Here is a 101195-nt window from a genome sequence, read left to right as displayed (position 1 = left end):
ACCAAAGTGTCGCGGGGTGGAGCAGTCCGGTAGCTCGTCAGGCTCATAACCTGAAGGTCAGAGGTTCAAATCCTCTCCCCGCAACCAACTTCCAAACAGACCGTTCGATCTACAAACAGTCCACTGGACTGTTTGCTTAACGTCCTCACCTCGTCAGGCTCATAACCTGAAGGCTGAGGAGGAATAGTGGTCGATCCGGTGGATCAATCACCCGACGAACGCGCCGGACCAAAGGTTCAAATCCTACCCCGTAAACCAAACTTCTAGCTAAGAAATTAATAACTTAACGCCTTCACCGCACAATGTGCCGGAACAAAGGTGAAAAGCGCAAGCTATGGAACAACATACCCAGGCAGGCTCAGTTGGTATGTTGATCCAGTACTCCGACAGGCTTAGAAGCTCCTAGCACTGTGGTTACAAATTCGCGCGATACATAGTCGGCACCTCTGGTTTCCATCAATGCGAAATCGGTTTCCGACGTTTCACCGATGCGGCGATGGAAGGCTGAGAGGCTGGTTTGATTTAGGTACTCCCAAACGGGTCTGCCTTCGTGCAGGTCGACCTCCAAAACCTGCCCGGTTTCAGATACCGATACCAGAGCACGTTGGTTGTCTTCGCTCAATCGGACGACACCTTGTTCTTCGGAAAACAGCGTGTGCTTCGTATCGCCGGCCAATGGGAAAAGTGACGTACCAAAGCCGGAAGCCGGGTCAATTTCGAGTATGCGGGATCCACCTTGCGAGGCGTGGCCGCCAAGATTGTCGAACAAAACGAATGTACCGCGCTGGGTGACGACGGGTGAATGCTGTGCGACCATGGGGCCCACGATGACGCGATGAACAATATCGTCATATCGATCTACGATAATCAGCGAGCTTGAAGACCGCAGCGACATGGCGATATCACCGGCCTCTGCCCCCTCGATCTTGGCGGCGGTCGCTTCATTTAACTCTACAATCCCATTGATGTGGTAGGGATCACATCCTTCGCGCGCAGAGTACGCCAGTCCCATTAACCCATTCTTTAGAAATAAGTCTTCGAAGCGCACTGCACGTATTCTTTCCCCGGCTCGGTCAAGGATTTGGAAACCTTCTTCGTATACGGCCCCGTATTCCGAGCAATTGGTGTCGATCCGGGTTGAGCCGATGAACTGCCCCGTAGGCCGTTCCAGCTGTGCCCAGGGCAGCAACGCGTCGCTGTTATCCGCAATATGCGGCCAATGATGTCCGTGATTAATAAAGGACCAAAGAATATTGCTGTCCCGATCAATCCGCATCGAACCGATATGGTAGGGGAACATGTTTTTGGCCTGAAACGTGACAACCAGATCGCCGTTGTCATCCAAATCCACACCTATCACGTTCACATTATCCCGTCCGGGTTGTCCGCTGAAGCCTTCAAATTCCTGTCCGTCAAAAAGCTCTGCGCGTGGCACGCTCCAGGTGTGGAACACGTTCCCTTCCCGATCCATGATCCAGGCAACGCAACCCAGTTCGGGGCACAGCTCGGGCTGCTCATCGAAACCGCCCGTAATCAATAGCAAATCATCGTAATCTCGGGGCTCGGTAAGCCAGGTTGTCAAATCGTCCCGAGGAACGGAAACGTCCGAAACTTTTCCATAGATGGTTTCTTTGGCTTCAAGTTTTCGCCATGCGTCAAACCCGGCCTTGGCCTGTTGCAGAATTGGAATTGGAAACCACTCGAGCTTATAGCTGACCACGCCATAGACATATGCGGCGCTTAGTATTGAGAAGCCGAACAAAATCACGGAAAACTTCTCGGTTAGAAATCGTACCAACTGCATGTGCGTTACCCATCGCAAACTTAACGTTGCAATTAAAAACCATGTCGGTTGAACTTGCGCGGAACGGCTTGTTCACAGTCAATTCACATTGAAAACGTTGAATTTTTGATGGGTTTAAGTGACGCCGCGCAATCGGAAAGAATGCCATTGGTGACATGGGCCAAAGGTCAGAATGAACGCGGCGCGGCACCCGGATTTTGACGGATGCCACGGGTCCTGCTGCCCAGTTGAAGCCGGGGTGTTTGGGGGCAGTTTCAGCGCAAATGGCAAGAGCGGGCGCTCTGAAAGCCGTTGCGCTAGCTTTGACTGGTTTCGCTGCTTACATCAGACGGGGCTTTTTTGCTGCGAAGCAACCGCTTGAGCGGAAACCAGACCAGTCCAACCAGAAGAAAGAGGCCGCCCAGAAGGACAGCGATCGTGACCGCAATAGCGCCCAATCCGGCACCGGGGCCGATATAGGCATGTGCCGGGGTTGCCAGCGTCAGACATGCCAACCCACCAACAAACCACATCGGGACCAGTCGGCCCCACGACCACGTCTTCATCAACCTTTTCATTGCGTGCATTCCTTCCAATCGGTTTCAAAATAACTCAGCGGATAGAGCTTCGCATTGGTGATCTCGCCTACAAATTCGTCGTCGTACTTGTTGACGAACTCCCAGGTCACATTGCCGGTCCCATCCACTTCCAGAACCCGTCCCGCATCGAACTCGGTGATCAGTACTCCACCGCCTTCGAGAACCTCATGTTGACCCCGAATGACTGACAGCATTTCCTGTCCGGGTTTGCTGCCGAATATGACTTCGGATTCCCGACTGACCGGATCAATGGTCATGATGTTTGTGTCCCGAGGCGCATCAAGCCGCGTTTTGTCGCTGCGGGTGTAAGACGTCAGATATGCATTGTTGTTGAAAACAGAGATTTTGCCATCTGGGCGGAACTCGGGGTCGTGTTGCCGGATCCATGGGCCGGTCTGATGCCACTTCACTTTCCGTGTGGCCGGGTCCACCACGATGACAAGGTTGAGCCCTCGCATCGAAATGATCCAGTCTCCGGCATCGAACAGAGGAAACCTGTCGGCCAGGTTAGATGGCAGTTCATCAATCTTGTTGGCGTGCAGCAATTCGCTACGTGCGACGCCCTTGGTTTCGAAGTCCTGATTGTTGGCTGTTAGCAGCGCGGTCAGGCCACTGTCGATGATCATGTCGGGGATCGATATCCGTTCCAGAACCTGACCCTGCTCATCAAGCCTCAGCACTGTGTCTTCCCAGATCGGCTGGTCTTTGGCCGCGGTGAAAAACGGCGGGAAGCGGTCAGTGACCTCGGCAGCGGTCCAAGTGTCGCGGCCGACGGTCAGATACCCGCCCTGTTCGGAAGCAACCATCGAGTGATGCGAATTTTCGTCAAGCGTCCAGAGCAGGTTGGAACACTGGTCCAGTTTGGCCGCCCCACAGTATTCATAGCTGAACACAAGCTCGCCCTTTGGGGTCAGTAGCGCGCCGTGCACATCCGTCTCAAGGGGGGTGGTAAGGGTACTGCAGGGGCGTGCCTGAGCGTCTGGGTAATGGTCGAAGTAGTTCAGCGACCATTTGCGAATCACACTGCCATCGCGTTTCACCAGCCGGGCTTGGTTTTCTCCGTCAAAGAACCCCATCAGCAGGATGGCGTCCTTGCGGTCAGGCGTGTCGTTGATCATTACGCCATCCCCTTGCCCGCGTGAGGGCTGAAGGTGCTTCTGATACGCCGCGCCTGTCAGAGATTGATCGACAAATATCGCCCTGTAGGCAATTCGAAACTGCGGAGCCGGTGGCCACTGTTTCATTTGCGCCGTAATCCCATACAGGACCGATGCGCAAACGATGGTCAGAAACAGGCAAATCCAGAACAGCCGCTCTGGCAGGTTCTCAAGGGAACGCTTCATTCTTCACTCGTTGAACTCTTTAACACAAAACTAAAAACTACCCTTTTGAATTAAGGGTCTAAGTGGAGATTTCTTGCTTGAGACAACTGTTTGTTTTTAAACAGGCTGGCGAGCGCTGCTTCGATAGGAGGGAAGCGGGTTTCATTCGAGCTCGTTATGTCTGGCACCTGGCAGGATGCTGCAGAACTCGATGGTTTTCCTGCTTCCGAACTGTGCCGACGTGTAACCAACGTGGTGGTCTGGTCCATGCCTTTCCCCTTCGGTTTGATCGAACAAAAGTCTTCAGATCCGAAATCTCGACTTTCAGTATGCCTCAGGTTGGTTGAATGCTGAGAGAATGCGCCGTTCACATTCGGTTAATGTTGTTGCCTGTCGTCATAAAATGGCCGCCTCAGAACCTGCCGTCGCTGGTAACACGCAGGTTCAACACGGACCGCCTGTCAGGCTTTGAGACAATAAAAGTCCGCTCCCAGAGGGAGCGGACCCACCCGGACCTGAGGGTAGAATCAGGCCGGGTTTGCACCGCCGTAAGTGGTGGCATCGGTGCCCGTAGTCAGTAGAGGCCCAGCATGGCTTTGACGGTCGCTTCAACTTCGTCTGTCACCGGTTTGTTGGCTGCATTCTCCAACGCCTCACGTTCGGTAAGAGCCTGCTCTTCGACCTGGTCTTCCAGATCGGCGACTTCGGTAACGGTTTCATCGTATTCGACAGCATCGCGCCGTTCATCGGCCAGAGCTTCGGCCTCTTCGACCGAATCCTGCAGATCGGATCGGGCGGCATCCAGTTCAGCCTCGATATCCGGATCAGTCCCGCCGACATTGTCCAGCGCTTCTTCAAGTTCGGTCACACGATCCTGATTGGTCTGAACATCCGACAACGCGGCTTCAAGATCGGCATCGATTTCACTGACAGGCCGGTCCGGCGGATTCAGCCCCTCAAGGCGTTCCTTCGCCTCTTCGAAGTCTTCGCGCAGCGCATCCCCGGCCAGAACAGTGTCGCGATAAGTTGCGATGCGACCGACCCGGGAATTGGGCGACGCATTCTGCAGCGCGGTTTCGCTGGCATTGGCCGCGTTCAGGGCGCCGAGTTCCGAGGGATGCGCCCCCAGAAGCTTCGCGAATTTATTGCCTTTGGCCCGGACCTCAGGCCGAAGTGATTCTGTGACCTGAACGGATTTCGTGGTTTTACGCGTCACGCTGCGGGTCTTTTGGCGGGTTTTTGCTGTTTCGGTGCGGGACTTTTTGCCGGTAATCAGCTCCTTCAGGGAAAAACCTTTTGTCTTTGAAGACCTGGATTTAGCCTTGTCGGCTTTTGAACCGCTACGGCCCGACGTTCCGACCGATTTCTGGCCGTTGTCCTTGGCAGCGCTTGATCCACCGCCCTTGCTGTTACCTTTGCCGTTCCCGCCGCCATTGCCGTTCCCGCCACCTTTGTCACCGCTGTTGCCTTTTCCGCCCCCGTTGCCACCACCGTTGCCCTTGCCGCCGCCGTTACCCTTGCCTTCTTTCGCGTAGGCGAAATCAGGAAATGCAACTGTCGCGACCAGCGAAGCTGATCCCAGCAGAGCAATAGCGATGGCAGAGGTTTTCAGCAGGCCGGTTCTTTTGGTTTTCATAACATCCTCGCAGATCGGGGGCTGATTTTATTTGAGACTCAGGCATGTTGCCGTGGAATCACAGCACGTCCCTATTTGATCCGATCTTCGTTGAACTCACACGAAACCGGTTGTTCATCGTCAGTTCACATAGAAATTGATAAAACTATGAAAGGTTTGCAGGGTTCAGAGTGACAAATATGTGGAAGCTTCTGGCGATGGTGATTCTGACCAGCCTTCTTCTTGTCGAAGAAGGGCAGGCCGCTGCGCGCGAACTTAAGCAATCCGAACTGCGCAAGGCCACGACATCAGGCAGTGCCATTCGACTGAACCGGGTCATCCGGGGTGTGGAAAAGGTATTTGGCGGCACCCCTGTCGATGCGCGTGCTTTCCAAACCGACAAAGTTTACTACCGGATTTTGGTGAAAAAGCCGAATGGCAAGATCATCAGCGTCATCGTCAATGCTCAGACCGGTGTCGTCGTGCCAAACCGATCCAGTGTCGGCCGCCAGATTACCGAGGCCGCCCGTTCGAAACCGGGCAATTCCGCCAGCGCCAGGTCGCAGGGAAACACCACCAAGGGGAACAGCGCCAACAGCAACCGCGGAGGCAACGCTGGTGGGAACAGCGGTGGCAACGGAAATAGCGGCGGCAACGGCAATGGTGGTGGCAACGGGAACGGTGGTGGCAATGGGAACGGCGGCGGCAATGGTGGCGGCAACGGGAACGGCGGCGGCAATGGTGGCGGCAACGGGAACGGTGGTGGCAATGGAAACGGCGGCGGAAAGGGCGGCGGCAAAAATAAGTGATGAACCAACGCCCGAACGCCGCTAGTTTCAAGCTATGAGAGTCCTGCTGGCAGAAGATGAGCCGCACCTGTGCGAGCAGATCAAAAAACTGTTGAACGCCGAAGGGCGGGTTGTGGATGTTGCCCATAGCGGACTGGATGCCCTGCATCTGGGATCGACCGAACCTTACGACATGATCATCCTCGATATCGGTTTGCCTGAACGCGACGGCATTTCGGTCCTGCGCGAATGGCGAAATGCGGGTGTTCAGACCCCGGTGCTGATCCTCACTGCCCGTGACGGCTGGAGCGAGCGGGTCGATGGGCTGGACGCCGGTGCCGACGATTACATGACCAAGCCCTTTCACATGCCGGAACTTGCCGCGCGGGTGCGGGCCATTCTGCGGCGGCAAAGCGGGCAGCTAAACCCTGTGATCGAGATGGGGAGTGTCATCCTTGACACCAGAAACGGGCGGGTCACATCCGATGGCGTTCCGGTCGATCTGACTGCTCAGGAAATCGCCGTGCTGACCTATCTGGCCCATAATCCCGGGCGTCTGATCTCGCGTACCGAACTGTCCGACCACATCTACGAATATGACGGCGACCGGGATTCGAACACGATTGCTGTTTTCATAACCCGCCTCCGTAAGAAACTGGGTCCCGATCTGATCACAACGGTTCGGGGTCGCGGATACATGATCGATTCCATCTGATGCTGTCTCTGCGACAACGGGCTTTGCTTGGAGGTATCGCATCCGGAGCAGTGTCCGTGGCGGTCGGTACGCTTGGGGTTTTTTCCTATATCGATTCCCGCGTGTCGGATCAGTTCGACAACACCCTCCGGGACAGGCACACACAACTCGTCGTCGGGCTTAGCGTCTCCACCGACAACCCGGAAGCGCTGCGCGATCTTATCTTCGACCCGGCTTATGGCGCACCGTATTCCGGGCGATACTGGCAAGTGACCAACAGTGACGGAGAGCTTTTCACCTCTGCCTCGCTTTTTGACGAAACCCTGGCCGAGCCTTCAGCGGCCCCGGATGTGGCGACGATCTGGAACACCCGGGGCCCGGAAAATGACCAGGTGCGCAGCATCTACCAGAAAATCACCTATGAGGACGGGTCGGTCTGGGGCATCAGCGTGGCTGAAAGCCGGGCGCAGTTGGTCGCCGAACGCCGCGCCGCGCAGCGCAGCCTGTTGCCGGTCTTTGCACTGGTCGGATTGATCGGTGTCGGCGGGTCACTGCTGTTGATGTCTGCCATTCTGGGCCCGCTGCGGAAGCTGCGAACGGATGTCGCGCATCGGTGGGACCAGGATGAGGATCTGAAACCTGGGGACTACCCCGAAGAGGTATCCCCTCTGGTCGAGGACCTGAACCGGCTTCTAAGCCGCAACCGGGACATCGTCGCCGGTTCGCGCCGACAGGCGGCTGATCTGGCCCACGCCCTGAAAACGCCGGTCGCGGTTCTGCGAAACGAGTTGGCCAGCCTCGCCGAGTCCGATGCGACAACCGAGATCGCACAAGACGCTCTGGACCGGATTGATGTGCAGATCAGCCGTTCGCTGGCTCGGATGCGTGCCATGAACACCGCCGAACTGACCCATTCCCGCACGGATCTGTCCAACTCTATTGACCGGCTGGCCCGGCTCTTTTCCAGTATGTCCGAAAGGGAAGGCAAGACCCTGACCGTAGCGCGTGAACCGAATCTGTGGGTCCGGATGGATGCGCAGGATATCGAGGAGGTTCTGGGAAACCTGCTGGACAACGCGGTGAAATGGAGCCGTAAATCCGTAAGCCTGACCGCCAGCCTTTCCGATGACAAGATTGAAATCCATGTTGAAGATGACGGCCCCGGTGTCCCGGAAAGAGCACGGTGCGAGGCATTGCGATCCGGGGGCCGACTGGACACATCAGTCGCTGGCAGCGGATTGGGGTTGGCGATTGCCGTGGATCTGCTGACAGCCTACGGCGCGGAATTGAATCTGGGCACATCAGATTCACTTGGTGGTTTGAAATGCTGTGTCGAGATTCCGCTCCACCACAACTGAACCTCTGATCGCTCACTGATTGTATTCGTGTCATCTGCGTTGACCCTCGGAACCCGATGCGGGTTCAACGCCCTGGGCTTTATTGGCCGGGGTGGGCAGATTGAAACGCGTTGCTCACGCAAGCCCACAACCCACAGTATTGTTTACACAGACGCAATTCCCTGCGTACGATCCGGTAGAATTCTTCCCCTTTTATGAACCAAGGGTTTGATACCATGTCAGAAACACTGGACCTGCATAAGTATGAACACCTAAGCCCCTTCCAGATCAAAGATGAGCTCATCAAACTGGCGCAGAAAGAGGCGCGGCAGATGGCTTTGCCCTATCTGAACGCGGGGCGCGGCAATCCCAATTGGATCGCGTCAAAGGCGCGCGAGGCGTTTTTTCTGCTGGGCCAGTTCGCGATGACCGAGGCGCAACGGCATCGCAATGAACCCCAAGTCGGCTTGGCCGGAATGCCGCTGGGTCCGGGCTGTTATGACCGGCTCAAGGCCTATTGTGCGGAGTCGATTGAGAAGAACGGCCCTCCGGGGGCGGACACGCTGGCGGCTGTGGTGGATTTTGCGGTTGAGAAGTTTGGGTTCACGCCGGACGATTTCGTGCTGGAACTGACCGACGGCATCGTTGGCGATCACTACCCGATGCCCGACCGTTGCATGGAACATAATGAGGCGATCGTCCATGAATATGTGATGTGGGCGATGTGCGCCGGGCATCGACCTGATGCGAAATTCGACATTTACGCGGTTGAGGGCGGAACCGCCGCCATGTGCTATATTTTCAAGGCGCTCAAGAACCAGCGCTTGCTGAATGCGGGCGACACCATCGCGCTGGGAACACCGATCTTCACGCCCTATCTGGAAATGCCCGTGCTCGAAGACTATGGGCTGAATGTGGTGGATGTATCCTCGGCAGAGGAAGATCATTTCCAGCTGACCGATGACGATCTTGAGCAATTGGCGAACCCGAAGGTTAAAGCTCTGTTCCTGGTCAATCCGGGCAATCCGTCCTCGGTCGCGATCAGCCCCGAGGTCATGACCCGGCTGGTCGAGTTCGTCAAAACCCGCCGCCCTGATCTGATCATTCTGACCGATGATGTTTACGGCACCTTCATTCCGAACTTCCAGTCGGTCATGGGGCATCTGCCCGAGAACACGATCGGCGTCTATTCCTATTCCAAGTATTTTGGCTGCACCGGATGGCGTCTGGGGGCCATTCTGGTGGCGGAGAACAACATCTTCGACAAGATGATTGCCGAGGCCCCGGACGAAACCAAAGCCGTCGTCAATGCGCGGTACGAGACGCTGACCCCTGATCCGGACTCGTTCAAGTTCATCGACCGGATCGTTGCCGACAGCCGGGATGTGGCACTGAACCATACGGCGGGTCTGTCACTGCCGCAGCAGGTGATGATGACGCTGTTCTCGCTGGTCGAACTTATGGACGAGGATAAGGCCTATCAGAAATTCTGCTGGGGCATTCTGAAACACCGCTTTGACGAGTTGGTTGACGGTATGGGCATCGAAGTGCCCGACAACCCGCTATTCGACCGGTATTACGGCATTTTGGATTTTGAGTTCTGGCTGCGCAAATACGTCGGCGAAGAGGTGGTCGCGTGGATCAAGGAAAACGTCCACCCGCTGGATATCTCGTTCAAACTGGCGCAGGACCATGGGATCGTGCTGCTGAACGGGTCAGGCTTTGACGCACCGGACTGGTCGGCGCGAGTATCCTTCGCCAATCTGGATGACAGCGCCTATCGCCAGATAGGGCGCGCGGTGCGGGCCGTGGCCGTTGGCTATGTGCAGGCCTATCGCGCCTCGAAAGGCCTGCCGTTGCACGGTTAGGGCACGAAGGCCACGACCAGCGGGCCCCAGAGCGTCAGGAAAATGTTGGCCACCGCATAGGTCATTGTGAAGGCGGGTGTGGGTGTCGAGTTGCCCGCCTTTTCCAGCAGGGTGGCAAAGCCTGGATTACCCGAGCGGGAGCCGGTGACGACCGCACAAGCCTCGACCGGGTTCTTGATGCGCAAAACGAAATAGTTGATCGGGAATTGCACGATCATCGGCATCAGCGTGACGAGTATACCCAGCAGCAGCAGGGTAATGCCGTATTCCTGAATAGCCTGCAGCGCGGGCTGCCCGGCATTCAGGCCGACAACCCCAACAAAAACCGCAAGGCCAAAGCTTTGCAGGAAATTCGCGGCACCCCGGTTAATGCCGCCGATTTTGGGGCGTCTGATCCTCGCGTAGCCGATGATCAGACCGGTAACGAGGCAGCCGAGGCCCGAGCCCAGCGCCACTTTGGTGCCTGCTATGACAAAGCTGATCTCGCCAATCAGATAGCCAATGGCCACACCGATCCCCAACGCGATGAAATTTGTGACCGAGGCTGAGGGCGGTACGTATCCCGCCTGTTTAGCCACCCGGTTCAGATCGTCCTTGTGGCCGACGATACTGACCTCATCACCCGCGTGGATCTGAGTGTTTTGCAGGACCGGCACATCATGTCCCATACGCGTGATCTTTGAGATATGGACGCCCCGGCGCTGCTCTGCCGTCAGGGCCTCGCGCAGTTCTGCCAGGGTTTTTCCGGTCAGTTTGCGGTTGGTGATGACCACATTGCGCCGCTCTTCCACGATGGTCAGTTCCGGCGGGTACTCGCCCACCTCACCGCCTGCGGTACCCTCGAAGCGCGCCAGTTGTGCGACAAGGCCGGAGACGACGATTACGTCGCCCGCGCCGACAACTGTGTCCGGCGTTGGGTCGACCGGCGCGCCATCCTGAAGCAGCCGTTCCACGATCAGGTCGCCGTCATAGGCCCCTTCGGTGGCCTTCACGGATTGGCCCGCGATCTTGGCATCGGGGTTCACCTGATAGGCGCGGGCTTCAAAGCGGTTCATGGGAAGGAACTCTCCTTCCTCAAGCTTGCGGCCACCGCCGCTTAGTTTCTGGGCCAACTTGATCGCCTCCTGACGCAGGTCGCAGCGCAGGATGATCGGAATGATGCTCACCGCCAGAATGGGGCCGATCGAGCCGAAGATATAGGTGACCGAATACCCCACGGCGATGTTGGTCTTGAGCTTTTCCGCCTCGTCCGAGGCCAGCCCCAGCAGATCAATCGCGTTGCCCGCGGTGCCGATAATGGCCGATTGTGTCAGCCCGCCTGCGGCCAGACCTGCGGCCAGGCCCTTGTCCAAACCGGCAAGTCTGGCCACGACGATGACGAAGAACAATCCCCACAGGGTCATCATGAATGCGGCCAGCAGCTTGGTCAGCGCGGTTCGGTTCAATGCCGCGAAAAACTGCGGGCCGCCATTGTAGCCGACCATGAAAATGAACAGCGAGAAAAAGACGTTCTGCACGTCGGTGCTCAGGTTGATGCCGCCGATCTGCCCGACGAACACCGCCACCAGCAGGGTTCCGGCGATGCCGCCTAGTTCAAACTTGCCGACCCGGAACTTCCCGACGCCGTATCCCAGGCCCAGACACAGGAAAAGCGCCATGATCGGAAAGCTGCGTAGCTGTTCAGTGATCAGTTCCATCATCAAATCTCCGGGCATCTGAACTGGTCGGTTCTACGCCTGCTATGGCGTCTCATGGCGCTGAAAAATCATAAAGATTCAAGCCTCTGCCAGCGCGCCGATGTCAGGTAATCATTGAGAGCGGATTCTGTCAAATCAAGACGTATCGGGATAGGAGAATGTGGTTGGTCAGGCAGACTCCAATGGCTCGCATTGCAAAGTCAGGCCGCCCCGAGCGAACTTCGGGTCACTATATTTGTCCCCAGTTGAACCGAGCGGCCCGGCACATTCTGTTCGATCATCTCAATCAGCCCGGCGGCGGCCTTGCGGCCCATTTCCCGGTGCGGAACGTGAACCGTGGTCAGGCCGGGCTGGGTCAGTCCGGCCAGTTCGATGTCGTCGAAACCGGTGATCGAGACGTCTTCGGGAACCCTCAGACCCATCTCACGCGCCTGCCGGATGGCCCCGACCGCCAGAACATCGTTACCGCAGAGCACCGCCGTCGGCCGATCCGCGCGCGACATCAGATCGTGAAACGCGCGGGCGCCGTTGTCGATGCCATAGGGGGTTTCGATGATCGGCATCTGGTCAGGTGACAACCCGTTGGCGGTCAGAGCATCCCTTACGCCTTCGACCCGCAACCGCGCGCGGTCGTTTCCACCACGAATGCCCGAAATCACCGCGATGCGGGTGTGCCCCAACGCGATGACCTTGTCTGTCAGGTCTTTCATGGCCTGTCGATTGTCGAAGCCAACAGCCGGTGCGCGCGCGCCGGGGCTGAAGGACCAGGCGACCAGTGCCGGGACTTTCTGGCGGTCCAGATAGTCATAGATATCGCCGCCCCGGTCATGCCCGATCAGCAGCAGCCCATCGGCGCCTCGGGCGACCAGATTTCGGATTTGCTCTTCCTCGGTTTCGGGTTTGTAAGCGGAACTTGCGACCAGTAAGGTGTAGCCGCGCTGGTGGATCTCTTCCTGAAACGCCTGCAGACCGCGTGCAAAGATGGCGTTGTCCATGGTCGGAATGATCGCGCCGATTGTGAAAGACCGCTTGGCCGCCATGACCCGCGCGGCAAAGTTGGGCGTGTAGCCCAGCGCATCCACAGCCGACAGGACCCGCTTGCGCGTTGCCTCGACAACCCGCTGCGGATCGTTCAGGCATCTCGACACTGTTGCGGTCGAAACACCCGCTTTCCGGGCCACGTCATTTAACGTTGGGGCTGACCGAATATTTGGCATTCCTGAACCCAAGTTTCACATTTCCTTAAGACTAAACGCTTCGAAGGGCGGTGAAAAGCAATAATGTAAGCGCTTGCATTTTTGATGTAAGCGCTTACAAATGAGTTAGGGCCGAATCCAAAAGGAGTCCCCAAAAGTGTTTCTTGCAGCCTCAATCCTCGTGTTTGTCATCTATTTTGCGAACGTGGCGCTGGGGGCGTTTGCGGGCAGCGCTTTTCTTGGGGATGTCGGAGAAATGTTGGTTCTGTTCGCGGCGTCGATCCTGTTCGTTGTCGCAATTCTGAAAAAGGAGGCTGACCGCGACGCAGAAAGCGACAGCTGAATTTTTGCTTGGGAGGGCAATCATGAACAACGACAAGACCGAACTGGCGTCTGCAGAACGCCGCAATTTCCTTAAACTCAGCGCCACGGGTGCGTTTACCGCCGCTCTGGTGGCCGGGGCCGGGGGCGTCCTATGGTCGTCCGAGGCGGCGGCGCAAACCGCCAAGGAAGAAAGCGAGCGTGAGAAGGCAGCGGACCACGTGATGACCATCGCGACCGCCTATGTGCTGGGCGCGTCCCGCAGCTATCCGATCATGCAGTTGGACCTGAAAGAGAACATCCAGAACGCCACCAACGGCAAGGTCTATGTCAAGCTGGCCCCGGGCGGCCAGTTGGGGGCTGGCGGCTCGCTTGTGCAGAAGGTGCAGGGCGGCACAATTCAGGCCGCGCAGCACTCGCTGTCAAACTTTGCGCCGTTTGCGTCCACCGTAGACCTGATCAACATGCCGTATCTCTGCGGCTCGAACCAGCGCTTCACCAACCTCGTGCATTCAGACACATGGCAGAAGGAAGTGCATCCCAAGGTCGAGGCTGCCGGGTTCAAAGCGCTGTTCTATGTGGTGATCGACCCGCGTGTTGTTGCCGTGCGTCAGGGCGGCAACGCCATCGTCACACCCGCCGACATGAGCGGCGTGAAGTTCCGCGTGCCGGGCTCAAAGATGCTGCAGCAGTATTACCGCATGGTCGGCGCGAACCCGACGCCTGTGGCATGGGGTGAGACACCCTCGGCCATCAAGCAGGGCGTGGCGGATGCGCTTGATCCGTCTGTGGGCGCGCTGTTCGTCTTTGGCTTCAAGGATATCCTCAGCCACGTGACCTTTACGCAAGCGGTGCCGGACAGTCAGGTCTATTCCTGTAACCTCGAATGGTTCAACTCGATGCCTGCGGATGTGCAGGAAGGCATCATGTGGGGCTCGGAAATGACCAGCCACCAGAACCTTGCCAAAGTGCCCTCGGCCCGCGCCTATGCCATGGCCGAATTGAACAAGGCCGGTGTGCAGTTCCAGTCCCTGACCGGTGATCAACTGGCCGAGTGGCAGGATGTCGGCGGCTACCAGCGGTCCGAATGGGACCCGTTCAAGACCGAACTCGCCGGGTCGATGGACGCGTTCGAAAAACTGGTCGAGGCCGCCGGAACGCAAGGCAAATACTACGTCCACGACGCCTGATGCCACTTTGGGCACCCTAGACCCGGGTGCCCGGTTTTTGCACTGACAGTCAGGCCTGAAATGGCCCAAGACAGAAGGCCTGTGCCTGACTGTTCCATCGCCGAGGGACCCGGATGACCATTCTTCAGAACATAGACCGAAACGCCGAACGCTGGCTGCTGCTGGTGTTCTACGTGATGCTGGTCATCACTATGGCCATCGAGGTTCTTCGGCGCGAGATTTTTGCGTTTTCCTCGATCTGGGGCGAGGAAATCGTTCGTTATTCGTTCATCTACCTCGCGTGGATCGGAGCGGCGGCAGCGGTCAAGGAACGTGCGCATATCCGCATCGATGTGATCATGCACTACCTCGGGCCACGCCCCAAAGCGCTGCTGTATATCTTCGGCGATCTGGTGATGTTCGTCGTCGCGGTGATTGCCCTGTACTGGTCGTATGAGGCCGTGCATGTCTCGGCCAAGTTCGGATCTGTGACCGATGGGCTGCGGGTGTCCAAGGTCTGGTTCCTGATGGCCGTGCCCACCGGATTTGCCCTGATGATCTGGCGTCTGATCCAATCTTTCATGCGCGACCTGAAATCCCTTCGCGACGGCACCCCCGTCTTCGAAGGCGACAAGCTGTTTGACTGAGGAGAACCCGGATGCTTTGGAATTCCCTCAATCAAACTGTGGAACTGGGCTGGGATTTCTACGTCCCCGTCATCCTCTTTGTCGGCCTGATCGCGCTGGCTGTTCCGGTCTGGGCGGCCATCGGGACAGCCGCCATCGTCATGCTGGTCATGTCCGGCGACCTGCCATTGAGCCTTGTGGGCGAAAGCCTGTTCACCGGCATCGACGCCTTTGCCCTGACCGCCGTGCCTTTGTTCATCCTGACCGGGGACGTACTGGTCCGCACCGGCTTGTCGCGCAAATTTCTGGACGTGGCCGAGGCGCTGACCTGTTTCGCCAAGGGTGGTTTCGGGTCTGCCACCGTTCTGGTTTGCGGCATGTTTGCTGCGATCTCGGGCTCGGACGCCGCAGGGGCCGCCGCGGTGGGGCGCATGACCATCAACCGTCTGGTCGAAAGCGGCTACCCGCGCCCCTATGCTTGCGCTTTGGTGGCGGCGGGGGCCTGTACCGGCATCCTGATCCCGCCCTCGATCGCTTATATCATCATCGGTTTGGTGCTTGGCATTTCTGCCTCGACGCTCTTTTTGGCCGCGCTGATCCCGGGTTTGGCCATTCTGGTCTCGATCCTGATCACCAACATCATCATGAACCGCATCTACGCCTATGAAGGCGGCGGGATGATGACCATGGGCGAATGGCTGGCCAATCTGGGCAAGGCGTTGAAATCCGGCTGGTATGCCTTCATCGTGCCTGGGATCATCTTCTACGGCATCTTCTCGGGCCGACTGACGCCCACCGAGGCCGGTGCCACGGCCGTCGTTGTCACCATTATCATGGGCTTCATCCTGCGTACGCTGACACTGGCCGATTTCCCCTCAATGCTGGTCAGTTCCGCCAAGGTGAACGGGGTGATCCTGCCGATTATCGCTTTCTCGGCCCCACTGGCCGAGGCGCTGGCGATCATGGGTGTGCCGCAGGGCTTTGTGACATCCGTGACCAACCTGACCGACGATCCGTACCTGCTGATCCTGCTGATGATCGGCATCCTGATCGCCGCAGGCTGCGTCATGGAGACGACACCGAACATTGTGATCCTTGCCCCCATCCTGAAGCCGCTGGCGGACAATATCGGTATGAACGAGATTCAGTTCTGCATCATGATGATCACGGCGCTGGGCGTGGGCTTCATCACCCCGCCGCTGGGTCTGAACCTGTTCGTTGTTTCCGGGATAACCGGAGAATCAATTCTAAAAATCGCAGCCCGTGCTGTTCCCTTTGTCTTGACCATGCTGATTGTGGTTCTGTTGATTGCGTATGTACCCGCAGTCTCAACCACATTGCTTCCTGAAATCTACCAATAGGATTTGCTGAAAATGCCGCGTGACTACTTGAAAAAGGCGACTTTGACGGCGCAATCGCATGCGTCCGAGGTGCACGATACGGTCAAAACCATCCTTGCCGATATCGAGGCCGGCGGCGACGCCAAGGCGATGGAATACGCGGCCAAGTTCGACAAGTTCGAAGGCAACGTGCTGATGACGCAGGCCGAGATCGACGCCGCCATCGCTTTGGTGCCCGAGAAGCTGAAGGCCGATATCCGCTTTGCCCATGACAACGTGCGCCGCTTTGCTGAGGCCCAGAAAGCGACCGTTTCGGATGTCGAGGTCGAGATCGTGCCGGGCGTCATCGCCGGTCAAAAGGCGATCCCGGTCGATGCGGCGGGCTGTTACGTGCCGGGCGGTCGTTACAGCCATATCGCGAGCGCGATCATGACGGTGACAACGGCCAAGGTCGCCGGATGCCGCCACATCACCGCCTGCTCTCCGCCAAAGCCGGGCGAAGGCGTTGCACCCGCGATTGTCTATGCCGCGCATATCTGTGGCGCGGACAGCATTCTGGCCATGGGCGGCGTGCAGGGTGTGGCTGCGATGACCTATGGCCTGTTCGGCCTGCCGCGCGCGAATATCCTCGTGGGTCCCGGCAATCAGTTCGTGGCCGAGGCCAAGCGCATCCTCTACGGCAAGGTCGGCATCGACATGATCGCGGGCCCAACTGACAGCCTGATCCTGGCTGATGGGACCTCGGATGCGCATGTGGTGGCAACGGATTTGGTCAGTCAGGCCGAGCATGGGTACAATTCGCCCGTCTGGCTTGTGACCGATGACCGGGTGCTGGCGCAGAAGGTCATGGACCTGGTGCCCTCCCTGATCGAAGACCTGCCGGAACTGAACCGCGAAAACGCATCTGCGGCGTGGCGCGACTATGCCGAGGTCATAGTCTGTTCCGACCGCGAAGAAATGGCCGCCTGTTCCGACGAATACGCCCCCGAACACCTGACCGTTCAGGCCCAGGATCTGGATTGGTGGCTGAACCGGCTCACCTGCTATGGCTCGTTGTTTCTGGGCGAAGAGACCACCGTTTCCTATGGCGACAAAGCCACCGGCACCAACCACGTACTGCCCACCTCAGGCGCGGCCAGCTATACTGGCGGGCTGAGCGTGCACAAATATATGAAGATCGTCACCTGGCAGCGGGCCACGCGCGAAGGTTCGAAACCCATTGCCGTGGCGACGGCCCGCATTTCCCGACTGGAAGGGATGGAGGGGCACGCGCGCGCCGCCGATGTGCGGCTGGCCAAGTATTTCCCTGATGAACAGTTTGACCTGACCGCCGATGGATGACCCCCGCGCGCTATTCGATCTGTCCGGTCGGGTCGCCTGCGTCACCGGAGCAAGCGCGGGTCTTGGGCGGCGCGTGGCGCAGGTGCTGGCTGCAGCCGGGGCAATGGTCGTTGGCGTGGCGCGCCGTGCGGAGGCACTGAACCAGCTTTGCGACGAGATTGGAGAGCGGTGTGCGGCGGTTGCTGGAGATGTGGCCGACCGGGCGCATACCGGGGCGATGGTCGAAAGCGTGTCCTCTAAATTCGGGCCACCCGACATTCTCGTCCACGCCGCCGGGATCAACACGCGCGAGGTGGCGGATGACGTGACCGAAGACGGCTGGGATACGACTCTGGCGCTGAACCTCAGCGCGCCGTTTTTTCTAAGTCAGGCCATGGTGCCCGCGATGAAAGCGCGGGGCTGGGGCCGGATCGTGAACTTCGCCTCGCTGCAGACAACCCGCGCCTTTCCTGGCGGCATTGCCTATGGTGCGACCAAAGCCGGGGTCGGGCAACTGACCCGCGCCATGGCCGAGGCCTGGTCACCCCACGGCATCACCGCCAACGCCATCGGGCCGGGGTTCTTCCCGACCGAGTTGACGCAGACCGTTTTCGACGACCCCGAACGCGCGGCTCGCAACGCAGCGCAAACCTGCATGGACCGCAACGGACGGCTAGAGGATATCGACGGCCCGATCCTGTTCCTGTGCTCGAAAGCCTCCAACTACGTGACAGGCCAGATCCTCATGGTTGACGGGGGGTTCACGGCGAAATGAAAGCTCTGGTTTATGACGGCGTCGAACAACTGACGTTTCGGGAGGTTCCCGATCCAGCCCCCGGCCCGGGTGAGCATCTGGTGCGGGTTGAAACGGTTGGCATTTGCGGCTCGGACATGCACGCCTATCTCGGGCACGATGCGCGGCGGCCCGCGCCGCTGATACTGGGGCATGAAGCTGCGGGCGTGATTGTGGGCGGGCCACAGGACGGCAAACGCGTCACCATCAACCCCCTGATCACCTGTGGTACCTGCCCGGCCTGCACCGCAGGGCGCGAGAACATTTGTGCGAACCGTCAGATCATCTCAATGCCGCCACGCGAAGGAGCCTTCGCGCAGTACGTCGCGATGCCCGAGGCTAATCTGATCGAGGTGCCCGATCACGTGCCGTTGTCCAAAGCCGCGCTTGCGGAACCTCTGGCGGTCAGTTGGCACACGGTACGGCTGACGGTTGAGGCCTTGCACCCCTCGATGGACAAGCAGGCTTTGGTCATCGGCGGCGGCGCGATTGGCCTTGCGGCGGCGCTGGCGCTGCAGGCGATGGGGATTGAGGACGTAACCATTGCCGAACCGAACGATCTGCGGCGCGAGTTCCTTGGCAAACATTGCGCGTTCAATCTTGTGGCCGCGCCCAAGTCCGAGTTCCCGCTGGTGATCGACGCGGTTGGGTATGCAACCACCCGCGCCACCGCCTCGGCCTGTGCGGCACCCGGCGGCGTCATCGCGCATGTTGGTCTGGGCGAGGATACCGGGGGCCTCGACATCCGGCGCATGACTCTGCAAGAAATTACCTTCATCGGTACCTACACCTACACCGCCGACGATTTCCGACAAACGGCGCAGGCCATATTCGACGGCAGGCTCGGCCCCCTGGACTGGCCCGAGGAACGGGCCTTGTCCGATGGCGGGCAGGCCTTTCGCGAACTGCGCACTGGCGCGGTTGCATCGCCCAAGATTATCCTGAACCCGTGGGATTAAGCCTGCAGCAAAGGAGGCAGACATGTATAAGAAAATCCTCGTTCCGATGGCGCTGGACCACGGCATTTCGCAGCATACGCTGGAAGTGGCCCGCGCGCTGTCCGCAGACGGAGCCCAGATCATCGCGTTGCATGTCTATGAGATGCCCCAGGGGTCGGTCAGTGCCTATCTCGACAAATCCGTTGTCACCGAAGCCTATGAGCGCGCGCGCAGCCAACTGCTGGACAAGATCGAAGGGCTCGAGGGTGTGACCGCCGATATCGTCAAGGGCCACACCGCCCGTACCATCATCGACTACGCTGCTGAACACGCGGCGGATTGCATTGTCATCGGGTCGCACAAGCCCGACCTGAGCGACTATTTCCTTGGATCGACCGCGTCACGGGTCGTTCGCCATGCTCCCTGCGCCGTTCACGTGCATCGCGGGGTCTGACCGTTCAATCGCGCCGTGTGCGCCCCAAACAGGACTGACTGCTGGACATGAATATCGACAAGAAGATCACTGACGATCTGGTGGCGAACGATATCTCGTTCGTGACCACCGTCCCCTGCAAGCAACTGGCTGGCGTCATCGACGAAATAGACCAGCGGGACGGTATCTACCACATCCCCTCGAACAAAGAGGATGAGGGGATGGGCCTGTGCGCAGGCGCATGGATGGGCGGCAAACGCCCGGCAATCATCATGCAGAACACCGCCATCGGCGTGACGATCAACACGCTGGCGACGCTGATCCAGTACTACCGGATGCCGCTGCCCATGCTGATCTCGTACAGGGGGGAATTGCGCGAACCCATCGCCTGTCAGGTTGAAATGGCGGTGCACACCAAAGCCCTGTTGGCGCAGTTGAACATCCCGACCTACCACTTCCACCACCAGCATGATGTCGAGGAACTGGACGCGATCCTGAAATACACCTTCATGTGCAACAAGCCGGTCGCCATCCTGACCGACGCCAACTTCTGGGGAGGCTATGGCGACCAATGATCCGTTCTGAAATCCTGAAAGAAATCGCTCCGATCCTGCGGGATCAGCTTGTGGTCTGCAACATCGGCATCCCCAGCCAGGAGCTGCACGCCATCGACGATCAGCCCACCAATTTCTACATGCTGGGCACGATGGGGTTGGCTTCAAGTATTGGTCTGGGTTTGGCGCTGGCGCAGCCGAAACCGGTGATCGTGATCGATGGGGATGGCTCGATCCTGACCAATCTGGGGACGCTGCCGACCATCGCCAACAACGTCGCCGACAATTACATCCTGCTGATTGTCGATAATGGCTCTTACGGTTCGACCGGGGATCAGCCCACTTATGCCGGGCAGAAAACCTCACTGTCGAAGATGGCCGAGGCCGCAGGATGCGAGCGCGTGATCGAGTGCCCGGCGGAAGATACGGGCCGGGTGCTGCAAGAGGCGCTGGACGCGAAGCAGATGACCATCATCGTCAGCAAATGCGAAAGCGGCAACGCCAAGATGCCTCCGATCACGATGGACCCGGTGGTAATCCGCGACCGGTTTATGACGGCCCTTCAGGCCTGATGCCATCCAGCGCCATTCACAGCGCCGAGGACGCCCGTCGTCTTGCGCGGCGGCGTTTGCCGTGGATGGTGTTCGACTACATCGACGGGGCCGCCGGGGCGGAAACCGGCGCGGCCCGCAACCGCGCGGCGCTGGACGCGATGACCTTGCGGCCCCGTATTCTGCGCGATGTCAGCCAAAGGTCGCTGAGCAGAGCGATCTTTGGCAAGCCTGCCCAACGTCCGTTCGGCATCGCCCCGATGGGGATGTGCAACCTGTCCGCGCCGGGTGCAGATCTGATGCTGGCCCGACTGGCCGCGCGCTGGGCGGTGCCGCTGGGTGTGTCCACGGTCGCCTCGACCCCGATGGAGGACCTGATTGAAACCGCCGAGGGCAACGCTTGGTTCCAGCTCTATTTCAGCGGCGACGGCTCCGGCACGTTCAAGCTGGTGGACCGTGCCAAGGCGGCAGGCTACGAGACCCTAGTTCTGACCGTGGACGTGCCCGAGGTCGGTCGGCGACCGCGAGAGTTGCGCCACGGGTTTCGAATGCCGTTCCGGATAGGTCTGCGCCAGTTTGTCGATTTTGCCCTGCATCCGCACTGGTCACTGGCGACCCTGTTCAAAGGCAGGCCACAGATGGCCAATTTCCTGATGCAGGGGTACGCGTTCGATCGCACCGAAAGCCGCGCCAAGGCAGATTGGGGCACGCTGGCCCGCTTGCGGGATCAGTGGCAGGGCAAGCTGGTGGTCAAGGGCGTTCTGGACCCCGAAGACGCGGTTGCACTGAAACAGGCCGGGGTGGATGCGATCCAGGTCTCCAGCCATGGCGCGCGGCAGTTGGACAGCGCTCCTGCGCCGTTCCTGATGCTGCCCGAAATCCGAAAGGCGGTCGGGCAGGAATTCCCCCTTTTCTACGACAGCGGCCTGCGGTCCGGTGAGGATGCGTTAAAGGCGCTGTTGAGCGGCGCCGATTTCGTTTTCTTTGGCCGCATTCTGCAATTCGCAATCGCTGCCGAAGGCGAAAACGGGCTGGACCAGCTCTGGTCCGTTCTGAGCGATGAAATGAGCATCGCGATGGCGCAGATCGGCCTGACTTCGGTTGGCCGAACCTAGCCGCCTGCCGTCTCTGGCTGTTTCGGCTTTCCACCAACCGCTGCGGTGATATCGCGGGCCGCTGTTGCGACCAACGCACCGAACCGCGCAACGGATGCATCGCGAAACCGCGCGGTGGGGCCGGATACCGAGACCCCAGCGAAGGGTTCACCCTGTTCGTTGTAAATCGCGGCCCCGATGCAAGACATGCCCGAATGCCGTTCCTCCTCGTCAAAGGACCAGCCACGTTCGCGAATGCGATCGAGATCGGACAACAAGGCCTCGGCATCTGCGAGGGTGCGCTGCGTGAAATTTTCGAAACGCGCCCCGGACAGGATTTTGTCCAGCGCCGCGCGCGACATGGCCGCCAGCAACGCCTTGCCCGTACCCGAGGCGTACATCGGCGTTCGTGACCCGGCTGGGAAAAACGCACGGATCGGGTTGCTGGTTTCGATCTGGCTGACAAAGACCACATCACCGCCATCCGGCATCGCCATATTCGCGGTTTCACCCGTGTCCTGCATCAGCTTGCGCATGATGGGGCGACCGATTCCAACCACATTGTTGCGTTTCAGAAAGGACGCACCGGTCCGGTAAGCCTCGATCCCGACCATCCACTCCTGCCGGGTTTCATCGAAGCTTACGAAGCCCCGGTTGGACAATGTGGTCAGTATCCTGTGCGTCGTCGCGGTGGGCACACCGGTTTCGCGGCTCAGATCGCTGAGCGTGCAGCGTTCCAGCTGCGCCACCGCGCTGAGCGTTCCCAGCGCGCGGTCCAGTGATTGCATCGTTCCGGCCGAACTTTCCTTGAACTGCGATTTCGGACGCCCCCGCGCGCGTTGCTGAGTTTTCACCGTTGATTCCCTGTGTTTTAGAACCTGTTCTCAGCAGTTCTGACATATTTTTTCATTAATTGAAAATGTGACCTAAAAAATGAAAAAATCGCTGATCCTTCTATTACAGGGCCTTGGCCCAATTTTTCACCTGCCAAAAAACATTTTCGAGAAAATTGCAAAACTCCGCGTCGAATAAGATGCTTTTACCAAAGCGGAGGAAGATGCGATGTCCAACCAAAACCCGGTGTTCATACCCGGCCCGACCAACATCCCGGATCGTGTGCGTTTGGCCATGCAGGTTCAGACGCAGGACCACCGCGCGCCGGATTTCGTGGAAACTTTCGCGCCTGTGCTGCAGGACACCAAGAAGGTTTTCGGCACAACCTCGGGTCAGATCGTCACCTTCCCGGCCAGCGGGACCGGCGGGTGGGAGGCGTCGATCACCAACACGCTCAGCCCCGGCGACACGGTTCTGGTCGCGCGCTATGGTATGTTCAGTCACCGCTGGATCGATCTGTGTCAGCGTCACGGGCTGGACGTGCGTATCATTGATTGCCCATGGGGCAGCGGTGCCCCGGCAGACAAGTTCGCTGAGATTCTCGCCGACGATACGGGCCACCAGATCAAGGCGGTTCTGGTTACCCACAACGAGACAGCCACCGGCGTCCGGTCGGATATCGGCGCAGTGCGCAAGGCATTGGATGCCAGCGATCACCCGGCGATGCTGTTTGTGGATTGCGTCAGCTCGCTGGCCTCGATGCCGTTCGAGTTTGATGCGTGGGGTGTCGATATCGCCGTCTCGGGCTCGCAGAAAGGGTTCATGCTGGCGGCGGGGATGGCCATTCTATGCGTCAGCCCAAAGGCAATTGATGCGATGGAGCAGGCGAAGTTGCCGCGCACCTATTTCGATTTCCGCGACATGATGGCGGCGAACGCGTCGGGCGGGTTTCCCTACACGCCGCCGCTGCAACTGATCTATGGCATGCGGGAAAGCCTGAAGATGCTGTTCGAAGAAGGCCTCGACAACGTTTATGCGCGCCACTTCCGTCTGGCCGAGGGCGTGCGCAAGGCCACTGCTGCGTGGGGGCTGCAGTTGGTTGCACAGTCGCCGGACCTGTATTCCGACACAGTCAGCGCGATCTATGTGCCCGACGGGTTCGACAGCAACGCTTTGACCGACCACGCGTTCAACGCCTATGGCGTCAGCTTCGGTATCGGTTTGGGTGAGATGAACGGCAAGGCCTTCCGCATCGGCCATCTGGGCAGCCTGACCGACGTTATGGTTCTGTCCGGCCTCGCGACGGTCGAGATGGCGATGGCCGATCTGGACTATCCCATCGCGCTGGGCAGCGGCGTCGCGGCGGCGCAGGAGTTCTTTCGCTCGGGCAGCGCGAACCCTTTGCAATCCGTGGCTTGAGGACAGTTTCGATGCTTGACGATATGACGACAGCCGATTGCCTGACCGTTGCCGATATGCAAGAGGCGCATGACCGGATCAGGCCCCATATCAATCGCACTCCGGTTATGCGGTCGGCCTTTCTGGACGATGTGACCGGTGCGCAGCTTTTCTTCAAATGCGAGAACCTGCAGGAAGCCGGGGCCTTCAAGGTCCGCGGGGCCTGCAACGCGGTCTTTGGTCTGAACGATGAGGCCGCAGCGCGCGGTGTCTGCACCCATTCTTCCGGCAACCATGCGCTTAGCCTTTCCTATGCGGCGGGTCGGCGGGGTATTCCGTGCAACGTGGTGATGCCGCGCACAGCGCCGCAGGCCAAGAAAGACGCAGTGCGCCGCTATGGCGGGATCATCACCGAATGCGAGCCGTCAACAACCTCGCGCGAGGCGGTGTTTGCCGAGGTCCAGGCCAGCACCGGCGGCGAGTTTGTGCACCCCTATAACGACCCGCGCGTGATTGCGGGGCAGGCGACCTGTTCGGCGGAATTGCTGGAACAGACGGACGGGCTGGATGCGGTGGTCGCGCCGATTGGCGGGGGTGGCATGATTTCGGGCACCTGCCTGACCCTGTCCAACCTTGCGCCCGACGTGAACATCTATGCGGCCGAGCCGGAACAGGCCGATGATGCCTATCGCAGTTTCAAAGCCGGGCACATCATTGCCGATGACGCGCCCGTAACCGTCGCTGACGGGCTGAAGGTGCCGCTGAAGGAAAACACCTGGCATTTCGTGTCGAACTTCGTGCGCGATATTCACACGGCCAGCGAGCAAGAGATCATCGACGCGATGAAGATCACCTGGAAGCACCTGCGCATCGTGATGGAGCCGAGCAGCGCCGTGCCGCTGGCCACCATTCTGAAGAACCCGGATGTTTTCCGGGGCCAGCGCGTTGGGGTGATCATCACCGGCGGAAATGTGGACCTGGATAAACTGCCCTGGATCAGGGGCTGAGGAGGAAGTCATGAACAAGCCTGTAAATATCGATCAACTGGACGTTGGCTTCGACATCCCAGCCGCCATCGGCATGGATGAGGCCGAGATTCAAACCCCCGCCCTGGTGCTGGATCTGGACGCGCTTGAGCGTAACATCAAAAAGATGGGCGACTATGCCAAGGCGCACGGGATGCGCCACCGGGTGCATGGAAAGATGCATAAATCTGTGGACATCGCGCAGTTGCAGGTCGATCTGGGCGGGGCCTGCGGGATCTGTTGCCAGAAAGTGTCCGAGGCCGAGGTTTTTGCCCGAGGCGGCATCAAGGATGTCCTGGTCTCCAATCAGGTGCGCGACCCGGCCAAGATCGACCGTCTGGCACGGATGCCCAAGCTGGGCGCGCGGACGATCTGCTGCGTGGACGATATCGACAACGTTGCAGACCTGTCCGAGGCCGCGCAGCGTCACGGCACGGAAATCGAATGTCTGGTCGAGATCGACTGCGGCGCGGGCCGCTGCGGAGTGACCACCACCCCCGAGGTCATCGCCATCGCCAAAGCCATCGATGCGGCTCCGGGGCTGAAATTCGCGGGCATTCAGGCCTATCAAGGCGCGATGCAACACATGGACTTGTACGAGGACCGCAAAGCCAAGATCAACATCGCCGTAGCGCAGGTCAAAGACGCCGTTGATGGTTTGAAAGCCGAAGGTTTGGATTGTGACATCGTCGGCGGCGGTGGAACTGGTTCCTATTACTTTGAGAGCACCTCAGGCGTTTATAATGAGCTGCAGTGCGGGTCCTACGCCTTCATGGACGCCGATTACGGTCGCATTCTGGACAAGGACGGTAACCGGATCGACCGGGGCGAGTGGGAGAATGCGTTCTTCATACTCACCAGCGTCATGAGCCACGCCAAGGCGGACAAGGCCATCGTGGATGCGGGCCTCAAGGCGCAGTCGGTGGATAGTGGCCTGCCGGTGATCTTTGGGCGCTCGGATGTGGAATACATCAAATGTTCGGACGAGCATGGCGTTGTTGCCGACCCGGACGGGGTTCTGAAGGTCAACGACAAGCTGCGGTTGGTGCCGGGGCACTGTGACCCGACGGCCAATGTGCATGATTGGTATGTGGGCGTGCGGGGTGGCAAGGTTGAAACCCTGTGGCCGGTATCAGCACGCGGCAAGGCGTTTTGAGCTGAGGGGGAGGAGCATGAAGGACATGTCTGAAAAGGGCCTGCTGATCGTCGGAGAAGACCTGTGCCAGCAACTGGTCGGGCGTAAAGATGCGTTCACCGCGGTCGAGGCTGTCTTCGCTGCGATGGCCCGCGGTGATGCCTATAACTTCCCGGTCATTCGAGAGGCCATTGGATATGCCAACGCTTTGTACGGCTTCAAATCCGGCTTTGATCGGGCGGGGCAGGTGTTGGGTGTAAAATCCGGCGGGTACTGGCCGGGAAACATGGACAAGGGCCTGACCAACCATCAGTCCACCGTGTTCCTGTTCGACCCCGATACGGGCCAACTGGCCGCGCTGGTTGGCGGCAACTATCTGACGGCTGTGCGGACAGCCGCATCATCTGCGGTGTCGATTGCCCATCTGGCGCGACAAGACGCCAAAGTGCTGGGCATGGTCGGTGCGGGCCACCAATCCGCGTTCCAACTGCGCGCGGCTGCCGAGCAGCGCGATTTCGAGAAAGTGGTCGCCTGGAACCCGCACCCGGATATGCTGCCGCGTCTTCAGGCAGTGGCGGAGGAGATTGGTCTGGAGTTCGAAGCCGTCTCGCAACAGGAACTGGGCGCGCAGGCGGATGTGATTATTACCATCACATCGGCGTTCGAACCGCTGCTGATGCGGGACTGGATCAAGCCCGGCACTCATCTGGCCTGCATGGGCACCGACACCAAAGGCAAGCAAGAAGTCGACCCGACGCTGGTTGCAGCCGCCGCAGTGTTCACCGATGAGACCGCCCAATCCACCACCATCGGCGAGGCGCAGCACGCGATTGCAGACGGGTCGCTGACGTCACACCAGATCACTCCGATCGGTGCGGTGATCAATGGCGATCATCCGGGGCGGAGCAGCGCTGACGAAATCACTCTGTTCGACGGAACCGGTGTCGGTTTGCAGGACCTCGCCGTGGCGTCGGTCGCCGCACGGTTGGCGGAGGAAAAGGGATTGGCGCAACGGGCAGTCCTCTAGCGACCGCCCAAAGCTGGGATTCAGCAGATCACCGGGACAGCATGCGGCGCTTTTCGGCCATAGCCTCCCGGCGGCTCTGTTCGATCCCCAGCTTGAAGGATTCCTCGACAAAGTCGATGTGATCGGTCGCCGCCTTTTCGGCGCGCGCTTCGTCGCCGTCGATGACTGCCCGGCCCAGTTCCAGGTGCTGCTGCAACAGCTTCTCGCCGGTTCCGTCTATGCTTCGCAGGAAGTCACGATTGTAGAACACGCCCCGGCGGGTCAGGTCATAGATCGACGCCATCATGTGGATCAGCGTGGCGTTCTGGCTGGCATCCACAATCGCCGAGTGCAGGGCAAAATCCGCCTCTTGTGAGGCTTTCGTATCGCTTTCCCGCCAGGCACGCTCGTTTTCGTCCAGAATCTCGGCAATCCGTTCCTTGTCGGCCTTTGTTGCCCGTCGTGCGGCAAGCCGGGCGGCAAAGCCTTCCTGCTCTCTGCGATATTCGAGATAGTCGAAAAAGGCGGGCTCGTGCCGTTGGTACAGGGCCAGAAGGGCTGGCATCATGGCTTGTCCTGTCAGCGCAGCCACAAACGTGCCTTCGCCATGTTGCGTGGTGACAAGTCCGCGTTCTTCGAGCACGGCCAGCGCTTCGCGCAGTTTCGGGCGCGACACGCGCAGCATCTCGGCCAGATCACGCTCTGACGGGAGTTTGCGGCCCTGTTTCAGGATACCCGAGGCGATCAGGTCTTCGATCTGCGATATCACGGCTTCGGCCAGCGATTCGTGTCCGACCGGTTCAAAAATCGCCATGCTGCTCATGTTGGTACGCCTCTGTTTGATCCGGGCACAGTGCCAGTGGCAAACAAATATAACCATATCTGCAAAAAATTCAAGCGGCTGAATTATTGGGCTGAGATCTCTGTAGGACCCTATTTTTAAACAATTTTTAATAACTAGCGGCACAACACAGCATGGTGCAGCGCCGCGCTTTTATCAGAAATTGCGGCACCCAAGCTCGCCTTAGTGGACCTCAGTGGTAAATAAAATTATTGACTGGATGGTGATGGTAAAGTTAGTTTACCACCGGAGAGGCGCTGGAAGAGCCTGCGCCGCTGATCGGGCAAACATCCCGACCAACCCTGGAGGAGATTTCATGAAGAAGACCCTGACGAGCCTCGCTGTGGCCGCCAGCCTGCTTGCCGCACCTGCGGTTGCGGCTGACAAGCTGCTGCTGAAAACCCCGATTGCGTTCTCGACCGAACTGCCGGGTCTGGGCTCGCCCATTCCGCGCGTTGCCGAACAGCTTGACCTGATGTCGGGCGGCACGCTGAAGATGAAAGTGTACGAGCCGGGTAAACTGGTTCCGCCGTTCGAAATTCTGGATGCCGTTTCCACCGGCAAGATCAACTCGGGCTACACCACCGCTGGTTACTGGGCTGGTAAAATCCCCGCCGCGCCGCTGTTCTCGGCCGTTCCTTTCGGCCCCGAGGCAGGCGAATACATGGCGTGGCTGTATTACGGCAACGGCCTGAAACTGTATCAGGAGATGTATGATCAGGCGGGCTACAATGTGCACGTCATGCCCTGCGCCATCATCGCGCCCGAAACCTCGGGCTGGTTCGCGACCGAGATCAACAGCCCCGAAGACCTGAACGGCCTGAAGATGCGTTTCTTCGGTCTGGGCGGCAAAGTGATGCAGAAGCTGGGCGTTGCAACCTCGCTGCTGCCGGGTGGTGAGATTTTCCCCGCGCTGGAAAAAGGTGCCATCGACGCGACCGAGTTCTCGATGCCCGCCATCGACCAGCGTCTGGGCTTCCACAAGCTGGTCAAGTTCAACTACTTCCCCGGCTGGCACCAGCAGGCGACTGTGTTTGAACTGATGATCAACAAGGACGTCTGGAACGAGACCAGCGATCAGCACAAGGCGATCATCGAAACAGCCTGTAAGGCCTCGATGGCAGACAGCTTTGCCGAAGGTGAAGCCATCCAGCACGCAGCGCTGATCGACAACGTCGAAAACAACGGTGTCACCATCAAGCAGTGGTCGCCCGAGATGCTGGACACGTTCCGCGCCACCTGGGAAGAAGTTGCCGCCGAAGAGGCTGCCAATGACGCCTTCTTCGCTCAGGTTCTGGCCGACATGAACGAGTTCCGCGAAGGCTATGACCTGTGGAAGACCAACGCCTTCCTCCCGCGTCAGTAACCTCCTGACTGACGAAACCGGAGCGGCGGCAACCGCTGCTCCGGTCACTTCTTTCCAAATCCGGAATTTCTAACCTTTCACTGCCCGCGCGCCGGGCTGCTGAGTGAGGAATGACCATGTCCACCCAAAAGAACCTTAATGATCCGGTCGAGGCCTATGAAGGCCTTCTGGAACATCCCGAAACCGACCGCCAGAAAATCGCCGTGGCGATCGACACAGGGGTCAAGGCCGTGGGTCATGTGGTCATGTGGGCCAATGTCCTGCTGATCGCCGCGATCTTCACCCAGGTTTCGCTGCGCTATCTGCTCAGCCAGAACTATCCCAAACTGGACGAGATCCAGTGGCATTTCTACGGCATCGTCACGATGATCGGCATCTCGTACGCCCTGATCACCGACAGCCATGTGCGTGTGGACGTGCTGCACATGCAGCTTTCCCGCCGGGCACAGCGGGTGATCGAGGTGATCGGCATTCTGACCCTTCTGACCCCGTTCATCTATCTGATGATCGATCAGGGTTACGACTATTTCTACGAAAGCTTCCGCGTCAACGAACGCTCGGACAGCCCCACCGGCCTGCCTGCGCGCTGGGCGTTCAAGGCGGTCATACCGATCAGCTTTGTGCTGCTGGCGCTGGCTGCACTGGCCCGACTGATCCATGACGGGCACGCGCTGCTCTACGGACCAGCCTCGGAACGAGAGGGCGCGCCGCTGCGCCGCATCCTGCTGGTGCTGGCCGTTTTTGCCGCCGTCTGTGTGGGCCTGACCTTCCTTGTTGAGACGACCGAGGAAAAGCTGGTCATCGCGATGTTCCTGACCTTCATCGCGCTACTCTTCACCGGTTATCCGGTGGCATGGGTTCTCGCCGGTGTTGGTGTGGCTTACTGCGGTCTGGCCTATCTGTTCGACAACGACCTGATGCTGTGGACCGGGCTGGAAAGCACCTTTACCGGGCTGGATTACCTGACCCTTGGCGCCGTGGTGAACCGGGTCTATGCGACCATGTCGAACGCGGTTCTGGTGGCCCTGCCGATGTTCATCTTCATGGGCCTGATGCTGGACGAATCCGGTGTGGCCGAGCGTCTGATGTCCTCGATGCAGCGCCTCTTTGGCACCGTGCGTGGGGGGCTGGCGATCACCGTGACCTTGATCGGGATCATTCTGGCGGCCTCAACCGGTATCATCGGAGCCTCCGTGGTTCTGCTGGGCGTGCTGTCGCTGCCATCAATGATGCAGCAGAAATACCAACCGACGCTGGCGGCTGGCGTGGTCTCGGCTTCGGGCACGCTGGGTATTCTGATCCCGCCGTCGATCATGCTGGTGATCATGGCCGACCAGATGGCCCTGTCTGTGGGCGACCTGTTCATGGCCGCGGTCTTCCCCGGCGTGATCATCGGTGGCCTGTACCTGACCTACATCTTCATCCTGGCGCTGGTGAAGCGTGACGCGGCCCCCGTGCCCGAGGGTGCCAAGGCCCCCGACTGGGCCGCCGTCAAGGATGTTCTGATCGCCGTCATTCCGACGCTGATGCTGATCCTGGCAGTGCTCGGTTCGATCTTTGCGGGTCTGACCACGCCGACCGAGGCCTCGGGCATCGGTGCGCTGGGTGCCACTCTGCTGGCGCTGGGTTATCGCAAGCTGACTTTCACCAAGCTGTGGAACGTGCTGGTGTCGACTTTCAACACCACCGCCTACATTTTCGCGATCTTCCTCGGTGCGACCGTGTTCTCGTATGTTCTGCGTGAACTGGGCGGGGACGAGTTGATCGAGCATGTGGTGCAATCCACCGGCTTCGGGGCCAACGGCACGGTTCTGTTCATCCTGTTCATCGTCTTCCTGCTTGGCTTTGTACTGGACTGGATCGAGATCACGCTGATCGTACTGCCCCTGATGCGCCCCATCGTGAACGGGCTGGGCATCGACATCCCCGGCTTTGGCGTTCTGGATGAGCCCGCGCTGGTCTGGTTCGTGATCCTGGTGGCAGTAACGCTGCAAACCAGCTTCCTGACACCGCCGGTGGGCTTCGCCCTGTTCTACCTGAAAGGCGTCTGCCCGCCCGAAATCAAGCTGATGCACATCTACAAGGGCATCATCCCCTTCGTGCTGCTGCAGCTGACCGGTCTGGCGATGGTCTTCCTGTGGCCGACCCTCGCCACCTGGCTGCCTTCGGTCGCCTACTAAGGAGCTGCACCATGCGTCTGAACCAATGTCATAACTTCCACGACTTCCGGCGGCTGGCCAAACAGCGGCTGCCGGGGCCCATCTTCAACTACATCGACGGTGGCGCGGATGATGAAGTGACGTATCGCGAGAACACCAATTCGTTCGACCGCTGCGATCTGCTGCCCTCGGTCCTGCGCGGCGTGTCGGATGTGGACATGTCTGTCACGGTGATGGGGCAGAAGCTGGACATGCCGATCTACTGCTCGCCCACTGCCTTACAGCGCCTGTTCCACCATCAGGGGGAACGCGCCGTGGCGGCAGCGGCCGAGAAATACGGCACCATGTTCGGGGTGTCCTCGCTGGGCACCGTGTCGCTGGAGGAACTGCGCCAGAAACACAAGAACCCGCAAGTCTACCAGTTCTACTTCCACAAGGATCGCGGACTGAACGCGGCGATGATGCAGCGCGCGAAAGAGGCAGGCGTCGAGGTGATGATGCTGACCGTGGACAGCATCACCGGTGGAAATCGCGAACGTGACCTGCGCACCGGGTTTTCGATTCCGTTCCGGCTGACGCTGGGTGGTATGATCCAGTTTGCGATCAAGCCGATGTGGGGCATCAACTACGTCACCCACGAGAAATTCCGCCTGCCGCAACTGGAAGAACATGTGGATATGGGCGGCGGTGCCAGCTCGATCGGCGGCTACTTCACCGAGATGCTGGACCCGTCGATGAACTGGGATGACGTGGCGCAGATGGTGCGCGACTGGGACGGTCAGTTCTGCCTGAAGGGCATCATGACGGTCGAGGATGCCAAACGCGCGGCTGAGATTGGCTGCACCGGCATCATCCTGTCGAACCACGGGGGCCGCCAGTTGGACGGCTCGCGCACGCCTTTTGACCAACTTTCCGAAATCGTTGACGCCGTTGGCGACAAGCTGGACGTGATGATGGACAGCGGCATTCAGCGTGGCACGCATGTGCTGAAAGCGCTGTCGCTGGGGGCCAAAGCGGTTGGTGTCGGTAGGCACTATCTGTATCCGCTGGCCGCTGCCGGTCAGCCCGGTGTCGAACGGGCGCTGGGGCTGATGCGCGCCGAGATTGAGCGCGACATGAAGCTGATGGGCGTCACCAGCATCGACCAACTGAGCCGCGAGAACATCCGCTTTCGCGCCGCATAGACCGTAACGGAGGCTGCCATGACCAATGATGAACTGATTACCAATTTCCGTTCAATTGTTGGTTCGCGCCATGTCCTGACCGGCGAACGGGCCACCGAACGGTTCCGCCGCGGTTTCCGCTCGGGTGAGGGCGAGGCGCTGTGCGTCCTGCGACCTGGCAGCTTACTGGAGCAGTGGAAAGTGCTTCAGGCCTGCGTGGCTGCCGACAAGATCGTGATCATGCAGGCGGCCAATACCGGTTTGACCGAAGGCTCGACCCCGTCCGGCAGCTATGATCGCGACGTGGTTCTGATCAACACCCGCCGCATGGATGCGCTGGTGCCGCTGAACGAGGGCGAACAGGTGGTCAGCTTTCCCGGTGCCACCCTGTTTGCGCTTGAGAAACTGCTGGCCCCGCTGGGGCGCGAACCGCATTCGGTGATTGGCTCGTCCTGCATTGGGGCCTCGATTGTCGGCGGTGTTTGCAACAATTCCGGCGGCTCTCTGGTCGAGCGTGGGCCGGTCTATACCGAACTCTCGGTCTACGCGCAGATCACCGAGACCGGTGAGTTGGAGTTGGTCAATCACCTGGGCATCGATCTGGGCGAGACGCCCGAAGAGATCCTGGGCAACCTGGACGCCGGAACTTTCGACCGCGCTCCGGGGGAGACCAATAAACGCGCCTCGGCCAGTGATTACGCGCAGATCGTGCGGGACGTGGATGCCCAAACGCCGGCCCGTTTCAACGCGGACAAGGCGAAGCTGTTCGAATCCGCAGGCTCGGCCGGGAAACTGGCGGTTTTTGCGGTGCGGCTGGATACATTCCCCAAGAATGAGGCCGAGAAGGTCTTTTATATCGGCACCAATGACCCGGGCGATCTGGCCGCGCTGCGTCGGCACATCCTGTCCGAGTTCACCTCACTGCCCGTTTCAGCCGAATACATGCAGCGCGAGGTGTTCGACATCACGGCGCGCTACGGCAAGGACACGGTTGTCATGATTGACAAGCTGGGCACCGACCGGCTGCCGATGTTCTTTGCCCTGAAAGGCGCGGTGGATGCGCGACTGCGCCGTATCCCGGTGCTGCGGAACTTCACCGATCGTTTCATGCAAATGGCGGTGGCGCTGTGGCCTCGGGTCTTGCCCAAACGGATGACCGAGTTCCGCGATCGCTATGAACACCACCTGATCCTGAAAATGAAAGACGGCGGGATTGATGAGGCGGCACAATGGCTCCCCGATTTCCTCGGTGACCGCGACGCCGACTTCTTTGAGTGCACCGCGCGTGAAGCTAAGATCGCGGGTTTGCATCGTTTTGCGGCAGCCGGTGCTGCGGTACGCTACATGGCGATCCACGCCAATGAGGTCGAGGATATCATCGCCCTCGACGTCGCCCTGCGCCGGAACGATCTTGACTGGCTGGAAAAACTACCGCCCGAGATCGAAGATCAACTGGTTCACAAGCTCTATTACGGCCACTTCATGTGCCACGTGATGCATCAGGACTACGTGGTCAAGAAAGGCGCGGACCCCAAGGCGCTGAAGGCAGCGATGCTGGCCCTGTTCGACGAACGCGGCGCGGAATACCCGGCCGAGCACAATGTGGGGCATTTGTATAAGGCCAAGCCCGATCTGGCGGCGCATTACAAATGTTGCGATCCGACCAACTCGTTCAACCCCGGCATCGGGAAAATGTCAAAAGCCCGCAACTACGGTGAAGGGGCCGAAGGTAGCGATCAGACCAGAACACCTGCCGCCTAGACCTTAGGCCGTGATGAACGGCGTGCAGGCTTGCACTATGTCGCCCGCGGCGTTCAGAGCCAGAGCGAGTCTGTGAAGACGCGGTGAACGATGCGTTCGCGCGTCAGGCCGCGCTTCTGCAGTTCCTCGTCGCTCAGTGATTGCAGGTAGTTGACCTTGCGGACGCGCGATTGCGCCTCGGCCAGGCTGACCAGCGCGTTCGTGATCGCTGAGCCGAACTTTGCAATCAGGCCCAGGACAGAGAAACCGGTTTGCGATTGATGTGCTGTATGTGCCATCAGGACCCCCGTAGGAATTGGTCCTCCCATCGGTTGTATATGGCGTGGTGTCACCCTTACTGTGAAGGGGGTATTTGGTCATGGCGGCCTTGCCCATACCGCAACGCAGCCGGGATGCGGGCCGTAAAAACAAGAATAACCCTGCCGTGTTAGCTGTTGTCTTTTGGGCGTTTGCGAAAGGCGCTCACCAGATCCTGGCCGGTTTCAAAAATGAAGCTTTCTCCGACCTGTTGGACCAGCCCATATCGCGTCAGTTCCGCGCGCACATCGGGTTCCACCATGGCAAAGACCAGCCTGATATTTCGGGCCTGCAGCTCCCTATGGATGCTGCGCAGCGTGTATCCGGCGGTGAAATCGACCGTGTCGATGGCCGAGGCATCAATGCAGAACCAGTCAATCTCTGGGCCCGAGCCCCGGACAATCCCGATCACATCGTCCGAGAGCCGCTGCATGTTCGCGTAATACATCCCGTGGGAAAAGCGATAGATCACAAGGCCCGGTTCGAACTGGTTCGGAGGCGACAGCGCCTTGGAATGCCAGCCGCCATCGTCGGTCTGAACGATCACCGAGTTCTTGGGCCGGTAGCCCCGGCGCGTATGATCGACCAGCGACAGGACCATCGCGAAGATGATGCCCTGTTCAACGCCCACCACAACGACAACGGCAGCGGTTGCGACCGCGACCCAGAACTCGGATCGCGCCTGCCTATAAATGGCGGCCAGCCCGCGCAGGTCGATCAGTTTTACGCCGATCAGGAACACGATGGCCGACAGCGCGGCCGTCGGCATAAAAGCCAGAGGTCCGGTCAGAAACAGGATGACCACCAGTACGATCACCACGGTGGTCAGTTGCGCGATCTGGCTGCGCCCACCGGCGCTGGCGACCATCTCGGTCTTGGTGGGGCTGCCGTTCACCACGAAGGTCCCCGTGACTGCAGCGCCCAGATTGGCAAGACCCAGCCCTACAAGATCGGTGTTCTCGCTAAACCTCTCGTCATACCGGGCGGCATAAGCGCGCGAGGTCGCGGCGCTTTGGGCCAGAATGACGACAAAGATCGACAGGGCGGTGGGCAGCAGTTGTTTGAACAGCGACCAACTCCATTGCACATCCGGTAGCGAAAGCGAAGGTAAACCGCCGGGCACTGTGCCCAGCAGTGCGACGCCGAGCGTATCCAGTTGGAATCCCCAACTGCACAGGATTACCGCGACAACGGCGATCAGCGGCCCCGGTATTTTGCGCGACAGGCGCGTGAGGCCCAGAACCGTCGCCAATACGGCCGTGGCAACCGCAAGGGTTGGCCCGTTGATTTGACCGAGGTTCTGAAACACGCCCCGCAGCTTGGTCAGGGTGCCGTGGCCTGCGACTTCGAAGCCCAGCATGCCGGGGATTTCGCCGACGGCGACCTGAACCCCGACGCCGGTCAGAAACCCGACCAGCACGGTTCTGGACAGGAAATCCGCCAAAAATCCCAGCCCGATCAGCCGCGCGGCGATCAGAAGCACTCCGGCCATCATCGCCAGAAGCGAGGCCAGCGCCAGATACTCCGATGATCCGGACACCGCCATCCCGGCCAGCGCCGATGCGGTGATCGCTGCTGTGGCGGAATCCGCGCCAACGACCAGATGCCGCGACGATCCGAACAGCGCAAAAAGCGCCATCGGGATCAGGATCGTATACAGCCCGGTGATAACCGGTGTTCCGGCGATTTTGGTGTAGCCCATAACCTCGGGGATCGCGAGGCAGGCAAAGGTGATACCAGCCAGAATCTCGGTCGGAAGATGCGCCCGGTCAATGGGCAGAATGCCCTGCAGAACAGGGGAGGAAACCGGCCTTGCGCGTGTGCGATTCGTCCCCATTTCCGTCCTCTTCCCTTCGGTTTGGGGTGTTTTTATGCCCAATTATATCTTTTTTAGCGTCCAAGCGGCGTCTGGACCAAGACTGTAAGTGCAGAAAAACGCTTGCTAATTTTTGGATCAAAATGATCCTTTATGTATGAGTTTATAGTCGTTTTTGTCTTTCTACGGGAAACCCCCAATTTCGCCACCCAAGGGGATTCGGTAGAAAGAGTACAACCACCCGGTCTGCGATGACCGAACACTTTTCCCCCATGAGGGGCTGGTCCACACCCCCTCGGCCGGCCCCTCAATAATTTTGGGGGGTAGAGTGTTGGATTTCAGGCAGGCTGCCCCGCGATGCGGGTGACAAGCGCGGGCAAATCCGAGGCGCTGCCATAGCTGGCATCATGCGGAATCTCGACTACGGGTGATTTCCGGTACCCTTCGGTGAACAGCAGAAACGGGATCTGCGCGCGTTTTGCCGTTTCGGCATCCACTTCGCTATCGCCGACAAACAGGCAAGGGCCTTTGGCCGACAGGGCACGGAAGCTTTCCGTCAGATGGGCCGGATCGGGTTTTCGGACGGGCAGGGTGTCTCCGCCAAGAACGACCTTGAAATGATGGGCCAGATCGAGCGCTTCCAGCACGTGGCGCGCCGGGCCTTCGGGTTTGTTGGTACAGACCCCGAGAACGCAGCCCATGTCCTGCAATTTGGCCAGCGCTTCGGTTATGCCGGGATAGGGCCGGGTCGTTTCGCTGGCGGCGGCATTGTAGTGGTTCAGCGTTGCTCGGGTCAGGTCTGCATGGCGATCTATCGGCAGGTTGCAATGGCGCATGACCCGTTCAACCAGCTTTGGCAGACCGTTGCCCACGAATCCCCGGATCACGTCTTGCGGCAACGGTTCGTGCCCGACTTCTGCCAGCATCCGGTTCGCGGCCCCGGCCAGATCACCGATACTGTCCACCAGAGTTCCGTCCAGATCAAACACAACTGCTGTGGTCATATGCCCGCCTTCCTGCCTTGTTTGCCAAGACCTAACGCGGGTTTCCCTGTAGCGCAATTGCGCCAATACCGCGCGTCCGGAAAGCCGGGCTTGACATACCTTACTAAAATAATCAGATTAAGGGTGGAAGTCATCAGCCAACCCAGCATTGGGTCAGCCAGACCGATAGAAAAGCGAACAGATCAGGCCATTTGCCTGAAAACCTCTGGAGTTGTCCGATGAACGCGCAGACCCCGACCGCCACCCAATCCTATGCCGTTTCCATGTTGCCTGCCCACAAGGCCGAAGACCTGACCAAGGGCGGCAATCTGGCCCATATCGAGCTGGGCGATCAGCTTTACACGCTGCGCATCACCCGCGCTGGCAAGCTGATCCTGACGAAATGAGCGCGCCGTCTTCGCGAGGCGGGGCGGCTGTTGGCCGCCTGTCAGACCTCGACCCGATCGAAGCGGGCGCGGTAATGTATCTGCGGCTTTGGGCGGATGGGCCCGGCGGGCAGGCCGATGCGGCCAGCGATTTCGATATCGCGCTCGGCACGGATCACGGGCGCACGGCGATGCTGGCGCTGGATCGCTTGTGTTCGCTTTGCGCCCATCACGGGCGTCGTCCGCTGATACGGCATGGTTTGGGGTGCTCGTGTCTGGGCGCGGACGAGAATTGTTTCGCGCAGATGATCGCGGCGGCCTCGGAAGGCGCGCGCGAAGATGCGATGATGATGGCCTCGCTCATCGTGCGCCCGGATTTTGCCCCCGCGCTGGCCTCGCTGTCCGAGGAACTGGGTCTGGCCCTGCGCAGAATGACGGCAGCCATACCTTTGCCAACAACCGGTCACAGGTCCCCCGCGACCGTCGTTCACTGAGTGGCAAAGCCAGACCCCGGCCCGCGCAGCCGGGGTCATTTTCTAACAACAGCCGCAACCGTGGTCGTGGTGATCATGGTCGCAGACCGGTTCGGGGGCGTAGTCGCCAACTTCGGCCAGAACTTGGCGCAGCGCCCAAAGTATCATGTCCACATCTTCAGCCTCGATGGTCAGGGGCGGGCGGATTTTCAGGATGTTGTCCTTGGGCCCTTCGCTGCCGATCAGGATGCGATGATCGCGCATCCGGTTTTTGATGTAACCGCAGATTTCGGTGGCTTCCGAGCCGTCGGGATTGACCAGTTCTACCCCGACAAACAGCCCCATGCCGCGTACGTCGCCGACGCAGCCAAAATCGGCCTCGATCCCGCGCAGCCCCTCCATCAGACGCGCGCCCATCAAGCGGGCGTTGTCCTGCAGCCCTTCGTCATCGATGATGTCCAGAACCTCTTTCCCAATGCGACAGGACAGGGTCGAGCCGCCAAAGGTCGAGAAGAACTCGATCCCGTTGTCGAAGCTTTTCGCGATCTCTTTGGTTGTCACCAGCACACCCAGCGGATGCCCGTTGCCGATAGGCTTGCCCATCACCACGACATCCGGCAGCGCGCCCTGATGTTCGAAGCCGAAATAGTAATCGCCCAGACGCCCCAGCCCAGTTTGCACCTCATCGGCGATACAGACGCCCCCTGCGGCGCGGATTTTCTCATAGACCGCAGGCAGATAACCCTTGGGTGGGATGATCTGACCGCCGACCGAGGGGAAGGTCTCGGCGATAAAACCCGCAACACCCTGGCCCTTGTCCTGCAGCGCGGAAATCGCAGGGTCTACCAAATCCGCGAATTTTGTCGCGCGCTCGGGATCGTCGCGTCGGAACGATCCGCGATAGTCATCCGCGACCTCGACCAGTTCGACCCAATCCGCCTGACCGACCCCGCCCGGCTTGTTGAACTTGTAGGCTGAGATCGCAACCGCGGCATTGGTATTCCCGTGATAGCCATGATCTGGCGTCACAATCCCCTTCGCGCCGGTATGCGCACGCGCCAGCCGCAAGGCGAGTTCATTGGCCTCCGTCCCTGAGTTGACGAAGAAGCAGACCTGTAGTTGCTCCGGCAGTTTTGACAGGATTTTCTCGGCAAATTCAGTCTGCGCAGGATGCAGATAGCGGGTGTTCGAGTTCATCCGCTTCAACTGATCCGCCGCCACCGCCTGAATGCGCGGATGCGCGTGTCCCACATGGGGGACATTGTTGTAGGCGTCCAGATAGGGTCGGCCCCATTCGTCGAACAGGTGGTGTTTCCACCCCCGCACCAGTATGACCGGATCGTCATAGGTCAGGCTGAGGTTGCCGCCGAAATGATCGTGCCGATCTTGCAGGATCGCCCGCTTGTCGGTTGGGCGATAGGCCACCTTGTCGTCGGCCAAATTCAGCAGCGCCGCCGGGTTCGGGCAGACCGCGTTCCACAGCTCCAGTTCATCCGGGTCGGCCACGCCGGGCCAGTCGGCCTGCATCCCCTCCGTTGTCAACGCCAGTTGGAAATGCACATGCGGGGCCCAGCCGCCATTCTGCGAAGCGTCGCCAAGGCGGGCAAAGGCCGCGCCCTGCGCCACCGGATCGCCGGGTTTCAGGCGGTCACAGACTTCGGGGTCCAGATGGCCATAGAGCGTATAGAACGGATCGCCCTCGGGCGTTTCGTGGTGCAGGATCACCACGCCGCCATAATCGAGATGCGCGTCCCGGTTTTCCACAGCCTCAACCCGCCCACTCATGGGCGCATGCAGAACGGTGCCTGCGGGGGCAAACACATCCACCGCCAGATGCACCGTGCGCCGGTCCGAGGCTTTCCACGGCCCCTTATGGAACCCCGGCTCGGCATAGATCAGGCGCGGCTCGTTGTAATACCCCAGCCAGAGGCCTTCGCCGAATTCCTCACCCACGCGGGCTGCTTCTTCCAGGGGCATGTGAAACGGGTTCTGCGGCCAGAGCGAGTTCTCAACCGACAGCGACCCCATCGGCGCATCGCTCAGATCCTGCCCTAACATCTGCGCAAAATGGCCGCGATGATCCTGCAGATACGCTTGCACCCGTTTGGCCCCACTGGTCACCGGAAACCCGCAGGCCACTCGCAACCGCGCAGGCATCAGATCGCCATTGACGGAAGCGTTTTCCAGAAACCGCCACGCAGGTGCCTGCGAAATAGTCACATAGGGATCGTCCGGGTTCTCGAGTGCCATCAGGGTCGAGTTCACCACCGACACCGCCAGCCGCATGCGCAGCAGCGGCCAGATCAGATCGACCTCTTCGGCCTGCAAGCGGTTGGCGGCGTGATAACCGCGAACCAAAGCCGCCAACGCGCGTTCAGGCTTCGGATGGTCCAGCACGATATAGGCCCCGGCGATGGCCAGATCGCAGATGCGCGGCGCGGCGCACATGTCGCCCAGATCAATCAGCCCGGACACCGAATGCCGACCCAATTCGCCGTCAACCAGAATGTTGTAGTCATTGGCGTCGTTGTGAATGGCCTGCTTCGGCAACGCCTGCAGTTCACCCGCGCAACGGTCATACCCTGCCACAATGCCCGCCAGCAGATCGCGCCGATCCGGGTCGGAAATCGCGTCCAGCTGATCACCGATCCACCCGGCCTGCGTCAGATCCCATTTGAACGCCGGCCTGTCCAAACCGTTATGCGAGAACCCCCGCAGCGCCCGGTCGGTTGCGCCCAGAACGCGGCCCAGCTTCAGGATCAGTTCCTCACTTTTTGGCGCGACCTTGGCGTAGCAGGTTCCCGGCAACCGTTCGAGCAGCCAGACCAGCCGGGCCTCACCCGCTGCATCCTCGATCTCTGGCAACAGTGCTCCGTTCAGATCGGGAATGACCTTTGGAAACGGCAGGCCCGGGGCCTCCGCCGCGATATGTTCCAGCGCCCTGATCTGAAGATCGACCAGATCCGCCTCGCAGCCTGCACGCATGACCTTCAGAACATAGTCCTGCCCGTTTGTGGCCTGCGCCAGAAAGTTCAGGTCATATTCCCCGTCCAGCCGCGTCAGCTTAACGTCGAACCCCCAGCGCCCGCGCACGGACCCGGCCCAGAATGCAGTCAAATCGCTCATATGTTTCCCAGTCCAGATACCAAACGGATCCCCTTCATCTGTCTAAAAATATCCTCGGGGGGGGATCGCGCCGTCAGGCGCGATGGGGGGCAGACAGCCCCCCTCTGCCGTCACCCCAACGCGATCCACGCCGACAAGTTCCACCGCCCGCCAAGACCAATAAAGTACCATCTGGGGTTTCTCTCCGTTGTTCAGCGGAGACAAAGCAAAGCTGAGATGAAAGGGCAACCCCTAGGCCTTGCCACCCAGATCCTGCAGGATTGGGCAATCCGGCCTGTCATCGCCCGCGCAGGCGTCAATCAGGTGGCTCAGCGTATCGCGCATGGCGTTCAGGTCGGCGATTTTTGTCTCGATCTGGGCCAGATGATCCTTTGCCACCTGTTTTACATCTGCGCTGGCGCGGGTCTCGTCTTCGTATAGCGCCAGCAGTGTCCGACAATCCTCGATGGTGAACCCAAGCGCGCGGGCGCGGCCCAGAAAGGTCAGCTTGTGCACGTCCTGCTCGCGAAACCGGCGATAGCCGTTGTCGTCGCGCAGAGGTTTGATCAGGTCGATATCCTCATAGTAGCGGATGGTTTTGGCGGGCAAGCCGGTGCGGGTGGCGACATCTCCGATATTCATGCGGGGGCCTCCTCGCTTGCGGGCAGGGCGGTCTCGGGCGCGCTGGCACGAACGCGGCGCAGGCGCAGGGCGTTGGTGACGACAAAGACGCTGGACAAGGCCATCGCTCCGGCGGCCAGAGCGGGCGACAGCAGATGGCCTCCGAATGGATAAAGCACCCCCGCCGCGACCGGGATCAGTAGGGTGTTATAGCCAAAGGCCCAGCCGAGGTTCTGGCGGATGTTGCGCATGGTCCGGCGGCTGATTTCCACCGCGTTCACCACGCCGCGCAAATCGCCCGACATCAGAACCACATCCGCTGTTTCGATGGCCACATCCGTGCCGGTGCCAATAGCAACGCCGATATCCGCCGCCGCCAGAGCAGGCGCGTCATTGATCCCGTCGCCGACAAAGGCCACCATACCGTATTGGGCGCGCAGGGCTTGGATTGCCTCCAACTTGCCGTCCGGCAGAACCTCGGCGGTGACGTGGTCGATGCCCAGATCGTCGGCCAGAGCGCGGGCGGTCCGGGCATTGTCGCCGGTGATCATGGCCAGCTTCATTCCCATCTGGTGCAAGGCTGCCAAGGCCGCGCGCGTGCCGGGCTTGACCGGGTCCGAAACGGCAAGGCTCGCCGCCGCCAGACCATTGATGGCCATGAACAGGGGGGTCGCCCCTGCCGCAGCGCGGGCTTCGGCCTCTACCCGCAGATCGGCGATGTCGATCCCTTCCTGCCGCATCAGCTTGTGCGAGCCGATCAGGATGTCCTTGCCCTCAACCCGCCCCTGCAGCCCGAGGCCGGTCAACGACTGAACCTGCGACACCGCTGGCAAGTCCGAAGGGCCAGCGCGGGTGATGGCGGTGGCGATGGGGTGCTCGGATCGCGCTTCGAGCGCGGCGGCCAGGCGCAGAACCTCGGCCCGGTCAAAACCGTTTGTCGTGGTCACATGGTCCAGTTCCGGGCGGCCTTGGGTCAGAGTGCCGGTCTTGTCCAGTGCGATGACCTGCGCTTGCTGCAACTGCTGCAGCGCGTCGCCCTTGCGGAACAGCACGCCCAGCTCCGCTGCGCGACCCGTGCCCACCATGATCGAGGTGGGCGTGGCCAGCCCCATCGCGCAGGGGCAGGCGATGATCAGGACCGAGACCCCGGCGACCAGCGCCAGCGGCAAGGCGGGGGCGGGTCCGAAGATCAGCCATGCAAGTACGGTCAGGATCGCCACGGCCATCACCGCCGGGACAAAGCGATATGTGATCCGGTCAACAAGCCCCTGAATGGGCAGCTTCGCGCCCTGCGCCTGTTCGACCATCTGGATGACCTGCGCCAGCACGGTATCTGCGCCCACGCGGCTGGCCTGCACGCGCAAGGCCCCTGTGCCGTTCACGGTGCCACCGACCACCTTATCGCCAGCGGATTTACCAACCGGCACCGGTTCACCGGTGATCATGCTTTCGTCGACATAGGAGGTGCCCTCCAGAACCGCCCCGTCCACCGGCACACGCTCTCCCGGTCGGATTTGCAGGACATCGCCCACCGCGATTTCGGCGATGGGGCGGTCTACGGTTGCGCCATCCTGTTCGACGCGCGCCGTCTTGGGTTGCAACCCGACCAGCTTGCGGATCGCAGCACCGGTTTTGCCCTTGGCGCGCGCCTCCATCAGCCGTCCCAGAAGGATGAGAACGACGATGACGGCGGCGGCCTCGAAATACACATTCGCCGTACCGGCGGGCAGCAAATGCGGGGCGAAGGTTGCCACGACCGAATACAGATATGCCGCACCGGTCCCCAAGGCGACCAGCGCATTCATATCGGGCGCGCCTCGCATCAGTGACGGGATGCCCTTGGCGTAAAACACTCGCCCCGGTCCGATCAGCAAGGCCGAGGTCAGCGCGAACTGGATCAATTGGCTGGTCTGCGTGCCGATGGTCGCCTGCACCCAGTGATGAAACGCCGGGATCATGTGCCCGCCCATCTCAAGAATGAAAACCGGCAACGCCAGCGCGGCGGCCAGCAGCGTTGAGCGAGTCAGTTGGCTGATTTCGTCCGCCTTGAAGCTGGCCTCTGTGCTTGCCGCCCCAGCTGGCTGCGCGGGATAGCCGGACCGGGTCGCGACCTGTGCCAGAGTCGCCGGATTGGTCGTGCCCTCGACATACGTCACCGTGGCCGTTTTGGTGGCAAGGTTTGCAGTGGCATCGACCACGCCGGGGCTTGCTTTCAGCACCCGCTCAATTTTGGCGACACACGAGGCGCAGTTCATGCCCTCGACCGCCAGAACGGTTTGTTGCGTCGCAGCCGGATGGCCTGCACTCTCCAGCGCATCGGTTAGCGCGGATACAGGACCGTCAAACGCAACCTGAGCGGTTTCGGTGGCAAAGTTCACCGCCGCGCTATCCACGCCCGGAACGTCCCGCAATGCGGTTTCGACACGTGCAACGCATGAGGCGCAGTGCATGCCTTCGACCTTAAGGTGATATGTCTGAGGGTCCGCCATTCGACTCGAATCCCGACAGTTTCTTTGCCCCTCCAATGGGGGTTCCAGTGACGGGAAGGTCAAGAGGGGTGCGTCAAAATTTCCGCAGGGGCTCAGGTCGCCAACTGCTGTTTAAGCCGCTCATTTTCCGCCTGAAGCTGCGCCAGTTGCTGACCAAGGGCGTTCAGATGGGGGCGCAGTTCCGCCTCGGTGAAGCGGGGCGTGATGTGGCGGGGGCAGTTCCAGTCCAGCGCCTCGACCCGGATGATCACCGCACGCTCAGCCGGGGTTTCAGCGCCCTCGGGGTACAGGCTTGCGGCGGCGGCCTCGCCCTCGGTGATCTCGACACGGCCCAGGATCTTGAGGCGGCGCTGGTTGGCGTAATCCATCAGGATCATCGCAATGCGATCATTGCCATCCAGATTTCCGCGCGAGACATACTGTTTGTTCCCGGTCAGATCGGCATAGCCGATTGTCTGAGGCCCCAGCACTTTCAGAAACCCCGCAGGCCCGCCGCGAAACTGGACATAAGGCCAGCCGGTTTCGGACACTGTGGCCTGATAGAAGCCGTCGCGTGCCTCGATAAAGGCTTTCTCGGGCTCGCCGATCAGATGGCCCTGCTGTGGGCCACCTTCGATGAACTTGGCATAGGTCTGCGCCGAGCCCATCCGGTCCTGATGCGCCCGCACCGCGGTGGTAAAGGTCAGTTCGGAAAAAGCACGCGGCATGGCTGGTCCTTTCGGGGGCTCTTGAATGGGCGTCGCCTGTCACCCTGACAAAGCCGGGCCGCGCGATCAACCGGCCACGCTTAGGCCAGCGATGCGGCCAGAAGGGCAAGGGTCAGCAGGAAGGGCACGTATTGGGGCGAAAACGGGCTGGCGCGGCGTTGCATTCCTTGGCTCCTTTGGTGGACTGATCGGTAAACTTTTCTCAGGGTGTACCGATCAGTCCGCCCGATCAATGAAAATGTGCAGCAGAACGGTCCAGCACACGGGAAGGTGAAAAATGTTCCGAAACCCGGCAGGCGGTTATCGCGGCCAGATTGCATTCATGCACCGCGGGAATTATGTGCTAATCAGTACACCTCGGAGGGGTCTATGCGTCCAAACAAACGGGATCAACTGGTTCGAAAAGCGCTGGATGTGTTCTATCGCGACGGGTTTCACGCCACCGGAATGGACAAGCTTGTGGTGGAAACGGGTGTGTCGAAAACCTCGATGTACAAGCATTTCCGCACCAAAGAGGACCTGATCCTTGCGGTATTGCGCCTGCGGGATGAAAACTTTCGCGACTGGTTCCTGCAGCGGGTTGAAGAGATCGCGGACAACCCCGCCGATCAGTTGATCGCCGGGTTTGATGTCATACGAGAATGGTTCGAGGAAGACGGGTTCCGGGGCTGCATCTTCGTCAAGGCAGGCGCGGAATACCAAAACCCCGACCACCCCATCCACATTCAGGCGGCTGAGAACAAGCGCCTGGTTCTGGATTATTTCACCTCTCTGGCGCGCAAGGCCGACGCGCGCGAGCCTGAAAAGCTGGCCCGGCAGGTGCAATTGCTGCAGGAAGGGGCCATCGTGTCTGCAGTGATGTTGAAGAACTGCGATGCGGCCATTGACGGGAAAGAGGCGGCAAGGTCTTTGATCGATGCAGCGCGGGTCTGATCCACGGCGGCTGACGCATAGATGGCAAGAAACGTTGCGTAGCGCGGTGCCCGAACGCGGCGTCACCCGGATTGGCAGCGGACAAATCCGACGATAGCCTCTTCTTAACAACAGTTTCGGAGAGCCATACATGTCGCTTTTTACCTCCACCGCCGCTTGGGTCACGGATGAACACCGGATGTTTGCCGACATGGCAGGTCGGTTCATGGATGACGAACTGACCCCCAATATCGAGCGATGGGTCGACAATGGCGTCGTGGATCGCGACTTCTGGACCAAAGCGGGCGAAACCGGGCTTATGGCCGGGGCGATCTCCGAAGAGTACGGCGGGGTCGGCGGCGGTATGGGGTTCGACTCGGTCACGATCTACGAACAGGCCGCGCGCGGGGATGCCGGGTGGGGTTACGGAATCCAATCCATCGTAACCCATTACATCACAGCCTATGGCAGCGAGGATCAAAAGCGCAACTGGCTGCCGAAATTGGCCTCGGGTCAGATGGTCGGAGCGCTGGCCATGACCGAACCCGGTACAGGATCAGACGTGCAGGCGGTGCGCACGACGGCGGACAGGGATGGCAACTCCTACCGGCTCAACGGGTCGAAGATTTTCATCACCAACGGCCAGTCGGCGGATCTGATCATTGTTGCCGCGAAAACGGACAAGTCTCTGGGCGCGAAAGGTGTGTCCCTGATCGCCGTTGAGGCCGACGGCGCGGACGGATTTCGCCGGGGGCGGAACCTCAAGAAGCTGGGGATGAAGGGCAACGACACGGCCGAGCTGTTCTTTGAAGACGTCAAAGTGCCGATGACCAACCTGCTGGGTTCCGAAGAAGGGCAGGGGTTCTACCAGTTGATGAACCAACTGCCGTGGGAACGTCTGACCATCGGATTGATGGCCTTGGGCGCGATTGATTTCGCCATCGCCGAGACGGTGAAATACGTGCAGGAGCGCAAGGCCTTCGGGCAGCGCGTCATGGATTTCCAGAACACCCGGTTCAAACTGGCGGAATGCAAGACCAAGGCCGAGGTTCTGCGCAGTTTCGTCAACGATTGCATCGGCAAGCTTGAGGCGGGTGAGTTGGACGCGGCCACCGCATCGATGGTCAAATACTGGGGCTCGGAGGTTCAGAACGAGATTATGCACGAATGTCTGCAATTGTTTGGCGGCTATGGCTTCATGATGGAATACCCCATCGCCCGCCTTTATGCCGATGCCCGCGTGCAGATGATCTATGGCGGCACCAACGAGGTGATGAAGGAACTGATCGCGCGGTCGATTGACGTGTGAACAGGGCGCTCCTGCCCGGCCCACCTGCCGTCCGCAGGACGCAAGGCCGAAGGTCGCGCAGTTTCTTACGCTATGAGGACAGTTGCTCCTCTAGCCAGATCCGAAACGATTTCAGCGGTTCCGCCTCGGCCCGTCCGTTCGGCCAGACGAGGTAATAGTCGCCAAGGCTGACCTCTGGCCCGTCGCAGGCCTGCACCAGCCGACCGCTCTGCAGGTCTTCGGCCACCAGATAACCGGGCAGCAATCCCACGCCCAGCCCATGAATGGTCGCTTGGATCATGGTCGAGAACTGGTCGAACATCATCCCGCGCTGCCCGCTGGCCGGGTGCCCTTGGGCGGCGAACCACCGGTCCCAGCCATCCGGGCGTGTTTCAAGATGCAGCAGAGGGGCCTGTGTCAGCCATTCAATTCCTGACAGCCGGTCTGGCAGAAGCTCTGGCGCGCAGACCGGAAGCACCACTTCGTGCATGATCTTCATATAATTCACCCCGCTCCAGTCCCTCTGACCGAAATGGATTGCGGCGTCGAAAGGCTCGGTGTCGAAATCGAACGGTTTCAGGCGGGTGTTCAGAATGACCGTCACCTCCGGATGGCGGCGGGCGAAATCCTGCAGCCTTGGGGCCAGCCAGTGCATACCGAAAGCCGGAAGGATCGACAGATGCAGGGACCCGCCGGTGGGGTTCGCCTTCAGCTTCAGCGAGGCCTGCGCCAGTTGCTGCAGGGCCGCGCGCGCGGTCTGAACATAGTCCTTGGCGGCTGGGGTCAGGTGCAGCCGCATCTGCGTGCGCTGGATAAGGTCGACGCCCAGTTGCTCCTCCATCGCTTTCAACTGACGGCTGATCGCGCTTTGCGTCAAAGATAATTCCTCGGCGGCGGCCGAGGCGCTGCCGAGCCTGTCCACGGCCTCGAGCGCCAGCAGGGACGATATGGATGGCAGAAAGCGGCGGGGCGCAATCATATGACATTTCCTCATACCTTTGCTTCTGATTATCACTGGCTTTTTCCCTGCGCCAGCGGGATATAAGGGATGTTTGGCGCGGCGATGCGCCCAGATGTCGGGCAAGCCCCACCCCATTTGAAAAAGGCCAGACTATGGACCGCGCCCAGATCGTTCATGAAAACTTCTTGTCTCGGGTTGCAAACCGCGACTTTCCGGACGGGCCGCCGCCACGTGTGGGCCTGACGGGTACGGATGCGGTGTCTCTGTTCCGCTCGCAGGTGCTGAGCCGGGCGTTGGATCGCACCAGCAGGGCGATGCAAAAGGCAGGGCAGGGGTTTTACACGATCGGGTCCTCGGGTCACGAAGGCATGGCCGCCGTCGCCCAAGCCCTGCGCCCGACCGATATCGCCTTTCTGCACTATCGCGACGCTGCGTTTCAGATTGCCCGCGCCGAGCAGGTGCCGGGCCAGCAGATCGCCTGGGACATGTTGCTCAGCTTTGCCTGCTCCAGTGAGGACCCGACCTCGGGCGGGCGGCACAAGGTGCTGGGGTCGAAAGCGCTGACGATACCGCCACAAACCTCGACCATCGCCAGCCATCTGCCCAAGGCCGTCGGGGCTGCCTACTCGCTGGGCGCGGCGCGCAGGCACGACCCCGAGCATCGGGAATTGCCGTTGGACGGGATCGCCATGTGCTCGTTCGGGGATGCCTCGGCCAACCATTCGACCGCGCAGGGGGCGATCAACACGGCAGGCTGGACCAGTGTGCAGTCCACGCCTTTGCCCCTTTTGTTCGTATGCGAGGATAATGGCATCGGTATTTCGGTAAAAACGCCGAAAGGCTGGATTCAGACCTCGATGGAGCATCGTCCGGGGATCAAATATTTTCAGGCCAACGGGTTGGATATCTATGAAACATACGCTGTGGCCCAAGAGGCGGCCCACTATGTCCGCACGCGTCGCAAGCCTGCCTTTCTGCATCTGAAGACCGTGCGTCTCTATGGTCATGCCGGGGCGGATGTGCCGACAACCTACCTGAGCAAGGCTGAGGTCGAAGCGGATGAGGCTAACGATCCGTTGTTGCATTCGGTCCGGTTGCTGGATCAGGCCGGGGCGTTGTTCCCGGATGCGGCGTTGCAGATTTATCAGGACACGTGCGCCCGCACCGACCGCGTCGCCGCCGAGGCCGCGACCCGCCCGCATCTGGCAAACGCGGAACAGGTGATGGCCAGCCTGATCCCGCCCAAACGCGCCTGCAAGCCCACAAACGGGCCCACCGCCGACGCCCGGGCCGCCGCTTTCGGTGGCGACATGCGGGCCATGCAGGACCCGCAGCCAATGAGCCGCCTGATCAACTGGGCGCTGACCGATCTGATGCTGGAGCATGGCGAAATCGTCTGCATGGGTGAAGATGTGGGCCGCAAGGGCGGGGTCTATGGCGTGACCCAGAAACTGCAGCAGCGCTTTGGCCCGGACCGGGTGATCGACACGTTGCTGGATGAGCAATCCATTCTGGGTCTGGCCATCGGCATGGGCCATAACGGATTTGTCCCGATCCCAGAAATCCAGTTCCTGGCCTATCTACACAATGCCGAGGATCAGATCAGGGGAGAGGCTGCCACCTTGCCCTTCTTCTCGAACGGTCAGTTCACCAACCCGATGGTGCTGCGGATCGCGGGTCTTGGGTATCAGAAAGGCTTTGGCGGGCATTTCCACAATGACAATTCGCTGGCAGTTCTGCGCGACATTCCGGGCGTGATCATTGCCTGTCCTTCCAGCGGCGCGGATTCGGCGATGATGCTGCGCGAATGTGTGCGGCTGGCGCGCGAAGAACAGCGGGTGGTTGTGTTTCTGGAGCCCATCGCGCTCTATCCTATGCGCGATCTGCATCAGGCACAGGACGGCGGTTGGATGACGACCTATCCCTCGCCTGACCAGCGGATTGCGCTGGGCGAGGTTGGGGTGCGTGGGGATGGCGACGATCTGGCCATCGTGACCTATGGCAACGGGCACTACCTGTCTCACCAGGCGCTGCCCGAGTTGCAGGCGGCGGGATTGAAAACCCGGATCGTCGATCTGCGCTGGCTGGCACCGTTACCTGCCGAGGCACTGCTTGCGGCGACGCGTGGCTGCAAGCATATCCTGATTGTAGACGAATGCCGCCGCACCGGCAGCCAGTCCGAAGCGCTGATGACTTTCTTCCAAGAAGAAAGTTCTGCGACCCCGACCGCCCGTGTGGCGGCTGATGATTGTTTCATCGCAACCGGCCCGGCCTATGCAGCACCACTGCCGTCGAAAGACGGTATTGTCGCCGCCGCCTTGACCCTGACCGGAGGCAAAGCATGACCCGCACCGCTGTTGTCATCTGCCCGGGCCGTGGCACCTATAACAAGCCCGAGTTGGGCTATCTGCATCGGCACCATGCCGACCGGGTGCAGATGTTCCGCACATTCGACGCCATTCGGGAAGAAACCGGGCAAGAGGCTGTGACGGCGCTCGATGCCGCAAGCCGCTTCACGGTGAGCAAATATTCCCGCGGCGACATTGCCTCACCCCTGATCTACGCCGCGTCTCTGGCGGATGCGCAGACGCTGGCTGAGGATATTGAGGTGGTCGCGGTCACCGGAAACTCGATGGGCTGGTACATCGCGCTGGCCGTGGCCGGGGCGCTGAGCGCCGAGAATGGGTTCCGCGTCGTCAACACGATGGGAACGCTGATGCAGCAGCATCTGATTGGCGGGCAGTTGGTCTATCCCTTTACGGACGACACCTGGGTTAACGATCCTGCTCGGAAACAGGCAATACTTAGGGACGTCGCACGTATCGACACGAGCGAGGGGCAGGATCTGGCCCTGTCGATTGATCTGGGCGGGATGCTGGTTCTGGCCGGAAACGAGGCCGGGCTGGCTGCGTTCGAGGCGTCTCAGCCTGCGATTCAGGATCGCTTCCCCATGCGCTTGCCCAACCACGCCGCGTTCCATACCCGTCTTCAGGCGTCCGTGGCAGCAGAAGGGCGGGCGCAACTGGCGGCAAATTTATTCTGGCAGCCCCGCCATCCGATGATCGACGGGCGCGGCAAAATCTGGTGGCCGGGCGCGACAGACACGGATGCGCTGTGGGACTACACGCTGGGCCATCAGGTGACCGAGCCGTATGATTTCACCCGCGCCGTGCAGACGGCCGCGCGCGAATTCGCGCCGGACCTGTTCATCGTGACTGGGCCGGGCGCGACCTTGGGCGGGGCGGTGGCACAATCGCTGGTCCTGGCCGAATGGCGCGGCATGACGGACAAGGCCGCGTTTGTAGCGCAGCAGGAGGCCGCGCCCCTGCTGATCGCCATGGGCCGCGACGACCAGAGGGCGCTTGTGACCGGATAGCCGTCAGACCGAGCGGGTGATGCCTCCGTCCACCCGGATGTTCTGTCCGGTGATGTAGCCGCCGCCGTCCGAGGCCAGCAGGGAAATGACCGAGGCGATTTCGTCATAGCTGCGGCCATAGCGGCCCATCGGGATGCGCGACCGGAATTCCTCTTTCTCTGGCAGGCTGTCGATGAAGCCGGGCAGCACGTTGTTCATGCGAATGTTGTCGGCCGCGTATTTGTCCGCGAACAGCTTGGTAAAGGCGGCCAGCCCTGCGCGGAACACGCCGGAGGTTGGAAACACCGGGTCAGGCTCGAACGCCGCGAAGGTCGAGATGTTGATGATGGACCCGCCGCCTTGTGCCTGCATGATCGGCGTGACTAGCCGGGTCGGGCGGACGGCGTTCAGGAAATAGACATCCATGCCGGTGTGCCAGTCGTCATCCGTCAGTTCCAGAACTGGGGCGCGGGGGCCATGCCCGGCAGAGTTGACCAGCACATCGACCCGTCCCCAGTGGGCCATGGCCGCATCGACCAGCTTCTGCAGATCGTCGCCGGATTGGTTCGAGCCGGTGATGCCGACACCGTCCAGATCACTGGCCAGAGCCTCACCCTTACCGGACGAAGACAAAATCCCCACCTTGAACCCATCTGCTGCCAACCGCCGGGCCGCATCCGCACCCATCCCACTGCCGCCCGCTGTTATCAGCGCAACCTTGTCTTCCATTTCTTAATCTCCATTTTCTGTCTGCGATCAACATGGGGCCAGAGCCGAAAATTGACCAATCAGTTCTTCTGCCGTAAAGCTGTAGAAAATCTACAGAGTTGCGACATGCCCGCCCTCCCTCCGCTCAACGCCCTGCGCGCCTTTGAGGCCTCCGCCCGGCACCTGAATTTCCGCCTCGCCGCCGAGGAATTGGGCGTCACCCAGGGTGCCGTCGCGCAGCAGGTGCGCGGGCTTGAGGCACGGCTGGGCGAAGCGTTGTTCGACCGCCTTCCGCGTGGATTGCGCCTGACCGAGGCGGGGCGGCGGTTTCATACCCCTCTGCGCCGCGCGTTTCGTCTGATCGAAGGGGCGGTCGAGGAGTTCTCGGGCCAGCATCAGATCGTGATCTCGGTCACCCCGAGTTTTGCCTCGAAATGGCTGGTCCCGCGCTTGCCGGATTTCACGAGCAAAAACCCCGATATCGAGGTGCGCGTGGACGCCCGCGAAGGGCTGGCGGATTTCAGCCGGGACGGGGTCGATATTGCTGTGCGTCAAAGCCGCAGACCGGTGGCGGCAGGTTTGCAGGCCCAGCCGCTGTTCTCGACCGAGTTCATGGTGGTCTGCGCGCCTGATCTGGCCACGCAGGTCTCGGGCCCGGCCGATCTGTTGCGGCAGGTGCTGCTCAGCGACTCTCATGGGCTTTGGCCTTTGTTTCTTGAACATGCCGGGGTGCAGGGCAAGCCGCGCATGATGACGTTCAACCAGACCGGTCTGGCGATTGATGCCGCTGTCTCGGGGCAGGGTTTTGCGCTGGCCAATGCCGCGCTGGTGGCGGCGGAGCTGGAGAGCGGGCGGTTGGTCAGGCCCTTCGATCAGGTTCTGGTCGATGATCTGGGCTTCTACGTGGTCGTCCCCAAAATGCCTCGCCATCCCGAACTTGTAGGTAAGATGCGGGACTGGCTGCTGTCTCAGGCCTGAAAAGGCGTAGTAGACTTCTTAACCACCTGAAATCACACCGTTACCGCCCATTCGCGGCTTTTGTGAATGGATTTGCCGCCCATGGCAGGTTAGGGGGTTAGGGAAGACAGGAGGCTTAGGATGGGGATCCGCTTTTTCTCGGACAAGAACCGGCCGGTTCATATGGGACCATTTCCGCTGGAACGTTTGGCCCGGCAGGACCACCTGCCTGATCTGTCCGGCACGCCTGCGATGCCGGTGCTTAGCTTTCACAGGCCGGATCAGCCCGAAAGCATCGTGAATGCGATGGGTGAGTTTCAGGCCATGCTGGACACGATCCGGGATGGGTTCGTAAACCCGGTGGCCTCCGAGATTCCGTCCGACCCGCAGGACCGCGCCAACCATCTGAAAGCGTTCGGCTATTTCAACGATGCCTCGATGATGGGTTGCGGCCCTCTGCCGTCCGAGGCCCTGCTGGACCAGCCGCACCGCAACCCAGATATCGACCGGCTGGCCCATGCCCTGCGCACGCGTCAGACCAAAACGCTGGCCTCGGGCATCGACGTGATCATGGCCGATCTGAAAGACAGTATGGAGGCGACGCCGGGACCGCTGGATGCGCATCGCCATGCTATTGTCTTCCTCTATGAACACAATCGCGATCCCGACCCGGATGAGCCCGGCGCGCAGTGGATCGGGGATGCGCAAGACCATCGGGCCTGTCTGCTGGCTTCGGAAAACGCTGTGGTGATCGCCAATTACATCCGCCTGCTGGGCTTCGATGCACGGGCGCATACGGCCATGTCCTCGGATGTCGATCTGGGCAAACTTGCGGTGGCGGCGGGGTTGGCCTCGGTCGAGGGTGGCGACCTTGTCGCCCCGTGGCTGGGGCCACGGTTTGGGCTGGCGGCTGTCACCACCGAGATGCCGATTGCACATGACAAACCCTTGCAGCCGCTGGCGCAACAGCCGTGGTTTCGCACGCAAGGTCCGGCGTGGTGGCTGGGGGCAGGGTTCGCCAAGAACGCTTTGAACCGCGATCCCTACGCGAAGCGGCGCTATGTGGACGGGGCGCATCCGTTTGAAACCCTCAAACGCGTGGAAGACCCGACCACCTATATCGACGAAGAAAATGTCGCGCGCGTGCCGAAACGGGCGGACATGTTCGCGCGGGCGCAGTTTGGCGATATGGGGAAGCATCTGCAGGATGCGGCGAAGGGCGGGCACTACGTCCGCAAATCCGCCCCGAGCTTTGCCCAACGTCGCGCGTTGGGGGCCTTTGTCCTGTTGCAGGATGGGGAAAGCACGGACGAGCCCAAGCCAACCGATGCGGCGCGCAACGCCGCCAATATCAAGGCGGCGACCTATTTTCTGGGGGTCGATGCGGTGGGCCTCAGCCGCTGCCCGGACTGGGCGTGGTATTCCCATGATGCGACCGGTGAGGAAATCATCCCGCCCCACGATCAGGCCATCAGCATGATCATCGATCAGGGCTATGAGACGATGGAAGGTGCCAGCGGCGATGACTGGATCAGCGTGGCCCAGTCGATGCGCGCCTATCTGCGGTTCTCGTTGCTGGGCGGGGTGATCGCGCAGCAGATCCGTAACCTCGGGTTTAAGGCCAAGGCTCATACGGTGATGGATGGCGAGGTGCTGCAACCGCCGCTGTTGCTGCTGTCGGGGCTGGGCGAGGTCAGCCGGATTGGCGAGGTCATTCTGAACCCCTATCTCGGCCCGCGTCTGAAATCGGGCGTGGTGACGACGGATATGCCGATGAGCCATGACAAGCCGATTGATTTCGGTCTGCAGAGTTTCTGCGAGGCCTGCAACAAATGCGCTCGCGAATGCCCCTCGGGCGCGATCACTGCCGGGCCGAAGTTGATGTTCAACGGCTATGAGATCTGGAAATCCGACAGCCAGAAATGCGCAACCTACCGGGTAACCACTCCGGGCGGTGCGATGTGCGGGCGGTGCATGAAAACCTGCCCGTGGAACCTGGAAGGTATCTTCAAGGAACGTCCCTTCCGCTGGGCCGCGATGAACATCCCCAAGGCCGCACCCGCCTTGGCCAAATTGGATGATGCCGTGGGCAATGGCGGGCTGAATGACATCAAGAAATGGTGGTGGGATATCGAATTGGAGGCTGACGGGGCTTATCGCCCTTCGCAGCATCCGTTGAACCGGCGGGACCTGCAGACCGATCTGGACCTGAAATACGAGGATCAGACGCTGGCCGTCTATCCCGCCCCACTTGCGCCGCACCCCTGGCCTTATCCATTCCACATGGACCGAGAGGCAGGAATCGCCGCCTACGAGGCGATGGTCAGCGCAGACGATTACAAGACCCGCAAGGCGGCGGGCGACATGTCCGTCATCCACCGCTATCAGATCGCAGGCGACGCGCCGGTGATGCGAGTGGAACTGACGAAGGTCGACAAGATGACCGCCGATGTCACCAAGTATGAGTTCTCGACCCTCGACGGTGCGCCCCTGCCGGAATGGACCGCAGGCGCGCATCTGGACGTTCTCGTCGCGCCGGAGTTCCTGCGGCAGTACTCGATGTCGGGCGATCCCTCTGACCGGGTCACCTATCAAATTGGCGTGCTGCGTGAGGATGAAGGGCGCGGCGGCTCGGCCCTCTTGCACCGCATCTTCAACGAAGGGCGCAAGGTGTTCATCTCAAAGCCGATCAACCATTTCGAACTGGATGAAACCGCGACCAAAACCTTTCTGATGGGCGGCGGTATCGGCATCACCCCGATGATCGCCTTTGCCCACCGGCTGCACGCTTTGGGCAAACCGTTTGAACTGCACTACTCCGCCAGCACCCGCGCTGGGGCCGGGTATCTGGACGATCTGGCCGCGATGCCGTGGGCGGACCATGTGCATTACCATTTCTCGGATGAAGGCACGCGGGCCGATCTGGATGCGATCCTGTCGGACTATCAGGACGGCTGGCACGTATACACCTGCGGCCCGGATCGGTTCATGGACGGCGTGATGCAGGCGGCTGAGGTGCAGGGCTTCCCCGAAGAGGCGCGGCATCTGGAATACTTCTCGGTCCCCGAACAGCCCGACTACGAAAACCATCCCTTCACCCTGAGACTGACGAAATCAGGCCGTGACCTGAACGTCCCCGCCGACAAGGACGCCGCGCAAGTGCTGAACGAGGCGGGCGTTCACGTGGATGTGAAATGCTCGGACGGTATCTGCGGGGTCTGCAAGTGCAGCGTGATCTCAGGCGAGATCGAGCACCGCGATTTCGTGCTGTCCAACAAACAACGCGAGAGCGCTATCATCCTTTGCCAAAGCCGGGCCGCGCAACCGGGCGGTGTGGTTGAGATCGATCTGTGACGCAAAGTCTGGAAACGACAATTTGAATCCAAAAAATTGGTCGTTCCAGCCATGGACGCCGCCCCAATGCTGCACTAACGTCCCCTGCGAACCCCAGTAATCCCTGATCAACAGGTGCGAGGTATTTTCATGGAGTATCATAGCCCCGCCAGCTTTGCCGAGGCGTCGGCACTGGCTGCAAACGCAAAGGGCATCACCCGGTTTCTGGCCGGTGGAACGGATGTGCTGGTGCAGTTGCGCTCGGATTTGGTGACGCCCGACACGCTGATCGACATCAAGAAGATCGACGGTGTTGGTGCCATCACCCGCAACGGTGATGGCAGTTGGACGCTGGGCGTCGCGGCCACCGGGGCCGAAATGAGCGAGCACCCCGAGTTGGGCCGCGACTGGCCCGGTGTGGTCGAGGCGATGGACCTGATAGGATCAACTCAGGTGCAAGGCCGCGCGACGCTGGTTGGCAACCTGTGCAACGGCTCTCCGGCGGCGGATTCGGTGCCTGCGATGATTGCTGCTGGTGTGACGGTGACGGTCACCGGCCCTGAAGGCACCCGCGAGGTTGCGGTCGAGGATATCCCCACCGGACCGGGTAAGACGTCGCTGGCCAAGGGTGAAGTGATCTCGGCGGTTAACATCCCGGCGCGCGGGGGCAATGCGGGCGATGCCTATCTGCGCTTCATTCCGCGCACCGAGATGGACATCGCTGTGGTCGGCGTTGGAGTCAGCCTGCGGCTGGATGGGGAAACGGTCACCGAGGCTCGCGTCTCACTGGGCGCTGTGGCCCCAACCGTATTGCTGGTTGAAGACGCGGCCCGTGCGATCATCGGCTCAACGCTGGATGATGCGGCTCTGGAAGCGCTCGCCGCAGCGGCCTCAGCCGCCTGCAACCCGATTGACGATAAGCGCGGCACGATTGCATTCCGCACCGAAGTGGCCGGAGTTCTGGCCAAACGCGCTGCGAAAATCGCCTATGCCCGCGCGAAGGGAGAAGACGTATGAGCAAGTTCCACGTATCCACCACCGTCAATGGCGACGCGGTCGAATACCTGTGTGACCCGCGCGAAACCCTGCTGGATTGCCTGCGCGACAAGCTGAACCTGACTGGCGCGAAAGAGGGCTGCGGCACCGGCGATTGCGGCGCGTGCTCGGTCACCGTTGATGGCCGTCTGGTCTGTTCCTGCCTGATGCTGGGAGTCGAGGCCGATGGCAAGCAGATCGAAACCGTCGAAGGCATCGCGGATGGCGACATTCTGCACCCGCTGCAGCAAAAGTTCATCGAACATGCCGCCCTTCAATGCGGTATCTGCACGCCGGGCATTCTGGTGGCCGCCAAGTCGCTGCTGGAGAAAAACCCCAACCCGACGGAAGAGGAAACCCGGTACTGGCTGGCAGGCAACCTCTGCCGGTGCACCGGTTATGACAAGATCATTCGCGCCGTGATGGAAACGGCGGAAGAGCTGCGGGAGGCTTCGTAATGGCACTGGACGACCGTAAATCCGACTTCACCTTTGTCGGTACCCGCCCGAACCGCCCGGACGGGTTGGACAAGGTCACGGGCCGCGCTAAGTTCGGGGCCGATATGTCCGCCCCCGGCATGCTGCACGGCGCGATCCTGCGCTCTCCGCACGCGCATGCGCGGATCGTCAAGATCGACGCCTCCAAGGCCGAGGCGCTGAAGGATGTCAAAGCCGTTGTCACCCGCGCGGATTTTGCCGATGTGCCGTTCAAACCCGGTCTGGAGGGCGAGTTTTACAACGTGCTGGAAAACGTCATGGCGGGCGAAAAGGCGCTGTATGACGGGCATGCGGTTGCGGCTGTCGCGGCCACATCGGCGCTGGCGGCGCGCGACGCGCTGAAACTGATCGAAATTGAGTACGAAGTCCTACCTCACGTCACCGATGTGGACAAGGCGATGGCCAAGGACGCGCCAGTTATCCGCGAAGGCGCGGCAGACTATTCCGTGCCCGAAGGCATGCATCCCAACGTCGTGCGCTACCATGAAAGCGGTCACGGAGATGTCGAGGCCGGGTTTGCCGAGGCCGATCTGGTCATGGAAGACAGTTTTGTCACCGAGGCGACCCACCAGGGCTATATCGAACCCCACGCCTGTCTGGCGATGCTGGGCAATGACGGCAAGGGTGAGCTGTGGTGCACCACCCAGGGCCATTGGATTGCGCAGAAAACCTGCGCGGCCCTGCTGGGCATCGAGACCTCGCAGCTGCGCGTCACCGCCTCTGAGATTGGTGGCGGCTTCGGCGGCAAGACCACGGTGTTCATCGAGCCGGTGGCGCTGGCGCTGAGCCGCAAAGCCAACCGCCCGGTCAAGCTGGTGATGTCGCGGTCCGAAGTGTTCCGGGCCACGGGTCCAACCGCCTCGGCCTCGATGGATATCAAGATCGGCATGAAAAAAGACGGCACGATCACTGCGGCGCGCGGCGAATTCCGCCTGCAGGGTGGGGCGTTCCCCGGTGCGCCGGGCGATATGACCGCTATGTGCGCCTTTGCCGCCTATAACCTCACCAACGTCAAACAGATCGGCTATGACGTCATGGCCAACCGTCCCAAGCAAGCCGCCTATCGCGCGCCCGGCGCGCCGATGGGGGCCTTTGCGGTCGAGTCGGTGATTGACGAGATGTGCAAGAAGCTGGGGCTTGATCCTATCGATGTGCGCCTGAAAAACGCCGCGCACGAAGGCACCAAGGCCAGCTATGGCCCGCGTTATGAACGCATCGGTCTGGTCGAAACGCTCGAGGCTGCCAAAGCGCACCCGCATTACTCGGCCCCGCTGAAACCGGGGCAGGGGCGCGGGATCGCCTGCGGGTTCTGGTTCAACCACGGCGGCGAAACCTCAGTAACGCTGGCGCTGTCCGAGGATGGTTCGGCGCAACTGATGGTCGGCACGCCCGATATTGGCGGCTCGCGCGCGTCCATGGCGCTGATGGCGGCTGAGGTGCTGGGCATTCCGTATGAGAATATCCGCGTGACCATCGCCGACACCGCCTCGCTGGGCTACAACGACGTCAGCCACGGCTCGCGCGTGACCTATGCCAGCGGCCTTGCGACCATCAAGGCGGCACGCCACGCGGTCGAAAAGCTGAGCGAACGGGCGGCGACCAAATGGGGCATCCCGGTCGATGCGGTGAAGTGGGAAAACGGCTGCGCGGTGCCATCGGGCCCCAACGCAGGTGATTTCGACCCGCTGCCGCTGGCGGATATCACCGCGAATATGGGGCGCACGGGTGGTCCGATCTCGGGCCATTTCGAAGCAACCCCCGAAGGCGCGGGCGTGTCCTTTGGCACCCATATCGTGGATGCTGAGGTTGATCCGGAAACCGGCAAGACCAGCATCACCCGCTACACGGTCATTCAGGACGCCGGTAAGGCGATCCACCCGACCTATGTGGAAGGCCAGTATCAGGGCGGCGCCGCGCAGGGCATCGGCTGGGCGCTGAACGAGGAATATATCTACGGCGAGGATGGCCGGTTGCAGAACTCGATCTTCCTCGATTACCGCATCCCGGTCGCCAGCGACCTGCCGATGATCGACACGGTGATTGTCGAAGTGCCCAACCCCGGCCACCCGTTCGGTGTGCGCGGTGTGGGCGAAACGGGCATCGTGCCGCCTCTGGCCGCCATCGCCAACGCGGTCTCGCACGCGGCGGGTGTGCGAATGAAGGAACTGCCAATGTCGCCGCCGCGCATTCTGGCGGCGCTCAAGGACAATGGTTGAGGTCCATCTCTGGTCCGGCCTCCGGTCTCTGACCGGGGGCCAGCAGGTGGTGGAGGTCGAGGCCAAAACCACCGGCGACCTGCTGCGGGAACTGGTGCGCGCGCACCCGCAACTCAAAGGGCCGATTGATGCCGGGGTGTCCGTCGCTATCGACGGGCGCGTCATTGCCACCGGTCTGACGGAACCTATTCCCGAAGGCAGCGAGGTCTATCTGATGCAGCGCTTGCGGGGCGGTTAAGAGGGCGACCAGGGCTCACGCTCGACCATGCGGTCGGCCTCGGCCGTGATGTCGTTCATATGTTGCTCAAGGCTTTGGCGCAGGGCTTCGATATCCTCTTCGCTGGCCTTACGGGGCACCGTTTCGGTCCATTCCCTGCACAGAAACACGCCCTCATTCCGCCAGGGGCGCGGCATCAGCAGGCGGTCCCAGGTGCCTGCCTCGCGCCCATGTCTGGCCGAGAACGTGATCCCGAACACCCGCTTGCCCGAGGTCCGCGCCCAGACCAGAGGCACGGTCGACAGCACTCGTTCCGGCCCGCGTGGCCCATCGGCGGCGATGCCGATCGAAATCCCCTCTTTCATCTTCCCAAGCACCTGCCGCGACAAGGCCACGTGGCGCGTTTTACTGGCCATGGCGATGGTGTCCATGCCGAACAGCTTCTGCACGCGTCCCACCATGCTGCCCGCTCGCGCCGAAGACGTGATCGAGCAGATACGCCCCTTGTCCAGCGGAAAGAAATACGGGGATTGCGCCAAGCGCTGGTGCCACAGCACCACAATCACCGGCTCACCCTGTTCGACCAGTTGATCCAGTTCCTCGTACCCGATGCGTTGCCAGCGCGTATTGCGGTTGACCATCCGGATATAGCTGGCGATCCGCCGCGCGGCCCAATTCAGGACGGCTTCGCTGTCTGCAATCTTTTTGCGTATGCTCACCCGAGGTTCCTTGTGCTGACAGAGACTTGTCTTACCGGACTGCGCGCCACGCGCAACTTGTTTGTCCTCGAAGGAGCCGCACAGGAATTTTAAAAAGCCTCTTGAGTCCGCCGCGCCGCTGGCATATCTGGGGGCTCACCACAGGGGTATAGCTCAGTTGGTAGAGCGACGGTCTCCAAAACCGTAGGTCGCGGGTTCGAACCCTGCTGCCCCTGCCATTAAATTCAATCCGTTACATGTCGTTTTCCGTAAGGCGCGCCAACCTGTGTGCCTGTTTTGAGTTGCATGCGTGAATCGGGCATGGCCATCGTCGTAGTGGGCAATCCCAACAAAGTAACAAGCTCTTCGCTTGAAAGCCCTGACGTCGGAGATGCAATGGCATGTCGCGGGTAAGACTGCAGTTTCTATAGGGGAATTCTGGTAGCGGAGGAGGGACTTGAACCCCCGACACGCGGATTATGATTCCGCTGCTCTTTAATTCCCAGAGATTTCTGCACATATCTATCTGTATGTAATTGCAGGGTTTGGGTATCCCGGTATATTCAAGGGTATCTCTGTCTATCGCACAAAACGCACAAGAAACGCACAAAAAAATGAAACTCCGATTGAATGAACGCAAGGCTGGCGAACTAAAGCCCAGGGACAAGGGCTATGAAGTTCGGGATGAGATAGTGCGGGGTCTGATACTGCGGGTAGGGAAGCGCGGCCAGAAAGTCTGGGAGGTAGTCATACAGCGCGGCAAGCGCCGCCAGCGTGAACGCCTCGGGACTTTTCCAACCGTCAGCGTCAAGGAAGCCCGCAAGCTAGCCGAGGAGGCCAAAGAGCAGGCGCACACCATGCGCGCCGATGTTGGCATCAAAACCGTGGCGGACCTGTTTGACGCTTACAAGACTGCGCGCGAAGGCGACCTGCGAACATGGCGCGATGTTCAATCAGTCTGGGACAATTGGGCCAAGGATCGGATCGGCCATGTCAGAGCTACGGACCTGACCTTTCATCACGGCCAAGATTTGCGAACGCACGTCAGTAAGAAGTCATCCGCGAACCGGGCAGGGGCAGTGGTCCGGTATTTACGCCCGTTTCTTGCATGGTGCGCCCAAGAACAAATGATAGCAGCTAACCCTTGGGAGAAGCTGAAAACCGGAACCAAGATTGCCCGCCGTGACCGAGTTCTGACGCTAGACGAATGGCAATCAATTTATGCGGTGGCTTGTACAATGCCCTATCCCTTTGGTGATTTCACGCGGGCGTTGATGTTGAGCGCCCAACGGCTCAGCAACGTCGCTCAAATGCGCTATGACGAGATTCAAGGCGACGTGTGGGTTATCCCAAAGGAAAAGATAAAGGCCACGAACACAGACAACGCCACGGCTCATGAGGTGCCGCTATCAGGCGCGCTGGGCAACCTGATTGCCGGAATCAAGCGTCGAGGTGATTTTGTATTCACCAGTAACGGCGAAGTGTCGATTGCGCCGGGAACCAAGATAAAGAACTCGCTGCAAAAGAACTCTGAAACGTCTGATTGGCGTTTTCACGATATCCGGCGTACAGCAGCAACCTTAATGACCACCGGCAACGAAGCCGGGAAGGCCAACAGGTTTATTGTTGAGCGAGTTCTGGGCCATTCCGACAGCAGTGTGACGGCCATATATGACCGCGCAACCTATCGGGATGAAAAGCGCGAAGCCCTTGAGGTATTGGCGGCGACCGTCTCTGGCGCAGACAAAGGCGCGCAACCTGACCGCACTGTAGTGAGTATTTCGAAATGATGATTAGGGCGGAACTTGGCACCCGTGACGCGGTAGTTGAGGTTTGCGCCCACCACTTAGGCCGGGGATTTGTCAAAGACCATATCGACGTGCTTATTCCCGACTGGTTCCTTGACTTGGATTTTGTTCACGCGGTTGAGAAAGACGGTCAGCTAAAGGCGGTCAAAGATATTCAGGACTGCCTCGCAAAAGCACTACGGAGTTTCTATTCGATTCACCCCGATTTAAGGCAGGCCATTGAGTGGCAAGTGTCTGACAATCTCGCCAATGATGAACCTATGACGCGACTGCAGACGGTTGCGATGATGCCCACAGAAGACGTGGACGAGGAAGTAACCCTCGTTTTGACACCCTTTAAATCGCACGAAAACTTGGAAATCCTCATAAGAGCCGCTTTGTCTTCATTTATTGGTGTGCCAGCGGACACACCCGGCCTTGAAGCGCAACGCGGAACGCCGGGGAGGTCAGCTAAATCCACTGCTAAGAACGTACTGTCAGACCTGAACATGAAAGACCTGACCTATCGCCAGCGGGACGGAGAAACATGGCAGAAGGCGCTGACGGTGAAGCGGTGTCGTGATTTCTGGCATATAGCCAAGAACAAGCACGCCCCCAAGACGTTCTCAGGTCCTTTTGGAGCTTTTCTCACCAGCATTATCACGGCGCTGGCTAAGCGCGATGAATGGGCCAGCGAAGAGGCCGTAATGAGGGCGTGGGCAGGATGCGCCACGGAAAACGAATGGTTCCTCGGATAATTAAAAGTTGACACCTAGACGGCAGTTTTCGCGCTTAGCTGTCAATGTATTACCCCCCAATATCTTCAAATTGATTTGTATTCACGCCGCGCCTTGGCCTTCGCCAAACAGCGGCACAGCCTCACGGAGGTGGATATGGATACAGTCAAGAAAGACACTGCCGCATCACAGGTCGCGGATCAGCCGTTCCAATTGGAAGAGTATTATTCGCCCGAGGATGTGGCGGGCAAAGGTGTCGCCGCCAAGCAGACACTAGCTAAGTGGCGTCATATGAACCGAGGCCCTGCATACATCAAGTCAGGTAGCCGCGTTCTCTACCGTGGGAAAGACCTGATCGACTGGCTCACGGCACAGCGTGTCGTACCAGAGGCCGCCTAAGAAAAACCCCAACCCGCAATAGACACGGGAAGGGGCAAAATTCTTAGGCTCACAATCTGAGAATAAGCCACAACCCCGTGTCTTTCAAGAAAAGAAAGGCACTACAGAGTGATTATCAGTAAAAATCAAACAATCGAAATCAGCCCCCGCTCACCCAAAACTATGGAAACGCGCGATTTGCAGGTCAGCACACTGCGCCGCAAGCATGGCCTTCCGGAAGCCGCAGCAGGATTGATTGCTGTTTTGCACTACGGCGAGGTTCAGTCATGAAAGCGGCGGACCTGACATACAAACTCGGAGGCGTCTGGCGTAACGGGCGGGGTTCTGCACCTTGCCCCGTTTGTCAGCCCGAACGCCGCCGGGATCAGTCGGCCCTTTCTGTGTCGGAATCCGGCGGTAGGCTATTGTTGTACTGCTTCAAGGGCAACTGCAGCTTCAAGGACATTGCCGACGCGGCCAACGTCCCGGCCTGTTCTGCGCAGGTCGATCCTGCCGCACAGCGCGAAGCCGAACAGAAACGCAAGGAATACGAGGCGGCCAAGCTGCGGCAAGCACGCGGCCTGTGGGAAGGTGCCCGCTCTATCGAACACACCAAAGCCGAGGACTATCTGCGGGGGCGGGGTATCAATTGCCCCCTTCCCCCGTCCCTGCGGTTCGTGTCGGACCTGTTCCACGCCCCCACAATGACATGGAGCTGCGCAATGGTGGCGGATGTGACGAGCGGCGGGGTGCACAGGACTTTCTTCACAAAGAAAGGCGTCAGGGTCACGAAAAGCCCGAAGTTGATGCTGGGGCCGTGCGCTGGCGGCGCTGTGGTTCTGTCAGAGGCTCAAGGGCCGCTCGTGGTCTGCGAGGGTATCGAGACCGGCCTAAGCCTGCTGTCGGGTCTTCTGAGCGTCCCTGCGACGGTCTGGGCCACGCTTAGCACCTCGGGAATGAAAGCCCTGCGCCTGCCGGATGAACCGGGGGCGCTGATTATCGCAACAGACGGAGACCCAGCCGGACGCGAGGCAGGCGACAAGCTTGCGTCTCGGGCAAACGCCCTTGGCTGGAACGTATCCATGATGCCCGCACCAAGCGGGAAAGATTGGAACGACACCCTGACAGAGGGAGCAGTGTAATGACGACCGTAGCAGAAAAGGCAATCGTGCCGTTCACACCGGACGCAGACGAGATTGCAATCTTGGATTTGGCGGCAATGCCGATCCTTGATTACGAACGCTGCCGTGACGCGAAGGCCGAGGAATTGGGCGTCCGCGTCACGGCCCTCGATAAGATGGTCGAGGCGAAGCGGCCAAGGGATGAACCCAAAACGGGCAGTATCGTTGATGAGGTTGATCCGTGGGAAACCCCGGTATCTGGCCCGGAACTGATTCAGGAAGTAATGGGCACGATCAACCGGTTTTGTGTCCTGCCGGATCACTCAGACGTGGTTATGGCGTTCTGGATACTTCACGCCCATGCCCATGACTCAGCCGACATTTCCCCGATCCTGGCTTTCACCAGCCCGGAAAAGAGGTGCGGGAAAAGCACTGCGCTCAACGTGGTGTCCGTGATGGTTCCGAAGCCGATCCACACCGTCAACACCAGCGCCGCCGTCGTGTTCAGGGTGATGGATGCCTACCAGCCCACAGTGTTGATTGATGAGGCTGACACCTTCCTGTCTGACAAGGATGAATTGCGCGGCATTCTCAACGGCGGGCACAACAGGCTGACGGCGAAGGTGTTGCGGACTGTCGGGGATGACCACGAGCCGCGCGCCTTCTGCGCATGGGCACCAAAGTGCATTGCCATGATTGGCAACCTGCCGGACACCCTTGAGGATCGCGCCCTTGTCGTCAGGCTTCGCCGGAAACAGCCGGGGGAAGTGGTTGAGCGCTTCCGGGGCGACCGCATTCAGCAATTTGTTCCGCTCTGCCGCAAGGCCGCACGCTGGGCACAGGACAACGCGGATATTTTGCGCGGTTTGGACCCGGATGTGCCGGACGCCCTGCACGACCGGGCACAGGACAACGCCCGCGCGATGATTGCGATAGCCGATGTGATTGGCGGGGAGTGGCCCGAACGGTTGCGGGCCGCACTTGTAGCGATGGCAGCCCGTAGCGACGACGACCCCAAAAGCGCCGGGGTGCTGCTGCTGCGTGATATCGCGGAGATACTGGAAACCCGTCGCGGTGGGCACATCCCTAGTTCTGAATTGGTGGACGAGTTGTGCGAACTGGAAGAAAGCCCGTGGGCTGAATGGCGGCGCGGACAGCCCATCACCGTCAGGGGTGTGGCGAAACTGTTGAAGCCGTACAACATCAAACCCAATCGGACGAGCAGTTACCGGTACTATGAAATCACTGATTTCAAGGACGCATTTGATAGGTATCTCTCGGACACCCCCTCACAAGCGTCTCTAAGTGTCACTGGCACTCAAGTAACTGATAACGCGCCGAAAAACGGTGACGGATTGGGTGACACTTACGACCGGGTGACACTTGCAAGTGTCACCCCCTCACAAGCGTCACCCCAAGTGTCACCCGAAAATGTTGCAAAAACAGGTGGTTATCCCTCGGTGACGCTTGGAGACACTTGTACCGGGGGTGCTGGGGGAAAGGGTGCATCTGACTTGGTGGAGGGCAAGCTATGAGTGCGGCAATCAAGCTGATGGAAAGCCTGTGCCAACAGGGTGTCCGGTTCGAACTTGCAGGCGATGAGGTGAAGTTTCGGGGGAGCCGTGAATTGCTCACCCCGGAACGGATTGAGGCCCTGAGGCAAAACCGGGGTGAGGTTGTCGAATTCCTGCGCGGTTCATCGCGGACCGCGCTCCCGAATACCGCCTGCCATGACGGCAATCAGCCCGAACTTCGGAGGCATGCGCCAGATCGTGTCGGCGCTGGTGGCAGGCCCATAACTTGGACTGGCAAAGTGGTCAGCCTGGAAGATTGGCGGAACCTGTCCGAATGGGAAAAGCACGGCCCCAACGGGCGGGTGTGGAACGGTAAAACGCAGCAATGGGAGCAGGCAAAATGAGTGAAGCAGAACAGAGCAAAGAAATAGTTGAAGCCGATGACAAGGTCATCAAGACAAAAGACCTGCCGAAAGTTGGCGTGGCCTTTAGTGGGTCACAAAGCGAGGGTCAGGTCGTTTCTCACGGCGAGAATGCATTGAACGAGATATTCGGCACGGACGACGATAACTTGGCCGCCGCTCTTACACAGCAAAGTCTGAAAGTACTCGGCAAGTGGGAAGCGGGTGACGGGCCGCAAGGCAATGACGAACGCGACTTCATGATGTCGATTGTGGCCGACCTTGGCCCCCGAGATGCAATTGAACGTATGCTGGCGGTTCAACTGGCGGCAACGCATATTGCGACGATCCGACAAGCCGGTTGGCTGGCAAAGTCAGAAAACCAGGCGCAACTCGATGGGCGGGGCAACGGCTACAACAAGCTGGCGCGTACATTCGCAGCCCAGGTCGAAACGCTGCGCAAGCACCGCAATGGCGGCAAGCAGACTGTCACGGTCCAGCACGTGAATGTTGAGGGCGGTGGTCAGGCGATTGTCGGCAACGTCGAGACGGGGGGAGGCAAAAAATGAAACATGCCTCCAACCCCATGCAAAAGGCTCATGCGGCTCCGCGATGCACGGCCACGTCAAAGCGCACTGGTCTTCCCTGCAAAAACCCTGCCGTCAAAGGTTGGACCGTCTGTCGGATGCATGGCGCGGGCGGTGGGCACGGCTCAGGCAAAGACAATCCGGCTTACAAGCACGGCATGCGCAGCCGGGAGGCGCAAGCGATGAGGAAAGCTATCAACGAGCATATGCGTTTGGCTCGTGAGTTGGAGAAACTAGTTAACGAAAACCATTGAACTCGGCTGCGCCCTAACAGCGTCAAGAAAAAGAAGGGGCCGGTTTCACGGGGCATGTCCACCGGGCCGAAAACAGACGAATTGCCGAGGCGCAAAAACGGCGTTGAGCTGAGTATCGCAATCAGAAGGACCAGAGCCAACTACCCTAGTTGGCCTAAGGTTTCTCGTCTTTCCCCATGAACCCAAGCGCGCCCTCACTGTTCAGAATATCGATTGCTGTATCCAGTGCCTCTTGGTCCGAGTTGAATTTGTCATCCCAGACGTAGCTTGCTTCCTCAAAGTCCACGACCTCCAAGGTCCATTGGTCTTGGCTCTCAAGGCGGTAGACTTCTATTTCAAATCGATACCCGTCAACAACGACGGCTTGGCACTTATCTGACAGTATCAGTTTTGGCTCATCGATATTCATGACGGTGCCGCTCCGGTTTCGACCAAGTTGGTAAAACCGGCAAATGCCAAATTCCTGACCCGATGAAAACACTAATTGTCGTTGGCTGCCTGCAGAAACGGCTTTAGCCAAGCAGCAGGAATCCAATTGTCAAACGCGGCATGACGAACTTTGAACGCGGCCATTCCATTTTGCACGACTGGACCTTCAACAATCGTACCAACTTCACTCGTGGTATTGTCTGGGAAGGTGGCTACCACCCTGTCGCCAATTTCCATAGCCTGCCCCTGCTATTCAAACGCTCAATCTTGCAAGTTTTTTGAACCTAAAGGTTTGAGTCTACCGGCCCAACTGTCAGCATGCTCCTGCAGCGTATCAGTACGACTGTCATGCATCGCCATCAGTTCGCAGGCAGCCCACATTGCCACGTCCTGGTTTGCGCTCTTGCTACTCAGCAAATAGGCGTTAGCGGTCGCCGTTTCTGGGGTCGCTGGTTTGTATCTCACTTCAGGTTTCCCATCATCACGATTGTCGCATCGAGGTCTAATCCAGGATGTTGACGCGCTTCACTAACACAAATGCTGCTGCTGTTGATACAGGGGATTTACAGCAGGACTGCCCCTCGAAATCGGAGCGGGCGGGTGCGACGCGCCAAACTCATACCCCCTCTTGGAAATCGTTAACCCCCTCGGGGCGCGCCGCACTTGTTTGGTATAGGCACAGATTGTTGGGAATGTGTCTGCAACAAGGTTTTGTGCCGTCAAGTCCGAAAGCACGCACATGTTCCATGCTTGAATGCGGGATTAAATCTGCACTTATTACGGGAAAACCCCAATTTCGGAAACATGATTCAGAAGGTAGGGTTTTAACAACGGACCACTTAACCCAATCCGTTGCAACACACTTAGGGGCTGGCCAGTTATACCCCCTCACTCGTGCCAGCCCCTCATACCATCCGTCACATGTAATGCGGTTGTGCGCCCTTGATTGACCGCAAGCTATGAGCCGGTCTAAAGAGCCTTGCCCCCATCCTGCCGGTAACGGTTCACCGCCGCGTCGTGTTGTGCGCCGTTATGGACTTGGCCCGCTCTATTTCGCCACTTGGGAATGTCAGCTTGATTTCACCGGGGAAATCACAGTCAGGGCAGACTAGCTTAGCCTGTAGCTGTCTTGCCGTGAGCCTGGGATTGTAGCGCAGAAGCTGGTCGCGCCCGGTTATCCAGACGACCTTGCGGCATGATCCGCAGGTGATTTCCAGCTTGCCGCCTTCTTCAATGATATCCCAAACAGTGATTGGCATACGTGAACGTAGCGTGAACACGCTTGGAATCGCCAGCGCATTTAAAAATATGCCTAGTTTCTTTGCATGTCGCTCAAACGTGTAAAGAAAACCCGGATTTGTTTACACGTGAGGTATATGGGGAGGTGCTACTGCTCAGAAAGCAATTCCCTAGCAACTTGCTGGAACTGCATTTCCGTCAGTTCGTGCCCGCCGTTAATTCGACGCAACCCAAATTCAACAGTGACCTCATAGCCCGCTTCTTCAAGTTGTTGCGTTATAAATTCAAGTGGGTCCATATCTCACCTGCAGTATCCTGCCCGCTTAAGCCGTGATTTGGCTGCTGGTGTCTCTAATACCCGTATTGGCCGCCGGAGTATCTACGACAATCCAGCGCATGCCCAGCGGCGACTACAGCGGCTCCTATGTCCTGTCTGTCAGCATAGCAAACCTCACACACGATTTGCCAAAAGTGCATGACTCCGTTTACGCTCGACTCAATTTGAGGGGGAATTGTGATGAAACTGTTTCTATCGGCTTTAGCCGTGTGTCTTGCTGGCGCGGCCAGTGCAACCACCGTTACCTTTGATCCCACATTCGATACGCCGGGACCAGAGCTTAATAGCTACATCGGATTGAGTCAGGGTTTTCAATACGAATTCTCAACCCTCTACTATTCGGGGGATCATATTTCTCTGCATGACGATGGCGGGCTAACTTCCTCCACTATTCGTCGGCAGGACGGCAATGCCTTCACGCCTGTATCCGTTGATTTGTTGGGTTTCAGCAATATTTACAGGACGGGCAGCGGCCCAAAGGCAGACCATTTCTGGTACACCGCTGGTATCGCGCCACCGCTCGCGCTCAGCTTTCAAGGCGTTATAGGAAATCAGGTTGTAGCAACTCATCTGGTTTCAACGTCGAACCTGTATTCCACAAATTGGGGAACCACTACTTTCAGTTCCGCATTCAGCGGAATTGATCGGCTGGTGCTTTCTCTGCTAGTGCCAGCAAGTGCCCCGAGGGACAACTATGGAATAACTACGCCGGGACAGGTTTGGTGCCTTGATTGGTGCGGCGAATACAGGGTCGATAATCTTGTGGTTTCGCAGGTTGCCGCTGTTCCCCTGCCCGCCAGCGGTTTGCTGCTCTTAGGTGCAATGCTGGGAATGCTCGGGTATCGCCGTCTTACTTAGGTGACAGAAATAACCAATAGATGACGAGAACGATTTCTAAACCCCGGAGACTCCTAATGAAATTCTTGCTTTCTGGATTTTTTGTTTCATTTCTGGCAAGTGCGTGCCTCGCTGATGTGTCTGTTAAGAAAATTGAGAGCGAACTGCGTCAGTGGTTTGACCAGTTTCCTTTGCAAGAGATTATTGATACGAAATCTAATGAAGATGAGGTAACTGCATTCATTCGCGTCACAAATACCATCAACGGCGGCGTTGTTTCCGGTGCAGCAAATTTTGTTCGTATGGACAGCGGTAGTTGGTACTTAATGAGCGCTCAACTATTTCCAAACGGTAATTTTCAGGGAATAGGCTGGCTAAATATTCTCTACGCGGTAGACATCGACTAGGCCCCTAAAGTCTGACTGAAAAACTGCTCTTAAGTGTCGATATTTGCCCACCCAACCACGGGCGTAGGAACACCATTGTTGAGCATAGTGCCAGTCCAAAACCCTTGTTGATCTTGCGAGAAACTCACTGTCTTCCAAACGCCCGATACGTTGGTAGGCCAATTTTGATCGAAAAGAGTCACGGTGTAAGTTGTTGGGTCGGATTGGCTGACAGATACCGCTTGAACAATCCCTGTGTGGCCATAAGCGCTAAGGCCTCCCGGCAACTCAATTGATATTACTGAACCAATCAGTGGTGGTGTCTTAGACATTCCATTTTCATGGTAAGAGATTCGACTGGGAGAGTGAGACGCTAGATTCCTAGCTACATCTTTGCCGTTGCCAAGAGATTGGACCGGAATGCTCAAAACAGATGTCGCATACCTTTTTATCAACTCGACACACTGAAATTCTCCGCTTGCCACACCTTCTGTCAGGCCATTGGAATTCGACTTGGACTCTAGTGTGAAGTTGTTGCCGCCAAAAGAAATACCGAGTGTTCCTTTCGTTTGGCCATAGGCAATGAGACCGCGAACCAGGGTTGCGGTGCTATAGATAGTCAATGCGTTTTGGCCACTTGAGCTAGAGTTGACGGTTGAATTTGAACTATTGCCCGCAGACAGATTTGTTGGTTTCGGGAAATTCAAACCATGCTGAGAGCTGCTCGATGAGCATCTAGTAAATGTTTTGGGCGATGAAGATGATGACTCAAAAAGCCCTTTTATTTCAACATACTGCTCATTTGAAAGTACATCAAACCACCAATCATGAATAAACACCTGGTTTCCTAAGTTGCACTCGCCGCGAAATCGCGTGACTCCTTTTCGGATATCAGTGCGTTCGGTTGCGCATCCATCTTCATACCCGAAAGCGATACCTTGTCCTTGGATAACTCTGATGCTCTCATAAAAAATTTCGTATGGTATATGGTTCAGACCACAAATCGCGACGTCGTCAACATAAACACCACTCAATAAGGGTGTCAGTGCGCTTACTCCAATTGGGGGTTTTGAGCCGCTACAAGGCATTGATCCTGTTGTTGCACCATTCAGCAATCCAATTGTGAGTTGGGTCGGTTGTCCGGTTGGTGTCAAACATTGCTCAACCTGAAATTCCATAAACGCCTGACGGGTTTGCGGGCCTGGATAACCATCGGCGGTACCGGCGTTGTATCCAAGGGCATTGAGTTTGGATTGCATTTGAGCTGCTTCTGGGCCTGTATCCATGGCGAAACTAAGTGGTTGCGCCATCACAATCTGTAGGGTTGAAGCTCCAGCCCCAATCAAAGTCGCGCAAAGAAGTCTTAGTGTGTGTTTTCTCATTAAATCCACCGCGCTGTTTCTAAATTTGCAGCCGACCAATTGAACAGCTGTCTGTTTGAGCAGTAGACGCCACGCACGGCACGGCGGTCAAATGGCAACTTTCTGCATGCAACGACTGATTCCTTATCGTTGATCTACAGGCATAACTGTTCTGTTGAACCTGTCCACCACGATGGAAAGCATACACTGAAATCCAAAGATGTTTTCGGCAGTTTGCGTGGTGCTTTTGCGCCTCTAATCCCGGCGAATGTTCACGCCCTGTTCTTGCTTCGTATGAGGTATTATGATACCGTCATAGCGGGCAGGCAGGGGCAGAAAATGGAAGCAGTACAGGACACGGAACAAGGCAGGAAGGTGAAGGCAGAGCGCCTTTCGCCAGTCGATAGCATGAGCGCGGTCGAGCTTGACGAGTTCGCCGGGGATGACCTTCCCCTGATCCGCAGCGGCCATGTTCAGTACTGGGGCGTCAACGGAACAGTTGGGCAGTTCAAACTGAGCGGCCCTGGCAATGTCTGGCACCTTGAGGCCCACATCACCGATCCGAGCGGGGGACATCTCGCGGATGAGCTAACGGCCATCCTGAGCGCGTTCTGGGATGCCCAAAAGCCCGAATACGTAACCACGCACACCGATGCCTATTGGCCCACGTTCGAGCTGATGCGGTCAGTCGGTTTTCATCAGGTTGGCGTTCTTCCCCTGACAGCTGGGCCAGCGGTGCAATGGGGGTGGCGGAAATGTCATTGAATCCCGCGCACCGCAATTACTGCATCACTATTGAGAATTGGGTTGATACCTACACGGAGCTAGAACCCATTTACCGCCAGCACTATGGAGAGATGAAGGATCGCTTAACCCGTGATGGTCACACCATCAGCGATTTCAACCCCAGAAAAGACCGATACATTGCTGCAGCGGATGGCGGCTGGTTGTTAACCTATGTTGTCCGTCTTGACGGTGAGGCTGTCGGTTACTCAAACGTGTACCTCACCAATGACATGCACAATGGTGATTTCATCGCCACAGAAGACGCTATCTACATACTGCCGGAACACCGAAACGGCATCGGTAAGACCCTCGTCAAACACATCCTTTCAGACCTCAGGCAACGCGGTGTCAAGCGGGCTTTAGTAACGCCTGTGACGGACCTGCGGGTTGCGAAGATATGGAAGAGAATGGGTTTTAAAGAAACTGCCACCCTCATGACATACGAGTTTGGAGAATAAGCTATGTGCTCACCATCAGCACCAGAGCCACCCGATCCAAAGGAAACGTCCGCTGCACAGACAGGGACGAATATCGGAACGGCGATTGCAAACAACTACATGGGGCTTGTGGACCAGTACACGCCCTATGGCTCCATTGAGTACACGTTCGATGGCGGGCAATCGGTCCCTCAAATCGAGACAATCCGGGGCAACACCACCAGAAACCTCTCGGGCGGCGGTGGTTTGTTCGGTGAGCGAGGCGGCGGCAACCTAGTTCAACAGCCGAACACTTACCGAGTTGGCGACCAGACCTTTGACTCTATGTCTGAGGCCCAAGCCTATCATAGCCAGCTAATGGGCGACCAAGGCGGGTTGGCGTGGACCGACCCATATACGGGCCAGACCTACAACATTCCCAAAATCACAGCTCGTCAGACGCTTTCTCCTGAGGAGCAGGAAAAGCTGGACCTGAGCCAACAGACGCAAATCAACCTCGGCACTTTGGCGCGGGACCAATCCGATTTCCTCAATGACTACATGGCGACCCCGTTTGAATACGGTGTGGGTGAACATGAAGCCTGGGCCGGTGGTCTGTATGACGACCTGAACAACGAAGGGAATGCGAGTGCCATTGAGACACTGACGGCACAGCTAGCCAATCGTGGCATTGGCATTGGGTCTGAGGCATATGACCGGGAGATTGCCAACCTGCGCGAAAGCCAGATGGATTCCCGCAATCGGTTCATGTTGGATTCCTACAATACGGGCATGAACTCGGCGCTGGCGAACAGAAACCAGCCGATTAACGAAATCACGGCCCTGCTGAGCGGGTCGCAGGTCTCGCACCCGAACTTTGTCAATCCCAACACCTCGCAGATTCCAACAACTGATGTCGCTGGGAATATCAACCAGAACTACAATCAGCGGCTTGGGGCGTGGCAGCAGCAGCAGAACAACGCCAACCAGCTTTGGGGCGGTTTGTTCGGGTTGGCCGGTGACGCACTGGTGGCGAAAAGCGGCGGCGGATTAGCTGCGGGGTTCTTCTGATGATTTGCGGAGCCAAAACCAAAGACGGCGTGTGCATGAACTCACCGGTTGAGGAAAAGACCCGCTGTCGCCTGCATGGCGGCGCATCCACCGGATCGAAGACGCCAGAGGGGCGCAAACGTCAATCAGAAGGCGCAAAGGCCCGCTGGGCAGAAATCAACGAAGCATTGGCGGTGGTTCGTTCCATGCGCCAGACCAACAATGAGGCAAGGGTATGAGTAGTTTTTTCTGGGGACAGACCCCATCGCTTACACCGGACGGAATGAAGGCAAAACGCAGGATTGCCGACGCCCTGACGGCAGGTATGAACCACCCTCCACAGAATATCGGAGAGGGGCTGCATTCTTTGGGCCGGGCGCTGATTGTGCGTGGCCTGAACAAGCAGATTGAAAAGGGCGAAGCGCAGGGGAAAAGCAAGGCACATGAACTGATTACCGCAGCGCTGCAGGGGCGAACGCCTTCCCCCTACAGCTCCAGCACCGGACCGATGACAATGAACGGCATTCCGCCCCGTTCCGAGGAACAGGAAATCGGTGACGAGACCATGGCGGCACTCGGTAAGCCCGAGGCTATGTCCACCGAAGGGCGCATCCGCCAGGGTATGATTGACCGGGGCCTGCCCGAGCATGTCTCCGAAGCATTCGTGATGAACTTCCGCGATGAAAGCGGATTAAACCCGGATATCAATGAGCGTTCGCCGATGGTGCCCGGTTCTCGGGGTGGATACGGGCTTGCGCAATGGACAGGCCCTCGCAGGAAGCAACTAGAGGCATTTGCTGCTCAACAGGGTAAGCCGGTATCAGACCTTGATACACAGCTTGATTTCCTGATGACGGAATTGCAGGGATCGGAATCCGCTGCAGGGCGGACAATCCTGTCTTCTCGGAATACACCGGAAGCGGCGGCAGCGATTGTGAACCAATTCCTACGCCCGGCAGAAGAACATCGTGCCCGCCGCGAGGCTCAGTATCTGGGCACACCCTCTCAGCCCCCCACGTCCGATTACAGCGCGATTTACGAAGCGCTCAGCAGCCCGTGGCTGGATCAGGGCCAACGGTCCATGCTGATGATGGAACTGCAGGACCGCAGGGCGGCAGATGCCCGCGCCTATGAACGCTGGGAACAGGCGAATGACCCGCTGCGCCAGATGCAGCTTGAACGCGGACGGCTTGAGCTGGACCAAATGCAAGCGCCACGGCCCGGTTTCTCGGTGCTGACGGATGAACAAGAAAACCAGATGGGGCTTGATCCGGCAGGTAGCTATCAGGTTGGCCCTGATGGCAAGGTCTCGCAGATTGGCGGCAGTCGATCCAACGTCAATGTCTCGGTCGGCCTCGGCCCCAATGGTGAGCAAACGCCATATTCCCAGCCAGTCACCCCGGCACAGAAGAAGGTCGATGAGGAATTCGCTAAGACCTACGTGCCATGGTCGCAAGGCGGCGGTGCAGACATGGCAAGTCAGATTGCCCAGATTGAAACCGTTGCGGATCAGCTTGAGAACGGAAACGTAAACCTGACCGGGCCGGGGATCGGCAGCCTTCCGGACTGGATCGGCGCTGCAACTCACCCCAAAGCCGTTGCAGCCCGCGAGACAGTTGAAAACGTGGTTCAGCGGAACCTACGGCTGCTGCTGGGCGCACAGTTCACCGCGAAAGAGGGTGAGCAACTGATTGCCCGTGCCTACAACGCGCGCCTGCCAGAGGCAGAGAACGCCAAACGGCTGCGCCGATTGTCACTCGCAATGAAGGCCGCAGCACAGGATACGCAGTCTCAGGTGGACTACTATCAGGAAAACGGGACACTGACCGGCTGGCAGGGCCGACAGTGGACCATTGCGGACTTCGAAGCAGCGATTGAGGGAACTTCGGAAACGGAGACCCCGCCGAACACCGCAGCAACACAAGCAGCCGCTCCGCAAGTGGGCACGGTTGAGGATGGGTATCGTTTCCTCGGCGGTGATCCGCAGAACCCGGAAAACTGGCAGGAGGTGAACTGATGGCCGGACCTTGGGAAAAGTACAAAAAGCCACAGGGCAAGCCCTGGAAGAAATACGGGGCGCAATCGTCCGCACAATCTCTCGGGGACGGCTCAACCGTTGCAACCTATAACCCGTCATTCTTTGAACGGGCCATGACAGGCCTGCGTCAAAGCGGGATTGTTCCCCGTGCCAACATCCGTGACTTCGAGAGCATCGGGGCCGGTGTTCGCAGCGCGATGGATACGGCAATGTTCGGGTTCGGAGACGAAGCGCGGGCCTTGTCGGAAACCTTGGGGCCGGTAGCGTATGGCATGCCCCCCGGTTTGTTCCCGCACGAAACCGGCAGCTTTAGCGAAAACCTCGCAGACGAGCAGGCACGGTCACAGGCCGCACGTGTTCATCATCCCACCGCCTCAACGGTTGGCGACGTGGCCGGGGTTGCCGCAGGCGTTGCCGGGATTGGCAAAACAGGGCTGAGCCTCGCAGCGAAAGCAGAAACGCCGGGTAGGATCATTGCAGGGTCTGCTGGCGATGGGATGCTATATGGCGGGCTTGCGGGCTTCGGCTACACGGACGGCGATGCTGGGGATCGTGCCAAGGGTCTTGCAACTGGTGCCGGTGTCGGCGGTCTAACCGGTGGCGCTGCCGCTGGTGCCCTGTCCATTGCCCCTGCAGTCAGCGGGTATGTTGCCCGCCGGATCGGTAAGCCAGCCTCACAGGCCCGAGCGCGGATCGAACAGGCCCTTAACCCCGAGGCGGTTGCCAAGCTGGATGACCTCGGCCCCGATGGCATGCTGATTGACGCTCTGGGCGAACGTGGGCGCGCTCTGGGGCGTGCAGCAGCCAATGCCAACCCCGAGGCCCGCGAAACGCTGGAAAGCGCCTCACGGGGGCGTATGGCGGGCCAGAGCGACAGGCTAACAGATAGTCTCTTGCAGGCCTCACGGATGAATGCACCGCAGTCCACCGATGAGATGATTCAGGGTATCCGCAACAAGGCCCGACCCGGCATAGCGGCGGCATATGATGAAGCCCGCACCTTGGGGCATGATATCGACCTGAACGCCTTTGAAGACCTGTTCCAGACCAGTATGGGGCGGCAAGCGTTCCAGCGTGGCACACGGTTGGCAAGGGATCGTATGGCGGCAGAGGGCGTAACAGGTGATCCATCCGCTCTGGCAATTCTGGATGAGACGAAGAAAGCGCTTGACGACATGGCCCGCCCGTCTCTGGGTCAGGGTCCGACTAATGAACAGGCGATTGCAGGCATGCTGTCAAAGCAAGTCCGGCAGCGCATTGATGACATGATGCCGGAATATGGCGGGGCACGGCAGTTGGCAGCCAGCGCCAAGACACGGGAAAACGCCGTCAACATCGGCGCAGAGGGAGCCAAGCCCCGTGTGTCAGCCGACTATGCGGATCGCGCCCGAAAGGCAGCGGTTGCCCACCCCAACGAGGTGGCGCAGGGCTACGCAGGGGCGAAGATTGACGCCCTACAGAACCGCAGGGACACCCCCGGCGTTGTAGACACCCTGTTTGGCCCCCGTCGCCAGCAAGACGCCATGCAAGCCGCTCTGGGGCCGGAAGGCGCGAATACGGTACGCAGCCAGATTGCCAAGGAACGCACCTTTGCAGACACTCACAGGGCGCTGACGGGTAATTCCTCAACAGCACGGCAACTCATTGAGCAGAGCCTGTTGGGTGGGGTTGGTGGCGGTGCCGGACTGGCAACCACAGGTGACCTGCAGGGCGCAGGCGCAGGTGCTGCGGCGATGTTAGCGGCACGGCATGGTGGTGCAGCGGCGCTGAGAAAGGCCACGGCGGGACGGGAAGCACGGGTTGCCCCTGTCATTGCAGAAATGCTGACAAATGCCGGGCTACCGGCCCAGCTTCAAAGAGCCGCCACACAGGCACCGAGCAAGGTCAGGGAAATGATTGTGCGGGCACTGATGTTGAACGGTGTCGGCCCTCAGTTGAGCGCAGAGTAAAGTATCCAGGCCCCGTACATCGCGGGGCCGATTACTCCCCCAAGGGCAGCAAAGCCAACAGCGCACAAACCCAACCACGAAAGCTGCCGGTCGGTGTCATTTGCCACAGTAAGAAGCGCCCAGCAGAAGAAAGCGAATATCGAGGCTGATGCAGCAATCACGCAATACAGTTGAAAAATGGATAGGTCGGCAACAGTCATGGATCAAAGATGGGCACCATCAGCCGACCTGTAAAGCCCACAGGGGGTAGTTGACCCAGAAAAGCCCGAAGAAGTCGAAGGTCTTTCTTAGCAGTTCAGCGTCAACGTCATTGGGCGATTCTCAAGATGATTTGCCCCTTCGTCTGGGACTTCGATTGAAACCACACCGCTTGAACTCGAAAACTCGCCTGTTCCTCCAATCACAGCCCAGTCTATGACTTCCTTTGCATTACCCGAGCTCATTGTGTCTGTTGCATCGCCAAGAGACGTGCTGGTCGCTACAAAGATGCTTCCATTGGGTAGGTTAATTGACCCATCCACTCGAACGTAGTGACCCATTTCCGATGTTCCGCCCAAGACAGTTGTAACAACATCAAAAGAACCGACGTATAGCCCGCTCAAGTCCTCAAGGAACCAGTGCAGAATGCGTCTGTCGCCGACTTCGGCTTCGGCTGGATTGGCCCCGACGAACCTTATGGAGGTATTGCTGTGCAGCAGTTCAGTAGTGCCGCAACCAACATATGATTCCCCGGCGTAGCTGTTTGACGCTATCGCCAGCATTGCTCCAACGGACAACGCAAGGCACCGGTTCCTATCCATAGCTCCACTCCCGCTTAGGCTGACAGAAAATCGCTGACCATGTCCGGTCGATGTTTCTAATGCACAGGCCAAAAGGATAGCGGGCAAACATTAAGCGGGGTCCAACTTCTGGTTAAGTTGAAGCTATCTCGAAGGCTGTCGCAAGATGGCGGCGCGGAAACGGCGTCTAAAGTAGAGCGAAATAGACAATCGGCCTTTCCTCAATGCAGGAAAGCTACTCTATCCACTAAAGTAGTGGCAATTAGTGGTGCTGGGCCTGTTGAAGATTGTTGAAACCAATGAACCGTTTTCTGAGGCGGTCCACGCGGGACAAAAGATGTTAAGGTTTGTTAAGGTCTCTGCCTTACCCCGGCTGTAGGCAGAGCGGTTTGCAAAACCCGACATTGTGTCGGATTTGTCGCCGACCATAAGAGCATCAATGTTCCAGACGAGAACATTGATGTGCCCACGATACAAGACATCGGTTTTGGCGTGAAAGCAGATTCAATTCTTCTGATGTGGAATAATTACCGGATCATCGCATTTCACCGCACAGGCCCCAAATATGCCCGTCAGGCGCATTTAGGCGGTTCGGACGCTCAGCACACCGTCAGAACCCGTTAGACCGGCTCAGCGGGCCGTGTATCGCGTCTGGGGTGTCGGGAGCGTGGTCTAGGGCGCTGCTTAATCCGTCGCCGTAGTTGTTGTGGCTTCGTCCCCACCTGTGGCCCCACCACCGGCGTCCTCACCACCTGACCTCATCATGGTCAATGCCACGATAACAACTACCACAACAGCGGCGATAATGATTACGTTCCTATTCATCTCGATCCTCCATTGCAAAGAGGTGCCCCAGGCGTTGCCCGGTTGAGAGTTAAGCCACCCTCTGCGTGTTTGCTGTTGGTTCGTTTAGCTGTTCGTATTGGTCCACTGCCGACAAGTATTCCTTCAACTGTTTGCCTTCGTCGGTATCGGGTTCTGATCCCCACAAAAGCTCGATTTCCAGCAGCGCGGCGCGGTACTCGTTAGGGGTGCGGACAATGGCCATAGTAGTACCTCAAATCATAAATCAATGTGAGACTTCATAACTGACATCGCGCGATTCTGACAGGCAATTCACCATTGGCGGTTGACCAAAGCGGTTTTGCGCTCGTTGGTCCGAGGGGGTGCACATAAGCCAAGATTCGCAGTAAGGAACATGTCATGCACGCCGAGATGAATGAAAACGCACTTGCTGCGTCGAACTTCCTGAAAGCGATTTCTCATGAAGGTCGCCTGAAAATTCTCTGCTATTTGTTAACAGGCGAAAAGTCCGTGAGCGATATTCAAGATGCACTGTCCTTAAAGCAAGCATCTACTTCACAGCAGCTATCTCGCCTGCGGTTGGAAGGATTGATTTCTGATAGGCGCGACGGAAAGTCGGTTTACTACAAAATCAGCGATGCCAAAGTGCACGGCATTCTCAGTGTGGTTTATGAGCTGTTTTGCGCTGACGAGGCCAACGATAAGCATCACTCAATCTACTCGGGTTAGGATGCCCTCGCCCCACCACGGCCCAAATCCCATGTAGCGAATGTAGCGGATGTAGCAGGGGGTCAGGGCTGAAATGCGTTTTTTGGAATACTCCGTCACTGCCCGATCCGGCCCGGCTACAGTGGGAGCAGTTGGCCCACTGCTTGGAACCATCTGCGCGCGTAGACATTTGGGCATGGGTTTCGGAACAAGTTGTTCCATAACTTCGGATCGATCCGAGGATTCATGCCTGAATGCAGGCAAGGCAGACCGTGTGCGCGCGTGTTTTGTGGGGTTTTGAGAGGTTTATGTAGTGGATTGAGTACTGCCCCGGTTTAAATGCCGTTTGTTTCGGCAATCGCGGACTCTGACGTGAGCCACCTAAAAGGCATCCCGGTTCTCTTTATTTGAATTTAGTCGTCGCTCTGGACGTGCGGTCATTCTCATATTGCGCTCGCGCGCCCATTCCTCAACAGCCTCAACGTGCCTCAGGCCTACAGCCGGATCAATCTTCGGGAACCCATACTGCCTTTCCAGAACTACCGCATTCGCCCGCAGCCAACTAACATTATGGCCTAACATCTTGGCTATGGTCTCTTCTTTGACGTAGAGGGGGGACATGGATCGGGTCACCTTCTGAAGTGTTATCGGGATGCCCGCTTGATAGCGGTGATTAGCGGTTTGAGCGGGATTAGCAGGCCCCGAATGCCGAAATTGGTTTTTGACCAATAACCCACTGGCGCTCGGTACTGACATAGAGCATTGATGCTGCCATGAAATTGAACCGCGCATTAGAATTTTTGCCCAGGCTGGGCAACGAAATAGTTCCACAAGGTATCGTTGATGAAGGTCGAATCTTTGCCCTCGGGTCGTTCAGCAGCGCCAACCTGAATCACGCTCGAGTGATAGACGTGCTGCAAAGGCTCGAGGATCAGGTGTTTCAGCCCTTCGGACTGCATCCCTGGGCGTTCGTGCTGGACTATTCCACCCTCGAAATGGATGGCAAAAGCAAGCCAACGACCATTTTGGAAGTTGTCAGACCGCAGAGCGATGGAGGAATCCATGTTAGCCAGTACTGGCTGATGCCACGGCGCGCTCCCAGCACAGCCCAGTTCCTGTTTAGGCATACTGACAGTGGCACAAAAATTGAAAGCGCCAACTCCATATTGCAAGATGCAAACCCAGATGGATTGGGAGCGCTTTCGCGATATCCGCTCGCCGTTGCGATGCTGAATACACGGGGCTGCCGGATCGATTTGAAACGCGCGCCGAGCGTCACGAATACAAGGCGCAAGCGACTCGGTAAGGCTCCAATCCCAGCGCACTACACTACTGATGCAGGCGAGTATTTGACCGCCCTCAATTCCGCAAAAGAAAGCGTGGATCGCGGTGGCACTCGCGCTAGCCCCAGGCCTCATTTGAGACGCGCCCACGAGCGGATTCAATCCAACGGCAAGCGCAAGATAATCCCACCAGCGTTGGTCAACGTACGTAGCGAGGGAGACATAGCTTTTGTTCAGCGCCGAATAGCATATCAGACCGCCAAATAGGCAAACCTAGGAGATTAGCGAACAGTCGAAGCTGACGCCGACACAGACGGCGGAACACTTAGGGAAGCGCAGGGAATTTGGGGCGGCTCGTTCGGTTTCAGTGCAAGTTGCACCAAAACCCCAAGGTGGGTTTAGGTCACTTTTGAATAGCGACAAGCCTGTTTGCGCGAGCCATCACCTTGCCAGATAAGTCATGCTTGGTGTTGTCGGAAATGCTCTCGTATGGTGTGTTGCTGTGCCTTCTATTTGGCTTCAAGGTGTTTTCAGTACCTCTAGGCCACGCTCTAATGCGAACACTTTTTTGCGGGAATGGATCGGCTAATACATATGCCGTTTCTGTGTGCATTTCCCACCGTATTTCTGTTACACCTTTTCGGATAGGACTTTCTACGCGAACAAAACCCATGACTTTCAGTCGTTCCTCAACCTTTGCTAAGTCTTCGTCGCTTCGTTCGAACGTTTGGAAATACCTGCGCCTTGGCTCTGCGGGTAAAGAAATGTCTGTTAGATATACTACGCCGAGCCTTTCAACCTCGGCAGCGCGCTCCGCTTCAATCTCGACTTGCCGAGCTGCAGATTCTTCGAAATCTCGTTGGGCGCTATAGATAATAGCGGCCATGACAGGGCAGTCAGCCCCCGCGCCAGGGTAGAGATGCTTCTCAATGCCCCGTTTTGCGGCTTCGCTAGACCTGCACAGGACACAATCACAGCGCTCTTGGGCATAGCCCCAATCGCTATTGGTTTTTTCGATACTTTTTCTACTTTCTTCGATGCACATTGCCGAGAAACTGTATTTTGCTTCCCGAAACGCTTCAGAGTTCTCCGCTTCGCCCAAACCGAAGCTAGCTGAACGCAACTCACGGGGAAGACGTTCAAGAATGACACACAGCAAACCGTCGAATTTGCGCTGCAAACTATAAAGTTCGGAATCATATTGTGCAGTTCTGCGCGGCATCAGTTCCCCTCCACCAGATAGGGGCAGATTCACCTGAAAATGGTTGTTTGCCAAGTGACCATTTTTCAACTCAATAAGCTGCGATAGCGTGATATCCGGGCCTCCTTTCATTAGGAGGCCTACCACGAGCGACTACTTAGCACACAGCGCATGGCACACCGCCAGCGTCAATATGGGCTGCTAAGGGATCAAGATTGGTTGGCAGTCAAGGGACTGGGCTTTTGTCGGATTGTTGGTTGGTAGCGTCTATTGTGAACCCTGCACAATGGGTCAGTAAGAATCGTATTTTCACCAACTTTGTGCTATCGGTAGCTTGGATTTCAGTCAGGACTTGGGGGCGTAGCAATGCGATACTTTTTTATATTGCTTTCAATTTTCTTTTCGACCGGCATAGCCAACGCACAGGATTTTCGCATCCTTAAGTACCACTTTAACCCTGTGATGGAGCCAAAGGGGCCTCACGACATCTTAAATGACTGCGCAAACAATGAGAGCTGCAAAGCCGCTATGAGACGGATGGCCGAGGCTGTCGGATGGGACTCCGATGTGGTTGATTGGGCGGCATATGCTTCCAACGAAACTTATCGGCGCCGAGGCAATGAGACAAACGCAGATATCTTAGCCGACCCAAGTGGGGAAATGCGCGCGTACTGCCGCGTAGGATTGGAAATTGTCAGCAGAAACTCTGCGCATTTTGAGGCGGAAATTTCAGCGGGCGGTGTTCGGCTGTATGCGGTTACTCCTAAGAAGGGCGTTGGAAAAGGTAGGACATGGGTTGATGTTCTGTTGGTAATTGAAGACATCCCTCGCCCCGACCTCGACCAACGAATTGCAGAGGGTAGGTGCACGATTCCAAAAGAGTCGGGAAATGCAGTGCGCATTAAGTGTTTTGAGGGGAAAAGCTGCGACAATCGAACCGGATGGTTTTAGCCTAATACTTTCAAATTCTGTTAGAATGCAAAGGCCCCGCCGGAGCGGGGCTTGTTCATTGGTATGATTCCCGGGGCAGAGGAGTTGTTAGTACGGAAGCCCCAGCCTAATGCACATCGCGTGCTTAGAGACGCCGAAGTGCGAAGCCATTGCATCCACATCAGGGCTGAGCCGATCCCATTCTTGCTGAATCAGCTCATCGGGCATCAGAAGGGAGGCTGCGAACTTGTTAGCTTGAGTTTCCTCACGAGGCCCAACTGCAGTGTTGTGGTACTTTCCAACGTCCGTGCTTCTATAGGCCCTGTCATCGTCCAAGCCATCGCCAATCAAATGGCGGTGCATAATGTAGTGGCCCAACTCATGCGCCAGCGTGAATCTTTGACGGGTCGGAGGATCAAATGCGCTCAAAGTGATTAAGTAGGTGTCCCCAAGCTTCTCAATCATCCCAGATACTTTATCAGCGAGAAACGCCAACTTTACCCTTACACCGAGCGATGCGGCCAGCATGTGCAGGTCTACGGGTGCGGTTTTCCGCGCTTTGTTAATGAGTTCTAACTGTTCCGATAGTTTCATTACTCGCCCTCCCTGACATCTTGTGCACCTGCTATTTGGTCACTCATATCACTGCTTGATGAAAAAATATCCTCATATTCACTCAGTATTTTTGGCAGTTCTCGCTGTAGGTACTGATTAGCAACACGCTCAGCTACCTCCTCTGCGACTTCCCGAGCTTCGCTTTCGGCTTGGGCTCGGGCAACTCTTCGTAGGTTCACAAAGGCAAAAATACCTCCTGCTACCAAGATAAGGCCTATGGCGGCCAATAACAAAGAAATTAGGTCTAAACGGCCAATTTGTGCTGCGATTGCAATAGCGTCTGGGGGAATTTGTGAGTTCTGGTCCATTCGCTCTTAATTCTATAGTTCGCGATAAGAGTCGAGACCTCCGGTTTGAGAGATATCGATGCAAAAGGGTACGTCGTTTTGCAGCCAGCTTAAAGCCAGGGTCGCCGGTTTCGTCTATGAATACGAGCAATTAGGTTTCCTCTGAGTCCTTGACCCACGCCCAAAGGGCCAGCCATTCATTCCCTGCCACTTCTGTAACGCTTTGGCCACGGCAATGGTTTCCGCTTGTCCGGGCCTCCCCACGCTTGGTCAGCATCGCTTGTGTCTCCGTCTCCATCCACGTACGGCAGTTTGTCGGCATACTCATCCAAGTCGCGAATATCGTAGAGCCTGTTCGCACCGGATACCTTTACTGGAATGCCTAAGGTTCGAAGTTTCGACGCAGAAACGCCGAGATAATGCGCTGCGGCCTTGGCCTGCATCAGACGGGGCGGAAACTGGAAGGTCACCTGTTACTCCTGGTCTGGTTTCAGTTCACGTCCATGAATTCAGCAATAAGACGCGAAGCGCACATAGTGCGGATGTTCCTCAAGAACCTCTGAGCCATCAAATTCATTGCATAACTCCATTGCAGCGCTCTTTCCGGCTTCCACCGAATTTTCGGGCAACTGGTCTTTTGGGAAAAACACCTCAATTTCGGTACGCCAGCCATCTGCATGCCCATACTCGTTACCTTCGTCATCGATGAACGGTATGGCGAAATGAACTTGCTCAAATACGAGGACACGCGCAGGGCCTGATGGCAAGTGAACTACTCGGTCACGCTTGGACGAATATCGTTCGTAGTACCATGAGGAAGGCGTTGTTCTGTCAATTTCAATTTCGGTACACGCGCTCAGCGCAGATGCAATGAGTAGGCCGGAAACAAATTTGAACTTAGTCACTGGTCACCTTTCTGAGTGAACTTCCCCCGACGCAGGTTCAAGGCATCTACCGCGAGTTCCTCCACAAAGACGATTGTTTTTACAGGTGGAAAATGTTCACCGAAACTATCGCTGCCATCAATGTCATCCATCAAAACCTCAAAGGCTCTGGACACCACCAAGCAATTGTATTTTACACCTTTCCATTCCACGTCCATCCTGTCGCCTGGTGCCGAGACTGTGGGCAATTTCAGGTCAAATAAAAACTCGTCTTGCGACCCGCCCGCTGGAACAAGTCTCACATACTGCTCTAAGATTTGTGGGTCAGTCATGAGCCGCCCCAGAGCCGCGCTCGCCGCCCTCAAATCTATTTCGCAGGCGGACACCATGGCCGCCCCCGTTTTCTGGAATGAAGTCAACGCCCGCACTTTCGAGCGCTTGAATAACTGCCGCCTCTGTCTCGTCTGAGACCAGCCCTTTATGTGAGGGGCGGCCTTCCAGACGTCGCAGGGTTATTAGAGGCACACCCGCCATTTCACACAATTCTTGTTGCGTAAGGTCCGCCAGAACTCGGGCGGCTTTAATTGGTTTTTTCATATCTTGGACCTTATGAGAACTTTTTCTCACTGTGCACTTGTTATCAGTAATGTCTAGTGATATAAAGTTATCAGTAAGCAGCACAAGGTAAGGGTTTCCACCATGTATGACCTCCAGAACATCATGAACCGCGCATGGGCCATCATGGCAGGACGCAAGTTTCACCGGGTTATCTGGCGCAATACTCTGTGGCAGGCATGGGACGAAGCGAAGGACGCAGTACGCCGCGCCAGCAAGACCGAGGCGGATCACATCCGCGAAGCCATGAACATGCTGCAGAACAAGGACACATGGACTCAAGCGGACTATCGCAAGTATGACGAACTGGCAGCGGCCCTTGAGGCCGCGCTGGAACACGAAGCGCAGGCCGAGGCATTTGCAGAAAAGCGCGACCTGATTGCCAAGGCAAAAGGCCGGTTCGTTTCTGTCACCTTCATCAAGAAGGACGGCACAGAGCGCACCATGCGTGTACAGCCCGCAACCCTGCGCCAGCATGTCAAAGGCGATGCAGCGTCCAAAGCGGCCCGTACAGCCATTGAGACGCGCAAACGCCGCCATCCTCACCTTCTGCCGGTCTGGGATACCGAGGCACAGGCCCCGCGCTCTGTGAACCTCGCAACCGTGTCCCGCATCGCCGCAGACGGCCACGTTCACCACTTCACTCAATAGGAGGGCCAGCAATGGCACACCAGAACACAATGCCCCCGGAGCAGATGCAATCAGAGGCAGTGATTGTCCAGAACCTGTTGCGGGCACTTAACGCAATGCTCTGCGTCCCCGGCTGCGAGGATGAGCAAGCACTGGTAACCGAAATGGCGATATCTCACGCGGCCCGGCTGAACCAAGCCCTTGACCGCGTGAACGCCTGAGAACCCAACCGCCCGAAAGGAAACACCATGATTGACCGTCGCACCCTTATCCAATCTGCGCCTGTTGCCGCCCTGTCCATCGGCGCAACCGCTGCAGCCTCGGAAACCATAGACCCGCATATCGCGTGGGTAGCAGAGCATAAGGCAGGGTTTCAAAATGTGTTCGCACCTGATGCACCCGACCTTGAGCCCACCAACTCTGTCTGGGTTCGGTGCAAGGAACTCGAAAAGAGGATTTGCCGGACACCGGCCAGCACCTCGGAAGGTGCGGCGGCGCAGCTTGAATTCGCACTGAGCGATGAGGCCAACTATGAATTGGTTGGCGGCGTTGCTGGTGACTTGGATGGCCAAGTGCTGTCAAACGTTCTGGGCACACTCCAATCCTTGTCGGGGAAAGTAAGCCGCCCTTCCGAGGCGGGCGCAGTCGCACAGGCCACACCCATTGAGCGACTGTTCGCGCGGTGGGAAAAGGCCAACGCCGAATACAACCGCCTTGCCGATGAGGGCGAAGCGCTGCTTGCGGCAGACCGCGCGGCAAGCAACCCGGACGCAAACAAGAATGACCGGGACCATGAGCGCAAGTTTGTCGATCCTGCCTATCTCGCCATGGTGGAAATCGAGGCCGAGATAATGGAGCAGCCCATCGAAGGCCCGCGCGATCTTGCCGTGAAAGTCGTTATCGCCCTGCGCGTCGAGGGTGCCCACGACGATGAACAGTACCGCACTTTGAACGCAGACGCGCTGCGCCTGCTGGTATAGGAGGTAACACCAATGACTAATTTTCACCGCCGTACACTTCTGAAATCCAGCATTCCGGCACTAGCCGGGGCAATTGCAACCGGGGCCGTAGCGCGTGAAATGATTGCCGACGAGACGCCCATTCAGCGCCTGTATCGTGAATGGGAAGAACTCGGGAACCGCTACGGAGGCCTGATTGACGAAAACAACGCCTTAGATGCAGGGCTGATAGCGAACAGCGACCCCGACCGCTACGGCCTTGTCGAGGATCACTACAAGGAGCATGTTGAACCTGTAAGTGTTGAGTTCTACGCGCTTGAAAGTCGGATGCTCGAAATCCCCGCGCAGGACATCAAAGACCTGGCAATCAAAGGACGCATAATGTCCCGAGAGAATGGGTTAGTTGATGCAGAGTTCCACGTGCTATTCCGAGAGGATGCAGACCGCATTTTGGGGTACGTGAATATCTGAGCAATCCGCTCCACTATCCGACAAGAGACCACCCCTTGAACCGGGTGGTCTGACTATACAAATTTATAGGGGGCAGAAATGTCATGAAGAACGTCCCCATTTAGCGTCTTCACTGACATGGACGCGACAATGTCTCCCCTCGGGAAGGCCGTGTCAAACCACCAAGATATTTGCGGATGGTTACAACGGTTTGAATTATTGTTGAGCACGGCTGGCCCCATTTCCCTTTCCCAACTTCCTCGAAACTGTTCAAGTTTTCCTTCAACAACAATACCATTGTTCGCCATTCCTGATGTCGCGACATCGAGAATGAACCAATGGCCCTGTACCCCGCCAAAAAATCCCTTTTTGGTTTGCCAGTGAGGGTTAAAAATCTGGGCAGACATGAGCCTCCCGTTAACCAACGTTGGTTGCGATGCGGCTACATGCTGTTCCAGAGACTTGCTGCAGCCGCATTCCAAATTGTTGTTAACGTGGTTCGAGACAGTGCGCTCGTGGTCTATGCCGCACGCGGGACACCCAACAACCGCATCTAACAGCCTCCGCGTAGACCAGTTGATTGCACCGCCTATGGCGGCTGGGACTGCAATTGAAAAAAGGTCTGGTATCATCAGCGCTATGCACCTTCACGAAAGCTGCTGCCAACATCATCTTACTTGAGAATGGTCATCTGTAGAAGCAGAAGGCTCATCTTACTTGCGTCTACCAAAACTCGTAAGTTTGTGTCACGGGCGGAATCGACCGTTTTTGACCTGGCGCTTTACCTGGGAATCAGTTTTTGGTTGACCGCCTCGTAACCTTTAGAGAGGAACTCGGCGCAATGAAGCGAAAGCCCGGTTTGTGCGCTGAGCCGACCTTGGCTTAACTTGCGGTCCAGGATAGGGCCGGTTGTTTCATGTCCGCCCGTTTTTTAACGGGAAATAACGGTGAAACCTGACTGACGGGCAGGTTATCCGACCTCACAAAACCTTCCTTGGGGCTGACCATTTTATAATGGCGGATAATGGGCGCTGGGCAGAGCCAGGAACTCGGCGCGCTGTCCATGCGTTTCAGCCCGATTAACACATTTTTTCAGAAAAACGCACAAAAAAACGCACAAAATTCAGACATGCGTCACGGCCTGCAATCCGCAGCTTCTGCATAAGTTGATGATATGCTTAGGGAAATTCTGGTAGCGGAGGAGGGACTTGAACCCCCGACACGCGGATTATGATTCCGCTGCTCTAACCAACTGAGCTACTCCGCCACGAGTGAGAGGCGATGTAAGCGAGGGGCCCGAGAGGGTCAAGAGGGAAATGACCCCGCAAACCGGATTCTTTTGGGTGCGGGTTTATCCCTGCGTGCTGGCGGCCTCTGCCTTGTCCTTCTGACCTTCGGCCATACGGCGGATGAAGGCGGCGCATGTGTCGGGGGCGGTCAGTGGGATCATGTGTCCCAGCCCCTCGATTTGTTCGTTGGACAGACCAAACCGTGTCATCGGCGGGCCATGGACCGAGGCCGACAGGATGACATCCTGCGCGCCGTACAGGATGCCTCCGGGCACGGCCAGCTCGGGATAGCGGGCCACCTGTTGGCCCAGGCTGTCATCCAGCCCCACGACATCCTGCGATCCGGTCACATAGGCCGAGGGGCGCAGCCCCAGTGCGCCGCCGGCGCGGTCCAGAAAATCGGCCGGGGCCGGTTCGGGGGCAAAGACGGTGTCCAGCGTGTGGGGCGCGGTTTTGGCGGCGATGGGCACGGCGATTGTGTTGGCGATGAAGCTGCGCAGCCATTCCGTTCGGATCTCAAGCGGTTTGAAAACCGGAGGTGTGCCGGGCAGTTTCTGCGTCAGCGGAGCCAGCAGGGCGAGCGCTTTGACCTTGTCGGGGTAGTCCAGCGCAATAGCCAGCGACACGGCTCCGCCCAGCGAATGCCCGACCAGAACCGCATCTGTCACGCCTTTGGTCTCCAGAAACTCTTGGATCATGCGGGCCTGTTCGGGTAGGCGGCCCAGATCGGCTGAGTCTCTGGTCGAGTATCCGCAGCCGGGGCGGTCGAGGGCGATGATGTGGTACTCATCGGCCAGCACATCCACCAGCGCATAGGTGAAGTGCTGCAACTGGCCCGTCAACCCGTGGATCATGACAAGGGTCTGTTTCGACGGGTCGCCCTTTTCCACATAATGGATATTGCCGCCCCGCACGGGAGTGATCTGCCCCGGCTGGGGGACGCGGATACTGCCCTCGCGGGTTAGTTTACGGGTCCACAGGTGCATGACCAGAAAGAAGGCGGCGATCAGAAGGACGATAATCAGAAATGCGGTCATCTTACGGGTCCCGATCTGGGGGTGAGGCGGAAAGATATTGCTCGAGCCCGGATTGTGCCATGCGGTTCTCGAATTCGCCAACGGTTCCGGGCCACAATGTCGTGTTGCGCCCCTGCGAGTCCTGATACCAGGAGGTGCAGCCGCCGACCTGCCAGACGCTGTTTTGGTGACGGCCCTGCATTTCGCGGGTAAAGGCGGTTTGTTTTGCCGGGTCGGGGGCGATGGCGGTCAGGTTCTGTCGCTGCATCTGGTCAAGGACGCGGCCGATATGGCCGACCTGCGCCTCGATCATCAGAACGACCGAGTTATGGCCCAGCCCGGTATGCGGGCCCAGCAACATGAAGAAGTTCGGAAACCCGGAAATGGCGGTGCCCAGATGGGCCTGCATTCCGTCGGCCCAGGCTGCCTGCAGGGTCAGGCCATCGGTGCCGGTTATGTCCAGCCGCTCGACCACGTCGGTGACGTGGAACCCCGTGCCCCAGATCAGAATGTCGGCCTGTGTCACACTTCCATCCGCAGCTGTGATCCGGTCCCCGTCAATCGAGGTCACGCCGGACGGGATCAGGGTAACGTTGTCGCGGGCCAGCGCGGGATACCAGTCGTTGGAACTGAGAATCCGCTTGCAGCCGATCTGGTAGTCAGGGGTCAGGTGCTGCCGCAGGGTTGGGTCAGAAATCGCCTTCTCAAGAGATTTACGCCACATTTTCATGGCAAAATTCACCATCCGCTGCTCGCCCCGGAAGACCCGGTGGCGATGCTCGAACACTGTGTAGATCAGCTTGCGCCGCAGGCGGGGCAATAGAGGTATGCGACTATAGAGGCGGCGTACCCACGGCGCGATCGGCCCGTCCGGGCGGGGCAGCACGTAAGGCGCGCTGCGCTGGAAAACGGTCACGTGCGCGGCGGTTTTGGCAATCTCGGGCACAAATTGAACCGCCGAGGCCCCGGTGCCGATGACCGCGATCCGCTTGCCCGCAATCACCGCATCATGATCCCATTGGGCGGAATGAAAACACGGGCCGGGGAAGCTGTCTGCGCCGGGAATGTCGGGAATGCTTGGAATATGCAGCGCGCCGATGGCCGAGACCAGAAAGCGCGCGGACCAGCGGTCTCTGCTTTCGGTTTCCACCTGCCAGCGCGAACCGTCCCATTGGGCGGATTTCAGCTGCTGATAGAAGTGGCACAGGTCATAGAGCCCCTCGTCCCGCGCGACCTTCTGCAGATAAGCCTGAATTTCCGCGCCACCGGCATAGGCGCGGCTCCAGTTCGGGTTGAGGTGTGTGGCCATGGAATACAGATGCGAGGGCACATCGCAGGCCACACCGGGATATGTGTTCTCGCGCCAGGTGCCGCCGATATCATCGGCTTTCTCCAGAATCGCGATGTCGCGAATACCGCGTCTGCGGGCTTCCAGCGCCATGATCAGGCCTGAAAAACCGGCACCGATGATCAGCATGTCTGTGTTGTGATCCAACCGCCCGTCCCTCCTGCGCCGAACACAAGGCGTCTGAGGATAAGTATATGCGCTTGCGGTGACCTGAACAGGGTCCCGTTAGGTCAACCTTGGGATCAGAACGTAAGCCTGTGCGCTCGGCCGTGGCTAGCCAGACGGGCGTTCAACGCGTCGGCCTGCGGTGCGCCAGCTTCGAGTGCGAAGACAAAAGCGTGTGTCAGAAAGAAACAGGCGGCGTCGATATCGCCTGCCTGCTCCCGTTCATCAGCGGCCAGAGTGTAGAGCCGCACCAGATCGCTCAGGTCGTTTCTCGCATGCGCATCCAGTAATCGGCGGTCCAGATCGCCTGTACCGTCACTCGGCTGCGGTTCGGCCATTTTCAACCTGTGTGGCAACCCAGTGGTGGAAATTGTGGGTCGGCCCGTCCATGGCCGGCGAGAAACGCCCGCCGTCGAACAACAGGCCGTGACGGCCCTTTTGCATGCCTTCGACGACAAAGACGTCCTCTTCGAACACAGCCTGCCATTGATGCGCGTTTGCGGTGCGCAAATCGTCCAGTTCCGGGGACTCGGTTTCGCTGACAGAGTAGTAAAGCTCGATATGTTCCACGGTGTGTTCGTGATCGACCGGTTCGAGGATGATCGCGAAGCTGTGGTCGCGTTGCACGCCCAGCAGCACGTTGGGATAGACCGCGATGTATTCCGCGCCCTCATCCCACTTGTCGCTGAGGTTTGCGAAATCGGGCAGCGTTGCGCCGTCCTCATCCTTTAACTGGCGATAGACAAGGGTGCCCTGACCGGAATACTGCCCACGCGCTTCGATGTTGTAGTGATCTTCCAGCCGGGAATAGCTGTTCAGGCCGGGATGCACCCAGGGCAGGTGATAGCTTTCGCAGAAATTCTCGACCGCTAGCTTCCAGTTGGTTTTGACCTCAAGCTTGAGGGACGACACGTCGCCGCCATGAAACAGAGGCTGCTCGAACTCGGTCCAGCGTTCCAGCAGCGCGGCATGGGCGTCTTCGAATGCGGGCGCGGTGCCGTCGACATTGACAAAGATCACATCGCGCCAGACATGGGACCGGATGCGGATCAGCCCAAGGTCATTGTTGTCGACGTCTTCGTGCTTGTTCTGCCCCGGACCGCCCACATGAGGGGTCGCGCGCAATTCACCTTTCAGGCTGTAGCACCAGCTGTGATAGGGGCAGCGGATGGCGCCGCCGATCTTTTTCGGCGCGTCCACAAGGATCATGCCGCGATGACGGCAGGTGTTCTGGAACACGCCGATCTCACCGTCGCGGTCCCGCACGATCAGCAGGGGCATGCCCAGAAAATCAACCGGCTTGGCGTCGCCCGCTTCGGGCACGTCCTTGCCAAACCCGATCCCGGACCAGTTGGAGTAGAGGACAGATTGCCGTTCCTCGGCAAATACCGTGGGATCGATATAATGTTCGTTCGGCAGACCGTTGGCGGTGTTGACATCGGCCAGAACGGACGAAAGCGCGCTGTGCTTGTTCATCGAACTCTCCTATGGCTGGGATTACCCTGACTTTACCCTATTGGCCGGGTCAATAGGCGCGGCGCAATATCAGAAAAGCTCATCAACGGTTTAACTGATTTCATCCGAGCCGCTGCGAACTTCGTCAATGATCCAGTCTTTGAGGGCGCGGGCATTGTCCGACAGTTCATCGTCGGGGCGGCCCACAAGGTAGAACTGATTGGGTGCGGTCAGGTGATGCGGTCCGATGGCGACCAGTTTTCCCGACTGCAGCATCGGCAATATCAGCCGCTGCCAGCCCAAAGCCAACCCGGCCCCCTTGCGCGCCAGTTGCAGAGCGACCGAGTAGCTGTTGACCCGCGAATCCACCGGGATGGTGCCGGTATAGCCAAGCTGCTGAAACCAGTCCGGCCAGGTGGTCCAACTGCGATCATCCGAGTCCAGATGGATCAGGCGCTGGGCGGCCAGGTCCTGCAGGCTTGCGCCGGACAGTTTTTTGGCCAGGTCCGGGCTGGCGACGGGGATCAGATGATCCCGGTACAAGGGCGTATGCGATAGGCTGGGATCGTTGTCGCGGCCATAGCGGATGAAGAAATCCACATCTGGTCGATCCCGAAACGGGCGATCCTGCGAGATTTGGTCAACACTCACCTCCGGGTTTTCGCGCCAGAACCGGATGATTGCGTGTGACAGCCACAGGGCCGCCACCGCCGTCGTCGCCCCAACGGTGACCTTTTCGCCGGTGGGCCGGTCGCGGATGGCCGCCAACACCTTGGAGATGCGGGTGAAAGAAGTCGACAGCGCCTCGTACAGCGCCTTGCCGTCATCGGTCAGATCGACCCCGCGATGTTTACGCTGAAACAGTGCCGTCTCCAGATCGCCCTCAAGCGCCTTGATCTGATGGCTGACCGCGCCTGGCGTGACCGAAAGCTCCTCGGCGGCGTTTTTGAAGCTCAGATGCCGCGCCGCCGCTTCAAAGGCGGACAGGGTGGTGAGGGGTGGCAAATTGTAGTGGCGTCTGGACATTTATTCAGGTTTCCGGGCTTCGGATGAACTGGCCTCGCTTGACTATTAAAATTTTTCCCGTTGAAGACCAGCGAATGATACGCTGAAGGTACATTTGAGCGTCCGGTTTGCGACGCGGGTCGCCGAAGCGGCAAATTACGTCGGTTCTAGTCACGCCACCTGCCGGGCAAACCTATACGCAGGCGAACCAACACACGTGGCAATCGACACCCTGCCCGGAATGAAAGCTCGGGCACAGTCAATCGCTCCCGCTGAAACCTGTTTGGTTTGAGCAAACGGGAACTGGCAAAGGACTGACGATGAACAGACAAAGCGCACAATGCGATTGCCAGCCTGCTTTGGGCAATGCTCTGAAACATCAAGCAAAAACAAGAATAAATCAGCGGCTGTAACGGCAGTCCGAACCATACGGATCGACAACACGGGAGGAATAATATGTCGGTACCTGAGCCATTTACGGATCTGGAGATAGAAACGGCGGATGCCGGTTTCTATGAAAATTACAGCGTACCGATTGCGCTGATCAGCAAGGCCATTATGGTCGCCCTTGTCCTTTGGGCGCTGGTGTTCCCGGCAAACGCCAACAGCACCTTGGGCAGCTTGAACAGCAGGTTGCTTGAGCTTTTCAACAGCTTTTACGTCATTATTGTGGGTCTGTTCTTCTTCTTTCTGGCTATCGTGGCCATCATCCCGAGCACTGGCAAACGGATCATGGGCACGCCCGGCGAGAAGCCTGAGTTTTCCAATTTCTCGTGGTTTTCGATGATGTTTGGCGCCGGTCTCGGCGTGGGCCTGATGGTCTTTGCCACAGCGGAGCCGCTGGGCCTGTGGGGATCGAATCCCGTCGTCGTCTCGGGCGCGGTCGAGGGGAACTCGCCCGACGCGCTGCAATCGGCCTATCGCTTCACCTATCTGCACTATGGCTTCCACGCCTGGGCGATCTACGTGGTGACGGGCCTGTCGCTGGCCTATTATGCCTATACTCGCGACATGCCGCTGACGATCCGTTCGGCGCTGACACCGCTGTTCGGGAAGCTGATGAACGGGTTTCTGGGCCATGTGGTTGATGTGTTGGGCGTCGTCGCCACCATCCTGGGTGTGTCGGTGACAATCGGTTACGGCGTCAGCCAATTCATCGACGGTCTTTATGCCATCACCGGCATGGGCTGGGTCATGGATTTGGGCGGCGAGGTGCCGACCCCCAGTAAAGTAGGTCTGATCGCTGGACTGGTTGTCATCATGAGCCTGTCGATCATCTCGGCTGTGTCCGGGGTTGGTCGTGGCGTCAAATACCTGTCGAACCTGAACCTTGTACTGTCGATCATCCTGCTGGGTACGTTCGTGGTTTTCGGTTCATTCGTCTTCGCGATGACCACCTATGGCTCGGCGATGGTTGACTATATCCTGCACTTCCTGTCGCTCAGCTTCAGCGCCTATGGCCCGCTGTCGACCGAGGCCTTTGCGGCCTCTCTGCCCGAGGCCGCGCAGGCGCATGCCAATGACCTTGTCGGCGGTGCGACCAATGCTTGGGGCAGCTTTGCTGGCTTCAAGGACGGTCTGGAAGGTGCAGCCGCCGAGTTGGACGAGGAAACGCTGGCCGCAGTTTATGCCGCAGGCGAGCAGGGTCGTCAGTTCGGCTGGCAGGCGGGTTGGACCACGTTCTACTGGGCCTGGTGGATCGCGTTCTCGCCCTTCGTGGGCCTGTTCCTGGCGCGCATCTCCAAGGGTCGTTCGGTGCGTGAGTTCATTCTGGGTTGCGTGTTCGCTCCGGCACTGGTCTGCTTTGCCTGGATGACCGTTCTGGGCGGCACCGCGATCGATCTGGAACTGGCTGGTGCTGCAGAAGGCGCAATCATCGGGGCCTCGAACACCAACAAGCTGTTCGTGACGCTGTCCTACATGATCGACGGCGGGCTGCTTTCGATGCTGAACATCATGTGCGTGATCCTGATCATGACCTTCCTGGTCACATCCGCTGACTCGGGCATTCTGGTGATGAACACCATCATGTCGGGCGGCAGCCAGGAAACCGGCATCAAGCACCGAATCATCTGGGGCGTAATCCTGACCGCCGTGATCGGGGCGCTGATCCTGGCAGCAGGTGACAACAACCCGATGGACGCGCTGCGCAATGCGATGATCATCGGCGCGCTGCCGTTTACGATGGTGATGGGCCTAATGTGCATCGCACTGGCCAAGGCGCTGTTCCGTGACGGTCAGCGCGACAAGCAGGGTGCCGCCACACAGGCCGCTGAGTAAGCGATCTGCATCACCTGACACCAACGCCGCCCCCTAACCGGGGCGGCGTTTTTCGAGAATGGATTACCGAATGGTCTTCCCGGCATGAGCACCACGCCGTATCGGCGCGGTTGCCAACCGGGAAAGCCGGGTTTTCGGACGCAGGATCTGCATTCAGGGTTATCAAGGCGGGGGGAGTGGTTGGGCCACTTTCAGGGCAACCAAACGCTCACCCCCTATCCCGCCGAAGACCCCCTCGTTAAAACCGGACTAATCAACATATCGGCAGGACTAACTGCTGATAGAAACAGAACAGGGCATAACTATTGCGACAACGTGTCGGATGTAGGGTTTGTTCCGCCACAAAGATTAAGGTTTCCAAGAAGGTCTGCGTTTTTGCCAGCGGAAGCGGCCAATCGCAATGTTCCAGAATATTACCTAAAGGCCTGCCCGGTTCGATGGCCTGACGCGCATCGATATTAAAACATGGGCACACTGAGCAGCGCGGAACCGCAGTAGTCGCCTAAGCCGGGTCATTCAGGTGCGCTGCCTGCCGGATAGTTCTGACGCTGAAATGTTAGCATTTTGGTGGAGCCCTGGGGGAAACGCCGCCGAACGCCTAATGAACTGATAGTAAACACTATTTTAGTGTGATGGTTTGCAGTATGTCTCACCGTAGTGTCACACTTTGGCTTATGCAACTCCTATTGATCACCTTCGTTCAGGCTGCATAGCAAAGTGTGCAGTCGTTTCCTCTGTGCAGTCTCCATTGATAAGGCCCGAGGGGTGTGCCCGGTGTTGTGTGCACAGTCGTTTTCCAAGCAGTTTTAATGCACGTAAGTCGTGGCATCCGCTGTTGCTTGCGGGTGTATGGTGTTTTGAGGTGGCGAATTGCTGCCACTTTTCGCTGGATAAAAGCTTTCCGTCATCCCAGTATCAACCATAACGTGCAGTGCGTCTGCGGGCTTCTCTGCGTGTGTTTTGAACCAAACCAATTACAAGGTCCGATCTTGTGGAAGTACTGATACTGCTTGTAATTGCTGGGGTAGTTGTGCTGTTCGTTGTGCATAACAAGAGCCAGCCAGAAAGAAGCACCAAGCCGACCTATAAACCAGCTTCGGACTTGAAGCCGAGATTGAGCGCATCACGCACCCAAGGGGTTCAGCAGCCACCGCGTTTTGACGCTTGCAGTGCAATACCTGAACCCATAGAAAAGGTTTTGGAAGGCTCAGCCTATGTTGTGGACGGCGACACCATAAAAATACAGAGAACCCAAGTGCGCCTGTTTGGCGTAGATGCGCCCGAGATTAACCACCCGTACGGCAAGAAAGCTAAGTGGGCTTTAGTATCCCTATGCAAGGGGCAAAAGGTGAGGGCAGTGGTCACTGCTGAGGATACCCATGGTCGTACAGTGGCAAAGTGCTACCTTGAGGATGGGCGCGACCTGTCTGCGGAAATGGTCAAGCTGGGGATGGCGATAGACTGGCCGAAGTTCTCGGATGGGAAGTACAGTGATCTGGAATTGCCCGAAGTGAGAAAGAAGTTGTGGCTGGCTGACGCACGGCAAAAGGGGCGCATAAAGGTTTGGGAGCAATTCGAAGCCAAGCAAGCACAGCGCAATCAGAACAAGTAGCGAATAACCAATGGCAAGACGACAATGGCGCTGGAAACATTGGGTTCTACTAATTACCTAATGTGCATTAAAAAATCGCTATGTTCGGCGTTGGTGACGGCACTCTTTCTCTGTTCCTTGCCAGTGTTTGCTGAGAACTCAATTGTACCGAAACCGGTTTTTCCCGAAGGGGCCGAAGTCGCAGTAGATGTTGTGTCCTGCGCAAACACTGTGAATGGCCATATTGAACCTGTCGACGGAACACCTTGGGAACTGACACAAGCTGTCCTCGAACTGCCATATCAACATGAGAGCGAACGGCTAGCTGACGGGTTCTTTTTTGTTGTCGGCAGAAGGCTTGGGTATCACGTGACTTGGGTCGCCCTTCTTGATGTGTCTCAAAGCGAAAGGGTTGCGTATGAAGTTAGGGATGAACAAGCGGGCCTTTGGACTTTTGGAGCAAGTCTTGTGCCGCCAGAAGTCATTTCCGCGCTCGGTGAATGCAGTGTAAGATGGGGTGGTTTTTGGGGCGATGAGTTCCCGACAGTCGTTGTCGACGCTCCTGCTATCACACCGTTACCTCCGGAACAGAGGCTTCCAGATAACCCGTTAAGAAGTGGCGCTGACTTGCTTCCACCAATTGTGGCGAACAAGTAATACACTCAGTACCTATGTTGCGTAGTCCATGTATTCATCGGTCGCGTGGGCTTATGATACTCTTCTGTCGAAATACGTTCGGCTCCAGAACATCCCATAAAAACACGTTCAAATTGCAGTGAGAACAGATTGCCGCAAGTTAGAGTGCAGTTACCAAATTCCCAGCAATCCGAGAATTATCATGTCAACAAACGCACCAGGGAGAGCAACTAGGGCGAGGAGCATTCCTGGAATTGCCCAAAGGCCATCGAGGGATAAACCGAATTTCATAATGAAGGGAGCGGCCACTAGGTACCCCAGAATTGGCAAAAGCGGTGCGAAGATCGACAAAAGCCCCAATACTAAATCTGAAGTTATGCCCTCTGGCTGCTTTGAGCGACCAGTACCACCGGTGCTAGAAACGCTTGAGGAGTACCCGCCTGTTGCGCTGCTTCTTGACGAGTTGGCCGACGTTGCTTTTGAGGTGGTCTTTGTGCGGGAACGGCTACCAATTTTTGGATTGGCACCGAAGTGCTCTGTGTAATCAGTAAACACGCCTTCGCGATCCTCTGACCAACCAGTACTGTCCCCATCGCTGTCGTAGTGCTCGGTGTAGTCAGTGAACACGCCTTCGCGGTCTTCTGACCAACCAGTACTGTTTCCGTCGTTGTCGTAGTGTTCGGTGTAATCAGTAAAAACACCTTCGCGATCCTCTGACCAACCTGTTTTGTTTCCGTCTTGATCGAAGTGTTCTTGATATTCAGAGAAGATACCCTCCTGAGCAGCCTCATCTGACTGGTCCAAATTGATTGTTAGTGCATCGTCGGCCTGCGATCCATTGGTATGATGGTTTCGGGCGCTGGCGGGCTATAGCCCAG

General features: G+C 58.5%; 101 protein-coding genes and 3 tRNA genes. 64 read left to right on the top strand and 40 right to left on the bottom strand.

The genetic code is table 11. The features are described 5' to 3' along the window. Positions 1-10 precede the first annotated feature (10 nt). A tRNA-Met gene (locus ACR0NJ_RS17995) sits at positions 11-87 on the top strand. Positions 88-358: 271 nt separating this feature from the next. Here ACR0NJ_RS17995 and ACR0NJ_RS17990 read toward each other — a convergent pair. The 4 genes from ACR0NJ_RS17990 to ACR0NJ_RS17975 form a co-directional block, all read right to left on the bottom strand. Next, positions 359-1804 (bottom strand): arylsulfotransferase family protein, encoded by a 1446-nt coding sequence (locus ACR0NJ_RS17990; RefSeq protein WP_480818480.1) that lies wholly within the window; start codon positions 1802-1804, stop codon positions 359-361. A gap of 296 nt (positions 1805-2100) precedes the next feature. Beyond that, positions 2101-2361, bottom strand: coding sequence for a hypothetical protein (locus ACR0NJ_RS17985; RefSeq protein WP_480818479.1), 261 nt, complete (start codon positions 2359-2361; stop codon positions 2101-2103). Continuing rightward, entirely contained in the window at positions 2358-3725 is a 1368-nt protein-coding gene (locus tag ACR0NJ_RS17980; RefSeq protein ID WP_480818478.1) for an arylsulfotransferase family protein, read from the bottom strand. Before ACR0NJ_RS17980 ends, ACR0NJ_RS17985 begins: the two co-directional genes overlap by 4 nt. A 553-nt stretch (positions 3726-4278) precedes the next feature. Further along, positions 4279-5340, bottom strand: coding sequence for a hypothetical protein (locus ACR0NJ_RS17975; protein ID WP_480818477.1), 1062 nt, complete (start codon positions 5338-5340; stop codon positions 4279-4281). A 197-nt stretch (positions 5341-5537) separates the two neighbouring features. Here ACR0NJ_RS17975 and ACR0NJ_RS17970 point away from each other — a divergent pair, with 197 nt between their 5' ends. From ACR0NJ_RS17970 to ACR0NJ_RS17955, 4 genes are all read left to right on the top strand, one after another. Beyond that, the gene (locus ACR0NJ_RS17970) at positions 5538-6128 is read left to right on the top strand and encodes a PepSY domain-containing protein (RefSeq protein ID WP_480818476.1); all 591 of its coding nucleotides are present in this window, start codon (positions 5538-5540) and stop codon (positions 6126-6128) included. 34 nt (positions 6129-6162) lie between these two features. Further along, on the top strand, positions 6163-6822 hold the full coding sequence (locus tag ACR0NJ_RS17965; RefSeq protein ID WP_480818475.1) for a response regulator transcription factor: 660 nt from the start codon (positions 6163-6165) through the stop codon (positions 6820-6822). A gap of 56 nt (positions 6823-6878) precedes the next feature. Further along, positions 6879-8159 (top strand): ATP-binding protein, encoded by a 1281-nt coding sequence (locus ACR0NJ_RS17960; RefSeq protein ID WP_480818474.1) that lies wholly within the window; start codon positions 6879-6881, stop codon positions 8157-8159. Between the two features lie 215 nt (positions 8160-8374). After that, positions 8375-10006 carry a bifunctional aspartate transaminase/aspartate 4-decarboxylase gene (locus ACR0NJ_RS17955; protein ID WP_480818473.1) on the top strand — a complete coding sequence of 544 codons (1632 nt, stop codon included), beginning with the start codon at positions 8375-8377 and terminating at the stop codon, positions 10004-10006. Here the strand turns inward: ACR0NJ_RS17955 and aspT are convergent. Together aspT and ACR0NJ_RS17945 are read right to left on the bottom strand one after the other, a co-directional pair. Then, a complete protein-coding gene (gene aspT, locus ACR0NJ_RS17950; protein ID WP_480818472.1) occupies positions 10003-11703 on the bottom strand; it encodes an aspartate-alanine antiporter in 1701 nt (566 codons plus the stop codon). The genes ACR0NJ_RS17955 and aspT overlap by 4 nt on opposite strands. A 200-nt stretch (positions 11704-11903) precedes the next feature. Beyond that, positions 11904-12920 carry a LacI family DNA-binding transcriptional regulator gene (locus ACR0NJ_RS17945; RefSeq protein WP_480818471.1) on the bottom strand — a complete coding sequence of 339 codons (1017 nt, stop codon included), beginning with the start codon at positions 12918-12920 and terminating at the stop codon, positions 11904-11906. A 136-nt stretch (positions 12921-13056) separates the two neighbouring features. Between ACR0NJ_RS17945 and ACR0NJ_RS17940 the strand changes: the two genes are divergently transcribed. The 11 genes from ACR0NJ_RS17940 (at position 13057) to ACR0NJ_RS17890 (ending at position 22059) form a co-directional block, all read left to right on the top strand. Beyond that, on the top strand, positions 13057-13242 hold the full coding sequence (locus tag ACR0NJ_RS17940) for a hypothetical protein (RefSeq protein WP_480818470.1): 186 nt from the start codon (positions 13057-13059) through the stop codon (positions 13240-13242). Between the two features lie 22 nt (positions 13243-13264). Then, a complete protein-coding gene (locus ACR0NJ_RS17935) occupies positions 13265-14410 on the top strand; it encodes a TRAP transporter substrate-binding protein (protein ID WP_480818469.1) in 1146 nt (381 codons plus the stop codon). 113 nt (positions 14411-14523) lie between these two features. After that, a complete protein-coding gene (locus ACR0NJ_RS17930; protein ID WP_480818468.1) occupies positions 14524-15036 on the top strand; it encodes a TRAP transporter small permease in 513 nt (170 codons plus the stop codon). A gap of 11 nt (positions 15037-15047) precedes the next feature. Beyond that, positions 15048-16376 carry a TRAP transporter large permease gene (locus ACR0NJ_RS17925; protein WP_480818467.1) on the top strand — a complete coding sequence of 443 codons (1329 nt, stop codon included), beginning with the start codon at positions 15048-15050 and terminating at the stop codon, positions 16374-16376. Between the two features lie 12 nt (positions 16377-16388). Continuing rightward, the gene (gene hisD, locus ACR0NJ_RS17920) at positions 16389-17696 is read left to right on the top strand and encodes a histidinol dehydrogenase (RefSeq protein ID WP_480818466.1); all 1308 of its coding nucleotides are present in this window, start codon (positions 16389-16391) and stop codon (positions 17694-17696) included. After that, positions 17689-18450, top strand: coding sequence for an SDR family NAD(P)-dependent oxidoreductase (locus ACR0NJ_RS17915; protein ID WP_480818465.1), 762 nt, complete (start codon positions 17689-17691; stop codon positions 18448-18450). The genes hisD and ACR0NJ_RS17915 overlap by 8 nt, the downstream gene beginning before the upstream one ends. Next, positions 18447-19427, top strand: a complete 981-nt coding sequence (locus ACR0NJ_RS17910; protein WP_480818464.1) for an alcohol dehydrogenase catalytic domain-containing protein — start codon at positions 18447-18449, stop codon at positions 19425-19427. Before ACR0NJ_RS17915 ends, ACR0NJ_RS17910 begins: the two co-directional genes overlap by 4 nt. A 22-nt stretch (positions 19428-19449) precedes the next feature. Continuing rightward, positions 19450-19860, top strand: coding sequence for a universal stress protein (locus tag ACR0NJ_RS17905; protein ID WP_480818463.1), 411 nt, complete (start codon positions 19450-19452; stop codon positions 19858-19860). Positions 19861-19907: 47 nt separating this feature from the next. Beyond that, a complete protein-coding gene (comD, locus tag ACR0NJ_RS17900; protein ID WP_480818462.1) occupies positions 19908-20414 on the top strand; it encodes a sulfopyruvate decarboxylase subunit alpha in 507 nt (168 codons plus the stop codon). After that, positions 20411-20965 carry a sulfopyruvate decarboxylase subunit beta gene (gene comE / locus ACR0NJ_RS17895; RefSeq protein ID WP_480818461.1) on the top strand — a complete coding sequence of 185 codons (555 nt, stop codon included), beginning with the start codon at positions 20411-20413 and terminating at the stop codon, positions 20963-20965. Before comD ends, comE begins: the two co-directional genes overlap by 4 nt. Continuing rightward, a complete protein-coding gene (locus ACR0NJ_RS17890; protein WP_480818460.1) occupies positions 20965-22059 on the top strand; it encodes an alpha-hydroxy acid oxidase in 1095 nt (364 codons plus the stop codon). The genes comE and ACR0NJ_RS17890 overlap by 1 nt, the downstream gene beginning before the upstream one ends. Here ACR0NJ_RS17890 and ACR0NJ_RS17885 read toward each other — a convergent pair. Then, positions 22056-22892, bottom strand: a complete 837-nt coding sequence (locus ACR0NJ_RS17885; RefSeq protein ID WP_480818459.1) for an IclR family transcriptional regulator — start codon at positions 22890-22892, stop codon at positions 22056-22058. The genes ACR0NJ_RS17890 and ACR0NJ_RS17885 overlap by 4 nt on opposite strands. 208 nt (positions 22893-23100) lie before the next feature. On the opposite strand from ACR0NJ_RS17885, the gene bhcA reads away from it, so the two are divergent. The 4 genes from bhcA to bhcD are packed head-to-tail and all read left to right on the top strand — an operon-like array spanning position 23101 to position 27457. After that, complete coding sequence (gene bhcA / locus ACR0NJ_RS17880; RefSeq protein WP_480818458.1) at positions 23101-24291, top strand: L-aspartate--glyoxylate aminotransferase BhcA; 1191 nt, start codon at positions 23101-23103, stop codon at positions 24289-24291. An 11-nt stretch (positions 24292-24302) separates the two neighbouring features. Further along, complete coding sequence (gene bhcB / locus ACR0NJ_RS17875; RefSeq protein ID WP_480818457.1) at positions 24303-25277, top strand: beta-hydroxyaspartate dehydratase BhcB; 975 nt, start codon at positions 24303-24305, stop codon at positions 25275-25277. A 10-nt stretch (positions 25278-25287) separates the two neighbouring features. Then, positions 25288-26451: a 3-hydroxy-D-aspartate aldolase BhcC gene (gene bhcC / locus ACR0NJ_RS17870; protein WP_480818456.1), complete on the top strand. Its 1164-nt coding sequence runs from the start codon at positions 25288-25290 to the stop codon at positions 26449-26451. Positions 26452-26467: 16 nt separating this feature from the next. Next, entirely contained in the window at positions 26468-27457 is a 990-nt protein-coding gene (gene bhcD, locus ACR0NJ_RS17865; RefSeq protein ID WP_480818455.1) for an iminosuccinate reductase BhcD, read from the top strand. A gap of 28 nt (positions 27458-27485) precedes the next feature. Here bhcD and ACR0NJ_RS17860 read toward each other — a convergent pair whose 3' ends face one another. Beyond that, positions 27486-28259 (bottom strand): FadR/GntR family transcriptional regulator, encoded by a 774-nt coding sequence (locus ACR0NJ_RS17860; RefSeq protein WP_480818454.1) that lies wholly within the window; start codon positions 28257-28259, stop codon positions 27486-27488. Between the two features lie 334 nt (positions 28260-28593). Between ACR0NJ_RS17860 and ACR0NJ_RS17855 the strand changes: the two genes are divergently transcribed. From ACR0NJ_RS17855 to dld, 4 genes are all read left to right on the top strand, one after another. Then, positions 28594-29643, top strand: a complete 1050-nt coding sequence (locus ACR0NJ_RS17855) for a TRAP transporter substrate-binding protein (protein WP_480818453.1) — start codon at positions 28594-28596, stop codon at positions 29641-29643. Positions 29644-29759: 116 nt separating this feature from the next. Beyond that, positions 29760-31823, top strand: a complete 2064-nt coding sequence (locus ACR0NJ_RS17850; RefSeq protein ID WP_480818452.1) for a TRAP transporter large permease subunit — start codon at positions 29760-29762, stop codon at positions 31821-31823. An 11-nt stretch (positions 31824-31834) separates the two neighbouring features. Continuing rightward, the gene (locus ACR0NJ_RS17845) at positions 31835-32986 is read left to right on the top strand and encodes an alpha-hydroxy acid oxidase (RefSeq protein WP_480818451.1); all 1152 of its coding nucleotides are present in this window, start codon (positions 31835-31837) and stop codon (positions 32984-32986) included. 18 nt (positions 32987-33004) lie between these two features. Then, positions 33005-34726 carry a D-lactate dehydrogenase gene (gene dld / locus ACR0NJ_RS17840; RefSeq protein ID WP_480818450.1) on the top strand — a complete coding sequence of 574 codons (1722 nt, stop codon included), beginning with the start codon at positions 33005-33007 and terminating at the stop codon, positions 34724-34726. A 53-nt stretch (positions 34727-34779) separates the two neighbouring features. Here dld and ACR0NJ_RS17835 read toward each other — a convergent pair whose 3' ends face one another. From ACR0NJ_RS17835 to gph, 3 genes are all read right to left on the bottom strand, one after another. After that, on the bottom strand, positions 34780-35004 hold the full coding sequence (locus ACR0NJ_RS17835; protein ID WP_480818449.1) for a hypothetical protein: 225 nt from the start codon (positions 35002-35004) through the stop codon (positions 34780-34782). Positions 35005-35153: 149 nt separating this feature from the next. Then, on the bottom strand, positions 35154-36860 hold the full coding sequence (locus tag ACR0NJ_RS17830; protein ID WP_480818448.1) for a SulP family inorganic anion transporter: 1707 nt from the start codon (positions 36858-36860) through the stop codon (positions 35154-35156). Between the two features lie 317 nt (positions 36861-37177). After that, positions 37178-37843: a phosphoglycolate phosphatase gene (gene gph, locus ACR0NJ_RS17825; RefSeq protein ID WP_480818447.1), complete on the bottom strand. Its 666-nt coding sequence runs from the start codon at positions 37841-37843 to the stop codon at positions 37178-37180. A 218-nt stretch (positions 37844-38061) separates the two neighbouring features. Here gph and hemP point away from each other — a divergent pair, with 218 nt between their 5' ends. Continuing rightward, positions 38062-38229, top strand: coding sequence for a hemin uptake protein HemP (hemP, locus tag ACR0NJ_RS17820; protein ID WP_480616420.1), 168 nt, complete (start codon positions 38062-38064; stop codon positions 38227-38229). Further along, entirely contained in the window at positions 38226-38702 is a 477-nt protein-coding gene (locus tag ACR0NJ_RS17815; protein ID WP_480818446.1) for a hypothetical protein, read from the top strand. The genes hemP and ACR0NJ_RS17815 overlap by 4 nt, the downstream gene beginning before the upstream one ends. 42 nt (positions 38703-38744) lie before the next feature. On the opposite strand, the gene ACR0NJ_RS17810 is transcribed toward ACR0NJ_RS17815, so the two are convergent. The 4 genes from ACR0NJ_RS17810 to ACR0NJ_RS17795 form a co-directional block, all read right to left on the bottom strand. Next, entirely contained in the window at positions 38745-41807 is a 3063-nt protein-coding gene (locus ACR0NJ_RS17810) for an aminotransferase class III-fold pyridoxal phosphate-dependent enzyme (protein ID WP_480818445.1), read from the bottom strand. Between the two features lie 231 nt (positions 41808-42038). Beyond that, complete coding sequence (gene cueR / locus ACR0NJ_RS17805) at positions 42039-42428, bottom strand: Cu(I)-responsive transcriptional regulator (protein WP_480818444.1); 390 nt, start codon at positions 42426-42428, stop codon at positions 42039-42041. Next, complete coding sequence (locus tag ACR0NJ_RS17800) at positions 42425-44896, bottom strand: heavy metal translocating P-type ATPase (protein WP_480818443.1); 2472 nt, start codon at positions 44894-44896, stop codon at positions 42425-42427. The genes cueR and ACR0NJ_RS17800 overlap by 4 nt, the downstream gene beginning before the upstream one ends. A 92-nt stretch (positions 44897-44988) precedes the next feature. Further along, on the bottom strand, positions 44989-45603 hold the full coding sequence (locus ACR0NJ_RS17795; protein ID WP_480818442.1) for a pyridoxamine 5'-phosphate oxidase family protein: 615 nt from the start codon (positions 45601-45603) through the stop codon (positions 44989-44991). Between the two features lie 369 nt (positions 45604-45972). On the opposite strand from ACR0NJ_RS17795, the gene ACR0NJ_RS17790 reads away from it, so the two are divergent. Further along, positions 45973-46536, top strand: a complete 564-nt coding sequence (locus tag ACR0NJ_RS17790; RefSeq protein WP_480818441.1) for a TetR/AcrR family transcriptional regulator — start codon at positions 45973-45975, stop codon at positions 46534-46536. Positions 46537-46666: 130 nt separating this feature from the next. After that, entirely contained in the window at positions 46667-47824 is a 1158-nt protein-coding gene (locus ACR0NJ_RS17785; RefSeq protein WP_480818440.1) for an acyl-CoA dehydrogenase family protein, read from the top strand. 70 nt (positions 47825-47894) lie between these two features. Here ACR0NJ_RS17785 and ACR0NJ_RS17780 read toward each other — a convergent pair whose 3' ends face one another. Together ACR0NJ_RS17780 and ACR0NJ_RS17775 are read right to left on the bottom strand one after the other, a co-directional pair. Further along, entirely contained in the window at positions 47895-48782 is an 888-nt protein-coding gene (locus ACR0NJ_RS17780) for a LysR substrate-binding domain-containing protein (RefSeq protein WP_480818439.1), read from the bottom strand. Positions 48783-48814: 32 nt separating this feature from the next. Then, the gene (locus tag ACR0NJ_RS17775) at positions 48815-48940 is read right to left on the bottom strand and encodes a hypothetical protein (protein WP_480818481.1); all 126 of its coding nucleotides are present in this window, start codon (positions 48938-48940) and stop codon (positions 48815-48817) included. On the opposite strand from ACR0NJ_RS17775, the gene ACR0NJ_RS17770 reads away from it, so the two are divergent. Beyond that, positions 48917-51109, top strand: a complete 2193-nt coding sequence (locus ACR0NJ_RS17770; protein ID WP_480818438.1) for a dehydrogenase E1 component subunit alpha/beta — start codon at positions 48917-48919, stop codon at positions 51107-51109. The two genes, ACR0NJ_RS17775 and ACR0NJ_RS17770, sit on opposite strands and share 24 nt — an antisense overlap. After that, positions 51106-52140: an ACP S-malonyltransferase gene (locus ACR0NJ_RS17765; RefSeq protein WP_480818437.1), complete on the top strand. Its 1035-nt coding sequence runs from the start codon at positions 51106-51108 to the stop codon at positions 52138-52140. Before ACR0NJ_RS17770 ends, ACR0NJ_RS17765 begins: the two co-directional genes overlap by 4 nt. Before the next feature lie 3 nt (positions 52141-52143). Here ACR0NJ_RS17765 and ACR0NJ_RS17760 read toward each other — a convergent pair whose 3' ends face one another. Continuing rightward, positions 52144-52848 carry an SDR family oxidoreductase gene (locus ACR0NJ_RS17760; RefSeq protein ID WP_480818436.1) on the bottom strand — a complete coding sequence of 235 codons (705 nt, stop codon included), beginning with the start codon at positions 52846-52848 and terminating at the stop codon, positions 52144-52146. Between the two features lie 105 nt (positions 52849-52953). Between ACR0NJ_RS17760 and ACR0NJ_RS17755 the strand changes: the two genes are divergently transcribed. From ACR0NJ_RS17755 to ACR0NJ_RS17730, 6 genes are all read left to right on the top strand, one after another. After that, positions 52954-53805 (top strand): LysR substrate-binding domain-containing protein, encoded by an 852-nt coding sequence (locus tag ACR0NJ_RS17755; RefSeq protein ID WP_480818435.1) that lies wholly within the window; start codon positions 52954-52956, stop codon positions 53803-53805. Between the two features lie 120 nt (positions 53806-53925). After that, on the top strand, positions 53926-57138 hold the full coding sequence (locus ACR0NJ_RS17750; protein WP_480818434.1) for a reductive dehalogenase: 3213 nt from the start codon (positions 53926-53928) through the stop codon (positions 57136-57138). Positions 57139-57267: 129 nt separating this feature from the next. After that, entirely contained in the window at positions 57268-58134 is an 867-nt protein-coding gene (locus ACR0NJ_RS17745; RefSeq protein WP_480818433.1) for an FAD binding domain-containing protein, read from the top strand. Beyond that, complete coding sequence (locus ACR0NJ_RS17740) at positions 58131-58610, top strand: (2Fe-2S)-binding protein (RefSeq protein ID WP_480818432.1); 480 nt, start codon at positions 58131-58133, stop codon at positions 58608-58610. The genes ACR0NJ_RS17745 and ACR0NJ_RS17740 overlap by 4 nt, the downstream gene beginning before the upstream one ends. Further along, the gene (locus ACR0NJ_RS17735; RefSeq protein ID WP_480818431.1) at positions 58610-60865 is read left to right on the top strand and encodes a xanthine dehydrogenase family protein molybdopterin-binding subunit; all 2256 of its coding nucleotides are present in this window, start codon (positions 58610-58612) and stop codon (positions 60863-60865) included. Before ACR0NJ_RS17740 ends, ACR0NJ_RS17735 begins: the two co-directional genes overlap by 1 nt. Further along, complete coding sequence (locus ACR0NJ_RS17730; protein ID WP_480818430.1) at positions 60858-61103, top strand: MoaD/ThiS family protein; 246 nt, start codon at positions 60858-60860, stop codon at positions 61101-61103. The genes ACR0NJ_RS17735 and ACR0NJ_RS17730 overlap by 8 nt, the downstream gene beginning before the upstream one ends. On the opposite strand, the gene ACR0NJ_RS17725 is transcribed toward ACR0NJ_RS17730, so the two are convergent. Next, positions 61100-61801 (bottom strand): lysophospholipid acyltransferase family protein, encoded by a 702-nt coding sequence (locus tag ACR0NJ_RS17725; RefSeq protein ID WP_480818429.1) that lies wholly within the window; start codon positions 61799-61801, stop codon positions 61100-61102. The two genes, ACR0NJ_RS17730 and ACR0NJ_RS17725, sit on opposite strands and share 4 nt — an antisense overlap. Before the next feature lie 142 nt (positions 61802-61943). On the opposite strand from ACR0NJ_RS17725, the gene ACR0NJ_RS17720 reads away from it, so the two are divergent. From ACR0NJ_RS17720 to ACR0NJ_RS17675, 10 genes are all read left to right on the top strand, one after another. Continuing rightward, positions 61944-62019: transfer RNA gene (locus ACR0NJ_RS17720), tRNA-Trp, on the top strand. Positions 62020-62406: 387 nt separating this feature from the next. Then, the gene (locus tag ACR0NJ_RS17715) at positions 62407-63570 is read left to right on the top strand and encodes a tyrosine-type recombinase/integrase (RefSeq protein ID WP_480818428.1); all 1164 of its coding nucleotides are present in this window, start codon (positions 62407-62409) and stop codon (positions 63568-63570) included. Continuing rightward, complete coding sequence (locus ACR0NJ_RS17710) at positions 63567-64325, top strand: hypothetical protein (protein ID WP_480818427.1); 759 nt, start codon at positions 63567-63569, stop codon at positions 64323-64325. The genes ACR0NJ_RS17715 and ACR0NJ_RS17710 overlap by 4 nt, the downstream gene beginning before the upstream one ends. A 135-nt stretch (positions 64326-64460) precedes the next feature. Next, entirely contained in the window at positions 64461-64703 is a 243-nt protein-coding gene (locus ACR0NJ_RS17705) for a hypothetical protein (RefSeq protein ID WP_480818426.1), read from the top strand. A 108-nt stretch (positions 64704-64811) separates the two neighbouring features. Further along, positions 64812-64973, top strand: a complete 162-nt coding sequence (locus ACR0NJ_RS17700) for a hypothetical protein (protein ID WP_480818425.1) — start codon at positions 64812-64814, stop codon at positions 64971-64973. Between the two features lie 137 nt (positions 64974-65110). After that, positions 65111-65824, top strand: coding sequence for a toprim domain-containing protein (locus ACR0NJ_RS17695; protein ID WP_480818424.1), 714 nt, complete (start codon positions 65111-65113; stop codon positions 65822-65824). Continuing rightward, entirely contained in the window at positions 65824-67338 is a 1515-nt protein-coding gene (locus ACR0NJ_RS17690) for a DUF3631 domain-containing protein (RefSeq protein ID WP_480818423.1), read from the top strand. The genes ACR0NJ_RS17695 and ACR0NJ_RS17690 overlap by 1 nt, the downstream gene beginning before the upstream one ends. Beyond that, positions 67335-67721, top strand: coding sequence for a TubC N-terminal docking domain-related protein (locus tag ACR0NJ_RS17685; protein WP_480818422.1), 387 nt, complete (start codon positions 67335-67337; stop codon positions 67719-67721). The genes ACR0NJ_RS17690 and ACR0NJ_RS17685 overlap by 4 nt, the downstream gene beginning before the upstream one ends. Further along, entirely contained in the window at positions 67718-68287 is a 570-nt protein-coding gene (locus ACR0NJ_RS17680; RefSeq protein WP_480818421.1) for a hypothetical protein, read from the top strand. The genes ACR0NJ_RS17685 and ACR0NJ_RS17680 overlap by 4 nt, the downstream gene beginning before the upstream one ends. Then, the gene (locus ACR0NJ_RS17675) at positions 68284-68559 is read left to right on the top strand and encodes a hypothetical protein (RefSeq protein WP_480818420.1); all 276 of its coding nucleotides are present in this window, start codon (positions 68284-68286) and stop codon (positions 68557-68559) included. The genes ACR0NJ_RS17680 and ACR0NJ_RS17675 overlap by 4 nt, the downstream gene beginning before the upstream one ends. 154 nt (positions 68560-68713) lie before the next feature. Here the strand turns inward: ACR0NJ_RS17675 and ACR0NJ_RS17670 are convergent, their stop codons facing one another. The 3 genes from ACR0NJ_RS17670 to ACR0NJ_RS17660 all read right to left on the bottom strand — a co-directional run bounded on the left by ACR0NJ_RS17670 (position 68714) and on the right by ACR0NJ_RS17660 (position 70525). Beyond that, on the bottom strand, positions 68714-68968 hold the full coding sequence (locus ACR0NJ_RS17670) for a hypothetical protein (protein WP_480818419.1): 255 nt from the start codon (positions 68966-68968) through the stop codon (positions 68714-68716). Positions 68969-69039: 71 nt separating this feature from the next. Then, complete coding sequence (locus ACR0NJ_RS17665; RefSeq protein ID WP_480818418.1) at positions 69040-69225, bottom strand: hypothetical protein; 186 nt, start codon at positions 69223-69225, stop codon at positions 69040-69042. A 1150-nt stretch (positions 69226-70375) separates the two neighbouring features. Next, positions 70376-70525, bottom strand: coding sequence for a hypothetical protein (locus ACR0NJ_RS17660; RefSeq protein ID WP_480818417.1), 150 nt, complete (start codon positions 70523-70525; stop codon positions 70376-70378). Positions 70526-70744: 219 nt separating this feature from the next. On the opposite strand from ACR0NJ_RS17660, the gene ACR0NJ_RS17655 reads away from it, so the two are divergent. Together ACR0NJ_RS17655 and ACR0NJ_RS17650 are read left to right on the top strand one after the other, a co-directional pair. Beyond that, positions 70745-71422 (top strand): hypothetical protein, encoded by a 678-nt coding sequence (locus tag ACR0NJ_RS17655; RefSeq protein WP_480818416.1) that lies wholly within the window; start codon positions 70745-70747, stop codon positions 71420-71422. A gap of 56 nt (positions 71423-71478) precedes the next feature. Further along, entirely contained in the window at positions 71479-71808 is a 330-nt protein-coding gene (locus ACR0NJ_RS17650) for a hypothetical protein (protein WP_480818415.1), read from the top strand. Between the two features lie 29 nt (positions 71809-71837). On the opposite strand, the gene ACR0NJ_RS17645 is transcribed toward ACR0NJ_RS17650, so the two are convergent. Further along, on the bottom strand, positions 71838-73169 hold the full coding sequence (locus ACR0NJ_RS17645; RefSeq protein ID WP_480818414.1) for a peptidoglycan-binding domain-containing protein: 1332 nt from the start codon (positions 73167-73169) through the stop codon (positions 71838-71840). A 318-nt stretch (positions 73170-73487) separates the two neighbouring features. Between ACR0NJ_RS17645 and ACR0NJ_RS17640 the strand changes: the two genes are divergently transcribed. The 6 genes from ACR0NJ_RS17640 to ACR0NJ_RS17615 are packed head-to-tail and all read left to right on the top strand — an operon-like array spanning position 73488 to position 79387. Further along, positions 73488-73913, top strand: a complete 426-nt coding sequence (locus ACR0NJ_RS17640; protein ID WP_480818413.1) for a hypothetical protein — start codon at positions 73488-73490, stop codon at positions 73911-73913. Then, positions 73904-74392: a GNAT family N-acetyltransferase gene (locus ACR0NJ_RS17635; RefSeq protein ID WP_480818412.1), complete on the top strand. Its 489-nt coding sequence runs from the start codon at positions 73904-73906 to the stop codon at positions 74390-74392. Before ACR0NJ_RS17640 ends, ACR0NJ_RS17635 begins: the two co-directional genes overlap by 10 nt. 3 nt (positions 74393-74395) lie before the next feature. Next, entirely contained in the window at positions 74396-75421 is a 1026-nt protein-coding gene (locus tag ACR0NJ_RS17630) for a hypothetical protein (RefSeq protein ID WP_480818411.1), read from the top strand. Continuing rightward, complete coding sequence (locus ACR0NJ_RS17625) at positions 75421-75639, top strand: HGGxSTG domain-containing protein (protein ID WP_480818410.1); 219 nt, start codon at positions 75421-75423, stop codon at positions 75637-75639. Before ACR0NJ_RS17630 ends, ACR0NJ_RS17625 begins: the two co-directional genes overlap by 1 nt. Further along, positions 75636-77417: a phage tail tip lysozyme gene (locus tag ACR0NJ_RS17620; protein ID WP_480818409.1), complete on the top strand. Its 1782-nt coding sequence runs from the start codon at positions 75636-75638 to the stop codon at positions 77415-77417. Before ACR0NJ_RS17625 ends, ACR0NJ_RS17620 begins: the two co-directional genes overlap by 4 nt. Beyond that, complete coding sequence (locus ACR0NJ_RS17615; RefSeq protein ID WP_480818408.1) at positions 77417-79387, top strand: hypothetical protein; 1971 nt, start codon at positions 77417-77419, stop codon at positions 79385-79387. Before ACR0NJ_RS17620 ends, ACR0NJ_RS17615 begins: the two co-directional genes overlap by 1 nt. 287 nt (positions 79388-79674) lie before the next feature. Here the strand turns inward: ACR0NJ_RS17615 and ACR0NJ_RS17610 are convergent, their stop codons facing one another. From ACR0NJ_RS17610 to ACR0NJ_RS17600, 3 genes are all read right to left on the bottom strand, one after another. Next, positions 79675-80187 carry a hypothetical protein gene (locus ACR0NJ_RS17610; protein ID WP_480818407.1) on the bottom strand — a complete coding sequence of 171 codons (513 nt, stop codon included), beginning with the start codon at positions 80185-80187 and terminating at the stop codon, positions 79675-79677. A gap of 663 nt (positions 80188-80850) precedes the next feature. Further along, entirely contained in the window at positions 80851-80991 is a 141-nt protein-coding gene (locus tag ACR0NJ_RS17605; protein ID WP_480818406.1) for a hypothetical protein, read from the bottom strand. Between the two features lie 49 nt (positions 80992-81040). After that, positions 81041-81214 (bottom strand): hypothetical protein, encoded by a 174-nt coding sequence (locus ACR0NJ_RS17600; protein ID WP_480818405.1) that lies wholly within the window; start codon positions 81212-81214, stop codon positions 81041-81043. A gap of 155 nt (positions 81215-81369) precedes the next feature. Here ACR0NJ_RS17600 and ACR0NJ_RS17595 point away from each other — a divergent pair, with 155 nt between their 5' ends. Both ACR0NJ_RS17595 and ACR0NJ_RS17590 read left to right on the top strand, forming a co-directional pair. After that, entirely contained in the window at positions 81370-81699 is a 330-nt protein-coding gene (locus ACR0NJ_RS17595; protein WP_480818404.1) for an ArsR/SmtB family transcription factor, read from the top strand. 752 nt (positions 81700-82451) lie between these two features. Then, positions 82452-83228: a hypothetical protein gene (locus tag ACR0NJ_RS17590; RefSeq protein WP_480818403.1), complete on the top strand. Its 777-nt coding sequence runs from the start codon at positions 82452-82454 to the stop codon at positions 83226-83228. Positions 83229-83364: 136 nt separating this feature from the next. On the opposite strand, the gene ACR0NJ_RS17585 is transcribed toward ACR0NJ_RS17590, so the two are convergent. After that, complete coding sequence (locus ACR0NJ_RS17585) at positions 83365-84294, bottom strand: hypothetical protein (RefSeq protein WP_480818402.1); 930 nt, start codon at positions 84292-84294, stop codon at positions 83365-83367. Between the two features lie 234 nt (positions 84295-84528). On the opposite strand from ACR0NJ_RS17585, the gene ACR0NJ_RS17580 reads away from it, so the two are divergent. After that, a complete protein-coding gene (locus ACR0NJ_RS17580; protein WP_480818401.1) occupies positions 84529-85113 on the top strand; it encodes a hypothetical protein in 585 nt (194 codons plus the stop codon). 87 nt (positions 85114-85200) lie between these two features. On the opposite strand, the gene ACR0NJ_RS17575 is transcribed toward ACR0NJ_RS17580, so the two are convergent. The 5 genes from ACR0NJ_RS17575 to ACR0NJ_RS17555 form a co-directional block, all read right to left on the bottom strand. Next, entirely contained in the window at positions 85201-85686 is a 486-nt protein-coding gene (locus ACR0NJ_RS17575; RefSeq protein WP_480818400.1) for an ImmA/IrrE family metallo-endopeptidase, read from the bottom strand. Continuing rightward, positions 85686-86015 carry a hypothetical protein gene (locus ACR0NJ_RS17570; protein ID WP_480818399.1) on the bottom strand — a complete coding sequence of 110 codons (330 nt, stop codon included), beginning with the start codon at positions 86013-86015 and terminating at the stop codon, positions 85686-85688. Before ACR0NJ_RS17570 ends, ACR0NJ_RS17575 begins: the two co-directional genes overlap by 1 nt. Before the next feature lie 488 nt (positions 86016-86503). After that, the gene (locus ACR0NJ_RS17565) at positions 86504-86899 is read right to left on the bottom strand and encodes a hypothetical protein (protein ID WP_480818398.1); all 396 of its coding nucleotides are present in this window, start codon (positions 86897-86899) and stop codon (positions 86504-86506) included. After that, positions 86896-87210, bottom strand: coding sequence for a hypothetical protein (locus tag ACR0NJ_RS17560; RefSeq protein ID WP_480818397.1), 315 nt, complete (start codon positions 87208-87210; stop codon positions 86896-86898). Before ACR0NJ_RS17560 ends, ACR0NJ_RS17565 begins: the two co-directional genes overlap by 4 nt. Beyond that, a complete protein-coding gene (locus ACR0NJ_RS17555) occupies positions 87203-87475 on the bottom strand; it encodes an XRE family transcriptional regulator (protein WP_480818396.1) in 273 nt (90 codons plus the stop codon). Before ACR0NJ_RS17555 ends, ACR0NJ_RS17560 begins: the two co-directional genes overlap by 8 nt. A gap of 102 nt (positions 87476-87577) precedes the next feature. On the opposite strand from ACR0NJ_RS17555, the gene ACR0NJ_RS17550 reads away from it, so the two are divergent. The 4 genes from ACR0NJ_RS17550 to ACR0NJ_RS17535 are packed head-to-tail and all read left to right on the top strand — an operon-like array spanning position 87578 to position 89553. Beyond that, positions 87578-88144 carry a hypothetical protein gene (locus ACR0NJ_RS17550; protein ID WP_480818395.1) on the top strand — a complete coding sequence of 189 codons (567 nt, stop codon included), beginning with the start codon at positions 87578-87580 and terminating at the stop codon, positions 88142-88144. Between the two features lie 11 nt (positions 88145-88155). After that, a complete protein-coding gene (locus ACR0NJ_RS17545) occupies positions 88156-88344 on the top strand; it encodes a hypothetical protein (RefSeq protein ID WP_480818394.1) in 189 nt (62 codons plus the stop codon). A gap of 27 nt (positions 88345-88371) precedes the next feature. After that, positions 88372-89103: a hypothetical protein gene (locus ACR0NJ_RS17540; RefSeq protein ID WP_480818393.1), complete on the top strand. Its 732-nt coding sequence runs from the start codon at positions 88372-88374 to the stop codon at positions 89101-89103. A 12-nt stretch (positions 89104-89115) separates the two neighbouring features. Continuing rightward, positions 89116-89553 (top strand): hypothetical protein, encoded by a 438-nt coding sequence (locus ACR0NJ_RS17535; protein ID WP_480818392.1) that lies wholly within the window; start codon positions 89116-89118, stop codon positions 89551-89553. Between the two features lie 53 nt (positions 89554-89606). Here ACR0NJ_RS17535 and ACR0NJ_RS17530 read toward each other — a convergent pair whose 3' ends face one another. The 7 genes from ACR0NJ_RS17530 to ACR0NJ_RS17500 form a co-directional block, all read right to left on the bottom strand. After that, the gene (locus ACR0NJ_RS17530; RefSeq protein WP_480818391.1) at positions 89607-89939 is read right to left on the bottom strand and encodes a hypothetical protein; all 333 of its coding nucleotides are present in this window, start codon (positions 89937-89939) and stop codon (positions 89607-89609) included. 783 nt (positions 89940-90722) lie between these two features. After that, positions 90723-90799 (bottom strand) — tRNA-Met (locus tag ACR0NJ_RS17525). Between the two features lie 84 nt (positions 90800-90883). Beyond that, positions 90884-91858, bottom strand: a complete 975-nt coding sequence (locus tag ACR0NJ_RS17520; RefSeq protein WP_480818390.1) for an alpha/beta fold hydrolase — start codon at positions 91856-91858, stop codon at positions 90884-90886. Between the two features lies 1 nt (position 91859). Then, positions 91860-93332: a flavin-containing monooxygenase gene (locus ACR0NJ_RS17515; protein ID WP_480818389.1), complete on the bottom strand. Its 1473-nt coding sequence runs from the start codon at positions 93330-93332 to the stop codon at positions 91860-91862. 95 nt (positions 93333-93427) lie between these two features. Continuing rightward, positions 93428-93688, bottom strand: a complete 261-nt coding sequence (locus ACR0NJ_RS17510) for a hypothetical protein (protein WP_480818388.1) — start codon at positions 93686-93688, stop codon at positions 93428-93430. Next, the gene (locus ACR0NJ_RS17505; RefSeq protein ID WP_480818387.1) at positions 93666-94826 is read right to left on the bottom strand and encodes an aromatic ring-hydroxylating oxygenase subunit alpha; all 1161 of its coding nucleotides are present in this window, start codon (positions 94824-94826) and stop codon (positions 93666-93668) included. The genes ACR0NJ_RS17510 and ACR0NJ_RS17505 overlap by 23 nt, the downstream gene beginning before the upstream one ends. A gap of 90 nt (positions 94827-94916) precedes the next feature. After that, positions 94917-95831 carry a LysR substrate-binding domain-containing protein gene (locus ACR0NJ_RS17500; RefSeq protein ID WP_480818386.1) on the bottom strand — a complete coding sequence of 305 codons (915 nt, stop codon included), beginning with the start codon at positions 95829-95831 and terminating at the stop codon, positions 94917-94919. A 435-nt stretch (positions 95832-96266) separates the two neighbouring features. Between ACR0NJ_RS17500 and ACR0NJ_RS17495 the strand changes: the two genes are divergently transcribed. From ACR0NJ_RS17495 to ACR0NJ_RS17485, 3 genes are all read left to right on the top strand, one after another. After that, positions 96267-98090 carry a BCCT family transporter gene (locus ACR0NJ_RS17495; RefSeq protein ID WP_480818385.1) on the top strand — a complete coding sequence of 608 codons (1824 nt, stop codon included), beginning with the start codon at positions 96267-96269 and terminating at the stop codon, positions 98088-98090. 991 nt (positions 98091-99081) lie between these two features. Then, entirely contained in the window at positions 99082-99702 is a 621-nt protein-coding gene (locus ACR0NJ_RS17490; RefSeq protein WP_480818384.1) for a thermonuclease family protein, read from the top strand. A gap of 24 nt (positions 99703-99726) precedes the next feature. Further along, positions 99727-100338, top strand: coding sequence for a hypothetical protein (locus ACR0NJ_RS17485; protein ID WP_480818383.1), 612 nt, complete (start codon positions 99727-99729; stop codon positions 100336-100338). A 150-nt stretch (positions 100339-100488) separates the two neighbouring features. On the opposite strand, the gene ACR0NJ_RS17480 is transcribed toward ACR0NJ_RS17485, so the two are convergent. Further along, positions 100489-101121, bottom strand: a complete 633-nt coding sequence (locus ACR0NJ_RS17480) for a hypothetical protein (protein WP_480818382.1) — start codon at positions 101119-101121, stop codon at positions 100489-100491. Positions 101122-101195 lie beyond the last annotated feature (74 nt).

This window comes from Ruegeria sp. F11 (genome assembly GCF_056533855.1).
Note: the sequence above shows the minus strand (reverse complement) of the source record. Positions and strands in the feature narration are given on the sequence as shown.

Bases quoted from the DNA above. Each gene is read 5' to 3' on its own strand.
- ACR0NJ_RS17800 (WP_480818443.1), bottom strand. From the start codon at position 44,896: ATGGCGGACCCTCAGACATATCACCTTAAGGTCGAAGGCATGCACTGC.
- ACR0NJ_RS17485 (WP_480818383.1), top strand. From the start codon at position 99,727: ATGGCGCTGGAAACATTGGGTTCTACTAATTACCTAATGTGCATTAAA.
- ACR0NJ_RS17925 (WP_480818467.1), top strand. From the start codon at position 15,048: ATGCTTTGGAATTCCCTCAATCAAACTGTGGAACTGGGCTGGGATTTC.
- ACR0NJ_RS17500 (WP_480818386.1), bottom strand. From the start codon at position 95,831: ATGTCCAGACGCCACTACAATTTGCCACCCCTCACCACCCTGTCCGCC.
- ACR0NJ_RS17705 (WP_480818426.1), top strand. From the start codon at position 64,461: ATGGATACAGTCAAGAAAGACACTGCCGCATCACAGGTCGCGGATCAG.
- ACR0NJ_RS17495 (WP_480818385.1), top strand. From the start codon at position 96,267: ATGTCGGTACCTGAGCCATTTACGGATCTGGAGATAGAAACGGCGGAT.
- ACR0NJ_RS17670 (WP_480818419.1), bottom strand. From the start codon at position 68,968: ATGAATATCGATGAGCCAAAACTGATACTGTCAGATAAGTGCCAAGCC.
- ACR0NJ_RS17775 (WP_480818481.1), bottom strand. From the start codon at position 48,940: ATGAACGATCTGGGCGCGGTCCATAGTCTGGCCTTTTTCAAATGGGGT.
- ACR0NJ_RS17745 (WP_480818433.1), top strand. From the start codon at position 57,268: ATGGAGTATCATAGCCCCGCCAGCTTTGCCGAGGCGTCGGCACTGGCT.
- ACR0NJ_RS17890 (WP_480818460.1), top strand. From the start codon at position 20,965: ATGCCATCCAGCGCCATTCACAGCGCCGAGGACGCCCGTCGTCTTGCG.
- ACR0NJ_RS17815 (WP_480818446.1), top strand. From the start codon at position 38,226: ATGAGCGCGCCGTCTTCGCGAGGCGGGGCGGCTGTTGGCCGCCTGTCA.
- ACR0NJ_RS17615 (WP_480818408.1), top strand. From the start codon at position 77,417: ATGGCCGGACCTTGGGAAAAGTACAAAAAGCCACAGGGCAAGCCCTGG.
- ACR0NJ_RS17610 (WP_480818407.1), bottom strand. From the start codon at position 80,187: ATGGATAGGAACCGGTGCCTTGCGTTGTCCGTTGGAGCAATGCTGGCG.
- ACR0NJ_RS17710 (WP_480818427.1), top strand. From the start codon at position 63,567: ATGATGATTAGGGCGGAACTTGGCACCCGTGACGCGGTAGTTGAGGTT.
- bhcB (WP_480818457.1), top strand. From the start codon at position 24,303: ATGCTTGACGATATGACGACAGCCGATTGCCTGACCGTTGCCGATATG.
- ACR0NJ_RS17985 (WP_480818479.1), bottom strand. From the start codon at position 2,361: ATGAAAAGGTTGATGAAGACGTGGTCGTGGGGCCGACTGGTCCCGATG.
- ACR0NJ_RS17835 (WP_480818449.1), bottom strand. From the start codon at position 35,004: ATGGCACATACAGCACATCAATCGCAAACCGGTTTCTCTGTCCTGGGC.
- ACR0NJ_RS17785 (WP_480818440.1), top strand. From the start codon at position 46,667: ATGTCGCTTTTTACCTCCACCGCCGCTTGGGTCACGGATGAACACCGG.
- ACR0NJ_RS17810 (WP_480818445.1), bottom strand. From the start codon at position 41,807: ATGAGCGATTTGACTGCATTCTGGGCCGGGTCCGTGCGCGGGCGCTGG.
- ACR0NJ_RS17595 (WP_480818404.1), top strand. From the start codon at position 81,370: ATGCACGCCGAGATGAATGAAAACGCACTTGCTGCGTCGAACTTCCTG.
- ACR0NJ_RS17965 (WP_480818475.1), top strand. From the start codon at position 6,163: ATGAGAGTCCTGCTGGCAGAAGATGAGCCGCACCTGTGCGAGCAGATC.
- gph (WP_480818447.1), bottom strand. From the start codon at position 37,843: ATGACCACAGCAGTTGTGTTTGATCTGGACGGAACTCTGGTGGACAGT.
- ACR0NJ_RS17850 (WP_480818452.1), top strand. From the start codon at position 29,760: ATGTCCACCCAAAAGAACCTTAATGATCCGGTCGAGGCCTATGAAGGC.
- comE (WP_480818461.1), top strand. From the start codon at position 20,411: ATGATCCGTTCTGAAATCCTGAAAGAAATCGCTCCGATCCTGCGGGAT.
- ACR0NJ_RS17690 (WP_480818423.1), top strand. From the start codon at position 65,824: ATGACGACCGTAGCAGAAAAGGCAATCGTGCCGTTCACACCGGACGCA.
- ACR0NJ_RS17740 (WP_480818432.1), top strand. From the start codon at position 58,131: ATGAGCAAGTTCCACGTATCCACCACCGTCAATGGCGACGCGGTCGAA.
- ACR0NJ_RS17975 (WP_480818477.1), bottom strand. From the start codon at position 5,340: ATGAAAACCAAAAGAACCGGCCTGCTGAAAACCTCTGCCATCGCTATT.
- bhcA (WP_480818458.1), top strand. From the start codon at position 23,101: ATGTCCAACCAAAACCCGGTGTTCATACCCGGCCCGACCAACATCCCG.
- ACR0NJ_RS17760 (WP_480818436.1), bottom strand. From the start codon at position 52,848: ATGGAAGACAAGGTTGCGCTGATAACAGCGGGCGGCAGTGGGATGGGT.
- ACR0NJ_RS17550 (WP_480818395.1), top strand. From the start codon at position 87,578: ATGTATGACCTCCAGAACATCATGAACCGCGCATGGGCCATCATGGCA.
- cueR (WP_480818444.1), bottom strand. From the start codon at position 42,428: ATGAATATCGGAGATGTCGCCACCCGCACCGGCTTGCCCGCCAAAACC.
- ACR0NJ_RS17915 (WP_480818465.1), top strand. From the start codon at position 17,689: ATGGATGACCCCCGCGCGCTATTCGATCTGTCCGGTCGGGTCGCCTGC.
- ACR0NJ_RS17990 (WP_480818480.1), bottom strand. From the start codon at position 1,804: ATGCAGTTGGTACGATTTCTAACCGAGAAGTTTTCCGTGATTTTGTTC.
- ACR0NJ_RS17910 (WP_480818464.1), top strand. From the start codon at position 18,447: ATGAAAGCTCTGGTTTATGACGGCGTCGAACAACTGACGTTTCGGGAG.
- hisD (WP_480818466.1), top strand. From the start codon at position 16,389: ATGCCGCGTGACTACTTGAAAAAGGCGACTTTGACGGCGCAATCGCAT.
- ACR0NJ_RS17640 (WP_480818413.1), top strand. From the start codon at position 73,488: ATGGAAGCAGTACAGGACACGGAACAAGGCAGGAAGGTGAAGGCAGAG.
- ACR0NJ_RS17590 (WP_480818403.1), top strand. From the start codon at position 82,452: ATGAAATTGAACCGCGCATTAGAATTTTTGCCCAGGCTGGGCAACGAA.
- ACR0NJ_RS17665 (WP_480818418.1), bottom strand. From the start codon at position 69,225: ATGGAAATTGGCGACAGGGTGGTAGCCACCTTCCCAGACAATACCACG.
- ACR0NJ_RS17770 (WP_480818438.1), top strand. From the start codon at position 48,917: ATGGACCGCGCCCAGATCGTTCATGAAAACTTCTTGTCTCGGGTTGCA.
- ACR0NJ_RS17530 (WP_480818391.1), bottom strand. From the start codon at position 89,939: ATGTCTGCCCAGATTTTTAACCCTCACTGGCAAACCAAAAAGGGATTT.
- ACR0NJ_RS17575 (WP_480818400.1), bottom strand. From the start codon at position 85,686: ATGAAACTATCGGAACAGTTAGAACTCATTAACAAAGCGCGGAAAACC.
- ACR0NJ_RS17735 (WP_480818431.1), top strand. From the start codon at position 58,610: ATGGCACTGGACGACCGTAAATCCGACTTCACCTTTGTCGGTACCCGC.
- dld (WP_480818450.1), top strand. From the start codon at position 33,005: ATGACCAATGATGAACTGATTACCAATTTCCGTTCAATTGTTGGTTCG.
- ACR0NJ_RS17830 (WP_480818448.1), bottom strand. From the start codon at position 36,860: ATGGGGACGAATCGCACACGCGCAAGGCCGGTTTCCTCCCCTGTTCTG.
- ACR0NJ_RS17545 (WP_480818394.1), top strand. From the start codon at position 88,156: ATGGCACACCAGAACACAATGCCCCCGGAGCAGATGCAATCAGAGGCA.
- ACR0NJ_RS17660 (WP_480818417.1), bottom strand. From the start codon at position 70,525: ATGGACCCACTTGAATTTATAACGCAACAACTTGAAGAAGCGGGCTAT.
- ACR0NJ_RS17645 (WP_480818414.1), bottom strand. From the start codon at position 73,169: ATGAGAAAACACACACTAAGACTTCTTTGCGCGACTTTGATTGGGGCT.
- ACR0NJ_RS17635 (WP_480818412.1), top strand. From the start codon at position 73,904: ATGTCATTGAATCCCGCGCACCGCAATTACTGCATCACTATTGAGAAT.
- ACR0NJ_RS17750 (WP_480818434.1), top strand. From the start codon at position 53,926: ATGGGGATCCGCTTTTTCTCGGACAAGAACCGGCCGGTTCATATGGGA.
- ACR0NJ_RS17520 (WP_480818390.1), bottom strand. From the start codon at position 91,858: ATGACCGCATTTCTGATTATCGTCCTTCTGATCGCCGCCTTCTTTCTG.
- hemP (WP_480616420.1), top strand. From the start codon at position 38,062: ATGAACGCGCAGACCCCGACCGCCACCCAATCCTATGCCGTTTCCATG.
- ACR0NJ_RS17935 (WP_480818469.1), top strand. From the start codon at position 13,265: ATGAACAACGACAAGACCGAACTGGCGTCTGCAGAACGCCGCAATTTC.
- ACR0NJ_RS17790 (WP_480818441.1), top strand. From the start codon at position 45,973: ATGCGTCCAAACAAACGGGATCAACTGGTTCGAAAAGCGCTGGATGTG.
- ACR0NJ_RS17505 (WP_480818387.1), bottom strand. From the start codon at position 94,826: ATGAACAAGCACAGCGCGCTTTCGTCCGTTCTGGCCGATGTCAACACC.
- ACR0NJ_RS17535 (WP_480818392.1), top strand. From the start codon at position 89,116: ATGACTAATTTTCACCGCCGTACACTTCTGAAATCCAGCATTCCGGCA.
- ACR0NJ_RS17605 (WP_480818406.1), bottom strand. From the start codon at position 80,991: ATGAATAGGAACGTAATCATTATCGCCGCTGTTGTGGTAGTTGTTATC.
- ACR0NJ_RS17620 (WP_480818409.1), top strand. From the start codon at position 75,636: ATGAGTAGTTTTTTCTGGGGACAGACCCCATCGCTTACACCGGACGGA.
- ACR0NJ_RS17675 (WP_480818420.1), top strand. From the start codon at position 68,284: ATGAAACATGCCTCCAACCCCATGCAAAAGGCTCATGCGGCTCCGCGA.
- ACR0NJ_RS17905 (WP_480818463.1), top strand. From the start codon at position 19,450: ATGTATAAGAAAATCCTCGTTCCGATGGCGCTGGACCACGGCATTTCG.
- ACR0NJ_RS17630 (WP_480818411.1), top strand. From the start codon at position 74,396: ATGTGCTCACCATCAGCACCAGAGCCACCCGATCCAAAGGAAACGTCC.
- bhcC (WP_480818456.1), top strand. From the start codon at position 25,288: ATGAACAAGCCTGTAAATATCGATCAACTGGACGTTGGCTTCGACATC.
- aspT (WP_480818472.1), bottom strand. From the start codon at position 11,703: ATGGAACTGATCACTGAACAGCTACGCAGCTTTCCGATCATGGCGCTT.
- ACR0NJ_RS17650 (WP_480818415.1), top strand. From the start codon at position 71,479: ATGAAATTCTTGCTTTCTGGATTTTTTGTTTCATTTCTGGCAAGTGCG.
- ACR0NJ_RS17510 (WP_480818388.1), bottom strand. From the start codon at position 93,688: ATGGCCGAACCGCAGCCGAGTGACGGTACAGGCGATCTGGACCGCCGA.
- ACR0NJ_RS17730 (WP_480818430.1), top strand. From the start codon at position 60,858: ATGGTTGAGGTCCATCTCTGGTCCGGCCTCCGGTCTCTGACCGGGGGC.
- ACR0NJ_RS17755 (WP_480818435.1), top strand. From the start codon at position 52,954: ATGCCCGCCCTCCCTCCGCTCAACGCCCTGCGCGCCTTTGAGGCCTCC.
- ACR0NJ_RS17955 (WP_480818473.1), top strand. From the start codon at position 8,375: ATGTCAGAAACACTGGACCTGCATAAGTATGAACACCTAAGCCCCTTC.
- ACR0NJ_RS17765 (WP_480818437.1), top strand. From the start codon at position 51,106: ATGACCCGCACCGCTGTTGTCATCTGCCCGGGCCGTGGCACCTATAAC.
- ACR0NJ_RS17585 (WP_480818402.1), bottom strand. From the start codon at position 84,294: ATGAAAGGAGGCCCGGATATCACGCTATCGCAGCTTATTGAGTTGAAA.
- ACR0NJ_RS17560 (WP_480818397.1), bottom strand. From the start codon at position 87,210: ATGACTGACCCACAAATCTTAGAGCAGTATGTGAGACTTGTTCCAGCG.
- bhcD (WP_480818455.1), top strand. From the start codon at position 26,468: ATGAAGGACATGTCTGAAAAGGGCCTGCTGATCGTCGGAGAAGACCTG.
- ACR0NJ_RS17685 (WP_480818422.1), top strand. From the start codon at position 67,335: ATGAGTGCGGCAATCAAGCTGATGGAAAGCCTGTGCCAACAGGGTGTC.
- comD (WP_480818462.1), top strand. From the start codon at position 19,908: ATGAATATCGACAAGAAGATCACTGACGATCTGGTGGCGAACGATATC.
- ACR0NJ_RS17795 (WP_480818442.1), bottom strand. From the start codon at position 45,603: ATGCCGCGTGCTTTTTCCGAACTGACCTTTACCACCGCGGTGCGGGCG.
- ACR0NJ_RS17980 (WP_480818478.1), bottom strand. From the start codon at position 3,725: ATGAAGCGTTCCCTTGAGAACCTGCCAGAGCGGCTGTTCTGGATTTGC.
- ACR0NJ_RS17860 (WP_480818454.1), bottom strand. From the start codon at position 28,259: ATGAGCAGCATGGCGATTTTTGAACCGGTCGGACACGAATCGCTGGCC.
- ACR0NJ_RS17970 (WP_480818476.1), top strand. From the start codon at position 5,538: ATGGTGATTCTGACCAGCCTTCTTCTTGTCGAAGAAGGGCAGGCCGCT.
- ACR0NJ_RS17580 (WP_480818401.1), top strand. From the start codon at position 84,529: ATGCGATACTTTTTTATATTGCTTTCAATTTTCTTTTCGACCGGCATA.
- ACR0NJ_RS17570 (WP_480818399.1), bottom strand. From the start codon at position 86,015: ATGGACCAGAACTCACAAATTCCCCCAGACGCTATTGCAATCGCAGCA.
- ACR0NJ_RS17540 (WP_480818393.1), top strand. From the start codon at position 88,372: ATGATTGACCGTCGCACCCTTATCCAATCTGCGCCTGTTGCCGCCCTG.
- ACR0NJ_RS17555 (WP_480818396.1), bottom strand. From the start codon at position 87,475: ATGAAAAAACCAATTAAAGCCGCCCGAGTTCTGGCGGACCTTACGCAA.
- ACR0NJ_RS17655 (WP_480818416.1), top strand. From the start codon at position 70,745: ATGAAACTGTTTCTATCGGCTTTAGCCGTGTGTCTTGCTGGCGCGGCC.
- ACR0NJ_RS17780 (WP_480818439.1), bottom strand. From the start codon at position 48,782: ATGATTGCGCCCCGCCGCTTTCTGCCATCCATATCGTCCCTGCTGGCG.
- ACR0NJ_RS17625 (WP_480818410.1), top strand. From the start codon at position 75,421: ATGATTTGCGGAGCCAAAACCAAAGACGGCGTGTGCATGAACTCACCG.
- ACR0NJ_RS17930 (WP_480818468.1), top strand. From the start codon at position 14,524: ATGACCATTCTTCAGAACATAGACCGAAACGCCGAACGCTGGCTGCTG.
- ACR0NJ_RS17600 (WP_480818405.1), bottom strand. From the start codon at position 81,214: ATGGCCATTGTCCGCACCCCTAACGAGTACCGCGCCGCGCTGCTGGAA.
- ACR0NJ_RS17945 (WP_480818471.1), bottom strand. From the start codon at position 12,920: ATGCCAAATATTCGGTCAGCCCCAACGTTAAATGACGTGGCCCGGAAA.
- ACR0NJ_RS17680 (WP_480818421.1), top strand. From the start codon at position 67,718: ATGAGTGAAGCAGAACAGAGCAAAGAAATAGTTGAAGCCGATGACAAG.
- ACR0NJ_RS17845 (WP_480818451.1), top strand. From the start codon at position 31,835: ATGCGTCTGAACCAATGTCATAACTTCCACGACTTCCGGCGGCTGGCC.
- ACR0NJ_RS17855 (WP_480818453.1), top strand. From the start codon at position 28,594: ATGAAGAAGACCCTGACGAGCCTCGCTGTGGCCGCCAGCCTGCTTGCC.